We start from the raw sequence: 115,343 nt of genomic DNA, 5'->3' as shown, positions 1-115,343 counted from the left end.
GACCCCTGTGTTCTGGAACCGCTTCAACAACCCATCAGGCGCGTCAAGGTCCCGCGTGTCGATGTCGCACGCGCCGATCACCATGCTCTGCAACGCATGCCGGTCCTTGCGAATTTTGGCCCCGCGCGCCGGATCGCGTCCGGGCACCATAAAGCGGGTGTTGGAGACTTGCGTCAGCCGCGCATGCGGGCTGAGACCTGCCGCGGCCAAACCAGGGAAACAGACGTTGATGCTCTGAATGACGCGGTCGTACTGTCCTGGATAAAAGACGTCGAACATCTCGTCCGTCAGTTGGAAATAGACCTCGCCTTGTCTGGTCAGTTCTTCCAGGGCCGAAACCTCTGTCCCGACCGCGGGCAACTCACTGAGCGGAAACCGAAGCTTGGTCGTTTGGCCCGCCTTTTCTGTCCCGGCCCGGATGTAGGCCATTTCGAGCCGTTCAATGTCCAAGGCGAGGCGATGGGGTGCATTGAACTTGTCGACGTCGCTGCCAAGGCTGGTTGTGCGCAAGAAGGTGGAGCCGTTGGTCAGCCCTGTCTCGTCTTGGTACAGGCTCACCAGCAATCTGCAGAATTCCTGGGTGGTCGCCCATTCCTCTGCATAAAGCGCTTCGAGGTCTTCACGGAAGGGCCTGTAGAACGTACTTCCGCCGAAAACGTTGTTCCAGGTATCAAGAAGGCCCTGCGCGCCCTCATGCTGTAACTCAAGCTCATCGCGCAGCTCCTTTTCCTTGGCTGCGACTTGGCGGGCTTTGGCCAGTTCTTCGCTGTCCAGCGTCACTTGCGCCGCTAGCTCGGCCGTCTTGCGCAAGAGGTCGGTCGCGTCGTTGAAAGTGTTGCTCAGCGCCTTTTTCTCGTCCTTCATGTTCCAGAAGTAGAGGAACTCCAGAACATCGCCGAGCATCATGGCATGTTCCGCCTGTTCGAGGTTCTGACCGCCGTTGGAAAATCCAAACGTGTTTGGCAGGGTGGATTTGAGCCCGGCTGAGATTTGCTTGCCAAGGACCTTGATCTTCTCGCGCGCGCCTTTGGCCGTGGCGACAGCCGTTTTCGTGGTTTGGACCCCGACCTCGGCCTGTTTGGCAAGTGTGCGCACCACATTGTTGGCCAGCGCAATCGAAGATTTCGCCAGCGCGGTCCGCTTTATCGTCACATCCATATCCGCGATGTCGATCGTGAAATCCTGCAGGTCAATCGCGCGATCCGACCGATTGACTGCGGCGTTCATGCGGTACTCCTCCAACACCGAGTCCGCCTCTTTCTCGCTCGCAGACTGAAGCCGTGCGCTGGTGGATTTGAGGTTGCCGATGTACCCCTTGGCGGATCGCAGGACATAGCCAAAATCAAGCGGGCTATCGAACCCATCGCCGTCCCCGGCGCTGTCCCTGTCGAGGCTGAGACGGGACTTCGCCGTCCGTTGAAGGACCTGCGGATCTATCGGCTGCGCCAATAGCGGCACGTTCAGCGGCTGACCGTTCAGGTCCAGCCAATGGCGCAAATTGAACAGGCGTGCCTCGAATGTGTCGTAAAGCCCCCGCAGCTCACCGTTGTAAGGCGGCAAGAAACCATCATACCCGTTTACAGCGGCCTCGCCCAAAGTCGGGTCCGTCCAGGGTGTGCTCGTCAGGCTGTCGAGCGTGTCAGAAAGATTGTCGGAAAACAATTGTTTGGCCGAAACGTAAAGCGCCTTGGCCCTTTGCAGGCTCTCCTGCGTTTGCTGTTCGTACTCGGCGTCGCCGAAATCAAGCAGCACTTCCAGCATGTTCCGGATTGTCGCTTGTTGGTAGTAGAACGGATAATCCCGCGCGATCCGGTCGGGATCGACAATGACGTCGCCTGTGTCAAAGGCCAGTCCGTCCGTCGGCTCAACCGCATCGACAAGCGGTGCCACCTGCCACGGATTGACAAGCTGCGGATCAAAGATCCGCCGCAGCCATTGCAAGGCCAGGTCAAACTGTCCGCTGCTGGCATAGCCCGCGGCAATAGCCGACGGGATATGATAGAAAACCTCCCAGCCATAGGCGCCATAGGCACTGTCGAAATCGAAGGTTCCGCTGGGCCAATGCGCGTCGGGTAAGCCGTCCTTGGCTCCGTCGCCGGCATAGAGCAGCTGCAACGTTTTCTGAAACTCGCCCCGGAACCCACCCATGTCTTCGGCCCGCGCAAAGTGGTTTTTCAAGGCGAACAGACTCTCGCAGCCGCCCGGTCGCGGCATGGATTTTGCCAGATCCGACATCACGGAGGAGGAGTTCATCAACACAAAGGTTTCGTCGAGTTCTCGGGTGGGGTTTTCGGCCAGATGCAGGAACGTGCGGTTGCCGTGCTGTCCGGTCTGGACCCAGCCGGTATTGTCCTTCCCCGCTGGCGGGCGCAGGATAAATTCGGCCACGGTCATTGTAGCCTTGTGCACCTTCGGATTCACAGGGTGAAGATCGTCTCTGACAGACTTCCCTGATGAATTTGGGTAATAGAAAGACCGGGAGTTATACTCGCGCTTGACCTCGGCGGATATCTTCATTCGCCCGTAAGATGCGCCGTCGAAGGTCCAGTCGGACGGGATGTCAAATACCGGTCGAACGGAATTGTAATAGTCGTGGATGTAGTCATGTCCGGGCAAAGGCTCACTGTCGGTGCTTGTCAGATCCCGCTCCGCGATCATGCCGTCGACGCGCTTTTCGAAACGTTTCCCCTCACTCGTGACGAATGAGTATACAAAATTGACGGTCGTTTTGCTCCAAGCGCTATGCCCGCTGGACCACCCCCCTCCGGGCGGCACATTGATGTGAAGCTCCTCAACCCCGAGAGTAAGGCTAGGCCTGATCCGACCGAGACTGCCGGAATGCTTGGTGCCTGGGTAAAAGTAGAAGTAGCCGCTGGTCGAGCCCGCCTTGTTCAGGGCTTTCGCGGTGCAGGCCTTGCCCTTGAAGTCGGCCACGAAATGGGTGAGATCCGGAAGCGGCGTCCGAACGCTGTTTTCGTCCGAAATGGCGTTGTATTCATCGACGGGTCGCGGATAGACGCTGGCATATCCTTTGGGCGCCGCGTCGTCGAAGGTCGTCACCAGCGCCCCGTCCCATTCGAGGATCGCGTCCGACCATTCATCCGACAACCGGATGTGGAGCGCGGTCATTTGCGCATCTTTGTTGCCAGCAATACCAAGGTCGATCCCGAAAGAGGCCATGAGCGTTTCGTTCGTAGCGGCGCGGCTGAATCCTTGTAGTTTGCCATAAACCAACCCGTCTTCGGCGCGGGTCGGGTGATAGGTGCCGTTCAGGACGGGTTTCTCACCCGTCCATTCGAACGCGCCGTCGATCGACAGATCGGGTGGGTTGTTTTCAAAGGGGCTGTCGATGAAAAGCCCAGGCGTCAGCATGGGACCAGACAGAGCATTTAGATCGCAGCGCATATAGCGCGGATGCAATCGCCAAAGTGACATATGCTGTCCGGGGCTATCGCCCCCGTCGACCGGCACGCGCCGTTCTTCCAATTCGAGCCAGAAAAAGTAGTAACGGTTTTTGAAAAAGCAGACCGTGACCTCCGAGAAAAGGTCGAATGTTGTGGGAACACTGACTTCTTGCCAATAGGTCCAGTCCATCGCCTTGAGAAACGGGCTACCCTCCTTCAGGTCGGCAATCGTCTCGTAGTCTGCGTCAAGCTTGCGGTAGAAGAACCGCCCCGGCTCCCACTTGGCTTTGGCAAGCAAATGGTAGGTGGCGTTTTCTATCCCGCCGTCACCGGCGTGACGTTCGGCGTGCATACTGCACAGGCTAAGATCACACACACCGGCAAGACCCTTCATGTAGCTGTTGACGGCCGCTTCGACGGCATTATCCGTGACGTCGCCCCCCGATACGGCCTGTTGCAGCGTGTCGAACTCGGGCGAGGTGATCTGGCGCAACTCGGGCTCGATGTAGTTTTGGGGGTAAAGCATGAGCTTTTGGTTGGCTTCCCACTGCCGGTAGTCCTTGTCGAGCTCCCACTGCGCGGCCAGCTCTTCGCGGCTGCCCACACCGTCGGCATTGGTAAAGCTCAAACCGCGCTCCAACCCGGCCAATGCGCGCGATATGAAAAGCTGCAGCGAGCTGATCGCCTCGACGATGCGGCTTGTGGGCACGGCGCTGGTGACGTTCACATCCAGCAGAAGGTAGGAATAAAGCTGTTCGCTGTTGGTGATCGCGGTTTTCAAATCCTCATCCCCGGCAATGCGGGTCTGCATGAACGCAGCGACCAGCGCGTCGCGTTCCAATTCGGCCAAACGGTGGCGGAAGCCCGGCATCTGGTTGCCATTGTCAAGGCGCGCGAGCCCCGCTTGCGCAGCCGCGGCCGCCGCGTTCCAATCCCCGCTGGTCGCGGAGTTGCTGACGCCCTTAAGCGCCAAAAGGTCCTTCGCGCTTAGGTGAAACTCCTCCGCTAACCGAACATGCTGCGCGAGCAGGTCGATTTGCGCGATATCGCGTGCCACTTCACCCGGTCCGATCAGCGCGTCCGCATAAATTCCCATGTCCTGTGTCGGGCAGTTCAACAGAAGCGCCAGTGTCTCCCGACTGCCCGCAACCCATTGCGCCCGCATCCCGTCAGGCATGTCGGATCCAGCGCCCTCCGCGTTGGTCAGCATCAAGTAACCCCGCAGCGCGGCATCGGTCGCAGGCGCGACCTGCAGCATCGCAAAGCGCTGCAACCAGACAAGTTGAGCCAGGTCTAACGGACGCGGCCCGCCCTGTGTGTCTGCCAGTTCGGGCGCAATCCATTGCGGGGTGAGCCCCAGCATCGCGAGCTCGACATCGCCAAGCTCAAAGGTCGAAACGACCGCAATATGGCGCCGGATTTCGGCCAGCCAATGGCGGGCCTCGCTGTCGCCTGGCCCCTTCCGGACCCTCCGAAGCAAATCAAGCGCTCCTGACTGCGCCCAGCACAGGAATGGAGGGACAGTGGCCGCGCTGATCCCTGCGTCGATCCCCGCAACCTGCGCTTCGATCATCTCCACCTGCCGATCCCGCAAAGTCTCCAGACGTTCCACGAGCGCAAGCAACAGAGCCGCGTTCCCCGCCAAACTTGGATCAATCCCTTGGCTCATGAGGCGGTCGTGGCAGCTTGCTTCGATCACGTCCCGTGTCACATCATTGAGAAAGACGCCGTCCCGGTCGCAGATCGGGCCATCGCCAGTCACATGCGCGAGCCATTTGTCGGCAGGAACTGACCCGCCGTCCCATGTTTCAAAGCCGGTAAAGGTTTCCGCGCTGATCGCCACCGACGTATAGGCAATTGCGACTTCGTCAAACCAAGCGATGTCCGCATCCGTTGCCGCCACGCCGCTCGCCGAGGGTGGGGTCAGCAGAGCAAGCAAGCTGTCCGGGCCGACGTCGGCCTCGGTCATCCAACGGGCCAGGTCCACCAGCCAGTCGATGGCGCTGCAGAGCGCATCTGTGTCCGTCTCGGTCTCATTGCGACGGGTGAGCGTCTCCCAGAGCGAAGGTGCATCGCCAAGCCCGTCACTGATCCGCTGCATCAACGCAATGCCCGAAAGGATCGGCCAGCCCAGCATCCGGCACAGCGTCACCATCCGGTAGAGCGCGCCCAGTCCCCGCATATCAACCCCGCTTGACAGGCCAAACCCGTCATCCAGAGCATCCACCAGCGTCTCAAGCTCAAGCGCCGACAGACCGAACCCGCGCGCAACGAGCGCGCCGAGCGTGTCGTCTGTGATCGACGTGCTGCCCTCAACGACCAACTGATGCAGATGCGGCGCGTCATCGTGAAAGAGAGATGCCATGAAGGATTGTTCGGTCTGTTCCAGCCCCGGTACGGCATTATCGTCTGCGATGGTCTGATCGGCCCGCCGATAGGGGCTGATTTCACCGAACAACGCGGCAAAGCCGGCAGGTGTCAGGTGAAACGCCTCCCGATAGAGCGGATAGCTCGCCAAAAGGCGCAGACCTGTGCCGGTCACCCTGCGCGACGGCTCAAAGTTGCTGGCAACTTTCCCGTCAACAAACGCCGCAGCACCCGGCAGGGTCAGAATGGTGTTCAGGTCGTGAAACTCGAGCCCTGTGCCATGGTGCAGCCGGGCGAGGTAATTGAGGACGCGCAACTGTGGCGCGGTCAACGCACTGTTCTCGACAGAAATCGCCTTGCCGTTTGTGGTCATGCGCAGCGTAACCGGTTCGTCATTCGCGAGAAACGCCGTCGCGAACGCGTTTTGCGGGACCGGCGCGCCGTTTTCCTGCGCGACGGAGTACAATCCGCAAAGCTGCGCAAGCCCGTCCGCATCAAGGCCAAGTGCCGCCGTAAGGGTGTCAATCAGGCACGCGTCTGCCGATGACTTCACCTTGTAAAGCTCGTGCAACGTCGCTGGGGTAGGGCTTGGGTCATTCACTCTGTCTTCGGAAACGAGCCTCAGCATGTTTCCCTCTGCAGCGTTCTTGTCCACCGGGCCGAGCAATCCGATCAATCCGGCAGTGTCCTGTGCCCAACGGTGATTGATGAAGGAGGTCAATCCGAACCGCTTTGTACGATGGGCAATGTCATTGAGCCACACCCCGCCAAGTGCCGTCATGGCCGACCGCGTCGTTGTCACAGCATGGTCATAAGGCAGCGCAACCGGAAAGGCTTGTATCCCCATGTCGAAGTCCGAGACCCCCGCCCGCAACACTTCGTTGACCAGTTGAATGGTGGGGACCTCGCGTTTCAAATTGGCTTCATTAAGCGCAAGCTCGGCAAGATCCGGGCGACGATTGACCAGCGCAAATGGGTTGTCCTCGTTGCCGAAAATGCCCGGTCCACACGCCTGTCCCGTCGCGATGCGATAAAGGTATCGTAGATAGGCGGCGGGTGACTGGTTGGACTGCAGGCTTGTCGGCTTTGCATAAGCCATCACCTGCGTGCTGCGGGCGGTTGAGCTATGCGCCGACCCGGATGACGTATGGCGAAGCGCTTGGTTCATCGGGTCATTGAGTGCCAGGTCGTGCCGCATAAGCCGGTAGCTGCGCAGTGCCTCGCGCCGAGACCGGCTGAGCAGGCGCCGCGCTTCAGCATCGTCGGCTTGTGCGCGCGTCCCGCTGCGGGCCATCCGCGACATCATCACCGGCACGGATTTGCAAGCCGCGATGTCGGCGGCGCTCTCAAACCCGTATCGGGTTATGTCCGCTGCGAGGTCCTTTGGACACGCCTCTCTGGCAATGCGCCGGTAGATCGGGTCTGCTGCCAGCGCCTCATAGGAGATCGGCCTCGGGTTCTTGGGCAGATTTCGGCGGTGCGCGGCCTTCACCGATAGCCGCTGTGGACGACCGGATTTGTACTGGCCTGGAATAGCGGTCGATGCCATGAAAGCTGATTTTGGTATGGCGCTTACAGGCAAGTTGGAACTGGTCATTTTGCGTCTCCGACGTTTCTGCATCTACGCGCCTTGGTCAGGCGTCAGCGATTGGTCGTCGTAAAACGGAAACTGGTTCAAATTACTTTCCGCAGTGTGCCGCATACAGTGCAAAGGCGAGGCGCCTGAAGATGGAAATCCGCAACATCAGAAGCTCAAAGCCCTGATGCAGAAATGCTTGGTCCACACTCCGGCCATGGTCAGAAGCCCAGACACAACTGTCAGCCACAGGCGTCTTGCTTTTGGCTTCAAAGGGTTTGAGGCGCCGGTAAATGACGGACTCCGTCGACCAATCGGAGCAAAGCGCATAGGAAATGGCGGTTGCGGCAAGACGATGTTTGGTATCTTCCGTTTTGTTTCGGCCATTGCCGGTGACCCGCGCTTTACCAGGATGACGTTGGGGTTATCTACGGCCATTTTTGAAAAACCTTTGGCTATCAGCGCGTTGGAGATCGTGAAGACCCAACGTCTCACCGGATCCGATATTTAGCAGCTCAAAGCCGCTGCACGGCGCGAATACGTCGCGATTCCATTTGGGGCGGGGTGGCACAACCTGCTAGCCCTTGAGGATGAAGCACCTTTCCCGCACCCACGCCCAGGCCGAGGCCGTTATTGACGCGCTGTCGGATATCCCCTGGCCCAGCACCGACGCTGGCGCACCCGCAGCTCTGTTGAGCCGCTGCCCGGTTGCTGCCCCTACGCCACTGGTGCAATCAGCAGAGCTTGCCAGGATGGCAGGAGTTGCCGAGGTAACGATCAAAGACGAACGCCCGCGCATGGGATTGGGCAGTTTCAAGGCGCTCGGGGCTGCCTATGTCATCGCTTGTGATGCCGCCGCAGGCAGCGCCGAGGGACAGACATATGTGACGGCAAGTGCTGGTAATCACGGGCTATCCGTCGCGGCGGGTGCGCAGGCCTTCGGCGCCACGTCCGTGATCTATCTTGCAGAGACCGTGCCCGAGACATTTGCGGACCGTTTGCGGGGTTTCGGAGCGGACGTGCGCCGCCACGGAGCCGTCTATGAGGACAGCATGGCCGAGGCCGCCCGCGTGGCAGAGGCGCAGGGTTGGGCACTGCTGTCCGACAGCTCGTGGCCCGGCTACACCGCAATACCGCATCGGCTGATGGAAGGGTATACTGTGCTGATGCAGGAAGTCGTGGATGCGATGCCCGCGCCCACCCACATTTTTCTGCAGGCTGGCGTGGGCGGATTGGCCGCCGCGTGTGCCGCGGTTGCGCGTGCGGCTTGGGGGGATGATCCGCGCATTGCCGTCGTGGAGCCCCATGTCGCCCCCGCCATCTTCGCATCGGTGGAGGCTGGGGGTCCGCAAGTGACCGCAGGACCAAGTTCGGATATGGGTCGCCTGGACTGCAAGGAACCCTCGCTGATTGCGCTCAAAGGGCTGGCCCGCGATGCAACCGACTTTGTTCTGATCACGGAAGCTGAGGGCGCGCATGGCAGTTCTGTCGCGGCAACGGTTGGTTTGCCCTCGACACCGTCCGGGGCGGCGGGTCTTGCCGCACTGCTGGCCAGTGCCGATCAGCGCCGCACATTGGGTTTGGGCGACACATCCCGCGTGCTGCTGATCTTAAGCGAGGACGCATCGGAATGACCGTACCGCCACGCGGTTTCCCGGACGCGGAGTTCGAGGCGCGGACGCTTAATGCGCAGGCCTTGATGGCAGAGGCGGGCCTGTCTGCCCTGTTGCTCACAACCGAACCGGAGATCCGCTACTACACCGGCTTTCTGACCCGGTTCTGGGAAAGCCCGACGCGTCCCTGGTATGTGGTTCTGCCCGCAAGCGGCCCGCCGATCGCCGTCATCCCGTCGATCGGAGCGCACCTGATGGGCCAGACATGGATCACCGATATCCGCACCTGGCAGGCACCGGACTACGGCGACGATGGCGTTGGGCTGCTGGCTGATACGCTGCGCGAGGTGACACCGCGGGACGGGGACATCGGGCTGGCCGACGCGATGGAAAGCCATGTCCGGATGCCACGCGCAGATCTTCAGGCGCTGGAAGTTGCGCTGGCCCTGCGCAAGCTGGTGTCAGATGCACAGATCACGCGGCGCCTGCGGATGATCAAATCCGAAGCCGAGATTGCCAAGATCCGAGCGGCGGCAAGTGTCGCCAACCGCGCCTTTGACCGCGTCGCCGAAATTGCCCAGACTGGCACGCCGCTCAGCGCAGTGTTTCGTAGCTTTCAGGCCCTGTGTCTGGCCGAATGCGCGGATTGGGTGCCGTATCTTGCGGGCGCATCAGATCACGATGGATATCGCGATGTCATCTCTCCTGCGACCGACGCGCCATTGGAACAGGGTCATGTCCTGATGCTCGACACCGGGTTGGTCCATGACGGATATTTCTGCGATTTTGACCGGAATTTCAGTGTCGGACCGCCCAGCGCGGCGGTCCAAAGCGCCCACGCCCGCCTGATCGACGCAACCGCGGCCGGGTTTGCCGCGGCCCGGCCCAGTGTGACCATTGCCGACCTGTTCCACGCGATGAACGCTGTCGCCAATCCCGGCAGGAGCGCAATGGAGGCCGGGCGCCTTGGCCATGGCTTGGGCATGCAATTGACTGAGTGGCCGTCGATCATCCCGGCAGATCACACCGAATTGGTCCCCGGCATGGTTTTGACACTTGAACCATCGGTCGCACTGGAAGGCGGACGCATCATGGTGCATGAGGAAAACATCGTGATCCGCGAAACGGGTGCGGAATGGCTATCGGCGCCGCAAGGGCGCGACATGCGTGTGCTGACGTGAACGTGCCCTACGACATCGACCCGCACCGCCCGAAACAGATTGGGCTGATCGCGCTACAGGCCGATGAAACCATCGAAGCGGACATGCGGCAGCTTTTGCCGCTTCATGTCGAATACATGGTCAGCCGCGTGCCATCAGGCACCTCTGTCACGCCCGAGACGCTGCAGGATATGGCAGGTCATCTGACCGGAGCTGCCCGTCTGATGCCGCGCGGGGCAGAGATGGCCTGCGTCGCATATGGCTGCACTTCGGGCACGGCAGAGATCGGGGCGGATCGGATCAGGGATCTGGTCCAAGCCGGTGTTGCAACACCGCATGTGACCGAGCCCGTGAGCGCCTTGATCGCGGCGTGCAGGCACCTTGGCATTACTCGGTTGGGCTTGCTCAGCCCCTATATCGCCAGCGTTTCGGACAGGTTTCGCGCTGTCCTCACCGCATCGGATATAGAAGTTGTTGCTTTTGCCAGTTTCAACGAACCGGTCGAGGAACGCGTTGTGCGGATCGCGGCACAGTCGGTCATCGCAGCGGCGCAGGACCTGGGGCGCGACGCACAGGTCGATGCGCTTTTCCTGTCCTGCACGAACCTGCGCACACTGCCAGCCATTCCGGTGATCGAAGCGGCACGTGGCATTCCGGTGCTGTCTAGCAACCTTGTCCTCGCCTGGCACATGGCGCAGTTGGCAGGCGAGACGCTGGCACCCGACCTACCCTTTCGCCTTGCTACTCGGGACGCCACTCTGGCCGCGTCATCCCGATAAACGTGTCGCCCGCCCCGCCATCCACATTCCGGTCGACCACGTCGCGCAGGGTTTGCGTTCGGTTGATGGCCCGCCAGCCGGGACCGGAAAAGGTCGACTGCTTGAACACATGCCGCGACAAGAGCGGGTTCGTCAGTGCCTGGCTGAATGCATCCAGGGCCACGAACTTCAGCACCAGATTGGGCAGCGGGCTGTTAGGCACACGATCTTCGCAAAAGAGGCCAACGTGGAAATCCACGTCGCGCGGGCGGTCATAGGCATTTCGCAGCATCCCTGCGACGTCAGGATCAGACGAGATCGCCTCGAAATTAACCGGTCTGCGCTGGCTCATGTAATCGCAATAGTCCGAGAAACTGGCAAGCGCGCAATCCCGGTCCTGTTCGATTGACGCAACCTCGATATGCAAAAGCGGCTCTGCTGTGTTCCGCGGCCCCAATTCCGCCGCTTGCGTCGCACTGATGCCCGCAAATGCCGAGAGCAGCCCGTTTTCGATCAGCGGCGCATTGTTCATGAATGTCGACGCCACGGGACGTGCCTGCCCGCCCCATGTCAGGGCATCGGGGATCAGCGCGTGCCAGCGGTAAAGCAAGCTAAATTCCGTCGTGATCCAGTTTGGCTTGTTCCAAACCGCGTTCCACGCCACGGAAGGGTCAGCGCGCAGATTGAACGGCAAGGGTGAGATGTGGTTGATGTAATCCTCGACTATGATCTTGATGAACATCACAATGACGCTGTTGCGGGCCGTCTCGAACACGCGGTCGTCGTCCCAAGCGGGGTGATCCGCCTCGATCTCTGCCGCAAGACGGTTATGCTCGCGCAGAAACAAGGTGTTCAGCATCGCCACCTGTGGAACCGAGTTCGCCCGGTCGCCGCCAAAGGCAAAGAGCGTTGCCCGTTGCTCTGCCGTCGTTTTGCTAAGCCCTAGCGGCGGGTCCAGCACATCAAAATGCGGTTTGACCTTGTCATCCTCGTAGAGAAACGGCGCGTATTCCTCACCGTCGATAAGTTGCGACGCAAGTCGTCCCTTCTGTCCGCCTGTCTCGGACCGGTGGCGCAGCGCAAGCGTTTGTTCGCGCGTACGGCCATAGAGCGGACACAGATCAATATCGTGGTTCGATGTATTGCGTTTAAGACGGTGCGTCGGGTCAGACCCCACCGGGAGCAGATCTTCGGACTCGGTACGGATAAAACCGTCTGTCAGATACTGGGCAAAGGCCGGAAACAGGCAGGTCGACTTTGGGCACATGCGCTGCGCGCCATCTTTGCGCCGAAACAGGTCGGCCAGTGCCTTGGGGTCCGGTGCGTTGTCGCGCGGGCGTGGCGGCAGGTGCCGACCGCTCCACCGCCTGTCGGTCAGACCACCCCACCAAACATAGTCGCGTTCAGTGTTTAGCGGATGCGGACGGGGGCGCGCGCGGTTCACGACACGGTTGATAGCCCACCGGTTGGCGAGGGCTGCAGCAGGTGGAATGGCTTCGATGACGGCGAAAAGCGCCCGTTGGACCGAATACGGCAGGATAGACATAATATGCTCAAACGATTGGCTATAGGAATGACCAAAGCATGGTCGATCACTGATGAAAATGCCAGAATAAGTTGAAATCGCAGTGCATAGGGCCGATACAATTAGGGTTAACAACGCAACCTCGGGCTTTGCTGGCACCTCTCCGAACAATTCAGGGTTTAAGTCCTGTCATCACAATTCCTGGTCCCCTGCGGTATAACGCCCATAGGTTCCATGATTCTACGCCGCCGCACAGATAGGACAGTTTCCATGAAGACTTTGGGATTTCACTGCTTTTTCATTTTGGCGCTGTTCGGCCTGGCGGCCTCGGCCCAACAAGGACCGCCGACCGTGACGGTCGCAAATCCGGTGGTCAAAACCATCGTAGAAGATGATGAATTCGTCGGCAGATTTGAAGCGCAATCCGAGGTAGTGGTCCGCGCGCGTGTCTCGGGTTACCTGGAAGAGGTGCACTTCCAAGACGGCGCTCTGGTCGAAGAAGGACAGCTTCTGTTCACCATTGATCAACGCCAGTTTATCACCGCCGTGCGACAGGCCCGCGCGCAGATCGACGTGGCCACCGCAACCTATGACTTTGCAGAGGAACAGCTTGAACGGGCACAGGCCCTGATCGGCAATGGCACGATCCCGCAAAGCGTCCTGGACGAACGGAGGGAAGGGTATCTGGCCGCGCAAGGTGCGTTAGAGCAGGCGCGTGCTGCCGTTGAACTGGCTGAGTTGGACCTGGAGTTTTCGGAAATCCGTGCGCCCATGGCCGGTCGGATCGACAGATCCTTGATCGACCCGGGCAACCTTGTGTCAGCCAACCAGACCGAATTGACCTCCATCGTGTCTAAAGATCCGATCTACTTCTTCTTCGACATCGACGAACGGTACTTCCTTGCCTATGCCCGCGATGCGCGGGCCCGCGGCAGCGCGCTGCAAGAGGGGGGTGGCGCGCTTGAGGTCAAGGTGACGCTGTCGGACACGCGTATCCCGGCACAGACAGGCACGCTCGACTTCTCGGAGAACCGCATCGACGCGGCCACCGGGACGATGCGCGTGCGCGCCATCCTGCCCAATCCGGATGAACTGCTGACGCCCGGCCTTTTCGGGCGGGTGAACGTCCCCGGATCGCTGCCATACGAGGGCATTCTGGTGCCGGATCGTGCGATCGTAGCGGACCAGAACCGCAGGCTTGTGATGACGGTGGGTGACGACGGGGTGGTCACCCCACTGCCCGTGCGCCCCGGTCCCCGCATCGACGGCTACCGCGTGATCCGCGAAGGCATGGATGGCAGCGAAACAATCGTGATCGACGGGTTAATCAGCGCACGCCCCGGCACAACGGTGAACCCCGACAGGGTTGACCTGCCGTTGATCGCGGAAAACTAGGATGGGGCGTTTCTTCGTCACCCGCCCGATCTTTGCCATCGTCGTATCGATCGTGATGACCATTGTCGGACTGATCTCGTATTTCCAGCTGCCGATCGAGCAATATCCTCAGATCGCGCCGCCTTCGATCGTTGTGCAGGCCAGCTACCCAGGCGCGGATGCGGAAACGATCGCCAACACCGTCGCGACGCCGTTGGAGCAGGAGATTAACGGCGTTGAGGGTATGTTGTACCTGTCCTCATACTCGACCGCCGACGGGTCGATGAGCCTGACAATCACGTTTGAGCTGGGCACTGATTTGGACACCGCACAGGTGCTGGTGCAGAACCGGGTCGCCATTGCCGAACCACGCCTGCCGCAAGAAGTACGCTCTTTGGGTGTAACCACAACGAAATCCTCCCCCGACCTGATGATGGTCGTCCACATGCTGTCGCCAGATGAAAGTTTCGACCAGCTTTACGTCTCCAACTATGCCCGCGCCCGCGTGCGTGATCGGCTTATACGGATCGACGGCGTGGGCAGCCTGCTGATCTTTGGCGAGCGTGAGTTTTCGGCCCGCGTCTGGCTGGATCCGGACAAGCTGACATCGCTGGGACTGACCGCAGGCGACGTGGTGGGCGCGTTGCGCGAACAAAACGTGCAAGTATCCGGCGGGTCGTTGGGCGCGCCGCCCAATGCCGCCGACAACGCGTTTCAGGTGTCGATCACCACGCAAGGGCGGCTCGAAGATCCGCGCGAATTTGGCAGGGTGATCGTCAAGGCGTCCGAAGATGGGCGCGTCGTACGCGTGCGTGATGTCGCCCGGGTCGAGATCGGAGCGCGATCCTACGTCACCAACTCATATCTCGATAACAGTCCGGCCGTGGCCCTCGGCGTTTTTCAAAGGCCCGGCTCGAACGCTCTGGACACTGCCGCCGAAGTGCGCGCCACCATGGACGAACTGGCCGAGGACTTTCCCAGAGGCCTCGAGTACCGCGTCGTCTACAACCCGACGGAATTCATCAGCGCTTCTATCGACGCGGTCTACACCACGCTGTTTGAAGCCGTACTGCTGGTCGTGATCGTGATCCTGGTGTTCCTGCAAAGCTGGCGGACGGCTATTATCCCTCTGCTTGCTGTGCCGGTGTCCCTGATCGCCACTTTCGCGGTGATGCTGGCCTTGGGCTACACGCTCAACCTGCTGACGCTGTTTGGCCTGATCCTGGCCATCGGGATCGTGGTGGACGACGCCATCGTCGTGGTTGAAAACGTCGAACGCAATATTCAGGACGGACTGTCCCCGCGCGAGGCATCCGCCCGCACAATGGACGAGGTGCAAAGCGCCATCATCGGCACGTCGCTGGTGCTGATTGCCGTCTTTGTGCCTGCCGCACTTGTTCCGGGCATCACCGGGCAGTTCTACAGGCAATTCGCTGTGACCATTGCGGTGGCGACCGTCATTTCCAGCATCAACTCGCTCAGCCTGTCGCCTGCGCTCGCCGCCTTATTGCTCAAACCCCACGACGCAAAACCATCCCGCAATCCGCTGGCGCGCGTGGGCAATTTTCTTGCCAGCGGCTTCAACCGCGGCTTTGAAGCGATGACACGCGGCTATGCCGCAATCGTGGGCGTGCTTGTTGGGACATGGGGTATGATTGCCGTCACCTTCCTCGCGTTCATCGCGCTTTTGGGCTCTGCCTGGTGGGTCAATGAACAGGTGCCCACAGGGTTCATTCCGGACGCCGACCAAGGCTACGCGATTGTCGTCGTCCAGTTGCCAGAGGGCGCGTCGCTGGACCGGACCGATGCGGTGATGCGGCAAGCGACCGAAATCGCTTTGGAAACGCCCGGCGTGACCAATGCGGTGGCCTTTGCCGGGTTCTCGGGCGCGACCTTTACCAATGCCAGCAACCAGGGCGTGATCTTTACCACCTTCGCACCGTTCGAGGAGCGGCTTGAAAGCGGGCTGAACGCCGACGCCATCGTGGGCCAGATCTTTGGCCGGATGCAGGCCATCCGCGAGGCATTCATCATCGCTATCGCCCCGCCCGCGGTCAGTGGTGTCGGCACCGGCGGCGGTTTCAAGATGCAGCTGCAGGATAACGAAAGCGCTGACATGACGCGCGTGCTGAACACAGCCTACGCGATCATGGGTGCGTCGCAGCAATCAGATACGGTGACGGGTGTCTTCACCACCTTCTCGGCCAGCTCTCCGCAAGTGTTCCTCGAGATTGACCGGGTGCGCGCACAAATGCTGAACGTGCCCATTGGCGAGATTTTCGAGACGCTTTCGATCAACCTCGGCTCGGCTTACGTGAACGACTTCAACGCCTTTGGCCGCCTGTTCCAGGTGCGCGCGCAGGCTGATCAGCAGTTCCGGCTGGAAGAGGAAGATATCCGGGCCTTGCGCGTCCGCACTGCGACCGGAGCGTTGGTCCCGCTCGGCACGCTGGTGTCGGTGGTTGATACCGCCGGACCGGCGCTTGTGCAGCGCTACAACCAGCTGGTGTCGGTGCCCATTCAGGGCAACACCGGGCCGGGCGTGTCCACCGGGGACGCCCTGATCGCGATGGAGGAGTTGGCAGAGCAACTGATGCCGCCTGGCGTGAGCTATGAATGGACGGAGCTTGCCTTGCAGGAACGCAACCAGGGCAACACGGCAACCTATATCTTTGCCTTCTCTGTGCTCTTCGCTTTCTTGTTTCTTGCCGCGCTTTACGAAAGCTGGGTCCTGCCGCTGGCCATCATCCTTGTCGTGCCGCTGGCCGTTCTCTCCGCACTCTCGGGCGTCATGCTGCGCGGCATGGACAACAACATCCTGACGCAAGTGGGCCTGATCGTGCTTGTGGGGTTATCGGCCAAGAACGCCATCCTGATCGTGGAGTTTGCCAAACAGGCGCAGGAGGAAAAGGGCATGTCGCCGGCAGAGGCGGCGGTGGATGCCTGCCGCTTGCGCCTGCGCCCCATTTTGATGACAGCGTTTGCCTTTATCCTTGGGGTCGTTCCCCTGATGATCGCGACCGGCCCCGGGGCTGAAATGCGCCAGGCTCTGGGCACCGCCGTCTTCTTCGGGATGTCTGGGGTGACCTTCCTTGGCCTGTTTTTCACACCGGTGTTCTACGTGGCCTTGCGCCGCATTTTCCCAGTGCGGTCGCCAGATGGTGACACCGCGCCGAAACCGGCCTGATCCTCGCCCCGGCGCATGGCGCTGGGGCTTTGACCGAAGGCCGTCCTGAACGCACGCGTCAGAGCGCTTGCATTGTCATATCCGCATCGACCTGCGATCTCGGACACGGACAGTTCACTGTCCAGAACCAGCCGCCGCGCCGCGTTCAATCGCTGCCTGCGATAGATCGCCGATGGGCTGGCGCGCAATGCGGCCTGCATGCGGTGCTGCAGCGTTTTCTGAGTGCAACCGACCCGGCGGGCCAATTCGGGGATCGAGAGCGGCGTTTCGATGTGGTCCTGCATGAGCGCAACCGCCCGATTGACCGTCCGCCGCGCAGGGATCGACCCCATGGCTGGCACCGCGTCACGCGACATAAACATTTGCGCCACGTCCAGAGCGACCCCCGCACCGTGGGCGGACCCGATCAGATCCGTCACCAGATCAAAGGCCGCCATAGCGCCCGAACACGTGACGCGGTCCCGGTCGATTACATGACGCGCGCGCACTGTATCGACGTCGGGAAACGCCTCGGCAAAGGCGTCCAGCATGTCCCAATGAATGGTCGCGCGATACCCGTCCAGCAAACCCGCGCGGGCCAGCAGCCACGCGCCGGTATCAAACCCTCCGACCAGATGCGCGCCACCGGCGGCACGCTTCACCGCGCGCACCACTTCGCTCCGGTCCATGACGCGGATGCCATAGGACGGTATCAACATCAGCGCTGTGCCATCGGCCCCGGTCAACGGCAGATCGGGCGCGATCTGCAAGCCACTGGAACTCTGCACGGGCGCCCCGTCCAGGGTCACGAACCGCCACCGGTAGTGCTGCCTTTGCAGAAAACCGTTCGTAGCGCGCAAAGGCTCCACAAGGTTGGCCAAGCAATGATTGGAAAACTGATCAAACAGCACGATGTCCACATGCTGCATCGCGTCATGGATTTTCGGCCAATTCTGCATGATCAACACCTAATACGGCACAGCGCATTTGCGCAAGTCGCCGTCAGATTGCGGAGTCACGAAAGGGGATGGACCCGCATGCAGTTTGGCCTGACCGAAGAGCAAGACATGATCGTCTCGACGGTGCGCAGCTTTGTCGAGAACGAGATCTATCCCCACGAGGCAGAAGTTGAGCGCACGGGTCAAGTCCCGCAAGCGCTGGGGGAAGAGATCAAGCGCAAAGTCATCGACATTGGCTTTTACGCCTGCAACTTCCCCGAAGAGGTTGGCGGCGCGGGTCTCAGTCACCTCGATTTCACCCTCGTCGAGCGCGAGTTGGGGCGCGGGTCGATGGCGTTGACCCATTTCTTTGGCCGCCCGCAGAACATCCTGATGGCCTGCAACGAGGACCAGCGCGACCGCTACCTGCTGCCTGCCGTGCGCGGCGAAAGGATGGACGCGCTGGCGATGACCGAACCCGATGCCGGATCGGACGTGCGCGGCATGAAATGCACCGCCGTGCGCGATGGCGGCGATTGGGTCATCAACGGGTCCAAGCACTTCATCTCGGGGGCCGAGCACGCGGATTTTTTCATCGTGTTCATCGCCACAGGCGTTGACGACACACCCAAGGGCCCGAAGAAACGGATCACAACCTTTCTTGTGGACCGCGGCACGCCGGGGTTCGAAGTGCGCGACGGATACAACTCGGTCAGCCACAAGGGATACAAGAACTTCATCCTTTACTTCGACGACTGTCGCCTGCCTGACGCGCAGGTTCTAGGTGAGGTCGACGGCGGGTTCGCCGTGATGAACGAATGGCTTTATGCCACCCGTTTGACCGTGGCGGCGTTTTCCGTCGGCCGCGCGCGCCGCTGTTTTGACTATGCGTTGAGCTACGCGGCAGAACGCAAGCAATTCGGCCAACCCATCGGCAAGTTCCAGGGCGTCGGCTTCCAGATCGCCGATATGATCACCGAGATTGACGCCGCCGACTGGCTCACGCTCGCCGCCGCCTGGCGGCTGGATCAGGGCCTGCCCGCGAACCGCGAAATCGCGTCGGCCAAGCTGTATGCCTCGGAAGCGTTGGCACGTGTGACCGATACGACCCTGCAGATCTATGGCGGTATGGGTCTGATGGACGACTTCCCCATCGAACGCTTTTGGCGGGACGCGCGGGTCGAACGCATTTGGGACGGCACAAGTGAGATCCAGCGTCACATCATCAGCCGTGATCTATTGCGACCATTCGGCGCCTAAGATGGTTTCGTGTACGTCAATTCCATACGATGAGAACGAGGGGCCAGCCCCTCGTGCTCCCCGAAGTATTTCCGGCCAGAAGAAAAGGCAATTGGCCCGTCTGTTGCGCCCCAAATCCATAGCTGTGGTTGGTGGCGGCGTGTGGTGTGCATCGGTGATTGCACAGGCCGAAGCCTTTGGGTTCGATGGGGCAATATGGCCTGTACACCCAGCGAAGGCGATGATTGGCGGGCACGGGGCGTTTCCGTCTGTCGATGACCTGCCATCTGCGCCCGATGCCGCATTTGTCGGTGTGAACAGGGCCGCAACTGTGGAGGTTGTTGGCGCCCTGGCAAGGATCGGCGCAGGCGGCGCGGTCTGTTTCGCCTCCGGCTTTTCCGAGGCGGAAGGCGAAGATACAGAGGGCGCGAGATTGCAGGACCGCTTGATCGCAGCGGCAGGCGACATGCCGATACTCGGCCCCAACTGCTATGGCTTCATAAATGCAGTCGATCAGGCCCTGCTCTGGCCCGATCAACATGGCTGCACGCCCGTTGACCGGGGCGTGGCAATCCTGACACAAAGCTCGAACATCGCGATCAACCTGACGATGCAGCAGCGCGCGCTGCCCATTGCTTACGCGATCACCTGCGGGAACATGGCGCAAACCAGCCAGGCGGAGCTGGCGCTGGCGCTGTTGGACGACCCGCGCGTCACCGCCATCGGCCTGCATGTCGAAGGGTTCGGCGCGCTGCGGGAGTGGGAGGCATTGGCAGAACGGGCCCACGCGCGCGGCGTGCCGCTGGTGGCCCTCAAGGTCGGCGCGTCCGAACAGGCGCGGATTGCGACCATCTCGCACACCGCCTCACTCGCCGGGTCAGACACAGGCGCGCGGGCCTTTCTGGATCGGCTGGGCGTTGCGCGGGTTGACGCACTGCCGGATCTCTTGGAAACACTGAAACTGCTCCATCTGAACGGCCCGGTGCAGGCCCCCGGCATTGCCTCCATCAGCTGTTCGGGGGGTGAGGCGAGCCTTGTGGCGGACATGGCTCAAGAGATGAAGCTGTCTTTTCCGCAATTGACGCAAAGCCAAACAACAGCACTCCGCGACACCCTCGGTCCCATGGTCGCCTTGGCGAACCCATTGGATTATCATACCTATATTTGGCGTGACGCGGACCGGATGGCGCAGGCTTGGGCCGCAATGACAGGTGACGGAATCGGGATGACCCTGTCCATTGTCGACTACCCGACGACGGATGCCGCCGACTGGTCCTGTACGGTCGATGCGGCGATTGCAGCCCGGGCAATGTCCGGCGCGCCTTTCGGAGTTGTGGCGACATTGCCGGAGTTGATGCCGCCCGACACAGCAAAGCAACTGGCGGCAGGTGGGGTGGTTCCTTTCCACGGGTTGCGCGAGGCTCTGGCAGCCATTGCCGCCGCGCGGCAGACCAACGCACCAGATCCATCACCGGTCTGCCTGCCCGGCACAGCCGTGGCCGAAACGGTCCTGACAGAGGCGGAGGCAAAGGCGGTACTGTCGTCTTACGGGCTTGATATTCCACGGAATTGCGAAACGGCAAGCACCTGTGCCGACAAGGTGGGCCAGACATTGCCGGGGCCGTTCGCTGTGAAGGGCGTCGGCCTCGCGCATAAGACAGACGCGAACGCGGTGCGTCTCCATGTGCAGGCCGATGACCTGCTTGTTGTCGCGGCGGACATTGGTACGCTCACTGTCCTGGTCGAGGAGATGGTGGACGACGGCGTAGCCGAACTGCTGCTTGGCATCATACGTGATCCGGCGCATGGGTTTGTCCTGACCGTCGGGGCCGGTGGCGTGCTGACAGAGGTGATGCAGGACACCGCTCACTTGTTGCTGCCGGTCCGCGCAGCGGATATCGACACCGCATTGAACCGCCTGCGCAGCGCCCCTCTGCTGAATGGCTACCGCGGCAAACCGGCGGCAGACAGGCGGGCCATTGTGGATGCGGTTCTGGCACTCCAGAGCTACGTCCTTGCTCATGCCGAAACCGTCAGTGAGGTTGAGGTGAACCCGCTGATCTGCACCCCTACACGCGCGGTTGCCGTCGACGCGCTGATACGAAAGGCCTGAGCCATGAGCCCCATAAAAACAAGGCGCGAGGGCGCGATACTGGAAGTCACGCTGGACCGGCCAAAGGCCAATGCGATCGACCTTGCGACCAGTCGGGTCATGGGCGAAACCTTCATGGCGTTCCGGGACGATCCAGAGCTGCGCGTGGCGATTGTGACGGGCGCGGGCGAGAAATTCTTTTCCCCCGGTTGGGACCTGAAGGCGGCTGCGGATGGTGACGCGGTGGATGGCGATTATGGCGTCGGTGGCTTTGGTGGCTTGCAGGAATTGCGCGGGCTCAACAAGCCGGTGATTGCCGCCGTGAACGGGATTGCCTGCGGCGGTGGATTAGAGCTGGCGTTGAGTGCAGACATGATCCTCGCCGCCGATCACGCCACCTTTGCCCTGCCTGAAATACGGTCGGGTACGGTGGCCGATGCCGCCAGCATCAAATTGCCCAAGCGCATACCCTATCACATCGCGATGGAGCTTTTGTTGACCGGTCGCTGGTTCGATGCCGAGGAAGCGTATCGCTGGGGGCTGGTCAATGAAATCTTTCCAGCGCAAGGACTTATGGACCGAGCGTGGGAGCTTGCCCGGCTGATCGCCTCTGGTCCACCGCTGGTTTATGCAGCCATCAAAGAGGTGGTGCGCGATGCCGAGGATTCGAAGTTTCAGGATGCGATGAATCGCATCACCAACAGCCAACTGCCGACGGTCGAAAAACTGTATCGATCCGAAGATCAGTTGGAAGGCGCCCGCGCCTTCGCGGAAAAGCGCGATCCGGTGTGGAAAGGGCGCTAGGGCGTAAGGCGCGGATCGACCGGAAGACCGCTTGGGACGGACGCGGGAACGCCCAGCTTGTCCTCATGCGCTGAACGGCCGGTCAGGGCCTCCAGAAAAGCAACTATGGCGTCGATGCCTGCATCGCTCATCAGGTTGGGCTGCAACGTGATGGCGGCGCGTTGACGTGCGATTTCGCGGCTGTCTTGCCAGACCATGAAATCGACGTGCGCGAGCCACGGGACATCCGGCAGGGCGGCCATATCGGGTGTCCACGTCTCGAACCCGCGCGCCGGGTCTAGATGGTGGCGCACGATCCCTTCGAGCGTGGGATAAGCGCCGTTGTGTCCGTAAGGTGCTGTAAGAGCAACGTTTCTGAGCATCGGCGTCTTGAAGGCGTAGGCGTCTTCCAGCGCGTCGCTTTCGCCCATGCGGCCCACATCGCGCACCATTGGATCGAAGCGGCGCGTGCGGCCCGGACCGAATGGGGGCAATCCGATGGCGTGGAACTGCTGATCGGTCATCAACGGACCGGCGTGACAGGTGCTGCACTTGGCCTTGCCGTAGAACAGCGCCATGCCTGCCTTTTCCATGGATTCCAGCGCGGTTTCATCGCCTGCGAGATATGCGTCGAACGGGCTGTCGAAGCTGGTCCATTCCCAGATCATAAAGGCGCTGAGTGCGTTGGCGATGTCGGCGATGGTGATGTCTTCGGCGGTCATGATGTGGTCGTAGGCGCCCGCGAAGCCTTCGGCATAGGCCGGAATGTGACGGACGCGATCAGAGAGGATGGGCCACGCGTAGTCCATACGTTGGTGGATGGCGCCTGCAACTTCGTTTTCCTTGGGGTTTCCGGCCATCTCGAATTGGGCGACGAGGGGGAAAATTGCTTGTGCGGCCAATAGGTTATCCAGCCCTTCGGGCAGCCATTCCTCGGCCGGGGAATTGAAACCATTCTCATAGGTGTCAGCCACGCTGAGACGTCCATCGTGGAAGATCGTATGCAGATCGCGGGCGCCGAGGTTCCATAGGCCGGGCGCATTCCGGGGGATGCGTTTGCGGATGCGATTTTCGCCCGTGCCTGCCGTCCGCTCGGCCCCCAATCCTTCGCCCCCTTCCCCGATTCCAAGGCTCAGGCCGTCGGCAGTGCCAAGGTCAGGATGGTGGCAGGTGGAACAGGCGATATTGCGGTTGCCTGACAGGATGCGATCATAGAACAGCAGCTGGCCGAGTTTGGCTTGCGCGGGGTCGACGGCGATGAAATCATCAGGTGTCAAAGGACGCGGCAGATCATCGGCGAAGGCCGGTACCGCAGCGAGGAGGACCACATGCGCAAACTTGCCATAGCCCTTGTTTTTATGGCCTTTCCGGCATTTGCAGAGATCGAGGAAGCGCGCGATCTGATGGAGGCTGGCGACTACAAGGCGGCCTATGACGCGCTGTGGCCCGCGGCCCGGTCCGGCAACGCGGATGCCGAGGAACTGATCGGTGTCATGTACGCTTTGGGCCTGGGGGTTGAGCGCGACGATGAGCGTGCGTTTGAGTGGTATTTGCGGTCGTCGATGAAGGGGCATCCGGGCGCGCAATCCGGGGTCGGATGGTACTATGAGGTCGGGCGCGGGATGCCTGCGCCTGATCTTGTCCGGGCCTATATGTGGTACACCTTGAGCGCCATCGGCGGCGACCCGGATGCGGCGATTTCGCTGGAGGAAGTGGTCAAGAAAATGACCAAGGACGAGATTGATCGGGCGCATATTCTGGTCGCTGATTACAAGGTGTGGATGTATCCGTTTCGGTGAGTTTGGCAGCGGATGCGGGCCTTGGGAAGCCTTGTCGCCGTACGGATGCGTTAAGGGGGCGTACGGCGTCAAAATCAGTTCAAATTCGTAGAAATGTACATTTTGGACCCCAAACCGCGCATGTTGTCGTACCGCCACTGGCCAAAACTTGGTTCACATTTGGCCTGCGTTGCCGTTTGAACATCGCTGGTTACTTTTTTGTTAGGAAAAGGCGGGGGGAACCCCGCCCTAGCGCCTCAGCTGGCTGCTGCGGCGGTGTACCCCTCGGCCGCTTGCGTCATGGCGGTGGCGAAGGGGCCAGGACCGTAGCTGGCGCGGGCTACGCCGAGTGCTGCGACCTCTGACACTGATCCCAGCGCGCCGCGCATCATCACGTTGACAGGCAGATCTGTGGCGGTGCAGATTCGTTCGATCATGGCGTGATCGGTCAGGCCGGGGATGAAGAAGCCGCTGGCGCCCGCGTCAGCGTAAGCGGCGGCGCGGTCGGTCGCTTCGGCCACATGATCGGCGTGGGCGTCGGGTTTCGATTTCAGAAACAGGTCGGTGCGCGCGTTGATGAAGAGCGGGACTTTCGCAGCATCGGCAGCCGCACGCACGGCCTTGATGCGGGCAACCTGAGTGTCGATGGGGTGCAGACCTTCGCCGCCGACCACCTGATCTTCGAAATTCAGGCCGATGGCCCCGGTGCCGATCAGGGCGGCGATGTTGTGCGCCAGCGCTTCGGGTTCGACAGCATAGCCCCCCTCGAAGTCGATTGAGACCGGCACATCGACGCAATCCGCGATCCGCTGGGCGATGGGCAACAGCACGTCGAGCGGGATCTGTTCGCCATCGGGAAAGCCCTGCGCCTCGGCCACGGACCAACTGCCGGTTGCGATGGCCGCCGCCCCTGCCCCGGCGACCGCCTTGGCCGATCCTGCGTCCCAGATGTTGTAGATCACCACCGGCGTGCCGGGAACGTGAAGAGCGGCAAAGGCTGTGGCTTTGTCAGTTTGGGACATTGGTGGCACCTGTTTGGTTGATGTCTGTGGCAGCAGCATTGCGTGGCTGCACGGCGGGGGCAAGTGGGTGGCAGTATCTGTTGCGCTGTCCGATCCGCGCGTTGCCTTCGGTGTTTGTAGGGTCCGCCGGTGACGCGAAGCATACACCTACTGGGCGAATTCTGGCTCACGGTGGATGTCATTTCATGCGGCCCACTTGCGGTGTCATGGGGGCGATTTTACTTACCGCCATGGCCTGCCATCGGTGCCCTATCTCAAGGGCGAGACCCATTGTTGGCAGGCTATGTATTGGTAAAACCGCTTCAATCCTATTTTTCCAAAACTCCTCCCTCAAGGAAATCAACACATGAGCAGTTCGTCCTTCATGCAAGTGTTCGGGGCCGCAACAGCGCGTCTGTTCGCTTTGTCCGGTCTCGTCTTTTTCGCTTCGGGTGCGGTGGCTGACCCTATCGACGTGTCCGATACTGTCGCGGCGGCAGGCGTCCAGGTTACTGCGTCAACAATTGTGGTGCGTCGCCTGTCGGACAACCAGATGTGGGTGAGCAATGCGGACCGGTCCAACCAGCGCTATTCCCCCGCCTCGACGTCCAAGATCCCGCACACACTGATTGCCCTGCAAACAGGGGTCGCCCAGCCCGACACCGTGTTCGAATGGGACGGCAAGCGCCGCACATTTGACGGGTGGAACCGTGATCACAGCCTGAGTTCGGCGTTCCCGAATTCCGTTGTCTGGGTGTATCAGGAGATTGCTCGTCGCGTCGGATTGGCGGGCATGACCGAATGGCTTGGTCGTTTCGACTACGGCAATGCCGAGGCGGGAACCGAGGCGACACTGACGACCTACTGGTTGGATGACACGCTGCAGATTTCAGCTGTAGAGCAGACGGACTTCCTGAAACGGCTGTCAAGGCGCGACCTATCGCTGTCCGATGAAACCTACTCCGCTGCCGATACGATCATGCAATCGGATGCGGGCGACGGTTGGACCATGTACAGCAAGACAGGCTGGCGTTTTCGCAGAGATGGCATGGATATCGGGTGGTATGTTGGCTGGCTACGTTGCAGCGCGGAGACCTATCTTTTCGCGTTCAATTTGGACATGCCGGACCGCTCTTACGTCGACTTGCGACGCTCGACCTCATACGCGGTGCTGGAGGCCATGGGCGCATTCGACTGTCCGTGATCGGTTGTGCAGCGGCGCGGTAAGGACGTAGCCGATCGGACACGAAGAGCGTTTCCGAGTGGCCCTGCTCCGCTACCGCCGGGTTACGTTTTTTGGTAGGATCGTAGGCATGCATGACATTGAGCTGTCCACCTTTCTTGATGCGCCGCCGGACCGTGTGTGGGACGCACTACACACCCCGCGGCTTTTGTCCTTTGTGGCGCATCCGATCCTGCGCTTTGATCCCGTCGAGCCCGCGCAATTGCCCGAGCGATGGGTGGATGGCGACTATATCGTCAGGATGACGTGGCGCGGGGTCGTTCCGCTTGGTCGGCAGGTCATCCGCATTTCGCATCCCGAGGGCGCGGAGGGCGTGCGGTATATCCGGGACAACGGGTCAAGCGCGATCATCCGGCGGTGGGATCATCTGGTGTCCGTGGCACCGGAGGGTGCAGGCACCCGCTACACCGACCGGGTTACCATTGAGGCGGGTGTGCTGACGTGGGCTGTGGCGCGGTTTGCGCGGTCGTTTTACGCGCATCGGCAAAGGCGGTGGCGGCAGTTGGTGGCGCACGGGTTTGACTACGCGGCGGTGTGATGCAGTCAGGTGCTATTCGCATGAAAGAGGCCGCCCCGGATAGGACGGCCCAATCGTAAGGTGGATCTTGATCCGCCCTAGTTCAGGTCAGCGTCGCGCGCGGCGTTCACTTCTGCTTCGGCGGCGGCCACAGCCTCTTGCAGGGCGGCGAGGATTTCGTCGCCACGGGCCACGTTGGCCACGAACCAGTCGTTGACCGGGGCGGCTGCTTCGGCGAAGGCCGCTTTCTGTTCAGGCGTGGGCACATAGAGGTCACCGCCGCCAGCGACGAAGTCTTCATATGCCTGGATCGACTTGCGCTTGGGCGAGGCGAAGGTCGCCTGTTGCAGCGCATAGAAGCCGTCGACCACGACGCGGCGCATGTCTTCTGGCATAGCCATAAAGTTTTCGTTCGACATCCACCACAGTGCACCCATGTAGGCGTGGCCGTCGAGCGTGACGTATTGCAGGCCCGCATCAGGGAATTTCATGCCCATGATGTCGGTGATGCCGTTTTTCGACCCTTCAACAACGCCGGTCTGGAACGAGGTGAACAGTTCGGGCCACGGGATCGGGGTGGGCGATGCGCCCAGTGCCTTGACCAGTTCCTGCGGCAGGTCGGCGACCACAGTGCGGATTTTCAGCCCCTCCATGTCCGACGGTTCAGCCACGCGGCGTTGCGTGTTGGCGAAGTTGCGCCAGCCGCCGGTGTTGCCGATGGTCATCAGGCGGATTGCGCCACCGGAATCCTCAAGCGCCATGTCGCGCATTGTACGGGTGAAGTCGCCCGACAGGACATGTTCCGCGATGCGGTCATCGGCCATCAGGTACGGCAGATCGAGCACCTGAACGTACGGGAAGATGCCCGAAGCGCCGCCCGAAGTGGAAATGTAGACGTCGATCGAGCCGTCAGCCACGCCCTGCAGGCATTCCGCACCGTTCGAGCAAAGCTGTGTGCCGATGAACAACTCCACCGCGATGGCACCGTTCGAGGCCGCCTCAACATAGTTCTTGAAGACGACGAGGCCGTCATAGTCTTCGTCATTGGTGTTCGAATTGGCGGTGGCGCGGATCGTGTAGTCTTGCGCCGTCGCCATCATGGCCGAGCCTGCGACAAGCGCGGCTGCGGTCAGGGTTTTGAGGGTTGTTTTGAGCATGTGGTTTGGTCCTCCCGGTTCAAAGCTCTGGATTAGTTGGCAAACCCCGTCAGGCGGGGAATGGTCATGGAAATGGCGGGCACATAGGTGATCAGGAAGATCACCGCGATTTCGATTGCAAGGAACGGCAGGATCGCCTTGGCAATCGTTTCGACCTTTTCCCGGCTGACAGCAGCGGCGACGAACAGCACAAGCCCCATGGGCGGCGTTGCCAGCCCCACGGTCAGGTTCACCGACATGATGATGGCGAAATGGATCGGATCCACGCCAAGATCGACGAAAATGGGGCCAAGGATCGGGCCAAGGATGATGATCGCAGGCCCTGCATCGAGGAACATGCCGACGATGAACAGGAGCAGGTTGATCAGGAACAGCAGGACCAGCGGGTTTTCCGACAGCGTGAGGATGAAATCGGCGAGGATTTGAGGCGCGTAGCTGAGCGAGACAACCGTTTTGAACGCGAGCGCCGCGCCGACGAGCAGCAGCACGACGGCGGAGGTCAGACCCGCGCGGCTGAGGATGTCGGGAAGGTCCTTGAGCGACATGGTCCGCAGGACGAAGAAGGCGACAAAGACGGCGTAGGCCACTGCAACCGCGGCCGCTTCGGTTGGGGTAAAGACGCCGCCCAAGATGCCGCCTAGGATCAGGACCGGCGTTTGCAGCGGCACGATGGCGCGTTTGCAGATGGTGCGGAATTCGGATGAGACCTGCGTGCGCAGGGCCAGCATGAGGGCGTGGGCGACCAGCAGTGATGCGATGAAAGTGACCCATGTGAGAAGACCCGTCGTCTCCGGTAGAGGGGCGATGACCCAGATCAGGAGGCCGATATTGAGGCGGACCAGCGCAAAGCTGACCCATTTTTCGAGCGCCCCGAGTTCCACGCCATCAAACTCGACCCGCTTGGCGGCGGGCAGGTCATAGCGGTCCGCGGTGAGGCGGATCATCACCATAAGGCCAACGCCGACCAGGATGCCGGGGACGATACCTGCAAGGAAAAGGGCGGCGACCGATTCCCCCATCACATAGGCGTAGATGATCATGATGCCCGAGGGCGGGATGATCGGGCCGATGACCGAGGACGCGGCGGTGATGGCGGCGGCATAGCGGCGGGTGTAGCCCTCTTTCTCCATCGCGGGGACAAGCATGGAGCCGAGCGCGGAGGTGTCGGCCACGGCAGAGCCCGAGAGCCCTGCGAAGAGGATGGAGGACAGGACGTTCACTTGCGCAAGCCCGCCGCGCAGATGGCCCATGAGCGCTTGGGAGAACTGGACAAGCCGGATCGTGATCCCGCCCTTGTTCATCAACTCGCCCGCCAGCATGAAGAACGGGATCGCCATCAGCGGGAAGCTGTCCATGCCGTTGTAGACGTTGCGGTAGAGCAGCGTGATGTCACGCTCTTGCCCGTTGAGGTAAAGCAGGATGCCGGGGGCGGCGAGCAGGCCGAAGAAGACAGGCAGGCCGATCAGAAGGAACAGCAGAAAGAGCGGCAGGAACCAGATCAGCATATCACTCGCTCCCCGCTGCCATGTCGCCCAGATCGAGGTCGGGCAACTTGTCGCCGCCGCCCATAAGCTCGACCAGTTTGCGCAGGATCAACTCGACATTGACCAAAAGCAGAAGGACCACACCGACAAGAAGTGACAGCATCATCCAGCTGCGCGGCACACGGAACCAACCGTCGAGCGTGGGCAGGTAGAGCGACGCGGTGGCGAAGCGGCCTCCAAAGCCCGTGACCTCGGAAATACCGATGGGCAACGCCACCAGCAGGATCGCAATCGAGATCAGCAGCAGCACGAGACCCAAAATGGCCGCAATGGCGCGCGGCAGCACGCCAGAGATCATGTCGAGTGCCACGAACCCGCCGCGCCGAAAGGCGGTGGGCGCCATGAGCCCGGTCATCCAGAGCATGCAGAACCGTGCGGCCTCATCCGGCCAGGGCAGCGCGTTGTTGAACACATAACGGGCCACGACCTGGATCAGGATCGCAATCACCATGGCCGCAATCGCCACGATACCGATGGCGCGCCCGATCTTGAGCAGGGCGCCGTTCACCCAAGCCAGCGGTGCAAGCACCGTCAGTAACAGACCCATGAAGGGCCCTCCCTTTGTCGGTCGCCCGGCGGTTCGTCCCGCCGTGGCCCATTTTCCGCTTTCACCCCGCGGGCGGGTCGTTTTTCACGTCAGGACGTGACGGAGCCGAAATCGCCCCCGAAGAATGTGAGCGGCTGCCCATCGCGCATTTCGGTGCGCTGGACCTGGCCCACGATGATGACATGGTCTCCCGCGTCATGTGCCGCCACCCTGCGACATTCAAAGCGGGCAAGGCAATGATCAATCAGCGGAACGCCATCTGCGTTCAGCGTGTGGGGGTTATCGTCGAGGACATGCGCGTTGCGGGCTGCCTGTTTGCACAGGTCCCCTTGTTCTGCTGCGAGCACGTGAATGGCGTAGTGAGCGGCGGCTTCGAAATATGGGAAGCGGCGGGCGCTCCTGTCCACCGACCACAGCACAAGGGCGGGATCGAGCGAGACGGAAGAAAAGCTGTTGGCGACGATCGCGATGGGGCCGTCCGTGCTGGGGGCCGTAATCACGGTGACACCTGTTGCGAACTTGCCGAAGGCATCGCGCAACTGGCGGCTGGAATTGGCGTCGGGAGAAAACACTGTGGGTTGCTGTGGGCTTTGCATTGTCATCAGGCCACCTCATGTCCGAGCGCCGCCTCGTAGAGACGGAACCACGTGGGTCGGTCCAACGCAACCCTTGTTGCAGCGCCGATGTTTTTGATCCGGTCAAGATTGTTGGTGCCCATAACCGGAATGATGTTTGCGGGATGCGCCAGCAGGAAGGCTGTGGCGACTGCGGCGCGGTCGACGCCTTGGGCGCTTGCGATGTCGTCCATGACCTTGTGCAGCTTGTCGCTGCCCGTCATCAGACCGCCACCGCCCAGCGGCGACCATGCCATGGGCGGTTGACCGTGCTGCTGGTGAAAGGCGAGGTCGCCGTTCGTGAAGGGGGAGATTTCGCTCAGGCTGATTTCGATCTGGTTGGTGCGCAGTGGCGTTTTCATCGCGGATTGCAGGAGGGTCCAGTCCCAGGGCCGGAAGTTTGAAACGCCCACGGCGCCGACCTTGCCAGACGCCACGGCGTCGTCCAGCGCGGCGCCCGTTTCATGGTGGTCCATGAACGGGTCGGGGCGGTGGATCAGCAAGAGGTCGATGTGGTCGATGGCCATATCGCGCAACGAATTTTCGATGCTTTGCATGATGTGCGCGCGGGAGGTGTCGTAGTATTTGACCGGCGCATCAGCGTAGCGGCCCATGGGGGCGACGATGTCGCATTTGGTCACGATCTCCATCTTGCCGCGCAAGCCGGGGTCAGCCTTGAGCGACGCGCCCAGCACCGCCTCGGCCACATAGCCGCCGTAGATGTCGGCCTGGTCAAAAGTGGTGATCCCCTGATCAAGGCAGGCGTGGATTTTGGCCTGCACATGGGAGGTCGACGTGTCGCTGTCATCGGCCAGCCGCCACATGCCATAGACGATGCGCGAGACATTCAGGGTATCGGATAGGTGGACGCGGTCCATTAGCGGCGCTCTCCTGCGGCGAGTGGTGTTGCTGGCGCCTGTGCGGGCACCCGGCCATAAGCATGGGGCAAAGAACAGGTTTTCAAGTGCGGCATGACGCGGGCGCCGAAATGTTTTGCCTCTTCCAGATGCGGGTAGCCCGAGAAGATGAAGGCGCGAATGCCCATTTTCTGGTAGTCTTCGATCTTGGACATGACCTGATCGGTGGAGCCCACCAGCGCCGCGCCGCAGCCTGACCGCGCACGACCTACGCCGGTCCAAAGCCCCGGTTCGACATAGCCGAACTTGTCCGCAAGCTCGCGCGCCTTCGCCTGATGAGCAACGCCCAGCGATGTGCTGTCGAGTGCCCGGTCGCGGATCAGCTGGCCATACTCATCATCCAACTTGGACACGATGTAATCTGCATATTCGCGCGCTTCAGCTTCGGTGTCGCGCACGATCATGTGGACCCGCAGACCGTAGTCGAGCGTGCGGTCGTATTTCTCGGCCACTGCGTTCACGTCGCGCATGCGCTGCGCGATGTTGTCCTTGGGCTCCGGCCACATCAGGTAGACATCGCAATGCTGGCCGCAGAGTTCGAGCGCGGAAGGGCTATACCCCCCGAAATAGAGGAGCGGGCCGCCAGACTGGTAGGGGCGCACGGGGTCAGTGGTAAGGCCCTGGAAATTGTAAACCTCGCCCTCGTAATTGATCTCATCCCGGGTCCACGCCTGTTTCAGGATTTCGACCACTTCGCGCGAGCGTTGATACCGGTAGTCGCTATCGGCCTTTTCGCCGGGGAAGTCCGACGAGATGATATTCACCGTCAGGCGACCTTCGAGCATGTGATCGAGCGTGGCGATGGTGCGCGCCAGCATGACCGGCTGCATCTCGCCACAGCGCACGGCGGCCAAAAGGTTGATCTTGGAGGTGATCGGCGCGCAGCCCGCGACGAAGGACAGCGTATCCTGCCCCACTTGATACGACGATGGGCAGAGGATGTTGCGGAAGCCCTGCACCTCGGCCTCCTTAACGATATCAGAACAATGTGCCCAGCTTGACCGCAAGCCGCCGTCGGGTACGCCAAGGAACTGGTAGTCGTCCGAGCACAGCGCCGAAAACCAGGACACTTCTGCCGCGTCTAGGTCTGGGGATGTGATGGGGACGATAGTCATCGGCGCACTTTCCGCTTGGGTCAACTTGACACTTGCGTAACACTGTCATTGATGTAGATCAATGGTGTATCAATTTTAACATCCTGCCCGCACAAACATCACGTGACCAGCCCCCGCCAAACCCCGCATGCGCTGCCGATCTATGTGCAGATTGCCGAGCTTCTGACCCGCGACATTGTGGCGGGCCGCTTGATCGACGGCGAACGGCTGCCGCCCGAGAGGGACATGGCAGCCGAGTTGGGCGTGAGCGTCGGCACACTGCGCAAGGCCCTGCGCGACATGGGCGACAAGGGGCTGGTCGAGAGCGTTCAGGGGTCGGGCAACTACATCCGGGCGGGCGGCGACACGGGCACCGTCTATGCGATGTTCCGGCTGGAGCTGCTGGAGGGCGGCGGGTTACCACGGGCGCGGGTGCTGTCGATGGACCTCATGGACAAGCCCGTCGATCTGCCCGCCTTCGGAACCGCGCGGCAGGCCACACGCATCCGGCGGTTGCGGTCGCTGAATGACACAATCATGGCTGTGGAGGAAATTTGGCTCGATGCGGACGCGGGCCTCGTGTCCGAAGCGACGATGTCCGAATCCCTTTACGCCACCTATCGCAAGGAACTGGGTCTGTGGATTCGGCTGGCCGAGGACCGGGTGTCGCTTGGTCCCGTGCCGGACTGGGCACCTGACGCCTACGCTCCGCGCCCCGGAGATACGGTGGGGTATATCGAGCGATTGAGCTGGGCGGACGCAGCGGCACCCATTGAATTTTCCCGCACATGGTACGACCCCGCGCGGGCCGTTTATGTGCAACGAATGAAGTGAAGGAACGACGCTTGGAACAGGTACGCTACGGCATCATCGGATGCGGCATGATGGGGCAGGAACACATGCGCAATATCGCGCTGCTGCCCGAGACAAGCGTGGCCGCGTTCTATGAACCGGATGACGGGATGGCGGCGCGGGCGTCGGCGATTGCGCCTGCGGCAACGCGCGTGGGATCCGTGCAGGCGTTGCTGGCCGTGAAAGAGCTGGACTGCCTGCTGATCGTCAGCCCGAACCACTGCCATATTGCTCAGATGGAGGAGATCGCCGCCACACGCGCCCTGCCCCTGCTGGTCGAAAAGCCACTGTTCACGGACCCTGGGGATGCCGCAAAGCTGGCGGCGTTCCGCGACAGTTATCCCGCGCCGATCTGGGTGGCGATGGAGTATCGGTACATGCCGGTGATCGCGCAGTTTCTTGAAAAGGCTGCCGACGCAACCGGTGGGATCAAGCAACTCTCCGTGCGCGAGCACCGCTTTCCGTTTCTGGAGAAGGTCGGCGATTGGAACCGCTTCAACCGCTACACCGGCGGGACTTTCGTCGAAAAATGCTGCCACTTCTTTGACCTGATGCGGCTGGCGATGGGGGCGGAGCCGCTGCGCGTCATGGCCTCGGCCGCGCAGGCTGTGAACCATCTGGACGAAGATTACGACGGCGCGGTGCCAGACATCATCGACAGCGGATATGCCATCGTCGATTTCGACAACGGCACGCGCGCGATGCTCGAATTGTGCATGTTCGCCGAAGGCTCCGCCTATCAGGAAGAACTGTCTGCCGTCGGCCCCGCGGGCAAGATCGAGGCGTTTGTCCCCGGTCCGGGCCGTTTCTGGCCAGACCATCTGGGCGCTGCCCCGGTCGCCAAGCTGGTGACATCGCCGCGCCATCCGCAGGGACCGATGACACATGATATCCCGGTTGATCCGACGTTGCTTGAGGCGGGCGATCACAACGGGTCGACCTTTTACCAGCATCAACGCTTTGCCGCGGTCGTCCGGGGTCAGGGCACGCCGGAGGTTACGCTGGCCGATGGCTGGGCCGCCGTGGCAATGGGCATGGCCGCGCAGGAAAGCGCGCGCACAGGGCAGGCTGTCGATCCCCGGCAGTGGATGTAGGACAGCCCTTGCCATAGGCGCCGGTTTGACTGTCGGGCGCGCCGCACCGCATGGCAGCGATGAGCCCGAAATCGAGGAGATGCGCCCATGTCGAAAGTCGTTCTGATCACCGGGTGTTCCTCGGGCCTTGGGATTTCATTGGCGGTGCACGCGGCGCAGGCCGGGCACCGCGTCTACGCCACCATGCGCAATCTGTCCAAACGCGGGGCACCGGATGACGCAGCGAAGGCGGCCCGGGTCACTGTGAACGTCTCGCAGCTCGACGTGCAGGACAGCGCCTCGGTCGCAGCTTGTGTGGATGAGGTGATACGGGCCGAAGGGCAGGTCGATGTTTTGATCAATAATGCAGGTGCCGGGTTTGTCCGTTCGACCGAACAGGCGAGCGAAGACGACATCAACTGGGTCATGGACGTGAATTTCATGGGCGTTGTGCGCTGCACCAAGGCGCTGATCGCCCAATTCCGCGAGCGGCGGGCCGGGCATGTCATCACAATCTCGTCTGCTGGCCGACTGGTCGGCCAGCTGTTCAACGAGATTTACTGTGCCGCCAAGTTTGCCGTCGAGGGGTACATGGAGGCGATGTCATCCTATATCTCACCCCATTTCGGGATCAACTTCACGGTTGTGGAGCCAGGTGGCATCGCGTCGGACTTTGCCGCCAACGTGATGAATCACGTGGAAGAGACCGGCGGGATGCTGGATGACGAATATCTGCCGATCCTGCAGAAATACGTGAGCGGCGCGCAGGAACGGGCCGCTGGTGGCGACATCTACCAGACTGCGGATGAGGTGGCCGCCATCGTGATGGAGTGCATGGCCTCCGATGGCCCGCCCCTTCGGACGCGCACATCAAAATGGGGCGAGGCGTTTTGCGCGCTGAAGACTGACTTGGACCCGGACGGGAAGAAATTGCAGCAGCACGTGGTGGACACGTTTCTGAGCTAGGTCAGGATTTCCTTGAACGCATGCCATGATGCTTTGGGCGTGCGGTCCAGCGTTTCGAAATCGACGTGGACCATGCCGAAGCGTTTTTCGTAGCCAAGCGCCCATTCAAAATTGTCCATGAGTGACCAGGCCATGTAGCCCTGGACCGGCACGCCCTTCGCGATGGCGTCGCGCACCGCTTGTAGATGGCTTTGGAAATAGGCGATACGCGCGTCGTCCTGCACGGCGCCCTTCGTGAGCGTATCGGCATTGGCCATTCCGTTTTCTGTGACATAAAGCGGCAGATCGCCGGTATATTCCGCTGCTGTCCGCACAAGGAAATCGTGCAGACCTTGCGGGTAGACCTCCCACCCCATTTGCGTTTTTTCCAGCGGCCCCTCGACGCTGTGATGGTGGGGCCATGGGCCGTCGTTCGGCGCGAGGATCGAACGGGTGTAGTAGTTGATCCCGGCCCAGTCTAGCGGGACCTTGATGGTGGCCATATCTTCTTGCCAGCGGTCGGGGAAGTGGGGCCCAAGCGCTGCGACAAGGCGGTCGGGATACGTCCCCTTGAACGCGCCCGAGACGAAGAAGTGGTTGTAGTAGTCGTCGTAAAGGGCGGCCGCCTCTGCCGCTTGCGGGCTGTCATCGGCGGGCGCGGCCCATTCCATGTTGAAGACGGCGCCGAGGTTGCCGACCCCCATGCCGCGCATCCGTTCGATGGACGTACCGTGCGCCAGCAGCACGTGGTGCATGGCGCGGGCCGTGGCGCGGATGTCGCGCAGGCCGGGCGCATGGTGGCCGGCGAAGTGGGACAGCCACGACACGCACCAGAATTCGTTGATCGTGGCGACCGAATAGGTGCGATCGCCAATGCGGGCCATCACGGCCTCGGTGAAGTCGCCGAACCAGTGCGCGATATCGCGGTTGCGCCAGCCGCCAAGGTCGGCGAGCGCCGAGGGCAGTTCCCAATGGTAAAGCGTGGCACAGGGTTTGAGGTTGCGTTCCAGCATGGCATCGACAAGCCGGTCGTAGAATTCGAGCCCTTCGCCGTTCACCTTGCGACCGTCCGGCATGACCCTCGCCCAGCTTGTGGAGAAACGGTAGGCGTCGAAACCGCCGTCACGCAGCAGGTCAAGGTCGCTTTCATACCGATGATAATGGTCGCAGGCGCGCGCGCCATCTTCGGCCCGGACCACGTTGCCGGGCGTGGCGGCGAAGTCGTCCCACATCGCGCGCCCTGCGCCACCGTATGCGTGTCCTTCGATCTGGTAGGCAGAGGTTGCGGCCCCGAAGAGAAACCCCTCGGGAAAGTCGGAGCGTTTGTGCGTGAACATGGTCAGTCCTTGGATTTGCCCGGCGCGGGGCCGGTAGAGGTGCCTTCGACAAAGGCGGCCTCCCACAATTCGGTTTCGTGGGGGGCGTGCGGGTCGCGGATGCGGTCAATAAGCATTTGGGCGAGCGTCGCGCCAGCCGTGCGGACAGAAGATTGCCAGGCGGTGAAGACGGGCGTGTCGCCGCCATTGCCGAAATAGCTCAGACAGTCGTCGAAGGTGACGATGGACACGTCCCTGCCCGGGCGTAGGCCCTTTTCATCCAGCGCGCGGCGGATACCCGCGGCACAGATGATCGACGCGACAAGGAAGGCCGTAGGCGGCATGTCGAGGGCCAGCATCTCGTTCGCCTGGCTGTGGCCATAGGCTTCGGTCATCTCGCCCGTGCTCATCAGTGCAGGATCAATATGAAGACCCGCAAAGCGCAGCGAGGATTCGTAACCCGAACGCCGCCGCAGGGCAAAGTCCATGCTTTCCTGCCCGTTGATCAGGGCGATGCGCGTGTGTCCGAGGCTGACAAGATACGAGGTCGCCTCGGAAAAGGCGCGGGTGTTGTTCACGTCGAGCCAGGAATAGGGCGTCGTGACACCAGTGGATCGGCCATGGACGACATAAGGCAGCCCGATCTTGTCCAAGAGCGCCATGCGCGGATCGTTGCGGCGGGGGGCGTGGACCACGATGCCGTCCACAGCGCCGCGTGCGTTGAGATTGAGGTACGTGTCCGCCTCGTCTTCCGCTCCGACGCGCGTGACCATCATGTCATAGCCGTGCGCGGCATATGTCTCGCCCGCACCCGCCATGAAGTCGCCGAAGATGGGGTTCACCATTTCCGCCGAATCGCTGACCGAAATGACGTGGCCGATACACCTGGAGTGTCCGGTGGCGAGACCCTGCGCCCGCGTATTGGGGCTGTAGGCATGGGCCTCGGCTGCCTTTATCACGCGGGCTCGGGTCTTTTCCGATACCTCTGGGTAGCCGTTGAGCGCGCGGCTCACCGTCGTCTGGCTGAGCCCGAGCAGAGATGACAGTTCCTTAAGATTCACAGGGCGATCCGTTCCAAAGCGCTTTCAAAGCTGCACGCTAGCGGCTGGTTGCGCTAACGTCAAAACATCTGAAGGCTCTCGTCAAACGTGTTAAACTATTTTGCAGTGGCGCGCCGAGACCGTTTGACAGAATGAGAAAATTCAGCGACGGTCGCGCCATTCCAAAGCGCTTTGACTACTTTGACAGCGCGCATGATCCGGACAAAAGCCGGGTCGGACTTGGACACGAATGGGAGGACGACAAGAATGACAAACAAACTTCTGGCCAGCGCCGCGGCGTTGGCTATCACGGCTGCATCGGCACATGCCGACGGCCACCTGACCTTTGCACCGGGCGAAGGTCCTTTCAGCTGGGACAGCTACAATGCATGGGCCGAAGGGGCCCCTGACCTGAGCGGTCAAACCATCACAGTGTTCGGCCCCTGGCTGACGCCCGAGGATGGCTATCTGAACAACGCACTGGCCTATTTCGAAGAAGCAACGGGCGCCGACGTCGTCTATACCGGGTCGGACAGCTTCGAACAGCAGATCGTGATTGATGCCGAGGCCGGTTCAGCCCCGAACATTGCCGTGTTCCCGCAACCGGGTCTCGCCGCCGTGATGGCCGGCAAGGGCCAGCTGCATCCCCTGCCCGAAGGCATGGGCGACTGGGTCCGCGACAACTATGCCGCCGGTCAGTCCTGGGTTGATCTGGGCACCTACGCCGATGCCGATGGCAACGACCAGGTGTTCGGCTTTTTCTACAACGTGAACGTCAAGTCGCTGGTCTGGTACAACCCCGAGAACTTCGAGGATGCCGAATACGACATCCCCGAAACGATGGAAGACCTGAAGGCACTGACCGAACAGATCGTCGCCGATGGCGAAACGCCCTGGTGCATCGGTCTGGGATCAGGTGCAGCCACCGGCTGGCCCGCGACCGACTGGGTCGAGGACATGATGCTGCGCACGGTTGAACCCGACGTCTACGACCAGTGGACCAGCAACGAGATCCCGTTTGATGACGAACGCGTCGTGGCCGCGATCGAAGAGTTTGGCTGGTTCGCCCGTGACGATGCCAAGGTCGCCGGTGGGTCCGGCGCCGTCGCATCGACCGACTTCCGCGACAGCCCCAAGGGTCTCTTCACCTCGCCGCCGCAGTGCTACATGCACCGCCAGGCGTCGTTCGTGCCCGCCTTCTTCCCGGAGGACGTGGAATTCGGTGTCGACACCAACTTCTTCTACTTCCCCTCCTATGCCGAAAAAGATCTGGGCGACCCGGTTCTGGGTGGCGGTACGCTGATGGCGATCACCAACCCGTCTGATGGCGCAAACGCCCTGATGGAGTTCTTCCAGGAGCCGATCAGCCACGAGATCATGATGGCACAGACCGGTTTCCTTACGCCCCACAACGGTGTGAATCTGGACGCCTACAAGGACGACACGCTGCGCGCGCTGGGTGAAGTTCTGTTGGGTGCAACGACCTTCCGCTTTGACGGGTCGGATTTGATGCCCGGTGGTGTTGGCGCCGGTACGTTCTGGACCGGGATGGTGGACTACGCTGGTGGCAAGGACGCCGCCACGGTGGCCAGCGAAATCCAGTCCAGCTGGGACGCGCTGAAGTAAGCCCCCAACATCTTGCAAGTCAGATCAGCCCGCCTCGCGCGGGCTGATCACACCGCCGGCCATATGCCGGTCGCGCCGGACCCTGCACAAAAGCCGGGCCGCGCCATAGGGAGGAAGCCAGATGAACCCTGCATTCTTGGGATTGATAACCATTGCGCTCGGTGTAGGCGGATGCGTTCTGTACTTCTGGGGATCGAACCAGATCCTCGACAAGGTGATTTTCCCTGCCAAGGGGCCGCAAGCCGGACAGAACATCAACCGCGCCAATATGGTACGCCCCTGGCTGTTCCTGTTCCCGGCGATTTTCGCACTGGGGCTGTACCTTGCCTATCCTGTCTTCGAAACGCTGCGCCTGTCCCTCACGGACCGTGACGCCGGTGGCGCCTTTGTCGGCCTTGCCAACTACAACCAAATGATGGCCGAGCCCAAATTCTGGGAAGCGCTGCGCAACAACCTGCTGTGGCTGATCGTCGTGCCCGCTGCCTCCACCGCCTTCGGCCTCTTGGCCGCGCAATTGACGGACCGCATCAAATGGGGGTCGGTGGCGAAATCCCTGATCTTCATGCCGATGGCCATTTCGTTCGTCGGCGCTGGCGTGATCTTCAAACTGGTGTATGAGGCGCGGCCCGCCGACCAAAACCAGATCGGCATCCTGAATTCCGTCTGGCTGCAATTCGAGGGCGGCATCGGATCGTTCCTGTTCCTGCAGGCCCTGCCCGCGCTCATGCTTTTGGCCTTTGCCGCGATTGTCGCCTATGTCGGCTGGATTTTCGTGCGCCCCATTGCCGAGAGCAAGGAACGCGGCGGCGGCAAGGGCTATGTCCCGCTGCGCCTGTTTGTGGGGGCCGCGGCGCTCTACCTCGTCTATCTGTCGCTGACGTCGCTGGTGGGTGTGTTCACCTTTGACTACCCCTACGGCGAGCCGCAGACTTGGCTGACCATCCCCTTCTGGAACAGCTTCCTGCTGATGGTCGTCCTGATCTGGATCCAGACCGGCTTTGCCATGGTGATCCTGTCGGCGGCCCTGCGCGGCATTCCCGAAGAAACGGTGGAGGCGGCGATCATCGATGGCGCCAACCCGTTCCAGATCTTCTTCAAGATCAAGGTGCCTCAGATCATGGGCACCATCGTCGTGGTCTGGACCACGATCACAATCGTCGTGCTCAAGGTTTTTGACATCGTGTTTGCGATGACCAACGGCCAGTGGGAAACGCAGGTGCTGGCCAATTACATGTTCGACAAGATGTTCCGCGCCAACGATTGGGGCGTCGGGTCGGCTTCGGCCATCGTCATCATGCTCTTGGTGACGCCGATCCTGGTCTGGAACGTCTACAACGCCCGTAAGGAGATGAAATGATGGCCCGCGATCGTCAGGAGCAAAATCATGGATAGTATTGCTGGTTCCAAATCGTCCCTTGGCTGGGCCGTCAACATCTCGGTCGTGCTGCTTGTGGCGCTGTGGGTGTTCCCGACGTTCGGACTTCTTGTGTCCTCCTTCCGTACCGCCGACCAGATCGTCGGCTCGGGCTGGTGGGCGTCGATGTTCCCGTCTGAGCAAACCGAACGCTTCCGCGCCTCGGACCCCGATGAAAACCGCGTGCAGCGCGGCGACCTGTTCGTCGTCGAAGGCAACATCTTCGAAGAAAACGGCGGCGGCGGCGACATCCAAAGCTGGGGCACCTCATCCCGTGCGGTGGACGCCTATCAGCCCGGCGATGTGGCCGATCTGGGCGATGGCGAGACATTCACCGTAGACGCCGACGGCAATTACGCATGGTCCGGAAATGACGAGCAGATCAGCGGACGGGGCCAGCGTGCCTTTGTGACAGCCATATCGCCGCCGGAATTCACGACCGAAAACTACGTGAACATCATGACCAGCGGCAATGACACCGACAACATGGCCAAGGCGTTCTTCAACACGCTGACAGTGACCATTCCGGCCACGATCATTCCCATAGTGGTGGCCGCCTTTGCCGCCTATGCACTGGCCTGGATGGACTTTCCGGGCCGGGCGATCCTGATCGCCTGTGTCGTGGGCCTGTTGGTGGTGCCGCTGCAATTGGCGTTGATCCCGCTCCTGAAACTGCATGTGGGCGTGGGCATCGGCAAAGGGTATCTGGGTGTTTGGCTGGCGCATACCGGCTTTGGCCTTCCATTGGCGATATACCTCTTGCGAAATTACATGGTTGGCCTACCCCGCGACATCATCGAAAACGCCAAGGTGGACGGCGCGACGGATTTCCAGATCTTTACCAAGATCATCCTCCCACTGTCGTTCCCCGCCTTGGCGTCCTTTGCGATCTTCCAGTTCCTGTGGACCTGGAACGACCTCTTGGTGGCCAAGGTGTTCCTGATTGACGCCACGGGGCAGACGACGGTGATGACCGACCAGATTGTGAATTTGCTGGGCACCCGCGGGGGCAATTGGGAGATCCTTGCCACGGCGGCTTTCGTGTCGATTGCGGTGCCGCTGTGCGTCTTCTTCGCAATGCAGAAATACCTGGTGCGCGGCCTGCTGGCCGGATCGGTGAAATAGGACCTCTTACATGAACAAGAAAGCGGAATTCGACATGGCGGCGGTGCGGACCCTTGTGACGGACACGGACTGGTGGCGCGGCGCGGTGATCTACCAGATCTATCCGCGCAGCTTTCAGGACAGCAATGGCGACGGCATCGGCGACCTGAACGGGATAACCAGCCGCCTGCCCTACGTGGCCTCGCTGGGCGTCGATGCGATCTGGATCTCGCCCTTCTTCACCTCCCCGATGAAGGATTTCGGCTATGATGTCAGCGACTATTGCGGCGTCGACCCGATGTTCGGCACCATGGCCGATTTCGACGCACTGGTCGAAACAGCGCATGCGCTTGGGTTGCGGGTGATGATCGACCTTGTGCTCAGCCACACCAGCGATGAACACCCCTGGTTCCAAGATTGCGCCCACAGCCGCGACAACGAGAAATGCGACTGGTACGTCTGGTCCGATCCCAAACCCGACGGCACGCCACCCAACAACTGGCTGTCGATCTTTGGCGGTCCGGCCTGGACGTGGGAGCCGCGGCGCGAGCAATACTACCTACACAACTTCCTGAAAACGCAGCCCGACCTGAACTTCCACAACCCGGATGTGCAGGATGCGCTGCTCGACGTGACCCGGTTCTGGCTGGATCGCGGCGTGGATGGTTTCCGCCTCGACACGATCAACTTCTACTACGCCGACAAGGACTTGCGCGACAATCCGGCCCTGCCGCCGGAACAGCGCAACGCCAACATCGCGCCCTCGGTGAACCCCTATAACCACCAGGAGCACCTCTATTCCAAGAACCGGCCAGAGAATCTCGAGTTCCTCGCCCGCTTCCGCGCGCTCCTCGATGAGTACCCAGGCGCCGCTGCCGTGGGCGAAGTGGGCGACGCGCAGCGCGGGCTCGAGATCATGGGCGAATACACCGCAGGCGACGACCGGGTACAGATGTGCTACGCTTTCGAATTCCTGGCGAAGGACCCGCTGACCGCCGACCGCGTGGTGGAGGTGCTGACCAAGGTCGACGACGTGGCCGCCGATGGCTGGGCCTGTTGGGCGTTCTCAAACCACGACGTCATCCGCCATGCCAGCCGTTGGGACCTGCCCGACGCCGCGATGCGCGCCTATGCGACGCTGATTCTGTGCCTGCGCGGGTCGGTCTGCCTCTACCAGGGCGAAGAGCTGGGGCTGCACGAGGCCGATGTCGCCTTCGAGGACCTTCAAGACCCCTATGGCATTGAATTCTGGCCCGAGTTCAAGGGCCGCGACGGCTGCCGCACCCCCATGGTGTGGGAGCCATCCAACAGCCATGGGGGCTTTACCACGGGCGATCCGTGGCTGCCCGTCAGCCGTGACCACCTGCACAACGCCGTCACCTCGCAAGAGGACGACCCAAGCGCCCTGCTGCACCACTACCGCAAGGCCATCGCCCTGCGCCACGCCCACACGGCGCTGGCCAAGGGCACCCATGACGGGGTGCAGGCCACGGGCAACGTGGTGCATTTCACGCGGCATCACGACGACCAGACCGTGTTCTGCGCCATCAACCTGAGCGACGAGCCGTCCACGCTGGACTTGCCCGCCGGCACATGGGTCACCATCGGGTCGGAACTGGGCAGCACGGCGCCAAGCCCCGATGGCCATGTCCATCTGGGGCCCTGGCAAGTGGCCATCGCGCTGAAGACATAACCGAGGAGAATGGGGGGCGGGCCACCGCCATCCCGAAGGGAGGGACCAACCATGGCCGATTTGAAACTGACAGATGTCGAAAAGACATATGGCGGCACGGTCAACGTGCTCAACAACATCAACCTCGACATCGAAAAGGGCGAGTTGATCGTCTTTGTCGGCCCCTCGGGCTGCGGCAAGTCCACCCTGCTACGCATGATCGCGGGGCTGGAAAAGATCACCGGCGGAACACTGGAAATCGACGGCACGGTCGTCAACGACGTGCCCCCCGCCCAACGCGGTATCGCCATGGTGTTCCAGTCCTACGCGCTTTATCCGCACATGACGGTGCGCGACAACATGACCTTTGCCCTGAAACTGGCGAAGAAATCTCAGTCAGAGATTGATGAGGCCGTCGCACGCGCTGCCCGCATCTTGCAGCTTGAACCCTATCTCGACCGACTGCCCAAGGCGCTATCCGGCGGTCAGCGGCAGCGCGTCGCCATTGGCCGGTCCATCGTGCGCGACCCCAAGGTCTATCTCTTTGACGAACCCCTTTCGAACCTCGACGCCGCCCTGCGCGTCGCCACACGGATCGAGATCGCGCAGCTCAAGGAATCAATGCCCGACAGCACCATGATCTATGTGACCCACGACCAGGTGGAGGCGATGACGCTCGCCACCCGCATCGTCGTGCTGGCAAACAAGGGCATCGCGCAGGTGGGCTCGCCCCTCGAACTCTATGAACGCCCCGAGAACGAGTTTGTCGCGCAATTCATCGGCTCACCTTCTATGAACCTGCTGCCGGGCGAGATTGTTGAGACCGGTGCGCAGACCAAAGTGAAGATGAAAAGCGGGTCCGTCATCACATCCGCAGTGCCGACGCAGGACAGCGACATGGGTCTACAGGTCAATGTTGGCGTCCGCCCCGAGGATATGGTCGAAACCGATGGCGACGCCGTGTTCGAAGGCAAGGTCGATTTCACCGAAGCCCTGGGCGAGGTCACGATCCTCTACTTCGAAGCGCCCGAAGGCGAACAGGCTGTGCTGGCCAAGATGCCAGGCATCCACAAGGATCTGCGCGGCAAATCCGTCAAGGTGACGGCCGCGCCGGAAAAGGTGCAAATATTCTCTAACGGGCAGTCGCTCTACTACCGCTAGGGCTGCTCGAACATGGCCGCCGAGCGGTCGAGCAGGAATTGCCCGATGATCGGGCTTGTGGCAGCGCCTATGCCACGGGCATTCGCCCCGATCTGCCCCTCCGCCATCTGGGGCCGAAAGAGCCCACGCATGTCCTTTGTCTCAAGCGCGGCGGCCGTGATCTCGACCAGACGCGCGCGGATCGAAGGTGGCATCGCCCCGTCAATCACTACGGCCTCTACGTCGATCACAGCGCAACTGGCGACGCAGGCGATGGCCAGCGCGTCCGCCGTCTGTTCCAACCATGGCACAACGAACCGTTCCAGATGCGACCAGTCCTGCGGCTGCCGCCACAGTTGACGCGGGGCCTCTCCCGCCTCGATCAACCGCGTTTCAAGTGTCCAGATCGACGCCAGATCGATCAGGTGCCCCGGTTTGCCCTGCAAGTCGGCCACCGGCATTGTCCCGAATGCGCCCGCGTTCTTTTGGTTCCCTTCGAACACCGTGTGATCCAACACCACGCCGCCGCCAACAAAGGCACCCAGGAAGAAATAGATATAGTCCCGATATTCCCGCCCGATCCCGAACACGTGTTCCGCCCGACAGGCGGCTGTTGCGTCGTTGACCAGGCGCACAGGCAGGTCGGTGATCCGCGCCACTTCCGCTACAAAATCCGCGTCCTTCCACGCCGCGAAATCCTCGGGCGGGGCGTCGAGCAGCTCGTGCCAACTCCACAACTCAAACGGGGCTGCAATGCCCACACCGCACAGACGCGCGCGCATCACATCGTCCATCTGGTCCATCAGTTCGGCAAACCCGTCGCGCAGAAAGCCAAAGACATGACCCGGCAGCGGGTAGTCATAGGTGTGGCGCAACTGGTGACGCACCTGCCCCGTCGCATCCAGCACCAGCAGGTCCGCACTGCGCCGCCCGATCTTCAGACCGACCGAAAAAATCCCGTCAGGGTTCAAAACATACGGAACGGACGGCTTTCCCACCTTGCCCTTGACCGGCGCGCCCTTCAACAACAAGCCATCCTGTTCCAGCTTGCGCAGGATCACCGATGCTGTCTGCGGCGACAGCCCCGTCCGCCGCGCAAGATCGCTGCCCGGCAGCCCGCCATTGCGCTGCAGGATCGACAGGATCAGCCGTTCATTATAGGCACGCACGCCCGTCTGGTTGATGCCGCCAGACAGCGTCCGCACGTGGTCCAGTGTCATCAGACCGCTCCTCCCTTTCACAACTTTGCGCGCGTCAATTAATAAATCAAGTTGATTTATTAATTGACAGGATCGCAGAATCGCGTTTCCCTCGGGTCAGTTCGGGCCGCCAATTTGCGGTCCGGCAAGTTCTGGGAGGACACCATGAAAAAACTACTGCTGGGCACAGCCTGTGCCCTGACCACGATGGCGGGTGCGGCACTGGCCGACGGGCATGCTACCTCGGCCTGTCTGATCACCAAGACGGACACCAACCCGTTCTTCGTGAAGATGCGCGAAGGTGCGACCGCTAAGGCCGAAGAGCTGGGCATCAACCTCAGCTCCTTCGCGGGCAAGGTGGATGGCGACCACGAGACCCAGGTGCAGGCAATCGAGACCTGCATCGCCAACGGCGCCAAGGGTATCCTGCTGACCGCCTCCGACACCGCCAGCATCGTGCCGGTGGTGCAGCAGGCACGCGACGCGGGCCTTCTGGTCATCGCGCTCGACACCCCGCTTGAACCCATTGACGCGGCTGACATGACCTTCGCCACCGACAACTTCCTAGCCGGTGAACTGATCGGCGCCTGGGCCGCCGCCACCCTTGGCGACGCCGCCGCTGATGCCAAGATCGGTATGCTTGACCTCGCGATCAGCCAACCCACCGTGGGCGTGCTGCGCGACCAGGGCTTCCTGACCGGCTTCGGCATCGACATCGGCGACCCGAACAAGTGGGGGGATGAGACCGACGCCCGCATCGTCGGCAATGACGTCACCGCCGGCAACGAAGAAGGCGGGCGCCGCGCGATGGAGAACCTGCTGGCCAAGGATCCCTTCATCAACGTGGTCTACACCATCAACGAACCCGCCGCTGCCGGTGCCTATGAGGCGCTCAAAGCCATTGGCCGCGAAAACGACGTGCTGATCGTGTCCGTCGATGGTGGCTGTCCCGGCGTGCAGAACGTGGCCGACGGCGTGATCGGCGCCACCTCGCAGCAATACCCGCTGCTGATGGCGTCGCTTGGGATCGAGGCGATCGCCGCCTGGGCCAAGGACGGCACGAAACCGGAAGCGACCGAAGGCAAGGCGTTCTTCGACACCGGTGTCGCGCTGGTCACGGACCAGCCCGCCGACGGGGTGGAAAGCATTTCGGTCGAAGAGGGCAAGAACCTCTGTTGGGGCTGATCCGCTGATGCGGATCACGCGACGGCCGGTTTCTGCCGTCGCCAACCACTGCACCTGATCGGGGCAGGCCACGCGCCTGCCCCCTTCCCCACCCCAAGGATGGGACACCATGAGCAAATCCGACAATTACGAAGCCGCCGTCTCCTCTGCTGACGCCACCGTCGCCGAGTTCGAAGACCACCGCCGCGGCATCGTCGGCCGCATCCAGCACACGCTGCACCAGACGCCCTCACTGGTGCCGCTGATCGTGCTGATCTTTTCCATCGCGCTCTTCGGCATCTTGCTGGGTCAGCGCTTCTTCTCGCCCTTCGCCCTGACGCTGATCTTGCAACAGGTGCAGATCGTGGGGGTACTGGCCGCCGCCCAAACGCTGATCATCCTGACGGCAGGGATCGACCTGAGCGTCGGCGCCATCGCCGTGCTGTGCACGGTTGTCATGGGCAAGGCATCCTTCCAATACGGCATCCCCCCCGCCGTCTCTGTCGCAATCGGCCTCACAGTTGGCACTGCACTCGGCGCGATCTCCGGCTGGCTGGTCAGTCGCATGAAACTGCCCCCCTTCATCGTGACGCTGGGCATGTGGCAGATCGTGCTGGCCGCCAACTACCTCTATTCCGCCAATGAAACGATCCGCTCGCAGGATATCGAGGCGGAGGCAGGTTTCCTCCAGTTCCTTGGCACCAAGATCCAGTTTGGCGGGGCCACCTTGACGCTCGGGGTGTTGGGTATGATCGGGCTCTTCGTGGTGCTCGCCTATGCGCTCAGGTCTACCGCATGGGGCAGGCATGTCTACGCGGTGGGCGACGACCCCGAAGCCGCTGAACTGTCCGGCGTCGACGTCCACAAAACCTACATGTCCGTCTACATGGCCGCCGGGTTCATCTGCGCGCTCGCTGGCTGGGTCATGATCGGACGCTTCGGCTCGATCTCTCCCTCGGCCACAACGGGCGTGATCGGCAATATCCAGTCCATCACCGCCGTTGTGATCGGCGGCATCTCCCTCTTCGGCGGACGCGGCTCCGTCGCGGGCGCACTCTTCGGTGCCCTCATCGTGGGTGTGTTCGAATTGGGTCTGCGTATGGCCGGGGCCGACCCGCAATGGACCTTCATGCTGATCGGCATGCTCATCATTGCCGCCGTCGCAGTCGATCAATGGATCAGAAAGGTCGCCGCATGACCGAGGTACAATTCGCAATGCAGCGCATAGCACGAACGCGCCAGTGCCCTCTCGGCGATGCAAGCATCGCCTGCCGGGTCCGCAGCAAAGCCGCTGAGATCAGAAAGGTCGCCGCATGACCGAACCCATTCTCAAAGCCCGCAACTTGGTCAAACGCTACGGCAAGGTCACAGCGCTCGACCACGCAGACTTCGACCTGATGCCGGGCGAAATCCTTGCCGTGATCGGCGACAACGGCGCAGGCAAATCGTCAATGATCAAGGCGGTGTCGGGCGCCGTCGTCCCGGACGAGGGCCAAGTCTGGCTCGAAGGGCGGGAAATCAGGTTCCGATCGCCCATCGAAGCGCGCGAGGAAGGGATCGAGACCGTCTACCAACAGCTTGCCATGTCCCCGGCCCTCTCCATCGCCGACAACATGTTCATGGGGCGCGAGCTGCGCAAACCGGGGATCATGGGAAAACTGTTCCGCCAACTTGACAAGCCCGCGATGGAGAAGTTCGCCCGCGAAAAGCTGAGCGAACTGGGCCTCGCCACGATCCAGAACATCAACCAGGCGGTTGAGTCCCTGTCCGGCGGCCAGCGCCAGGGCGTCGCCGTGGCCCGCGCCGCGGCATTTGGGTCCAAGGTGGTGATCCTGGACGAACCCACCGCCGCCCTCGGGGTCAAGGAAAGCCGCAAGGTGCTGGAACTGATCCAGGACGTGCGGTCGCGCGGCATCCCGATCATCCTGATCAGCCACAACATGCCCCACGTCTTTGAAGTGGCTGACCGCATCCACGTGCACCGCTTGGGCAAGCGGCTGTGCGTCATCGACCCCAAGAATCATTCGATGTCCGACGCCGTCGCCTACATGACAGGCGCGGCGGTGCCGGAGATGGCGGCCTAGCATGACCCTCGACCAGATCTGCGCGCAGATCCTTGACCGACCGCGCACGCCCCACCGGCGGCTGGTGGCGGTCGTTGGGCCACCGGCCAGCGGCAAGAGCACGCTGGCGCAGGGGCTGGCCGCACGGTTCACGGATAGCGGAGAGGCGGCAGCAGTGGTCCCGATGGACGGCTTTCACCTCGATGACCGGCTTTTGGATATCGACGGCACCCAAGCGCGCAAGGGCGCGCCGCACACGTTCGATGCAGACGGATTCGTACGTTTGATCGACGCCCTGCAATCAACCGACCCGGTTGTCTTTCCCCTCTTCGACCGTGCGCGCGAGATTGCGATCGCGGGCGCGGGCCGCGTCGACGCCACCTGCCGCACAGTTCTTGTCGAAGGGAACTACCTGCTGCACACACAACCGCCATGGTCCACGCTGCACGACCTCTGGACATTTTCCATCGCACTGCATCCCCCAATGAACCTCCTGACGGAGCGGCTCAGAACCCGATGGGCCGATCACGGCAAGCCGGATGCGCAGACATGGATTGACAACAACGACGTGCCGAATATCACCACGGTCCTGACCCAATCGGCCCCCGCCGACATCACTTTATCGGAGACCCCCGAATGATCCTTTGCGCGGGCGAGGCCCTGATCGACATGATCCCGAACGACAGCGGCGCCTATGTCCCGCATGTGGGCGGCGCGGTGCTGAACACCGCCGTGGCCCTCGGACGGCTGGGAGAGGACGTGGCGCTGATCACCGGCCTGTCCTCGGATCCGTTTGGCGCGATGATCAAGGATCACCTGACCGCCAGCCACGTCTCCACCGCCCAAGCCGTACGCAGCGGCCGAAACACCACGCTCGCCTTTGTCCACCTCGAAAACGGCAACGCCACCTACACGTTCTACGACGCCGAAACGGCGACCCGGGACATCCAACCCATTGATATCGCTTCTGTCCCCGCGGGGACAAATGCCATGTTCTTCGGCGGCATCTCGCTGTGCAACCCGCCCGTGGCCGACACATTGCTCGACCTCGCCCTTTCACAACCCGCCGACCGGCTGGTCATGGCAGACCCGAACATACGCCCCGGTTTCGTGTCGGACCAGGATGGCTACCGCGCGCGGCTGACCAAACTGATCCGGCGGGCGGACATCGTGAAACTGTCAGATGATGATATCGGCTGGCTGTTGCCGGACGGCGATCTGAGCGCAAAGGCGCATGCCATCCTGAACATGGGGGCAAAGATGCTCCTGCTGACCGAAGGCGGGGACGGCGCAACCGCACATCTTGCCAACGGCACCAAGGTCCGCGTCGCTGCCGAAAAGGCGCAGGTGATCGACACGGTCGGCGCAGGCGATACGTTCAACGCCGGCTGCCTCGCCGCACTGCGCCGCGCCGATGCCTTATCGCCCGCCGCCATCGACGCACTTGACGAGACCACGATCACTGACATGCTCACCCTCGCCGCCCGTACCGCGGCCATCACCGTATCCCGCGCAGGCGCCAACCCGCCCTGGCAAAGCGAACTGGAGTGATCCCATGAAACGATCCCGCGTGAATGACATCCTGGCGAACGGCGCCGACTTCTTTGCCAGGCACGGCTGGACCGTGCCCCCGTTCGGCACCTGGACCCCGGACGAGATGCGCAGCGACAAGGCCGCCCATATCCGGGATCGCGGCCTGGGCTGGGACATCACCGACTATGGGCAGGGCCGGTTCGACGAGATGGGCCTGTTCCTCTTCACCATGCGCAACGGCGACCTGACCGAGATGGGGCAACAGGGCGCGATGCTTTACGCCGAAAAGCTGATGATCTCGCGCGAGGACCAGCTGTCACCCATGCACCGCCACGTGCTCAAGACAGAGGACATCATCAACCGCGGCGGTGCCACGCTGGTGCTGGAACTCTTCACCTGCGATGCCGAGGGCCAGATCGACCGCAACACCGACGTACACGTGCTGACCGACGGCGTGCCTGTCACCCTGCCCGCAGGCGGTCACCTGAAGCTACCCGTGGGCGCGTCCGTGACGCTGACCCCGACCACCTGGCATGCCTTCTGGGGCGAAGGCGGCGACTGCCTGATCCACGAGGTCTCGACCGTCAACGACGACCTGACCGACAACATCTTTGCCGACCCCATCGGGCGCTTCTCCGAAATAGACGAAGACGTGGCACCGACGCACCTTCTTGTCAGCGACTACTAGCCCGCTCAAGCGCTGCGTCCGCCTGCGGCTTCAACCGGGCAACCGCCTCTGCCTTGACCGGACCAAACCCCCGGAACTCAAGCGGCGCGGCCAGAAACGCCGTCGCCGCCCCGGCATCCTTCACACCGTGCGACAGCTGCTCAAGCCCCGCCACATACCACGCCACCAGCGCCCGCTCCTCGCGCCGCTCCACCATGTAACCAAAGGGATCAGCCCACGTGCCGCGCAGCCATTTGCCACGCGCAAGCACCCGCATGGCGCCCTGTATCCATGGCCCAAACGCCCGCTTCACAGGCCTCCCGCGCGCATCATTGCGCCATGACACAAGCGGCGGGGCCAGGTGGTGGCGGACCGCAAAATCGCCGTCGAACTGCCTTGCCAAACTGTCATAAAAACCACTTTCGGCATGCAGCCGCGCGACCTCATACTCATCCTTGTAAGCCATCAGCTTGTAAAGCGCGCGCGCGGCCAAGCTCCGATCCGCTTCGCTGAACCCGCGCGTATACTGCGCAAGCGTGTCCCGATACCGCGCGGCATAGGCAGCATCCTGATAAGCCACCAAAAGACCCGCGCGATGGGCAACAATCTCCTCAGCCGTCTCCGGCACCTGGGGCCCGTCGACAGGCGCCAGCACCGACGGATCATGCGCCCAGATCCGCCCCAGATCAAAGGCGCGGGCGTTCTGCTCAACCGCCACACCGTTCAACGCAATCGCCTGCTTCAATGCCGCGTCACTGACCGGCACCAAACCCTTCTGCCACGCCGCACCCAGCAGCATCACATTGGCAAACACACTGTCGCCCAGATACCGCTCGGCCAGCGCGTTCGCATCCACGGCCCACAGGTTCCCCGCCCCGATCACTTCGGCAATCGCCGCCTCGCGCGCGTCCACGCGCAGGCTGGCATCACGGTGCAACACCAGATCACCGGTCGGCATCTCGGCACGGTTCAAGACCATCCGCGTGCCCGAATGGTAATGCGCCGACGCCTTCGGGGCCGAGGATACGACGACATCACACCCGATCACTGCATCGGCGGCCGCCGCCTCGATCCGCACCTGATGCAGCGCATCGGGGTCACGGCCCAGACGGATGTAACTCAGCACCGTCCCGAATTTCTGCGCAAACCCGGTAAAATCCAGCACCGACGCCCCACGCCCCTCCAGATGCGCGGCCATCGTCACCAGCGCGCCCACGGTCACAACGCCCGTGCCACCGACGCCGGTCACAAGCAGGTCATAAGGCGCATCAAGCCCGGGCAGGTCGGGGTGCGGCACGTCCTGCAGCGCCGCCGCCACATCGAACAATGCAGGCTCCGGCGCCTTGCGCATCGCCCCTTCGACGGTGACGAAACTGGGACAAAACCCCTTGAGACAGGACATGTCGGCGTTGCAGGTCGATTGGTTGATGCGGCGTTTCCGGCCCAATGGCGTCTCCAACGGCTCAACGCTCAAACAATTGCTTTCAATCGAACAATCGCCGCAGCCCTCGCACACCTCCGGGTTGATGACGGCAAAGCTCTTGACCGGCGGCAGGCTACTGCGCTTGCGGCGGCGGCGCTTTTCAGTGGCGCAGGCTTGCTCATAGATCAGGACCGTGACGCCCGGGATCTCGCGCAATTCGCGCTGCACGGCATCCAGCGCTTCGCGGCCATGAAAAGATGTGCAGGGGGGAAAGTCGCCGCGCTCGAACTTGCCAATGTCGTCCGACACCAGCGCAATCCGGTCCACCCCCTCGGCCCGACTGGACCAGGCGATGGCCGCCACGCTCACCGGGCCATCCACCGGCTGCCCGCCGGTCATGGCGACGGCATCGTTGTAAAGCACCTTGTAAGTGATGTTCGTGCCCGCCGCGACGGCCTGCCGGATAGCAAGAGACCCGGAATGATACCATGTCCCCTCACCGAGGTTCTGGAAGATATGCTTGCCCCCGTTGAACTTTGATGCGGCGACCCAGGGCACCCCTTCGCCCCCCATCTGGGCATAACCGCCCGTCTCGCGGTCCATCCACGACGCCATGACATGGCATCCGATGCCCGAGGCGGCCTTGGACCCCTCCGGCACCTTGGTCGACGTGTTGTGGGGACAACCCGAGCAGAAATAGGGGGTCCGCGTGGCGCCCGTGACATTCAACAGTTTCGGCGGTATCTGCAGCGCCTGCGCCCGTGCGGGCAGATCGAGATCAGGGACAAAGGGATGCAACCGCCTTGCGATCAGCGGCGCCAGCAGCTTGGGGCTCAGCTCCCCGGTCCACGGCACCAACGCCGCGCCGGTCTCGTCATGCTTGCCGACCATACGCTCCGGTATATCGCGCGGCAGGTCATAGAACGCCTCCTTGAACTGGCTTTCGATGATCCCGCGCTTTTCCTCGATCACCATCACCTCGCGCTTGCCCCGGACAAAACCGCGCGCATCGCGCAGAGCCAGGGGCCAGACCATGCCCACCTTGTAGATGTCGATGCCGCGCGCCCGGCAGGTCGCCGCGTCCAGCCCCAGCAGCCGCAGCGCCTCCATCGTGTCGAGATGCGCCTTGCCCGTCGTCACAAACCCGAACCTCGCGCGGGGCACGTCATAGATGCGCCGGTCAATCGGGTTCGCCGCGGCAAAGGCCTGCACGGCGTCCAACTTGTCGCCGATGCGCACCTCGATCTCGGGACTGGGCAGGTCCGAGGGACGGATGTGCAGCCCACCCGGTGGCGCGGTGTAGTCGGGCTGCGCAAACATCGGATCGGGGGGCAGGATCACGGACGCCCCGCTCTCAACGGTTTCCGAGATCGCCTTGAACCCCACCCAGGTGCCCGAAAACCGGCTGAGCGCGATGCCCCAGGCGCCAAACTCCAGATACTCGGCCACCGACGCAGGATTCAGCGTCGGCATGAACCACGCCATGAAAGCGACATCGGACTGATGCGGCATTGACGACGATACACAGCCATGATCATCGCCCGCCACAACCAGCACACCGCCCAAGGGCGACGATCCATAGGCATTGCCATGCTTCAGCGCATCGCCCGACCGGTCCACGCCCGGCCCCTTTCCGTACCACATGGAAAAAATGCCCTCGTGGGTGCAGTTCGGGTCAAGCACCGCCTGCTGCGCGCCCAGAACGGCGGTCGCGCCCAGATCTTCGTTCACGGCGGGCATGAATGTGATGTCAGCCGCCTGCGTCCGCGCCCGCGCGCGCCACAGCTCCAGATCAAGACCGCCCAGGGGCGAGCCGCGATAGCCTGAAACAAAACCTGCGGTCCTGCGCCCTACGGCTCGGTCCCGGCGGGCCTGGTCAAGCATGATACGCACGAGCGCCTGCGTGCCGGTCAGAAACACGCGGCCTTCGCTGCGGTCGTAGCGGTCGGACAGGGCGTAAGTGTCGAAGCGGTGGCTCGGGTCTGACATGATATCCTCCTGCAACCAGTATGGACGCGTGAGGATGGGACACTATTTCATTTTTCCGTTTGAACTGCCCGGTCACGAAATGCTTTGTCAAAAATCAGCTAAAAGATGGTAAGACTACCCGCATGCAGCTCGATCACCGCGACCACGCCCTTCTGCGCCACCTCCAAGCAGACAGCCGCATATCGAACGCCGATCTTGCAGAGGCGGCGGGCATGTCACCCTCGGCCTGCTGGCGCCGCATCAAGGCACTGGAAGAGGTAGGCATCATCGACCGCTATGGCGCGATCCTGAACCCAAAGGCGGCCGGCCTGCATTTCCAGGCCATCGTGCACGTTCAACTGGCCCGCCATTCCGAGGATGACCTGACCGCCTTCATCCGCGCCATCACGACCCGGCGCGAGGTGGTCGAATGCTATGCGACGACCGGGCAGTCGGACTACCAGATGCGCGTGCTCTGCGCCGATCTGGACGCCTACAACGCCTTTCTCGAAACCTTCCTGTTCCGCCTGCCCGCGGTGGCCAGCGCCCAGACCAACCTCGTGCTCAGAGACATCAAGCGAAACACCGGCATCGCGCTTTAGGGCAAACGGGATGGCCTCATCCGACGCACATCCATTGGGCAAAAATAGGCCATACCCCAACCCCTTCTTCTTTTTGAAAATACGGCGGGGAGTTTGAGGGGTGGAACCCCTCATTCACAAAAATGAATCGCGTGCGGCAAAGCCGCTCAATGTAGGGACAGCCGATGACGATCCCCGCGCCCGAGCTTTACCCGCCTTTCAACATCGTGCGGCTGAGCCATGTGGAATATCGGGTGACGAACCTCGCGGCCTCCCGCACCTTCTACGTGGACACGCTGGGTCTGCAGGTCACACATGAAGATGACCAGACCATTCACCTCCGCGCGATGGAAGAACGCGGCCACCACTGCATGATGCTGACGCAAGCGGACACCCGGACTGTGGCGCGCCTCGGCTTCAAACTTTACGACCAACCGGACCTCGAAAAGGCGGCCAAATGGTTCTCGGATCACGGGCGTCCGGTCACCTGGACCGCTCGCCTGTTCATGGCTCGCGTGGATGCACAGCAAGGGCGGTGTGCATGACGCGGCATGCACCAACGGCGCCGGTCCGCGCCTGCACCCCACCGCCTTCTGGGTGCCCACCCCGCTCAACATCATCGACCTGCTCGATCTGATGAGCACCACGGGCGACCGCGACAACATCAAACGGGGGCCGGGCCGCCACGGCATCTCAAACGCCTTCTTCCTCTACATCCGCGACCCCGACGGACACCGGATCGAGATTTACTGTTCCGACTACCAAACCGTTGATCCGGATCACGAGCCAATCAAGTGGGACCTAAAGGACCCCGCCAGACAAACGCTGTGGGGCGCCCCCGCCCCCCGAAGCTGGTTCGAAGAGGGCAGCCTGTTCGATGGTATCGACACCACCGAACCCCTTCTCAAAGCCCAGCGCATCGTGGCACCCTGAGCATGGCGGAGGACACCTCCGCCTTACAACACCCGTAAGGCGCATCTTGATGCGCCCGATCCAAAGGACACGCCATGAGCTGGGACGACTTTGCCAAACACGCCAAGGAAGCCGCGAACTGGGGTGCGGACTATCACAAGACCATCCGAGACCGTCCGGTGCGGGCTCAAACCGCGCAGGGGGACATCGCAAAGCAATTGGCGGACAGCCCCCCCGAAGATGGCACGAACCTTACCGCCATCATGGCCGATTTCGAACGTATCGTGATGCCCGGCATCACCCACTGGCAGCATCCCCGCTTCTTCGCCTATTTCAATTCCAACGCCGCCCCCGCCTCGGTGCTGGCCGAATTCCTCGTCTCGATCATCGCCCCACAATGCATGCTCTGGCAGACCTCTCCGGCCGCGACAGAGATGGAAACACGGATGATGGATTGGCTGCGGCAGGGCCTCGGCCTGCCGGGCACGTATCAGGGTGTCATCCAGGACAGCGCCTCGTCAGCCACGCTTGCCGCAGTGCTGACCATGCGCGAACGCGTGCTCGAATTTCGTGGCAATATCGAAGGGCTGCACGGCCAGCCGCAACTGCGCATCTATTGCTCGGACCAGGTCCATAGCTCCATCGACCGCGCCATCTGGGTCGCCGGCATCGGACAGGACAACCTGGTCAAGGTCCGTACCACCGGCGATCTGCGCCACATGGACCCCATCGATCTGGAAGCCGCCATTGCCGAGGACCGACAGGCGGGCCGCATCCCCGCAGGCGTCATCGCGGCGACAGGCGCCACCGGTATGGGCGCATGCGACGATCTGGAATCTGTCGCCGCCGTGGCCGAAGAACATGGGCTTTATTCCCATCTTGACGCCGCCTGGGCAGGCACTGCTATGATCTGCCCCGAGTTCCGCGCGCTCTGGACCGGGGCCGACCGTTTCGACAGCATCGTCTTCAATCCGCACAAATGGCTGGGCGCGCAATTCGACTGCGCCGCTCACTTCCTGCGCGACCCCGACCAGCTGCGCCAAACCCTCGCGATCCGACCCGAATATCTGAAAACCCACGGGGCCGAGGACGTCATCGACTATTCCGAATGGTCGATCCCGCTCGGCCGCCGCTTCCGCGCACTCAAACTGTGGTTCCTGATGCGCCACTACGGGATGGAGGGTTTGCGCACCCGCATCCGAAACCATGTGACATGGTCCCAAGCCCTCTGTGACCGCTTGCGTGCCGAAGATGACTTCGAGATCGTCACCGAACCCATCCTGTCGCTTTGGACCTTCAAAGCGAAGAACGCCAGCGATGAGCAGACGCAAGCCTTGGTCGACAAGATCAACGATGACGGTCGGATTTACCTGACCCAAACCATCGTCGACGGGCGAAAGGTCATTCGCTTTCAAGCCGGGCAGTTCGACTGCGAAGAACGCGACTTCGACACCGCCTTTGAAACGATCACCGAGATTGCGAGACGCCCGTGAAATTTGCGACCTACACCACGGATGGCGCCACTTACTATGGAGCCGTGACGGAGGGCGGGATGATCACCCTCTCGCCCAATTTCCAAAACTGGCCGACCCTGCGCGACGTGATTGCTGCGGATGGGATGCATGATCTCGCCAAGGCTGCCCAGGGGCGTATCGCGACCCATACCGACGTGACCTATGAGATTCCCGTCCCAACCCGGAAAAGAACATCTGCGTCGGCGTCAACTTCCCAGACCGCAACGCGGAATACAAAGACGGGCAAGACGCACCGCCCAATATGTCCCTCTTCCCCCGCTTCCCGCGCAGTTTCACCGGGCATGACCAACCCGTCATCCGCCCGCCAGAACGCGAAAAACTGGACTACGACGGCGAGATCGCCATTGTCATCGGCAAGGGCGGTCGCCGCATCGCCGAGGAAGACGCCTACGACCACATCGCCGCCCTCACCCTCTGCAACGAAGGCACAAGCTGCGATTGGGTCCGCCACGCCAAATTCAACGTGACCCGAGGCAAGAACTGGGACGCATCCGGCGCAATAGGCCCCTGGCTGGTGCCCTTCACCCATGCCGCCCAACTCGACGATATCCGCCTGACGACCCATGTGAACGGCGCGTTACGCCAGGACGACCGGACATCCCGGATGCTGTTGCCGATCCGTCGCCAGATCGCCTATGTCTCGACCTTCACCACGCTCGTGCCCGGCGACATTATCGTCACCGGCACGCCCGCCGGCGCAGGCGCGCGGTTTGACCCACCGAAATTCCTGAAACCCGGCGACGTTGTGGACGTCACCGCCGAAGGCATCGGCACCCTTCGCAGCGAAGTCGCGGATGAAACCTGAACAGCATTAGATAGCCGCGCAGCCGCTTGTTGCCGCCGAGAAACCGGTGAGCGAGTTGACCTCCTCTCCGTTGCATACCCCCGCATCACCATGGACGACGCCGACGCCATCCAGGACCAGTTCGTCGCAACCAAGGTCGCCTCAGGCCAGCCACGTAAGGTCTTCGACACAATCGCCGACAACGCCGCAAATGCGGGCATTGTCATGGGCATCGAACGGCACCCGCCCGACGACCCGCGCTGGGTCGGCGCCATCGTCAGCCGCAACGGCACGGTCGAGGAAACGCGGCTGGGCGCAGGCGTCCTGAACGATCCGGTAGAAAGCGTCATCTGGCTCGCGCGGCGCATAGCCATTTACGGCAACACCATCAAGGCAGGTCAGGTGCTCCTATCGGGCAGCTTCATCCGGCCCATCGAATGCCCGCCCGGCACAGACATCCACGCCGACTGCGGCCCGTTCGGACAGGTCGGTCTGCGTTTTAACTGACGCGCGCCAACAGCCGCGCCGCACACCCGCCCAAGGCCACGGTGTCCGACACGAACAGAAACGCCGGAATACGAGCGAACTGCCCGTCAAAGCTGTCGTCCGCACGCAACGGCGCCAGCACCCGTGCGCGGCGCTCGGGCGCCATCAGGAACTTGGCAAGCGAGCCGTTGAAATAGAAACCGGCACGCGGGAAATAGGAATACGCCAACTCACGCACCATCAGGGCAAAGGCCTCGGTGCAGGCATCCAGCGCCTCCAACGCGCGAGGATCATCGGACTTGGCCAACTCCTCGGCACTGTCCACATCCACACCGATCACATGAGCCAGCCGCAACAGACCCACACCGGAAAACAGGTTCTCAACTGAGTCAAATCGGGACGTGTCCGGAATACGCGCCTGCAGGATCGACATCACGCTCGATGGCAGGCTCGCGTGGCCTTGCTCGGACGTAAATACCGTCCCGCTTTCCATATTCACGGCGGACACGTTGAACCCAGTACCAAGCCCAACAACCAGCGCCTGACCACTGCCGCCCAGTTCCGCACCGTTGTGCAATGGCTCAACCGCATCCAGCGGCACGGTCGGCACCGCCTGCCCCAACGCCTCAAGGTCGTTCATCAGAACGACCTCCTCCGCCCCGAAGGCAGCTGCCAAAGCACCGGCATCGAAATCCCAGTTCCGGTTGGTCAGCTTGGCGCGGTCGCCAGCGACGGGCCCGGCCACGGCAATCACCACATGCGCGGGCACGGGCCGCTCGTCCAGGTAGTTTGTCGCAAGATCAAGAAAGCTGCCAAAGTCGGCGTTCGGACATTTCACCACGGTGTCCGCGATGACGCCATCGCGGCCCACAAACGCCATGCGCGTGTTTGTTCCGCCCACATCCGCGACCAGGCCAATGGCCTGATCCAGCTTCCCACTGTCTTGCATTACGCCTCGCCCGGCTGCTTGCCCAAGATGATCATTCCGAGCAGGTCATCGTCCGTCACGTCGGCAACGTCAACCGTCCCCACCAGCTTTCCGTTCTTCATCACGGAGGCGCGGTCACACAACTGCATCACATCATGGATATCGTGGCTGATCAGGAAGATACCGATGCCTTCGGCCTTCAACTGCTGGATCAGTTCCGACACCATCTGTGTCTCATGCGGGCCAAGGGCGGCGGTGGGTTCGTCCATGATCAGGATACGCGCGTTGAAATACACCGCACGCGCAATGGCCACTGACTGACGCTGACCGCCCGACAGGGCACTGACCGGATCCTTGAACTTTTTGAAATTCGGGTTCAGGCGCGCCATGATCTTGCGCGTTTCGGCCTCCATCGCGTCATCATCGACAAAGCCCATGCCGCTGACCAGCTCGCGCCCCAGAAACAGGTTCGACGCGGCATCAAGGTTATCGGCCAGTGCCAGCGTCTGGTAGATTGTCTCGATGTTGTAGGAGCGCGCATCGCGGGGGTTGTTGATGGTCGCCTTTTCGCCATTGATCCGGATCTCGCCCGTGTCCATGGCATAGGCGCCCGACAGGATCTTGATCAGCGTGGACTTGCCCGCGCCGTTGTGGCCCAAGAGGCCCACGACTTCACCGGGTTTCAGGTCGACCGACACGTGGTCCACCGCCTTGATCCCGCCAAAGCTGATCGAGATGTCCTTCATTTCGACAAGAGGTGTCGTCATATCAAAGTCCTCCCTCAGACGCCGGCGCGGCGGCGGTAAACGATGTCGATCCACACGGCGAGGACGAGCACAAAGCCCACGACGATGTTCTGCAAAGGCGCATCGACCCCGACCGAGGCCATGCCAGATTGCAGCGATTGCATGATCAACGCACCGATCACGGCGCCATAGATCGTACCCGCGCCACCGGACAGAGCCGTGCCCCCGATGACGGCGGCAGCAATCACGCGCAACTCGTCCAGCGTGCCCAGCCCTACGTCTACGGCGTTCAGACGGGCCGATGCGATAATCGACGCGATGCCGGTCAGGGCACCCATCAGGGCAAAGACCTTGACCGTCAGCAGGCGCGTGTCGATGCCCGACAGCGATGCCGCTTCCGGATTGCCGCCGGTGGCATAGACGTAGCGGCCAAAGCGGGTGCGGGTGGCGATGATGGTCATCACGATGGTGACGGCCAGCAGGATCACGACCGGAATGGCGACGCCGTGGTTCCAGACCATACCGTCATTATACTCGATACCACGCGCTTCAGTCATGCGGCGCATGGCGCCCCTCGGGATCGGATAGCTGTTCATGATCCAGACAAAGGCAATAATCAGACCGGCCGCCATGGCCATCAGGATGCCCTCGGCCCACATTGGCTTGACGGTGAAGCCGTGTGTCGACTTGCGGCGGCGGCTCAGCAGCATGATGCCAACGGCAACTAGCGCGGCGATGGTGCCGAACACCCAGCTCAGCGTTTCACCCAGCGTGCCCTCGGCCCCGCCACCGAGTAGGCGGAAGACCGGGTCCAGTGGCGCTTGAGTCTGGCCCTTGGTGACCCACCACATCGCACCACGATAGACGAGGAAGCCGCCCAGCGTCACGATAAAGGCAGGCACGGTCAAATAGCCGATGACCCACCCCTGCATCGCGCCCAAGACGGCGCCCATCAAGACTGCAGCGATCACGGCGATGACCCAGATCATCGGGTGACCGAGACCCAGCATGGATGGCAGCCATTGCACTTGCAAGGCAGCGACCGTCATGCCGATGAAGCCCAAGAGCGAGCCAACGGACAGGTCGATATTGCGTGTGACGATCACGAACACCATGCCCGTTGCCATCACGGCAACGGATGCTGTCTGAACGCTCACGTTGAAAAAATTGCGCGGGGACAGAAAGCGCCAGTCGGTAAAGAAACCGAACACGAGCCAGATGACCACAAGCGCCCCGATCATCCCCAAAAGCCGAGCGTCAAGGCCCAGCTTGTCCATCATTGATTTGGCCTGGTCGTCCATGTCCCCTGCCCTTTTATCCTGTTGCGGTGGCACACCTCGCCTGTCGGCTGGCACGTGCCGCCGTCAGATGTGCCTGCATGTCTGGTGAGTTTTGGTATGGTCCGCCCCGGCATACGGATGCGCCGGGGCGGGAAATTATGCGGCCTTACTGGCAAACCGCCAGTGACGAGCCTGCGCACAGCGCGTCTTTTTCGATCCAGCCTGCGTCCAGCACGACGTTCAGATTGTCCGCTGTCACCGGAACCGGCTCCAAGAAGATCGACGTCATGGTGGTGCCGCCGGGCGACGTCCAGTCGGCTGCGCCGTCCACGTCTTCGCCCTTGGCCAGCGACACGGCGATCTCGCCCGCTGCTGCACCCAGTGCGCGCGCATCTTTCCAGACAGACACGGTTTGCGTGCCAGTGGCGACGCGGTTCAAAGCGGCGTGGTCACCATCCTGGCCCGAGACCGGAATGCCTTCCATGCCCTGAGCTGTCAGCGCGGCCACAACACCACCCGCTGTGCCGTCGTTCGAGGCCACAACTGCGTCAACATTGTTGTCGGCGGCGGTCAGGATCTGCTCCATGTTGCGCTGCGCGTTCGCAGGCACCCAGCCGTCGGTATAGGCTTCGCCAACGATGGTGATGTCACCGGCGTCGATGGCCGCTTGCAGCACTTCTTGCTGACCGCCACGCAGGAAGTCGGCGTTGGGGTCGGTGGGCGAGCCCTTGATCATCACGTAGTTGCCCTTGGGCATCGCTTCGAGCACCGCGCGGGCTTGCATACGGCCCACTTCGACGTTGTCGAATGTCAGGTAGAAGGCGCGGTTGTCTTCGATCAGACGGTCATAGGCGACGACCGGAATCTCTTCATCGGCGGCGGCCTGCACGGCCGGGCCGATCGACGACGCGTCTTGCGCCAGAATGATCAGCGCGTCGGCGCCCTGCGCGATCAGGCTTTCGATGTCAGCGAGTTGCTTGGCCGAGGACGACTGCGCGTCGGCGGAAATATAGGTGGCGCCGGCGGCGTCCAGTGCGGCCTTGATGGCGGCCTCGTCAGTTTTCCAGCGCTCTTCCTGGAAGTTCGACCAGCTTACACCCACGGTCACCGCGTGACCGTCGGCCAGAACCGGCGAAGTAAGCATGGTGGCAGCCGCAAGGGCGCCCAAAAGCGTGCGTCGTTTCATGAAGTGTCCTCCCAAAGACATGCCCGCCATCGTACCTTTTGCAGCGGGTGTCCCATTGTTAGACACTTAAATTCGAAAAGCAAATTAAATTGGACAGCTTCCGAAAAAACCGTCATCATCTTAACTGGAGGTCGCAGGCTTTGGCGCGCGGCGGGAGGAAAAAAGAGAACAAAATCATGCCATTCGGTCACCAGAAGGTCGAAAGCAGACGGCTCCTGCTGCGCGAGATCTCGCAGCACGGACCGGTGCCGCGCATTGATCTGGCAGAGCATACCGGGATCAGCCGGGCGACCGTGACGTCGGTCACGGCAGACCTTTTGCGCGGCGGATTGATCGAGGAAGTGCCCCGCGAATCACGCAGCGACGAATCGGCCCGCGGACGGCCACGGGTCGATCTGAAGATCGCGGGCGGCGCCCACCTGATCGCCGGTCTGAAAGTATCGAACGCGTCGATCTCGCTCGTATTGCTGGACTTCGACGGTGTGGATGTGATGGACCATGAGTGCGTGATCCCGATGGGGCGACTGGCGCCAGACGCGCTTGCCGGGCACATCAGGTCAGGGCTGGCAGACCTTGCCGACAAGGCCGGGCGCAGGCTGTCCGACATCTCCGCAGTGGGCGTGGGCCTTGCCGGTGTTGTCGATGCGGAGCACGGGTTGGTCTATTGGTCGCCCTCGCTCAACCAGCGCAACGTGCCGTTCGGCGACGTGTTGCGGGAGGCCCTGGGCGTTTCGGTCTATGTGGACAACGACGCGAACCTTGTCGCCATGGCCGAACTGACCTTTGGCCTGGGCAAATCGCATTCCGATTTCATCGTGATCACCATCGAAAGCGGCGTGGGCATGGGCATGGTGCTGGGGGGGCAGCTTTATCGCGGCACGCGGGGCTGCGGCGCGGAGTTTGGCCATACCAAGGTGCATCTGGACGGCGCGCTGTGCCGGTGCGGGCAACGCGGGTGTCTGGAGGCGTATGTGGCGGATTACGCGCTGGTCCGGGAAGCGTCCAGCGTGGGCGGAATGAGCCTGACGACGCCGACCAACCAGGCCGTTGCGACCGTTCTGAGGGCGGCCAAGAATGGCGACCCGACGGCCCGGACCGTCGTGGACCGGGCCAGCAAGATGTTCGCTATGGGCTTGGCAAACCTGGTAAATATCTTTGACCCGGAGCTGGTGATCCTGGCAGGCGAGCAGATGCAGTTCGACCATCTTTACGCCGACACGGTGATCGAGGAGATGCGCAAGAGCATCGTGGAGATCGACAAGCCCGCACCCGAGGTTGTCGTGCACAAATGGGACAACCTGATGTGGGCGCGCGGGGCAGCGGCCTATGCGCTGGAGTTTGTGCAGGACACCGCGGTCGAGGCATTGGAAGATGCGTAAGCCGTTCAGATTTCAGAAAAAATCCGACGTGGCTCGTGGCCTCGTCGCTGTGTTCCTCGGGGTGACGCAACCGGCATTTGCAGGGGAGCCCGCGTTTGTTCCGGTGGATGTGCCCGCGCATGTCTATGACGGCGGGTGGGAGCATTTCGTCGGTGGGGGTTTGGCGGTTTTTGATTGCGATGGCGACGCGCGGCCTGATCTGGTGGCGGCGGGTGGCAACAACAAGCCAGTGGTTTTGCGCAATATTTCGGACGGCGCTGTCGCGTTTCAGACGGTAATCGGATCCGGCCTGGACATGACTGGCACCACTGGCGCCTACCCCTTGGACATCGACAATGACGGGCGGCTTGATCTGGTCGTGTTGCGCGTTGGACCGGACGTGATCCTGCGCGGGCGTGGGGACTGCACATTCGCGCCGATGGCCTTTCAATTCGAGGATCGCTGGAGCACGGCGTTCTCTGCCACGTGGGAGGCAGGACAGGCGGCCCCCACCTTGGCCTTTGGCCATTACGTGGATCGCAGCGATCCCGATGGACCGTTTGAAGCCTGTGATATCAATCACTTATGGCGTCCAGATGGGGACACTTATGCCGTGACGGACCTGACGCCGGGCTATTGTGCGCTGTCGATGTTGTTCACCGATTGGGCCCGCACGGGCCGGGCCGATCTGCGGGTGTCGAATGACCGGCATTACTATGTCCGCGAGGGTGAGGAACAGATGTGGGCGATGGACGCCTCACCGCGCCTTTACACCGAGGCGGACGGCTGGGCGCGGCACAAGCTGTGGGGGATGGGCATTGCCGCCCGTGACCTCGACCGCGATGGGCGGGACGAAGTGTATTTGTCGTCGATGGGCGATCAGCGCCTGATGCGGCAGGTCGGTGACGGGCCGGGGTTCGAGGACGTGCCGTTCGAGACGGGAACGGCGGCGCACCGGCCCTATGTGGGCGGCGATGGGCGCCCTTCGACCGGGTGGCACATTGCCTTTGGCGACGTGAACAATGACGGGCGCGATGATGCGTTCATCGCCAAGGGCAATGTGCAGGAGATGCCGGGGCTGGCGATGGAAGACCCCAATAACCTGTTGATTGCGCTGGAGAATGGCACCTTCTCTGAGGCCGGAGATGTGGCTGGCGTTGCCTCCATGCACCGGGGGCGTGGGGCGGCGCTGGTGGATTTCGACGGTGACGGGCGTCTTGATCTGGCGGTCGTCAACCGGCGGGCGCCGCTGGAACTATGGCAAAACGTAACTGCTGATGTTGGCAACTGGTTGAGCGTTTCTGTGAGCCAGGCAGGCACCAACACGCAGGCGGTTGGGGCCTGGATCGAGGTCGATGACGGGACGGCCATTCAGGCCCGTGAGGTGACAGTCGGCGGCGGACACGCAGGAGGTGTGGCGGGGCCGCAGCATTTCGGGGTGGGCGCCGTCGAGACGGTGCGTTTGCGGATTCGCTGGCCCCATGGTGGGTGGTCTGAGTGGGTCGAGACGCCTGTGAACCGGGACATCGCGTTGCGCCGTTAACCTTTGCCCGATCGTGTGGCGCCTTCCCTTGTTTTCATAGGTCTTAACGCTCAAAACGCGGTGCACAGCGCGTACACACCCTGTGCACAGACCGTGCACCGTGCGTATGACCTGCGGCGGAGGTTAACGGACCGTACGATGATCCGAAGGACGCGTGCCGCGACGCGATTCATTTTTACTGATGAGGGGCGCTGCCCCTCAAACTCCCCGCCGTATTTTTCAAAGAGAAGAAGGGGCCTTTCAAAGTGCGCTATTGGTCTACGGGCAATCCGCTGGGGACCGTGGCGGGAATGCCCAAAGCGCCGCGCAGGCTTTGCGGGTCGGTGAGGGCATGGAGGAAGGCGAGGATGTCGTTCACTTCGCCATCCGTCAGCCGGATCGGTGTCAGGTCGTTGGCGGCGGCGATGCGCTCCATCTCGGCGCTGTCGGACAGCACGCGCATGTCGTCGGCGTCGAAGCCGGGCATGACGGCCTGGCTTATGTCATAGTGGTGCAGGCTGGTTACCGGATCGAGGTGGTGGCGCACCACCCCTTCGAGCGTGGCATAGGCGCCGCTGTGACCATAGGGCGCCGTATGCGCCACGTTGCGCAGGGGCGGCGTGCGGAAGGCGTAGGCGTCCTTTGGATCGCCCGTCACGCGCATCCGCCCTGTGTCCTGTGCGTGGCGTTCAAACCGCGCGGCCTTGCCCGGTCCGATTTGCGGCATGGCGATGGCGTGGAAGTCGTGGTCGGTCTGGAAGCGGCCCGAGTGGCAATCGGCGCACTGCGCCTTGCTGTAGAACAGGTCCATGCCGCGCATGGCCGCCGGGTCCATCTTGGTTCCGTTGCGCAGGTAGAGGTCGAAGGGGCTGGCCACGCCACGCCATTCGAAATCGAGGAAGGCGGCGAGCGCATCGGAGATGTCGGTGAAGTGGATGGGTTGATCCCCGATCACCGTGTCAAAGCGCGCGCGGTAGTCCGGGATGTTTTCGATCCTTTGCGACAGGAGATCCCACGCGCCACTGGGGCCGGTGATCAGGCCCTGGCGCACCGCCTGTGCAATCTCGTTTTCGCTGTAATGCCCGGCCATTTCATCCGGTGACAGGACGGGGAACATGGACTGCGCGGACAGGGCAGAGGCGAAGCCCGCCTCCATCTCCGCGCCCAGCGGCGTGCGGATGCCGGAGGGGCGGGTTGCGTCCTCCTCCAGTCGTCCATCGTGGAAGAACACGGTGAATTCGGTGGCGCCCAGGTTGAAGAGCGGCGGCGCGTTGCGGGGGATGCGCTGTTCCGGCAGGTTGTCTGGGTCGGCCATGCGGTCGGGGCCAAGGCCCGCCGCCCCGTCCCCCAGACCCAGCGACACGCCGTCGCCTGTGGCGAATTTCGGGTGGTGGCAGGTGGCACAGCTGACCGTCTTTGACCCGGACAGGATGGGATCGTAGAACAGGAGCTGCCCCAATTGGATCTGCGCGCTGTCCACCGCTGGAAACACAGGCTCGTCATAGGGCAGGTCGGCGGCCCAGAGCGGGACCGCCATCACCGCAAGCACAAGCGCCTTAGACGAAACGCGAAACATAGTTCTCCAAAATCTCCTGCCGTCCGGAATGGGGCTGCGGTTCGATGCCTTCGGCGATGACGCGGTCGGAGATGGAGGCCAGATCGCTGCCCAGCATCGCTTGCGCCTCGGGCGTGTCCCATGCGGCGTAGCGGGTGTTCAATGCCTCGTCCAACCCGCCATCCGCGATCATTGCAGCAGCCGCTTTGAGCCCCCGTGCACAGATGTCCATGGCGCCCACATGGGCGGCGATCAGGTCCTCTGCATCCAGGGACTGACGCCGCAGCTTGGCGTCAAAGTTCGTGCCGCCCTGCCCCAACCCGCCAGCCTTGAGGATGTGGTAGTAGACCAGCGCCACCTCGGGCACGTTGTTCGGGAACTGGTCGGTGTCCCAACCGGATTGGTAGTCGTTGCGGTTCATGTCGATGGAACCCAACATGCCGTCGGTTGCGGCCACGGCAATCTCATGTTCGAACGAGTGCCCGGCGAGGATGGCGTGGCCCTGTTCGAGGTTCAGCTTTACCTCATCCTCCAGCCCGTATTTGCGCAGGAAGCCGATGCAGGTGGCGGCGTCGAAATCATACTGGTGCTTTGACGGCTCCTGCGGCTTTGGCTCCACCAGGATCTGGCCCTTGAAGCCGATCTTGTGCTTGTATTCGACCACCATGTTGAGGAAGCGGCCCATATGGTCCAATTCCTGGCCCATGTCGGTGTTGAGCAGCGTCTCGTACCCCTCGCGCCCGCCCCAGAGGACGTAGTTCTGGCCGCCCAGCTTGAGGGTCGCGTCCATGCACCCCTTTACCGTCGCCGCCGCATAGGCGAACACATCCGGGTCCGGGTTGGTCGACGCACCAGACATCCAGCGGCGGTGGCTGAACATGTTGGCCGTGCCCCAAAGGCAGCCTACGCCGGTCTCTTCCATCTTGGGGCCGAAATAGTCGGTGATCTGGTTCAGCCGGTCGAGGCTTTCGGCGAATGTTGCCCCTTCGGGCCGGATATCAGCGTCGTGCCAGCAGAAATAGGGTACGCCGAGGCGGGCAAACATCTCGAACGCGACATCGGCCTTCATCTTGGCGCGGCCCATGTCGTCCTGCGGGTGCCAGGGGCGGATAAAGGTCTGGCCGCCGAACGGATCGCCCCCCTCCCATGCGAAGGAGTGCCAGTATGCGACGGCAAAGCGCAGGTGGTCCGCCATGCGCTTGCCCATCACCACCTCGTCCGGGTTGTAGTGGCGGAAGGCCATCGGGTTGGTGCTGTCTGGCCCTTCGAAGGTCGCAGGCGGGACGGCGTCAAAAAATCCAGTGGTCATGGCATGGCTTTCAGTTTGGGGTAGGCGCCTGCAAAGGCGGAATAGGCGTCGTCATAGGCGGACACGAGGGCGGCATCCGGGTGGATCACGTCGGCGATGGGCGGCTTGGTCATGACGCTGGCGGGGTCGGCGCCCGTGTCACCGCACATCGCGATCCGCGCGGCGCCCAGGGCTGCGCCGAACGCGCCTTCGTCCGGGCGTTCGAGCGGGATGTTGAGGGTCGTGGCCAGCATCCGGGTCCAGTGGTCGGACCGGCTGCCGCCCCCGATGGCGAGGGCCGAGGGCAGGTTTGCACCCGTTGCCTTGAGCGCTTCAAAGCTGTCGCGCAGGGCAAAACTGACGCCGGTCATCACGGCGCGGGTCAGGTCCTGCGGGCCCGAGGCGATGTCGAGATGTGTGAAGCCGCCCCGCACCTGCGCGTCGTTATGCGGTGTCCGTTCGCCGGAGAGGTACGGGTAAAACCTGACCGGGCCGGGCGGCGTCAGCGTGTCACCGAGGGCAGCGGACAAGTCCGCAGCACTTTGCCCTGTGATCCGGCTTAGCCAGTTCAGGCTGTCGGTCGCGGCCAGCACGACACCCATCTGATACCAGCGCCCGGGCACCGCGTGGCAAAACGTGTGCACGGCGGTGTCCGCATCAGGCGCATAGCGGTCGCGCCCGGCCAGCACCACGCCCGAAGTGCCGAGAGAAACAAACCCGTCCCCGTCCCCCAGCGCGCCCACACCGCAGGCGGCGACGGCGTTGTCCGCCCCACCGGCCACGACCTTGCAGGTAGGAGGCAGGGCCAGATCGGCGCGTGCGGTCTGCACCTCGCCCACCACATCGGTGCCTTCCAAAAGGTCGGGCATCTGGTCGCGGGACATGCCGCCAAGGGCCAGCAAATCGTCCGACCAGGCGCGCGCGCCGACATCCAGCCAGGCGGTGCCTGCCGCATCGGACATCTCGGTTGCATAGCGGCCCGTCAGCCACCACAGCAGGTAATCCTTGGGCAACATGACGCGGGCCACGCGGGCAAAGATGTCGGGCTCGTTCTGCGCGACCCAGGCCAGCTTGGGCGCGGTAAAGCCGGGAAACACGACATTGCCGCTGACGACGCGTGCGACGGGGTCGGCATCCATCGCGGCCGCCTCGATATGGCTGCGCGTGTCGTTCCACAGGATACAGGGGCGCAGCACAGAACCGGCCGCATCCACCATCACGGCCCCGTGCATGTGACCCGAGAAAGAGAGCGCCCGGATCGCACCATACGCCTGAGGATGCGCGTTGCGCAAAGCGGCAAGTGCGGCGCCCACACCGCGCACCCAATCGCCCGGGTCCTGCTCGCTCCACCCCGGCGCGGGGTGCGACACGTCATATGTGGCGTCGGCACTGCCAACGGCATACCCGTCGTCATCGACAAGCAACGCCTTCACGCCCGACGTGCCCAGATCAAGTCCGAGATACATCGATATCCTCCCTAGGCCGCCACCATGGCCGATCATTAATTCACTTGTCAAACTAAATATGATGTACGCCCCTCAGGAGCCATTTACTTTCAAAAAAGCTGCGTGCATCCCGCCAAGCGTCGGCACATTCGACGCCCAACCGGCGCGCCTGTCTAGCGCCATGCGGCAGCATAATGGACCAGAGCGCGTGAAAAACCGCTCCGGGGCTCCGCCCATTCGGACCTCAAACGCCGCCCCGCGGCGTTTGCAGCTGCGCGGAGCGGTCCGATTTCTCTGGTTCAAAAAATCCTCCCCGAAGGGCCCCTTTCCACCGGGCCGCCGGGCGGATATATCGCCCCCAACCCTATCACGAGGCCCCCATGACCTTCGACCGCTCGATCAAGATCGCACCCTCCATCCTCGCTGCCGATTTCGCGAATTTCGGTGCCGAATGCGCCGCCGTGGAAGCACAGGGCGCCGACTGGATCCACGTGGACGTCATGGACGGACACTTCGTGCCCAACATCACCTTCGGCCCCGCAACCTGCGCCGCCATCCGCCCGCATATCACGGGCGTGATGGACGTCCACCTGATGATCGCGCCGGTCGATCCCTATATCGACGCTTTCGCACAGGCGGGCGCCGATGTGCTGACGGCCCATGTGGAGGCTGGCCCCCACATCCACCGCACCCTCCAAGCCATTCGCGGCGCAGGCATGAAGGCAGGTGTCGCGCTCAACCCCGGCACGCCCGCTTCGGCGGTGGCAGAGCTGATGGACATGGTCGATCTTGTCTGTGTGATGACGGTGAACCCGGGCTTTGGCGGTCAGAAATTCATCGACATGACGGCAAAGATCAGCGCCTTGCGCGACATGATCGGCGACCGGCCCGTACACATCGAAATCGACGGCGGTGTGGACCCGACCACGGCCCCGCTTGTCGCCAAGGCCGGGGCGGATGTGCTGGTTGCGGGGTCAGCCGTCTTTCGAGGTGGCTCCGTTCAAAATCCGGACCCGTATGGAGAGAACATCCGCAACATCCGCGCTGCGGCGGAAGGGGTCTGGACGTAACCGCTTTCTTTGCAAGAAAGCGGTGCGGACACCGTGTCGTTTTCCGGCGGCGCTCAGGTTAACTGATCCGCGAAAGTCTCGATCAGACGATGCTTGAGAACCTTGCCTGTCGGCGCGGCGGGCAAGTGTGACGCCAACACATACCGCGCGGGCCGTTTGTACCCCGCCAACCTATCCCGGACAAAATCCCGCAACTCCCGCTCAGTCAGTACGCTTCCGTCTGGAACCTGAACAAAGGCCAGCACCTCTTCATCGCCGTCCTTGGAACGTCCAACAACCGCCGCCTGCACAACGCCAGGATGGTCGTTCAGCGCGGCCTCGACCTCGGGCGGGAACACGTTGAAGCCGCCGTGGATGATCAACTCCTTGGCCCGCCCCAGGATATGCAGCTTGCCCTCCGCATCAATCTGTCCGAGGTCGCCCGTGCGCAACCACCCGTGATCGTCCAGCACCTTGGCCGTCTCGCCGGGATTGCGGAAATACCCTTTCATCACATGCGGCCCGCGGGTCAGCACCTCGCCTCCGGGCACCGCCTCATCAATGGCGATCTCGATCCCCGGCAGCGCGGGGCCGACCGACGTATCGGGATCGCCGATCTGATTGCGCGTCGCCGCCGTTCCCGCCGTGCTTTCGGTCATGCCGTAGCCATTCTGGATCGCGACGCCGTAAAACGCCTCGGCCTCGCGTTTCCATGTTGGATCGAGAGGCGCCGCGCCGGACGAGACGTAGCGGAGCGTCTTGGACCCCAGTGCGGTGTCGCCCAATGCCTTGGCATGCGCCATCAGGAGCGCGTGCATTTGGGGCACGGCGGAGAAGAGCGTGATGCCGTCGCGCAGGGCGTCGAAGACGTCCGCGACGACGAAGCGGGGGACGAGGCGGACGGGGGCGCCTGCGTGGATGGCCGCGACGACGACGGAGCAGAGGCCGAAGACGTGGGTTGTCGGCAGGACGCCGTAGATCAGGTCGTTGTGGTGCATCCCGCGCAGTTCGGCGCTGGTTTTGCCGCCGAAGCGGACGTTGGCGTGGGTGAGCATGACGCCCTTGGGCTCGCCTGTCGTGCCGGTCGTGTAGAGGAGGACGGCGACGTCGCGGTCGCCGGGGAAACTGTCCCCGCGGGGACAGTGTAGGGATAGGGTTCCGTATGCGCCGGATATGGTGCCGGTATCTATATCTGCGACTTTTTTCTGTGCGGTGGCGCTGTGCTTTTCCGCATCTGGCGAGATCTGTGTGGTGAAGAACACCGCTTTGGGCTCCGCATGGGCGTCGACGCGGGCGATTTCTGCGGCGGTTTGGCGTGCGTTGATTGGGACGGCGATGGCCCCGAGCCGCCATATGGCGAAGAGGGCGGCGACCTTGGCGGCGCAGTTTTCCGAGACGATCATCACGCGGTCGCCCGGGCCGATGCCTTTGCCGTTCAGCACCTCCGCAATCTCGTCTGCGGCTGCGCTGAGTTGTGCATAGGTCAGGCGCGCGCCGGTGACATCTTCCAAGGCCAGAGCATCGGGCCGTGTCGCCACCTGATGGGCGAGTAGGTCGTGGACGCTAGGCACCCTTGACCCGCTTGTAGACGCCTGTGGAGGTGGCGAGGACGGTGCCGTTTTCGTCTTCCAGACGCCCTTCGGTGAAGATGGTGCTGCGTCCGCCGCCCGCGACTTCGCCGGTTGCGACCACAACGCCGGTGCTGGCGGGGGCGAGGTAGTTGGTGGTCATGGTCAGGGTCGCCACCTTGGTGCTGCCGTCGTTGTTGCCGGTCCGTGCCGCGGCAAAGCCCATGGCGTTGTCGAGCATGGCCGACATGATGCCGCCGTGCAGACCACCGTGGCGGTTGCCGTGCTGCGCGCCGATGTCGAGCCAGCAGCGAGAGATGCCGTCTGATTCCCGGATGTCCACGACGTAACCGAGCAGCGTTTGCGCACCCGTTTCGTCGCGGATGATCCCCGGCCCGTCAGGCGGCAGAGAGGGCAATGAACCGCTCCAGATGATAGTCCGTGTCGCCGAACCGGTGGTCGGCCATGACGATGCGTTTGGCGATATGGGCCAGTTCGTATTCCTGCGTCATGGCAATGCCGCCGTGCATCTGGATCGCTTCTTCAGCCACGAGACGGCCGATGCGGCCGATCAGGTTTTTGGAGGCGGAGAGGTGCATGTCGGCGTGTTTGTCTTCGATGTAACCGGCGGCGTTGATGACGGCGGAGCGGGCCTGTTCCAGCTCGATCAGCAGGTCGGACATGCGGTGCGCGAGCGCCTGGAACGTGCCGATGGGCCGCCCGAATTGCTTGCGCGTCATCAGGTAGTCCTTGGTCAGTGCCGTGGCGGTTTCCATGGCCCCCAACGCTTCGGCGCATTGGGCGATAAGGGCGAGGCGGTTGGCGGCTTCATAGTCTTCGAGCGTCAGGCCGAGCGGATCGCCGGGCGTGTTGTCGAGCGTGACTTCGGCGGCGCGGCCTCCGGCGAGGAGCGGGTAGCCCTGGATGTCCAGCCCCTGCGCGCCTTTGTCCACGAGGTAGAGCGCGATGGTGTCGCCGTCCTTGGCCGAGACGATCATGTGGTCGGCGGCTTCGGCGTTCATGACGACGGCCTTGCGGCCTGTGAGTTTGCCATCGGTGGCCGTGGTGTTCACGTGGTCGAGGTCATAGCGACCGTCGGGTTCGCCGTGGGCGACGGCGAGGTGCAGCGCGCCGCCAATCACCTGTTCCACGAAGTCCGTCTTGCCCGCCGCCGCGAGGAGGCGACCGCCGAGGAGGGCACTGTCGAGGATGGGTTCGACGACGCCTGCGCGGCCCAGTTCCTCGAACACTACGGCGATATCGAAGCCAGCGCCGCCGAAGCCGCCCATGTCTTCGGTAAAGAGCGCGCCGAGCACGCCGAGGTCCGCCAGTTCCGCCCAGATGTCTGCAGAGAAGCCAGTGTCGGACGCGAGGATATCATTGCGCCGTGCGGTTCCGTATTGTTCACGAAGGTAGCGCCGCAGCGTGTCCTGCAGCATCTGCCGTTCTTCGGTGAGGTTGAAGTCCATCAGGCGCCTCCGCTCATAGTCACCTTGGCGATGATGCCGCGTTGGATTTCGTTGGAGCCGCCGAAGATCGACAGTTTACGGTTGTTGAAATATTGCCCTGCGACAGGCCCCGCATCGAGCGGGTCGGGGATGCGGTCATTGGCGCCTTCGACCGCTTCGGAGGCGAAGGGCATCGCGTAGGGGCCAACGGCGCGGCGCGCCAAGTCGTTGATTTCCTGCCGGATAATCGACCCTTTGACCTTGAGCATGGACGCTTCCAGCCCCGGTGCCTCGCCCGCCGCAGCCTGCGAGATGATGCGCAAGTTGGTGGTGGCCATGGCGTGCAGGTCAATTTCCACCTGCGCCACGCGCGCGGCGAAGTGGGGGTTTTGGATCAGCGGTTTGCCGTTGTGATTGGCCGCCTTGGCGATGCGTTTGACAGCCTTGAGCCCCGCTTGGGAGAAGCCGACGCCGCCAAGCCCCGTGCGTTCGTGGGTGAGCAGGTACTTAGCGTAGGTCCAGCCCTTGTTTTCCTCGCCGACGAGGTTTTCCACGGGCACTTTGACATCGGTGAACCAGACCTCATTCACCTCATGCGTACCGTCGAGCAGGATGATGGGACGCACTTCAACGCCGGGGGTTTCCATGTCGATGAGCAGGAAGCTGATCCCCTCCTGCTGCTTTGCATCCGGATCCGTACGGACGAGGCAAAAGATCATGTTGGCGAATTGGCCCAGTGTCGTCCATGTCTTCTGGCCGTTGACGATATAGTGGTCGCCGTCCCGCACCGCTTTGGTTTTGAGCGAGGCAAGGTCGGAGCCTGCGCCCGGTTCTGAATAGCCCTGACACCACCAGTCGGTGCCGTCGAGGATGCGGGGCAGCCAGTGGTCCTGTTGGTCCTTGGAGCCGAATTTTTGCAGGACGGGGCCAAGCATCGAGAGGCCAAAGGGGACAATGCGGGGGGCGTTGGCGTCGGCGGCTTCCGTGTCGTAGATGTGGCGCTGGACGGCGGACCATTCAGCGCCGCCGTATTCCTGGGGCCAGTTCTGCGCCAGCCAGCCGCGATTGTTCAGGATCGCGTGCCAGCGTTCCATATCATCCTTGGTCAGGTCGGTGTCGAGCCGGACCTTTTCGGCAATGTCTTGCGGCAGGTCGTCGGCCAGGAATTGACGCACTTGCGTCTGGAAGGCTTGTTCGTCGGGGGAGTAGCTCAGGTCCATATCTCAGCCCTTTTTGTTCAGGTCATCGAAGGTTTTGTTTTCTGCCACCAATTGTTCCAAAAGGGGCGCAGGCGCCCAGAAGTCGGGGTCGGCGGCGGCGTAGGATTTGATGTCGTTCAGGAGCGGTTCGAGGCCAACGATGTCGGCCCATTTGAGCGGGCCGCCCCGATAGCGCGGGAAGCCATAGCCGAAGAGCAGTGTCATATCGACGTCGAGCGGGCGGCGGGCGATGCCTTCGCCGACGACCTTGGCGGCCTCGTTGACCATGGCGGCCATGTAGCGGCGGGTGATCTCTTCGTGGTTGAAGTCGCGAGGGGTGATGCCCAGCCTTGCGCGGTCGGCTTCGATCATCGGCAGGACGTCAGGGTTGGGCACGCGCGCCTTGGGGCCGGCGGCATAGTCATAGTAACCTTTGCCGGTTTTCTGGCCAAAATGGCCGTCTTCGCAGAGTTTATCGGCGTAGGTGGCATCGCGTGTGGGCGCGTGCCCTTCGGCCCGTTTGCGTTTGCGCACGGCCCAGCCGATGTCGAGACCGGCAAGGTCGGCGACGGCGAAGGGGCCCATGGCGAACCCGAACTCTTCGAGGGCCGCGTCGATGTCGTAGGGGGACGCGCCGTCGAGGATCATCTGGTCGGCGGCGGTGCGGTAGGTGGCGAGGATACGGTTGCCGATAAAGCCGTCGCAGACGCCCGCGCGGACAGAGATTTTGTTCAGCCGCTTGCCCAGCGCGAAGCCGGTGGCGGTGACTTCGGGTGCGGTTTTGTCTCCGACGACCACCTCAAGCAGTTTCATAACATGGGCGGGAGAGAAGAAATGGAGGCCAAGGACGTCTGCGGGGCGGGAAGTCGTGGCAGCGATTTCGTTGATGTCGAGATAGGAGGTGTTGGAGGCGAGGATGGCGCCGGGTTTGCAGACGCGGTCAAGTTCGGCGAAGACCTGTTTCTTGACGTCCATGTCCTCGAACACCGCTTCGATGACCAGATCGACCTCGGCGAGCGTGTCGTAGCTGGTGACGATCTGCAGGGCCTGGGTCAGGATGGCCTCGTGCTGGTCGGCGGTGATCTTGCCGCGTTTTAGCGCGCCCGCGAGGTTGCCTTCGATCCGGCCACGGGCGGCTTCGCCTGCCTCGGGCGACATTTCCAGCAGATGCACCCGGAGGCCAGAGAGCAGGGCCGCCGTGGCGATGCCAGCGCCCATCGTACCGCCACCGATCACGGCGATGTGGTGCACGGCCCGGGGCTCGACCCCTTTCAACTCGGGCAGGTTGCTGACCGCGCGTTCGGAGAAAAAGGCGTGGATCATGCCCTGCCGCTGGTCGGTCTGCATGAGATCGTAGAAGATCTGGCGCTCGGCCTTCAGCCCTTCGGCAAAGGGTTTCTCGACCGACGCCTGCACGGCGCGCACACACCAGGCGGGGGAAATCTGGCCGCGGCCCTTGGCGAGGATCGCGTCAAAGGCGGCGTCCCAGTCGATGGGATCCGGTGGCGGCATGGCAGAAACCGGGCGCGGGCCTGCGCCCTCATCCAGCAGCCTTTGCGCATAGGCGATGCCGTTGTCCTTGGGGTCGCCGTCTTGGACCACGTCGATAATGCCCAGCGCATGGGCCTTGTCCGCGCCGATATGGCGACCGGTTGTCATCACATCCAGCCCCGCCTCGACCCCCGTCAGGCGCGGCAGGCGTTGGGTGCCACCGGCACCGGGGAGCAGCCCCAGATGCACCTCCGGCAGGCCGACCTTGGCCGAGGGCACGGCGATGCGGTAGTGACAGCCCAGCGCGACCTCGAGCCCGCCCCCGAGCGACACGCCGTGCATCGACGCCACGACCAGCAGCGGCGAGGCTTCGATACGGTTGACCAGATCGGGCAGGTGAGGCGCGAGCGGGGGCTTGCCGAATTCAGTGATGTCGGCACCGGCAAAAAACGCGCGCCCCTCGCCGACGATCAGAACGGCGCGCACGCCCGCGTCCGCCTCGGCCCGGTCCATGCCATCGGACAGGCCCTGCCGCACGGCTTGGGACAATGCGTTCACCGGCGGGTTCCGGACCGTCAGGATGGCGATGTCGCCCTGTCTTGAATAGGCAATCTTGTCGCTCATGGTCCCTCCGCTGACAGTGAATGCGCGCGGGTCCTCCACCCGGTGCATGGTTCAGCCTAGGCGTGCACAGAAAAAGGGCAAGCGTTTCGCAAAACGCCGCAACGTCACTTCGGCGTGCCTTTGCTCCTTCATCTTGCCAGAAAAACTCTCCCCGACGGGCCGGTTTCTGCCGGGCAGATGGTTTGCCTAGCTGTTGCGTCGGTAAATGAAACAGCGGCCTTGCACCGCACCGTCGGGCAAAGGCTGTTCGACCAGAGTATCAAAATACATCCTGTCGGAGGACACCATCAACCCGCCAACAGCGAGCAGCGGCTCGATCACAGGCGACACCTTTTGTGCAAAAAGATCGTTCTTTTTCCGGTTGTGCCCGCCCAGATCGGCGTGGATCAGCGCCGCCGTCGGCCCAAATCGGGCCAGCGCGTCCGGCAGCGTGTCAAAGACGTCGCCCAGAAGGACCATGTCGTCGGGCGGTGTGCTGTCGGGATGCGATGCGATGGCCCGTTCGAACACATAGATGTCACGCGCGGGCATGATGTGGCGCATGTGGTGATAGGTCCGCCCGTTGCCCAGGCCAAGTTCAAAGACGGGCCCGTCCATATCCGCAATGACCGATGCCGCGTGGTCCAGACAGGCCCGTTGGGACACCATGCGGTCAACAAACAGGTCAAGGCGGCTTTGCGGCATGATCATTTCCTTTGCTTTTACCCTAGATGGGGCAAAAAGTGATGGAACGACAGCACATTTCCGCGACTTACCCGTGTATGGACGTAAACGATGGAATCAGTTTCACTGGTTCAGGCCCTGTGTGCGCTAACGAAGGACCTTGAATGGCCCCGCTACTGGACGTGAAAAACCTGTCGATCGGATTCGGCGCGGCGCCACCGGTCGTCGCCGGGGTGAATTTTTCCGTCTCTGCTGGCGAGACGCTGGCGCTGGTCGGTGAAAGCGGGTCGGGCAAGACGCTGACCTGTCGGTCCGTGCTGCGCATCCTGCCAAAGTCCGCGCAATTGCGGCAGGGCGAGGTGACGTTCGGCAGCGGCGCGTCCCGTTCCAACCTGCTCAAACTGTCCCAGCGCGACATCCGCGCCATTCGCGGCAATCGCATCTCGATGATCTTTCAGGAGCCCATGCGGTCGCTGTCGCCCCTGCACCGCATCGGCAACCAGGTGACCGAGGTGCTGACCCTGCACCGCGACATGACCGCCGAAGAGGCCAAGCGCGACGTGATTGCCACCTTTGAACGGGTGGGTTTTGCTGACCCTGAACGCGCGTTTCGCGCCTATCCGTTCGAGATGTCGGGCGGGATGCGTCAGCGCGCCATGATCGCCATGGCCATCGTCGCCAAGCCCGATCTGCTGATCGCGGACGAGCCGACCACGGCGCTGGACGTGACCACGCAGGCGCAGGTGCTGGGCCTGATGAAGGATCTGCAGCGCGACACCGGGATGGCGATGATCCTGGTCACCCACGATCTGGGGGTCGTCGCCAACATGGCAGACAGCGTTGTCGTGATGAACAAGGGCCACGTCATGGAAAGCGGCCCCGCCCCTGCCGTGCTGAGCGCGCCCGGCCATGGCTATACCCAAAAGCTGTTTGCCGCCGCCCCGATGATCCCCAAGGATCCGACACCTGCCGACCCGTTGCCCCAGAATGATCTGATCCTTGAGCTGAACAACGTGTCCAAGACATACACCGTGCGCGCGGGCGGCTGGCGTGAAAAGAAGAAGGTGCATGCGTGTGTCGATGTGAACCTGAAGCTGCCCCGTGGCAAGACGCTGGCCGTGGTGGGCGAAAGCGGGTCGGGCAAGACTACATGCGCCCGCATTGCTCTGGGCGCCGAGGTGCCGGACGAGGGTGCGGAAGTGCTGTTTCGGGCCGAGACGGGCGGCGCACCCGTTTGCATCAACCAGCTTAGCCGCGCCGACAAGGTCGCCTTTCAGCGTCAGGCGCAGATGGTGTTTCAGGACCCTTATTCATCACTCTCCCCCCGGATGCGCGTGCAGGAGGCGCTGACCGAGCCGATGGAAATCCACCGCATCGGCACCAAGGTGGCCCGCCGCGACAAGGCGGCGGAGATGCTGCGCTGGGTGGGGCTGGATCCGGACATGCTGGCCCGTTATCCCCATGCCTTCTCCGGCGGGCAGCGGCAGCGGCTGTCCATCGCGCGTGCGCTGACGTTGGACCCTGTGTTGCTGGTCTGTGATGAACCCACGTCCGCCCTGGATGTGTCCGTGCAGGAGCAGATCCTGAGCCTTTTGGAGCGCATACGCGACGGTATGGGGCTGAGCTATCTTTTCATAAGCCATGACCTGGCCGTGGTGGCCCGCATTGCCGACGAAGTTGCGGTCATGCGTCAGGGTGTTGTGGTCGAGCAGGCCCCGCCAGAGACCTTGTTCTACAACCCGCGCCACCCATATACCAAAGCCCTGATCGCGGCCCAGCCGGAACCGGATGTGCGCCGCCCCATTGATCTGGCAGAGGTCGCCCTCGGCGCGGGTTCGCCCGGTTCTTGGCCGGACATGTACCGGTTCGAGGGCGTGGATGCCCCCGACCTGATCCAGATTGACCCCGGACACAAGGTGCGTTGCCATGTTTGACCGTTTGACTGCCATTCTGATCGCGGGGGTCATCGCCCTGCCTTCCTTTGCCAAGCCCGTCGTGCAGGAAAGTAAGTTCTGGGCCCCGGAGGTGAAGAAGGGGCTGATGGACGCGGCGGTTGACCGTATTCCCGATGTGCCGCTGATCGTCGATCTGGAGGCGAAGGGGCGCCAGTACGGCACCCAGGGCGGTACGCTGCGCACCATGGTCACCCGCACCAAGGATGTGCGCCAGATGGTGGTCTACGGCTATGCGCGCCTAGTGGGCTACACCCACGAGTACGAGCTGAAGCCCGACATTCTGCGCGATGTCGAGGTGGATGAGGGCCGCATCTTTACCCTGCATCTGCGTCCGGGCCATCGCTGGTCAGATGGTGCGCCGTTCACATCCGCCGATTTTCAATACTGGTGGGATCATGTGGCCAACAATGCGGAGCTGAGCCCCAACGGCCCGCCCGAGGTCATGCGCATGGGTGATGATGTCGCCACGATGAGTTTTCCCGATGATGTGACGGTTGTTGTGGAATTTCCGCGCCCCAATCCGAACTTTTTGCAGTCGCTCGCGCAGGCCAGCCCGCCCTTCATTTACCGCCCGTCACACTACCTGAAACAGTTCCACGTTGCCTTCAACACCAAGGAAGCGATGGAGGAGATGATCGACAAAAAGCGGGTGCGCGGTTGGGCGCCGCTGCACAACAAGCTCGACAATATGTACAAGTTCGACAACCACGAACTGCCCACGTTGCAGCCATGGAAGCCGGCCTCGACCGGGGCGGCGATGCGGCATCTGTTTGTGCGCAATCCCTATTTCCACCGCGTGGACGCGCGCGGCACGCAGTTGCCGTATATCGACGTGGTCGAGATGGATATCGTCGGCTCCGGCCTTGTAGCGGCCAAGTCCAATGCGGGCGAAAGCGATCTGCAGGCTCGTGGGCTGGATTTCCGCGATACCTCCATCCTGAAGAAGGGTGAGGCGGACGGCGCGCCCTATCGCACCTTCCTGTGGTCGAACGGGGCCGCGAGCCAGATCGCGATCTATCCCAATCTGAACTTCGCCGACCCTGTCTGGCGCGAGGTGATGCGGGATGCCCGGTTCCGGCGCGCTCTGTCGCTGGGCATAGACCGGCGTATGATCAACCGCGCGCTGTACTTTGGCCTTGGCAAGGAGGGGGGTATGACGGCGCTGGCCAAAAGCCCGCTGTTCGATCCGGCGAACCTGACGCAATGGGCGATCTACGACCCCGACACCGCCAACCTGCTGCTGGACCAGATGGGCCTGAACCAGCGCACGCCCGCTGGCATTCGCCTGCTGCCCGACGGTCGGCCCATGGAGTTCGTGATCGAAACCGCAGGCGAGCGGCAGGAGGTCGAAAACGCGCTGGCGATCATCACCGACACATGGCGCGACATCGGTATCCAGCTGATCATGCGCCCGCTGGACCGCGACATCCTGCGCAACCGGGTCTTTTCCGGCGTGACCATGGCATCGGTCTGGTTCGGCTGGGACAATGGCCTGCCGCAGCCCGATACGCCGCCCAGCTATCTGGCGCCGACGGATCAGGTGTTCTTTGCCTGGCCGAAATGGGGGCAATTCTACCAGACGCACGGTGCCGCGGGCGAGCCTGTGGACCTCGCACCGGCGAAGCGCCTGATGGAATTGAGCGAAGCCTGGCAGCAAACCGACGACCCGCAGGCGCGCACCAATATCTGGAAGGAAATGCTCAAGATCCATGCCGACAATCAGTTCGGCATCGGCATCCTGAGCGAGGCGCCACAGCCCGTCATCGTGTCGGACCGCCTGCGCAATGTGCCGGAGCAGGGCAAGTGGGCCTGGGACCCCGGTGCGCATTTCGGGGTCCACCGGATCGACGAGTTCTTTTTCTCGGATGACGAACGGATCGCACAGGTGCGCGAATGATGTTCATCCGCTATGCAGCCTACCGGCTGCTGACGATGATCCTGACGTTGATCGTGGTGTCGATTCTGATCTTCATCATCATCAACCTGCCTCCGGGAGATTACCTGTCGAACCAGATCGCCGAATTGCGCGCCACCGGTCAGGCCGAGGGCGTGGCCAAGGCCGAATTTCTGCGCACAGAATACGCGCTCGACCGTCCCTTGTGGGAGCAATACCTGATCTGGGTGGGCGTGGCCCCCGGCCCGCAGGGGTTTTCGGGGCTGTTGCAGGGGGATTTCGGCTGGTCCTTTGAATTTGATGCGCCGGTGGCCGATATCGTGGGCGATGCGCTGTGGCTGACGGTTCTGGTGAACCTCGCCGCCGTTCTGTTTGTCTACATGGTCGCCCTGCCCCTTGGCGTGCTGGCCGCCGCCCGGTCGGCCACTTGGGTTGACTACACGACCGCCTTTATCGGGTATCTGGGCCTAGCCACGCCAAACTTTCTGCTGGCGCTGATGCTGTTCTATTACGGCAACAAATATCTTGGCCTGCCCATCGGTGGCCTGATGGCCCCCGAGTTTGAGGGCGAGCCGATGAGCCTGGCCAAGGTGCAGAGCGTGCTGGTCCACCTGATCGTGCCCACCTTTGTCATCGGCACATCCGGAGCGGCCGCCATGATGCAACGTTTGCGCGCGAACATGCTGGATGAGCTGTCGAAACCCTATGTCGAGACGGGCATGGCCAAGGGGCTGGCGCCGTCGAAGCTGCTGACCAAGTATCCGCTGCGCATGGCGTTCAACCCGTTTGTCGCCGATATCGGCAACCTGCTGCCCGCCATGGTGTCGGGGTCGGTGTTGGTGTCGGTGGTGCTGGGCCTGCAGACTATCGGACCTGCGCTGCTGACGGCGCTGAAGTCGCAGGACCAGTTTTTGGCCGCCTTTGTCCTGATGTTCGTGGCGCTGCTGACGCTGATCGGGACGATGGTATCGGATCTGCTGCTGGTTTTGTTGGATCCGCGCATCCGCTACGGCGCACGGGAAGGATAAAGAGATGAGCACCCTGCCCGACGGCCGCTATATCGACGACGCGCCTTATGATCCCAACGTGGACCTGTCGGCGCCCGAGCGGTCCGACATGGACGCCCCCAACTGGGTGCTGGTCTGGCGCAAGTTTCGCAAGCACAAGCTGGGCCTGATCTCGGGCATCTTTTTGTTTCTGGCATATATGGCGATCCCCTTTGCCGGTTTCATCTCGCCCTACACGCCCAACGAGCGCAGCGCCGATCACCTCTATCATCCCCCGCAGGCGATCAACTTCTGGCATGAGGGCGATTTCATAGGCCCCTTCGTCTATCCAACGACCGGGCGTGCGGATCTGGAGAATTTCCAGTGGGTGTATGAAACCGATACGTCCCGTCCGATGCCGTTGCAGTTCTTTTGCGAGCGGACGGAATACAAGCTGTTCTTCCTGATCCCGGCTGACCGCCACCTGTTCTGCGCGCCCGAGGGGGCGACGGTGTTCATCTTCGGCTCGGACCGGTTGGGGCGGGACGTGTTTTCGCGCATCTCCTACGGCGCGCAATTGTCTCTGACCGTGGGGCTGATCGGGATCACGGTGTCCTTCATCCTTGGCATCGGGTTCGGGGCGATTGCGGGCTATTTCGGTGGCTGGATCGACTGGGTTGTGAACCGGGCCATCGAGATTTTGCGGTCCTTGCCCGAACTGCCGTTGTGGCTGGCGCTGTCGGCGGCGGTGCCGTCGAATTGGGGGCCGGTATCCGTCTTTTTCATCATATCCATCATCCTCGGCCTGCTGGATTGGCCGGGGCTGGCACGGGCAGTCCGAAGTAAATTCCTCTCGCTGAGAGAGGAGGAATATGTGCGCGCGGCAGAGATGATGGGGGCCAAGCCCAGCCGCGTGATCCGGCGTCACCTGCTGCCGAATTTCATGTCGCACCTGATCGCGTCGGCCACCCTGTCGATCCCGGCGATGATCCTGGGCGAGACGGCACTTTCTTTCCTGGGCCTTGGCCTGCGCGCGCCTGCGGTGTCCTGGGGCGTGATGCTGAATGATGCGCAGAACCTGGCCAGCATCGAGATCTATCCGTGGACGGCGATCCCCATGCTGCCGATCATCATCGTGGTGCTGGCGTTCAACTTCCTGGGCGACGGGCTGCGCGACAGTCTGGATCCGTACAGCGATTAGTGGCTTGGGCGGATCGGGATCCGCCTTACGATTTGCGCCGGGGCGGTTGCGTGCCACCTTGGGTGGCTGCGCGGCGCGCCTTGTTCTTTTTGCTGTTGAACTTGCCGACCTTGGGGCTGCCGCCCGTCGGCTTGCCCTTGCCGGTTGCCTTGTGGCGCGGCTTTTTCGGGGTCGTGACGCTGCCGTCCTTGATCGCCTTTTCAAGCTGTGTGGCCGCTTTGGGTGCGCGCGGTGTGCCGGTGGGTTTGGCGCCCGGCTTGGGTTTACGCGGGCGCGGGGCCGGATCGTCGTTCCACTCGGTGGGGGCCGCATCGGCCCTGGGCTTGCGTTTGGGTGTCGTGGGGCGGGTGTCGTCCCACACGCGCTTGCCCGCCGGTTTCGGCTTGGGCGCAAAGCGCGGCTTGGGTTGGCTGGCTGCGTCCGGCACACCGTTCAGCCGGGTAACGGTTGCGCCGCCTTCGACCTGCATGGACGGGCCGAGCGCTTGGATGAAGCCATCCGCGCTGTCGGCTTTCAACTCGACATAAGAGGTGTCGGCGGTGATGCGGATGGCGCCGATGTCGTCCTTGGTGATGTCGCCCGCGTTGCACAGGATCGGCAGAAGCCGACGCACCTCGACCCCGTCATCCTGCCCGCCGGTGACGGAGAACCAGACGCTGGGTCCAAACGGCGCGCGTTGCTTGGGCGCCTTGTCGCCCGTGACGGCAGACAGATGTTCGGGAGCGGAGTGGCGTTGGCCCTGGATGCGCAGAAGCGCGACGGCCAGTTGTTCGGCGGAGAAGCCAGCCGCCAGCTTGGCGACCATGTCCGCCTCGCCCTCTGTCACCGGGTCGCTCCACATGGGATCGCTGAAGAGCCGCACCTCATCCTGCGCGCGGACGGCATCGGCAGAGGGGGCGTCGACCCAGTCGGCTTCCAGCTTGGCACCCTTGAGAACGCGCAGGGCCTTGGACCGGACCTTGGGCGTGACGATCAGGGCGCTCGTCCCCTTGCGTCCCGCCCGCCCGGTGCGACCCGAACGGTGCAGCAAGGTTTCGAAATTCGAGGGCAGTTCGGCATGGACCACCAGGTCGAGATTGGGCAGGTCAATGCCACGGGCCGCAACATCGGTGGCCACGCAGACCCGCGCCCGCCCGTCGCGCATGGATTGCAGCGCGTTGGTGCGTTCCGATTGCGTCAACTCGCCCGACAGCGCCACGACAGGAAAGCCGCGGTTCGACAGGCGCGTCGTCACCCGGTTGACCATGGCCCGCGTGTTGCAGAACACGATGGCATTGGGCGCTTCGTGATAGCGCAGGATGTTGATGATCGCGTTTTCGGCGTCGTGGTTGGCGACCATCATCGCCTGATAGGAGATGTCGGCGTGCTGGCGTTCGCCCGTGGTGGTGGCAACGCGCACGGCGTCTTTCTGATAGGTTTGGGCCAGCCGCGCAATCTGGGCCGGCACGGTGGCCGAAAACAGAAGCGTCCGTCGCGTGTCGGGGCATTCGCCCAGGATGAACTCCAGATCCTCGCGAAAGCCAAGGTCCAGCATCTCGTCCGCTTCGTCGAGCACCACGCCCCGGATCGCCGTCAGGTCGATGGACCCGCGCATGATGTGGTCGCGCAGGCGGCCCGGCGTGGCCACGACGAAATGCGCCCCACGGGCCAGCGCGCGCCGTTCGTCGCGCATGTCCATGCCACCCACGCAGGACGCCATGACGGCACCCGTTTCGCCGTAGAGCCAGCCGAGTTCGCGTTTGACCTGCAGCGCCAGTTCCCGTGTGGGCGCAATCACGAGAGCAAGCGGCGCCGACGCCAGTTCAAAGAGCGGCTCGTCCCCCAGCAATGTCGGCCCCAGGGCAAGCCCGAAACCGACCGTCTTGCCCGACCCGGTCTGGGCCGAGACCAACAGATCGGCCTCCACCAACGCGGGATCAGTTACGGCGGTTTGGACGGGTGTCAGGTCGGTATAGCCGCGCGCGGTCAGCGCAGCTTGAAGGGGAGCGATCACGGGGTGTGTCCTGTGCAAAGGGCGGTTCAGTCACCAAGCCTGCGCGCCTATGCCCTTTCGCGCCCGGTGTCGAGAGGCTTTATCTGTCGTCACCCGTTTCGGCGGCGTCTTCCATAAGCTCTTCTTCAATCGAGGCCTGCGCCGCTGCCGTGATCGCCTTGCGGTCATCCTCGCTCAGCTCTTCTGCCTTGCCATCGGCCAGCCGCACGGTCACTTCGCGGTGAGCGAACTTGATGCCTTCGCGTTCGAACAGGGCGCGGATGTCCTCGTACACCTTCTTGCGCACAAGCCACTGGTCGCCAGGCTTGGTCATGAACTTGACCCGTATGATCATGGCGCTGTCCTGCATCTCGATCACGCCCTGGGATTTCAGCGGCTGGATGAAATTGTCGCCGATGACCGGATCATCCAGCAGTTCCACGCCCAGCTTCTTGATCAGCTTGCGGACGAGTTCCACATCCGTGTCATAGGTCACGCGCAGGGGCAGTTTCATGATCACCCAGTCGCGCGAATAATTGGTCAGCACCTGGATTTCGCCAAAGGGGATGGTGTGCAGCGCGCCCAAGTGGTGGCGCAATTGGAAGCTGCGCACGCTGATGTTTTCGACCGTGCCCTTGACCCCGCCCACGTCGATGTATTCGCCCTTGCGAAACGCGTCGTCGAACAGAAAGAACGCGCCGGAAAAGATGTCGCGCACCAGCGATTGCGAGCCAAAGCCGATGGCCACGCCGACGATGCCCGCGCCCGCAAAGAGCGGACCGACATTCACACCCATCTCCATCAGCGCGATCAGCAGGATCGACAGGATGATGACGATCAGGACGACATTGCGAAAGAGCGGCAGCAAGGTGGCCAGACGCGTGGCCGACGACCCGCCGCCTTCGTCGCCAAGCTCGGCTTCCTGTATGTCGCCCTGCTCCTCGCGGATCTTGCCGTCGATCCAGATGCGGAACGCATTGTAGGTAATGTAGCCGATGAACAGGACCACGATGATGTCGAGCAGCCGGTCGGTCCATCTGTCGCCCATCATGTTGGTGTCGGGGCTCCAGATCGTAACAAAGGCATAGATGCCCGCAACAAAGGCGAGGATGCCGGCGACCCGTTGGGACAGCTCCTCGAACGTGGTCAGGCGGGGGGCTCCGGCGGCGGCAGAGACGTGGTGGTCGGGCATCGGCGCGACCTCGGCCCGAACATTGTATTCCCGAGCCTGCCGGGCACGGGCAAAGCTGCGCTCGATAAAGAAATTGATGACGCCGTACACCACAAGGATCGTGGTCAGAATGCCCCAGGCCGCCGCCAGAAGCGGTACGCCCAGCGGATCGCCGATCACCAGGTGGTAGGTCTGATCGCCCCATGCAAACAGGAAATACAGAACCGCCATGGGCGCCCAGACCCGCGCCAGCGTGCGCAGGACCCAAGTGGCATCTGCGGGGGCCTTGCCATTCAGGATCGCGCCGGTGATCGCCCGACCGTTGGCCGCGACAAGGGCGATGTTCAGAACCATCACCAGCAGGCTCAGAAGCGAGAAAAGAAAGACGTGGACCTCACTGTTGAGGCCCAACTCCTCGATCCAGATGCCAAAGAGGATGGCAAAGAACCCGAAAGCCGTGACGGCCGATAGCCAAAGATGCAGCTTGCGCGCGTCGTGATCATTGAACAGCGGAATGCGGTATTGGGGCAGGTATGGCGACAGGATCATCCGCCATAGCCCGGCGACGACCCGTGCCAGGAAGTACCCGATATTGATCAGCGTGACCGTGAACTGCATCGCCGCATCTTCGAGCGCGCCAAAGATCAGGCCGCCCAGGATGTAAGCCACCGCCATCGACACCAGCGTGCCCACCACCCCCATGAAGAAGCGAAAGACCAGGAACGGCATCTTTTCGACATAGCCGTCGGGCTGTGCCGCGATGCGCGCCACGACAAAGCGTTTCACGATACGTTTTCCGAACACCTGCGACTCGAACACCATGCCGACTGCAAAGAGCGCGAGGCTGATCAGCAGCGCCCGGACATAGGCGAATATTGTCCCATCCGGGCTGGTGAAACGCAGGATGTAAATGACTTCGTTGAATGCGACGGGCAGGTTCAGAAGCCTGTCGACAAGGACGGATCGAAAGGCCACCGCGTCATCCTGAATGGCCATCAGGGTCGTGCCGCTGCCCGGTGTCTCGTTCGGCGCCGGTGCCGACCCGCCTTGGGTCACAACCCGCCCATCACTGTCGATCACGATTACGCTGACACCGTTTTCCGCTGCCGTTTCAATTGCCTCGGACAAATCCGTGCTGGCCTTGTCGGCGGACCCGGCGCCGGGCAACAGGCTACCAAGCCCCTGCGCCGACGCCATATGTGCGCTTGCCAGCGTGACCATCAGCAAAACCAGCGCGAGAACCCGAAGAAAAAGATGTGTCATAAGGAAATGCCGTCGCACTGTCAGAGTGCGCAAACGCTACGCGACCGCACCGCCGGTGACAATTGGCCTACTCAGAGTTGAACACACGCGATCCCTGATCTGCAGCAATGCGGTGCACACTGCGCTATATTTGCGATAGCGCATCACACGTTGCGCGATTGCGACCGGAATTGACCTTTGTGACCTTGGTCAACCGATACACTGTGCTATACGGCTCAGAACGACTCTGGGCGCGGGATATGGCATCGTCTGCGCTGGGATGGGAAATGACGACGACAATGGGCCAATCCAATTCCTCAATCATGATGGCGGGCGGCGGCTGTACGGGCCGTGTGGTGCTGTACAGCCATGACACGTTCGGCCTGGGCCATTTGCGGCGCAGCCGTGCGCTTGCCTCGGCCCTGACCCAGTCTGGTGTGGCTGAAAGCGCGATCATCCTCACTGGCAGCCCGGTGGCCGGGCGCTTTACCTTTCCCCCGGCGGTGGACCATGTGCGCCTGCCCGGCGTCAAGAAATTGGCCGACGGAACCTATGCCAGCCAGACCGAGGGGATGGATATCGAGGCGACAACCGCCCTGCGCTCTGCCCTGATCACCTCGACCATCGAACAGTACGAGCCCGATCTGCTGATCGTTGACAAGGAACCCACCGGATTTCGCGGTGAGCTGACCGACACGCTGGACCGGCTGCGCCAGAACCGTCGGACCAGGATCGTACTGGGCTTGCGCGATGTTCTGGACGAACCCGACGTGTTGGCCGCCGAATGGGAGCGGAAAGGGGCCGTGACCGCCGCAGAGGCGTATTATGACGAGATCTGGGTTTACGGCATGCGGTCGGTCTATGACCCTACGCAAGGCCTGCCCTTGTCGGACGCGGCGCGGGCGCGGACCGTCTGGACCGGCTATTTACGCCGCAGCATCGTGGATGCGGCCGAGGTGCCCGACACGCCCTATATCCTGGTGACGCCGGGCGGCGGTGGCGACGGAGCGGCGATGGTCGATCTGGTGCTGTCCGCCTACGAGCAGGATCCCGACCTTGGCCCCCACGCGGTACTTGTCTACGGCCCGTTCCTGACCGGCGAGGTGCGCGAGCGGTTCGAGGCGCGCGTGGACGCGCTGGGGGGGCGTGTCACCTCGACCGGGTTCGACAGCAAGATCGAGCCGCTTTTTGCAGCCGCGCAGGGCGTGATCTGCATGGGGGGGTACAACACCTTCTGTGAACTTCTGTCCTTCGATCAGCGCGCGGTGATCGTGCCGCGCACGCGCCCGCGGCTGGAACAGTGGATCCGGGCCCACCGGGCCGAGGAGTTGGGCCTGGTCCGCAACCTCGACCGGTTCCGCGAGGGTTTGACGACGACGGCTATGGTCGATGCCATTCGCGCCCTGCCCAGCCAGAAACGCCCATCCGAGGCGGGCGCCGACGGGCTGCTCGACGGGCTGGAGGTCGTGATTGCCCGTGCCCAGGCGCTGATGCAGCAACCGCTGAACGACGCCGCCGAATGACCCGAACGTCCCCTCGCCTTGCCATTGCGGTCAAGGGCTGGCCGCGTCTGTCCGAGACCTTTATCGCTCAGGAGCTGGTCGCCCTGGAGGAGGCGGGCATCGACTTTGCCATCTGGTCGCTGCGCCATCCGACAGACACCAAGACGCATCCCCTGCACGACCGCTTGAACGCCCGGGTGCATTATCTGCCCGAATACCTGCATCAAGAGCCTGTTCGCGTCCTGCGCGCTATCTTTGCTGCGTTGGGCACACGCACGTTCTGGCCCGCGCTGGCGCAATTCCTGCGCGACCTGAAGCGCGACCGCAATCGCAACCGCGTGCGCCGTTTCGGTCAAGCCTGCGTCATGGCGCGGGAACTGCCCGAGGGGACGGCGGCGCTTTACGCCCATTTCCTGCACACGCCTGCGTCAGTTACACGTTACACATCCATGCTGCGCGGCGTGCCGTGGTCGTTTTCGGCCCATGCCAAGGACATCTGGACCTCGCCCGAATGGGAGCTGCGCGAAAAGCTGTCGCCGGAGACCGCCGGGGCGCATTTCGGCGCGACCTGCACCGCCTTTGGCGCCGAACACCTGAACGACCTGTCCTCTGGCACACCTGTGGACCTTGTGTATCACGGGCTGGACCTGTCTCGTTTCCCTGACCCACCTGCGCGCGCCGCACGCGCGCCCGGCGATCCGTTTCGGATGGTGTCCGTGGGCCGTCTGGTTGAGAAGAAGGGCTTTGACCGGCTGCTTGAGGCACTGGCCCTGCTGCCGCAGGATCTGGACTGGCATTGGGTTCATATCGGCGGCGGCGCCCTGAAACGGGAGATGGAAGGGCATGCCGAGCGGCTGGGACTGACCGGGCGCATCACCTGGCGCGGGGCCTGCGACCAGCCCGAGGTGATCGACGCGATGCGCGCCGCCGACCTTTTTGTCTTGCCCAGCCGTGTGGCTGCGGACGGCGACCGCGATGGCCTGCCCAACGTGTTGATGGAGGCGGCGAGCCAGAAACTGCCGATCCTCAGCACGCCCGTTTCGGCCATCCCCGAGTTCATCGACACCGGTGTGCACGGGATCCTGAGCGACGACGCCCCGGCGGCCCTGGCCCAAGCGATCGGGGACGTTGCAACCGATCCGGCCCTGGGTCCTAGGTTGGCTGATGCGGCCCATGCCCGGCTGCACGCCGAATTCACCATGCAGCCCGGCATCAACCATCTGGCCAAGCGGTTGCGCGCCTTGATGGAGACGGTGTGAGCATCGCCTTTTATGCGCCGCTCAAGGCGCCGGACCACCCCGTACCCTCGGGCGATCGCACCATGGCGCGGGCCTTGATTCACGCTTTGAAACATGCCGGATACGGTACCGCCATGCCATCCAGCTTGCGCATCTACGATGGGCGCGGCGACAGCGTTGTGCAGGCCGATCTGGCACAGCAGGCAGAGGCCGAAGTCGCGCGTATTCTGGCACTGGCAGAGGCAGGCACGTGGCGCTGCTGGCTGACCTATCACAACTATTACAAGGCGCCTGATCTGATCGGGCCCGCCGTGACGCGCGCCCTGGGCATTCCCTACCTTCAGGTGGAAAGCACGCGCGCGCGCAAACGGTTATCTGGCCCTTGGGCGGAATTTGCGGCAGCGGCAGAGGCCGCCAGTGACCATGCACATACGATTTTCTATGTGACGCGGCGCGATGCCGAAACCTTGCGCCGCGATGCCCCGGCGGGTCAGTCGCTGATCCACCTGCCGCCCTTCCTGCCATTTGACACACTGCCTGACCGATCGGATCAAAGCGGGCCGATGTTAAGCGTCGGCATGATGCGTATCGGGGACAAGCTGTCGTCCTATCGCTTGATCGCGGACACGCTGAGCCTGCTCGACCCTGACCTGGACTGGCACCTGGACATCGCCGGTGACGGCCCCGCGCAGGCGGAGGTTTTGCATCTGATGGCGCCGTTTGGTGCCCGGGTTCGGATGCTTGGTGCCCTGTCCGCGGACGCGTTGCAGCGGAACTATGCAAGGGCACGCCTGCTGTTCTGGCCTGGCGTGAATGAGGCGTTCGGCTACGCCTATCTCGAGGCGCAAGCGGCTGGGGTTCCCGTGGTGGCCCAGGATCGGCCCGGCGTGCGGGATGTGGTGGCCGGGACACAGCCCGCACTGTCGGATGGCCCGGATGCGATGGCGGCCCGCGTGACACAGTTGCTGACGCGGCCGGACCTGCACGCGGCTGCGACGGCAGAGGCACGCGGCAAGGTGCAGGCGGATCACCTTCTGCCCGCCGCCGCGCGCACCCTGCGCATCGGGATCGAGGCCACGATATGATCCGGCTTGCCCTGCTGCGCCACGGTCACACCGCATGGAACCGCGAGGGTCGGCTGCAGGGGCGCAGCGACATCCCATTGGATGATGTGGCACGGGCGGAACTGGGCGCGCTCGCTCTGCCCTCCGCCTGGCAATCCGCCGACCTGAAGTCGAGCCCTCTGGCCCGCGCGGTTGAGACGGCACGCCTGCTGGCCGGACGCCAACCGCACATCGAACCCAGCCTGATCGAGATGAATTGGGGCACGCTGGAAGGCCAGCATGGGGCAGAACTGGCCAAGGATCCGGAGAGCGGTTTTCGGCACATCGAGGATTGGGGCTGGAACTATTGCCCGCCCGGGGGCGAGCCGCCAAGCGCCCTGCGCGCGCGCTTGATACCCTGGGTTGCCAGTCTGGAACGGGACACGGTTGCCATCTGCCATATCGGCACAATGCGCGTTCTGCTGGCCCTCGCCACCGGGTGGACGTTTCACGGCAACGCCCCCTTTCGCATCAAACGCAACCGCTTGTTTGTTCTTCATGTTCAGGGGGATAAGCTGACGCTCGCCCCCGAAGTCGAACGGTTGGAGCGGCGCTGATGCAGGTCACACTCGTCGTCACGCACCTGTTGGGCACGGGCCATCTGGCCCGCGCGCTGACGCTTGGGCGTGCCTTTGCCGCCGCCGGTGATACGGTTACGGTAATCAGTGGCGGGCGGTCCGTGCCGCATTTTGATACCACCGGTATCACCCTCGTGCAGTTGCCCCCCCTGCATTCGGACGGCACGGATTTTTCCAACCTTCTGACCGACGGCAACGTCACGGCAGACGCACCTTACCTGGAGGCGCGCAAGGACGCGCTGCTGGCCCACATCCGTGCGACGCCCCCCGACGTTCTGATCACCGAGCTGTTTCCCTTTGGCCGACGCGGCCTGAAGCGCGAGTTTCAGGCCTTGCTCGACACGGCGCAGGCGCTGCAAACCCCACCGCTGATCCTGTCTTCGGTCCGCGATATCCTCGCCCCTCCATCCAAGGCGGAGAAGGTCACATTTGCCAATGATCTTGTCAGCGACGCCTATGACGGCGTGCTGGTCCATTCCGATGAGAATGTCGTGGCCCTGCAGGAAAGCTGGCCGGTCTCCGCGGCGCTGCAAGACAAGCTGCACTATACTGGCTTTGTCGCACCGTCCGCACCGACCGAAGTCGCGGACACTGCGGGTGACATCATCGTCAGTGCCGGTGGCGGTGCCGTGGGCGATACCCTGTTTTCCGCGGCCCTCGCGTCAGCACGACGCGCGCCCGCCCGGTCCTGGCATCTGCTGGTCGGGGGGAACGCCGCGCGGCGCAGCGCCTTGTCCCAAGCGGCGCCCGCCAATGTCACCATCGAAGGGCCGCGCCCCGACTTCCGCGAGCTGCTGATGGGGGCAGACATCTCAGTCTCCATGTGCGGCTACAACACGGCGCTGGACGTGCTGCAAACCGGTGTACGCGCCGTCCTTGTGCCCTTTGACGACGGGGGCGAGGTGGAACAGACCTTGCGCGCCAGGGCGTTGAGCAAGCTGCCCGGCATCGCCGTGATCCGGCAAGCGGACCTGTTGGGCGATGCCCTTTTGCGTGCGATCGCGAAGGCAGAGGGCGGACCGGATCGGCCCCGCCAAACCGCCGGTATGAACGGCGCCGCGTGCACCGTGGACATCGTGCATGATCTGCACCGGCGGAGGGCGCATGAAGGTTGATTGGACCCCTTTGCGGCAGGAGTTGAGCGCCTGTCGCCGCGGTGGCCTTGCCCTACCCTTCTGGTGGCGCGACGACGATGCGATTGCGCCGACGGCGGCGCTGGACAGGCTTGCAGACCTGTCACAATCCACCGGGCTTGCCGTCCATCTGGCCATCATCCCGGCGCACGCAGCGCCCGCCCTGGCAGAGTACACCAAGGCCCGGCGCATCATCCCCCTGGTCCACGGCTGGGCGCATCACGATCACAGCATTCCCGGTGAAAAGAAGAACGAGTTTCTGACGGATCGTCCGGGGCTGGCCGACGACAGCGCGCGTGGATTGGCGAGGATGCAGCAGCTCTTTGGCTTGTGCCTGCGCCCCGCATTCGTGCCGCCGTGGAACCGGGTGAAAGACACGCACCTGCCGGTTCTGGCGCAACAGGGCTATACCATATTGTCCACGTTTGGTGCGCGAAAGGGGCATGAAGCTGCCCCCGGTTTGACGCAGATCAACACCCATATCGACCCGATCTGGTGGAAAGGCACACGAGATCTTGTGGAACCCGACATGTTGGTCCAAAGCACCGTCGCCCATCTGCGGGCGCGCAGGCAGCGGGCTGAGGACGCGGCGGAGCCGTTTGGCCTTTTGACCCACCACCTGGTCCACACCCAAGCGATCTGGGATTTCACCAGCGCGTTCATACACGAAATGCTGTCCGGAGGCGCCACCCCCTGGACGATGGAGACGACTTGACATGAGCAGACTGGAATCGATGCGGCGACGCCTGACCGCGCAGATCGACGGCATCAACTGGGCGGCCGAACGCATCGCCGACATGGACGGCGACGTTCTGGAGATGGGCCTTGGCAATGGGCGGACCTACGATCACTTGCGCCAGGAATTGCCCGACCGCCGGATCTGGGTGATCGACCGCATGTTGAAATGCCACCCCAGTTGCGTGCCGCCCGAAGCGGACTTTCTGGAAGGCGAGGCCGAGCCGATGCTGACCCGCCTGGCGCAAGAGGGGCGTCGGATGGTGATGGCGCATTACGATTTTGGTTATGGCATCAAGGACAAGGACGTCGAGGAAGGCGCCCGCCTGAGCCCGCGGATTGCCGCCGTCATGGTCCCTGGCGGGCTGATCCTGTCGCAGCAACCGCTTGTCGGGTTCGAACAGATCTGTGGACCGGACACGATTGCCCCGGATCGGTATCTTTTCTACCGACGCGTGTAGTTTTGCCAAAGTTTCGTGACGTTTAGCCCCACCCCTGTTGTCATCGGCTGGCAACGGCTTTTAAGTTTCCCGGGATTTAAGGCCGCGCCAACAGCGGTCGGGACCAACGGGAGATCATGATGAAGATGTTGAAGACGGCCGCCTTGACACTCGGCCTCGTTTCCATGGCGGGCGCTTGCCTGGCCGCACCGCTCGAATTGACACCCGCAGATCCGCAACCAAGCGACCTGCAGCAGGGTTTGGCCGTCGTCTACAATCTCGATGCCAATCCCAGGACTCTGGACGACGCGGTCGATGCGCTCGACGGCGCGCGGCCCGGCAAGCCGCTCCTTGGCATGGACTACCGCGATACCGAGGATGGCACGGAAACGTTGACAAGCGGCACACCCTACAAGGTCGTGGCAGGTATTTCCGGCTATGTGCGCTTTGACGAAGCGGGCACATACCTTGTTGATTTCATGAGCAATGATGGGCTTCAGATGTCGATTGGCGGCCAGGAAGTCGCCTATTTCGACGGGGTGCATCCCTGCGAAGCCACCGAAACGGTCGAGGTCGAGGTGCCCGAGGCCGGGTGGTACGAGATGGAAGGCGTGTATTTCCAGCGCAAGGGGACGGCCTGCCTGCTGATGCGCGCCGGCATTGGCGAACCCGTGTGGATGGAAAACGAAAGCTTCGGCTTCGTGGAATAACGGCGGCGCATTTGAGGACAAGCGGCGCGGCGGCAATGATGCCCTCGCGCGCTTTTTTGTGTGCCTCGCGCTGCGCTTGTCAGCCCAGGCCGGTGATCCGCTTTTGCACGATCCACGTCACGGGGAAGGCCGCGACGAACCCGATGGCCGCCGCAATCAGGATCGGCCCGACGGTGCCAAAGCCCAGGGACAGCGCGGCGATCACGCCCGTGCCCGCCAGGCTGGCGCCGATGAAAATGTGCAGGACAAAGAACAGCATGAAACGCTGCATGTGGAGCCTCCGGTCATATGGGTTGGGCGGAGTGTGCATGGGGGTGCGGTGGGATGCATTGATGTTGGTCAAATGTGGGCGTGTTTATCGGGGATTGGCACCGGTCCGGGCACAGCCAAGCGATTGATCCGGGGGATCAATTGAGGTGGCAACGGGCGGAGCCCCCGCGACCAAGGCGCGGTTTGCGCGGAGCATTCGCGATGCCGTTAGGGTGGGGTTCCAACCCACCGAGGCAAAACGGTTTGGGCATGCGGTGGAACCCCACCCTACAGCGTTCGGCAAGCAAGATCGCGAAGGGGGATGCGGGGGTTTGGCAGAGGCGGTTCCGGGAGTGAGACCCGGTTCGCGCAGCGACACACCGTCCGGGGGACGGTTTGAGGGTCGAACGGGCCGAGCCCGGTATTCGGGGTGAGGCCGATTACCGCGTGCAGGTGCAGTATTGGTGGAGTGAGCGGCGTCTTGGAAACGGTCCGGTGGACCGTCTCAGCCGCAATCGGGCGGAGCCCCCCGGTGAAGCACGGATTTGTTGAACGGCCCGAGGATTGGGCCTTTTCGAGGGTGCATTGGGATGCGCGGTTTCGAGTGGGGGTGGGTTTGGTTATGCGGGGTGCGTGATCAATCCGGTTTCTCAGGTAGTTTTGGGAGTATTGGAAATCGCTCTCTAAGAGATTCATATTTCCCGCGAATAGTGCCAGGGGCAATGGTCTCCATAAGAGTTACAACACCAGCAATGCTTCCGACAACCTCACCGGCACCAACCGCAACAATCAATGCTCCAAAGAAAACAAACCGACCAACGTAGATGGAACCACTTTTAAATGCTTCGACTTTGCGACGTTGTAAGATTGACCTTCTAGTAAGGTCCATCGTAAATGCAATCGCTTCGGTGAGGTCGCGCATTTCGTTGGCAATGTCACGCAAAAGCGTCGATATTGACCTGCTTACAAGAGGAGCACCGCTGTCGCCCTTGGCTTGCTCCAAAATATCAGCAACTTCATTAAACTGCGATCCGTCATCTAATTCAGCATCGGCATCTATCTCAGTAGCCTCCACCTCCTGTGCCTTCGCTAACGCTTCACGGAAGTACAACCGCATCAACTCAAGGTGATCGTTTCTGAACCCTTGAAGCGCCTCTTGATCAATCGTTGACAACGCCGATAGCGTGTCTTCCTCATTCGCAGCCCGAATGAGTGTCTGCCCAAACCTATTTAGCAGTCTTGGGTTAACTTCATCCTCTTTTGTAGCTTGAAGATACCTATCGAAACCTCGCCTCAACTTATCAGTTGGAACGTTTGCGCCATGATCCAACTCTTCGAGAATAGCATTTGCTTGCGCCTCAAGAGATTCAATCAAATTTCTTTTGTCTTTGTCGAATTCTTCAGCTGCCTGATCTTGAGTATCTGCGCCAAAGGCAATTGGTATAATTTGCTTACCGTCTTCCGCCAACTCAAAGTCAGTCAGCGCGGCAGTTAGAATAGAGTTTCGAAGTTGCCGATCTGTCTTGACGGGGTCAAACAGCGTACCAACGTGTCTTAAGCTATCGGTTGCATGTTCCTCAAAATGATCTCTCAACGAGACGGCGGCTCGCCGTAGATTCGCGCGATAGTAGCCCTGTGGAGACGTATCACCTCGTTCCCAGTTTCCGATTGTTCCTTGTGATACATTCGCAGCAGTAGCCCAATCCCACTGACTATATGACGAGTGGCGAAGGACCTTAAACCTACGTCGATCAAACCTTGCAGGCATTGCTTCAATAAACTCATCGAACATTTCCAATACTTCTCTAACGTGTTCGATATCGCTCCGCGCAGTCAGATCGTTCATTCGAATTCCCTTCATCCATCTACGAAGATAGGTTGCAATCTGGGGAATTGAAAGTACTGGCCATCCTCCGCTTTCTAAGAAATTCTCTTCTGAAAAAGATTACTCCTGCCGGTCAGAGGCACAGCTCGGCAAAGGAGTAGTTCTGCCTAAAAACCCTACCGGGTGCCGCTACGCGCATCGCTGCGCGATACGACTTTCGCGCACTGCTTTCATTTGCGCCCGATATGGACGGCTTAGCCGTCCATCTTGAGGGCGGAAATGAAAGCTTCTTGCGGAATATCCACCTTCCCGAACTGACGCATCTTCTTCTTCCCGGCCTTCTGCTTGTCCAGCAGCTTGCGCTTCCGCGTCGCATCCCCGCCGTAGCATTTCGCCGTCACGTCCTTGCGCATCGCGGACAGCGTCTCGCGCGCGATGACCTTGCCGCCGATCGCCGCCTGGATCGGGATTTTGAACATGTGGCGGGGGATCAGGTCCTTGAGCTTCTCCACCATCGCGCGCCCGCGCATCTCAGCCCGGTCGCGGTGAACCATGATCGACAGGGCGTCCACCGGCTCGTCATTCACGAGGATCGACATTTTGACCAGGTTGTCCTCGCGGTAGCCCGTCAGTTGGTAGTCGAAGCTGGCGTAACCTTTCGTTACCGACTTGAGCCTATCGTAAAAGTCGAACACCACCTCGTTCAGCGGCAGGTCGTAGACGACCATGGCGCGGGTGCCGGCGTAGGTCAGATCCTCTTGTATCCCGCGGCGGTCCTGGCACAGCTTGAGCACGTCGCCGAGGTAGTCGTCAGGGACGAGGATCGTGGCCTTGATCCGCGGTTCTTCCATGTGGTCCACGACCGACAGGTCGGGCATGTCGGCGGGGTTGTGCAGTTCGGTCATCGTGCCGTCCTTCATATGGACGTGGTAGATGACCGACGGGGCCGTGGTGATCAGTTCGATGCCGTACTCGCGTTCGATCCGGTCGCGGATCACTTCGAGGTGGAGCAGGCCGAGGAAACCGCATCGGAAGCCGAAGCCGAGGGCGGCGGAGGTTTCCATCTCAAAAGAGAACGAGGCGTCGTTGAGGGCCAGCTTGTCGATGGCGTCGCGGAGGTCTTCGAATTCGGCACTGTCCACGGGGAAAAGACCACAGAAAACAACCGGTTGCGCGGGCTTGAAGCCAGGGAGCGGTTCGACCTCTTTGCGTTCGTGGGTGATCGTGTCGCCGACGCGGGTGTCGCGGACCTGTTTGATGGAGGCGGTGAGGAAGCCGATCTCGCCGGGACCGAGGCTGTCGACCATTTCCATCTGCGGCCGGAAGACGCCGACACGGTCCACGTGGTGGACGGTATCATTCGATAAGAACTTGATTTTCTGGCCTTTTTTCAGCCGCCCGTCGATGACGCGGATCAGGACGATGACGCCGAGATAGCTGTCGTACCAGCTGTCGACCAGCATGGCCTTGAGGTCGGCGTCGGGGTTCCCCTTGGGTGCGGGCAGCAGGGTGACGATGGCTTCGAGCGTCTCAGTGATCCCCTCGCCCGTCTTGGCGGACACTGCGATGGCGCCCGAGGCGTCGATGCCGATCACATCCTCGACCTGTTCGGCGACGCGGTCGATGTCCGATGCAGGCAGGTCGATCTTGTTGAACACGGGGACGATTTCGTGGTCGGCGTCGATGGCCTGATAGACGTTGGCCAGCGTCTGCGCCTCGACCCCCTGCGTTGAATCCACCACCAGAAGCGAGCCTTCGACGGCGCGCATGGACCGGCTGACCTCGTAGGCGAAGTCGACGTGGCCGGGTGTATCTATCAGATTCAAAACGTATTTTTCGCCGTTCTGCGCGGTGTAGTCGATGCGGACGGTGTTGGCCTTGATCGTGATCCCCCGCTCGCGTTCGATATCCATACTGTCGAGAAGCTGTTCCTTCATGTCCCGGTCGGCCACGGTGTTGGTGGACTGGATCAGCCGGTCGGCGAGGGTCGATTTCCCGTGGTCGATATGGGCGACGATGGAGAAATTGCGGATATGTGAAAGCGGTGTCATGGACCGGATATGTCCCGGAATAGGGGGCTGGTCAATGGCCCTGGATGCCGCGGCGCGCAACGGATCATGGGGTGTTGCAGCGCGGGATGGTGAATCGTGGGTTAACGCCTTTGTTTTATGGAAAATCGGTATGCACAGGGCGTGCACAGCCCGTGCACCATCCGTACACCGATTGTGCACGGGAGACCGGGTTAACGGTGCGTGCGGTGGGGTTTGTTAAAAAGCGGTTAATCGAAGCGTACCTGACCTGATGCAAGCGTTCACCCACCTCGGCAGCGGGTTTCATCAGACAGGCGGCGGGGTCCTTGGGGCATCACGTTGCGTGATTGGCACCGGCGATGATCGAGCGCTTGCGGACACGCGGGACGAGGCGCCGTCGTCAGAACTTGCAAGGGTTTTGCCGTGCGCCGCTTACATATCGCGCCACCCGTGAACAGGACTGTTGCGGGACACAATCACGCCACAAAAATTTCACGGCACATCACGGGTTTGGCCTTTTAATACCACCATAACCGTCTACTGGTGCGCCAAAGGTGTTGGGACAATTGCAGCATGCCTGACTATGATATCTATGTTCTGGACAAGTCGGACGTCACAGTGGTGGGCGGCCAGCTTGACGGCGTGGATCAAGGCAGTGGCGTGCATTTGCAGGGATTGCAGCTGACGCTGGATTCCAACGGCTGGCAGCCGATTTCAGTCAGGGACAATGACGACAATTTCGAGGACAGCGATAGCTCGCAACGGCTGGACGGCGCGCAGGACGTAAATGGCACCATCTACGCCGACAACACGGTGGTCGAGGCCGAGTATTCCTTTGTCGTCACGGACGGTACATCGTCCTGGACGCTGGTTGCGTTCAACGTAAACAACTCGTCGCCTGCCTACGGCACCATCGAGGGGCTCGCGTTTATCGGTGGTCCGGGTGGGTTCCCGCCTGTGGGGGTCCAACTGACCGTCACCAGCACGCAAGAAGGTCCGTCGTTTGCGGCCAGTGACTATGCGACACCGATCTGCCTGGCCAGTGGCACGCGGGTCGACACCCCGGATGGCCCACGGCCCATCGAGGAGCTTGAGGTCGGCGACCTGGTTACAACAGCGTCCGGCATTGCCATGCCAATCCGCTGGCACGGCGCGCGCGCGGCCGTGCGCCGGGGCGCGTTTGCATCAGTGGTGTTTGCACCCGGTGCGTTGGGCAACACGGTCCCGCTGGAAACATCGCAACAGCATCGGATTCAATTGTCAGGTTGGAAAGCCGAGCTTTTGTTCGGCGCACCGGACGTTCTGGCAGCTGCCGTTCACCTGGTGAACGACCATGACATCCGTCTGCGCAGCGGCGGAATTGTGACCTATCATCACCTGCTTCTCGACACCCATCAGCTTATCCGTGCAGAGGGCGTGTGGACCGAAACACTGTTTCCGGGCCCAGGCGCGCTGAGCAGCTTGCCCAAGACAGCCCAGCACGAGTTGATGACCCTATTTCCCGAGCTTGACACCCCCGACGGCGCAAACCGCTACGATCAAACCGTTCTGCCCGTTCTGAAAGCGCACGAGGCGCGGTCGTGGATTTTGTGAACAGGCATTGATGGCTGCGGGTTGGCTTATGACTTATGACCTGTGAACGGGTGACTTTATGCCTGCCGGGTGGATGTTCCATCCGAGCGTTGCGCCTGTATCGACCCATTGCCAGTCCGGGCGCGGCCTGACCTCTCTCGGCAAAATCGCCTGCCCGACAGTGGATTGCACCCCTCTCGCGCATCCTGCGGCCTTGATCCCGCGCTCGGGTGCGCGGGAAAACGGTTGGATCGCATTAATAGAAAGATAGCGGGCCGAAGCCCGCCCTACGGCCACATCCGCCGCGCGGGTCAGCGTTTCGGCGTTGATTGACAGCGTTGCGGTGCGCAGTGAATGCGCACCCTACGGCCTGAGCGTTGGGGCGCGGCCCTTAAATCGCCCGGTCCACTGCATCCGCCGCACGGGTGATGTCGCGGCCAAAACCCTTGGCCGTTTCGCAGGCGGCAAGCGCTGTGGCGGCGACGATGGCCAACAGGATCAGGCGGGTGCGGGTCATGTCTGCTCTCCGGTTCTTTTGCCCTTCACATAACCAGACGGGTGAGTTCGGTCAAATCAAGGGCGCGTGCGTCGGCGGGGTTTTTCCGTAAAAAGCCGTGGACCCAGCCTGGCCATGCCACGCGGGTGTGAATTGCCCTTGCAATCCGCTTGCGGCATAGTTTGATCCATCCAGAGCGGGACAACCCGCCAAAGCAGACACGAGCAGAACCATGAGATTCTCGATCACGATCCTGGCGGGTGCCGCCATGTTGGGCCTGAGCGCATGTGGCGGCGGCTCTTCCTATTCCAGCACGCGCGCCGTGCCGGGCAATGCCGTCCTGTTTGCCACTGGCCCGATCTATGCCGCCTGCCGCAGCGGGGGACGGAGCCAGGCCAGCCGCGCGCGATGCGGCTGTGTGCAGGCCGTGGCCAACCAGTCCTTGCGCGGGGATGAGCAGCGCCGGGGTGCCGGGTTCTTCAGCAATCCGCAGCAGGCCCAGGAGGTGCGCCAGTCCGACAGGCCCACGGACGAGCGGTTCTGGACCCGCTGGAAGGCCTATGGCGACAGTGCCGCGCGGCAGTGCACCTGACCTACAGGTCCTTGATCCAGAACTGCAGGGGCTTGTCCGTCTCGACCGGCTGATCGACGTCTTTCCAGGGGAAATGGGCGATCACGCCGGGCATCCGGGTGTAGCCGCGCCCTTCCCAGAACGGCTCGAGCGAGCGGTAGGCGGCGGGTTTCAGCGGGTGGTCCGGGGGGCGCACCACCGAGGCAAAGCACATCTGACGGTAGCCTTTGGCCAGCGCATGGCCCTCGCGCACATCAAAGAAGGCGTGCCCGTAGCCCTGTCCCCGGAACCGGGGCAGGAGGACGCTTTCGCCGCAGTAAAAGCAGGTGTCGATGTTGATGGTGGTCCCGGCGAACGCCTCGAAGAACGCGTCCGCATGTTCCGTGAGCGGGGCCGCCGTCGCTGCGCCCACCATCCAGTCGCCATCGTACAGGGCCACGACCACGGCCCGGTTGCTTTGTTCATAGACCTCGAGGTAGCGGCGTTCGTAGGTGAAGTCGCCCTCGTAGAGATAGGGCCAGTCCCGGAACACGGCCAGCCGCAGCCGGGCCACATCATCAAGCGCGTCGGCGATGTCGGGCCCGGTGAGCGTTTTGACCCTCATGCCCCGACCTGTCGGATCCAGTCGGCGAGATTGTAGTAGGTGGTGACGCGGGCGATCTGGCCTGCGCGCAGGTCAAAGAACGACCCGGCAGGCAGGCGGTAGATCTGGCCCTTTGCCGCGGGCAGGCCGGCGTCGGTGTGCAGATAGGTGCCGTTGACGATGTACTCCGCCGCCGCCCGCGTGCCGTCGGGGGTGGCGAAGACAACCATGTCCGTCAACTGTTCGGCGTAGCAGCGGCTCATGTGCTGGCAGAAGTCGCGGAACAGTCCCTTGCCGGTGCGCACCTGCCCTTCGTTCACGTGATGGGCGATGTCGTCGGTCAGGCAGTCGAGCATGGCGTCGATGTCGCCTGTGTTGAACGCGTCGAAATAGCGGTGCACCACGTCCATCAGGTATCCTCCCTTGCGCCGCCCCACCGGTCGGTGAGCCGCTTTATAATCTGGTCACGCGCCGCACGGTAGCTTTCCAGCTTGGCCTCGCGCGTTTCGCCCAGGCCTGTGGGGTCGAGGATGGGCCAGTATTCGACCTCGAGGTGAAAATAGCGCGTCAACTCGAGCGCGCGGCGCTGGCTGGCCGGGCTGAGCGCCACCACGAGATCAAAGGAACTGAGGTCGTCGCCCCACTCCTCCATCTCGTCAAAGCTGCGCGAGCGGTGGCGGCTCAGCTCGACACCCAGTTCCTGGCAGACCGCGATGGAAAAGCCGTCGATCTCCATGTCGTTCTTGACGCCCACGGACTGGACATAGGTGCCCGTGCCGTAGAATTTCTTCATGATGCCCTCGGCCATGGGAGAGCGGACCGCGTTGTGGTCGCAGCAAAACAGGATGGATTGCGGCAGGGTTTCGGTCATCTATCCGCCGAAATGCAGCACGCAGATCAGGGTAAAGAGGCGGCGGGCGGTGTCGGTGTCGACCTCGGCCTTGCCCTCGAGCCGCTCCTGCAGCACCCGGCTGCCCTCGTTGTGGATGCCGCGGCGGGCCATGTCGATGGTCTCGATCTGGCTGGGGGGCAGCTTCTTGACCGCCTCGAAATAGCTTTCGCAGATCTGGAAGTAATCCTTCACGACCTGACGGAAGGGGCCAAGGGACAGGTGGAACTCCGCGGCGCGCTCATCGGCTTCGGTCAGCACATCGAACACAAGGCGCTTGTCGCGGATCGACAGGCCCACATGGTAGGGGCCTGCGGGCACGTCCCGGCCGTCGCGGCCCGGCAGGACAAAGGTGTTGTCCTCCAACAGGTCGAACATGGCCACCTTGCGCTCCTGCTCGATCTCGGGCGTGGGGGGCGGCAGGTTGGCATCATCGAGGGTAATGCGGGCAATACGGGTCATCGCACCGGGCCTTTGGCAAACGAAACAATCTTTCGCAATGCTTAGGGTCTGGGCGCGGGCAACACAATGGCACAGGCTTCATTTCCCAAGCGCCAATATGCCCCTTCTTCTGGCTGAAAATACTTCGGGGTCTGGGGCAGAGCCCCAGTCCTAACCGTTCAACTTGCGCAGACGGGCCGTGACCGAGAGCCCATGCGCCTCAAGGCTCTCGGACGCCGCCAGCCGCGCGGCCCCCGGACCGATGGCGCGCAGGGCATCGGGCGTCATCTGCGCCAACGTCGTGCGCTTGACGAAATCCATCACCGACAGGCCGGAGGAGAAGCGCGCCGAACGGGCGGTGGGCAACACGTGGTTAGGGCCACCGATATAGTCGCCGATGGCCTCGGGCGTCCACTGGCCGAGGAAGATGGCGCCGGCATGGGTGATCTTGTCCGACAAGGCGACCGGGTCAGCCACGCACAGCTCGAGATGTTCGGGGGCGATGCGGTCAGACAGGGCGACAGCGGTGTCGAGGTCTGGCACGGTGAGGATCGCGCCAAAATCGCGCCAGCTCGCGCCTGCAATCGCGCGACGCTCAAGCGTTTCGAGCCGGGTGTTCACGGCGTCCGCCACGGCGCGGCCAAAATCTGCATCGGTCGTGATCAAAAGCGATTGCGCGCTTTCGTCGTGTTCGGCCTGGCTGAGCAGATCAAGGGCGATCCAGTCGGGATCATTGTCGCCATCTGCGATGACAAGAATCTCCGACGGACCCGCGATCATGTCGATGCCGACCTTGCCGAAGACGCGCCGCTTGGCGGCGGCGACAAAGGCGTTTCCGGGGCCGGTGATCTTGTCCACCGGCGCGATGGTGTCGGTGCCATAGGCAAGGGCCGCGACGGCTTGCGCGCCGCCGATGCGGTAGATCTCGTCCACGCCCGCAAGCTGGGCCGCGAGCAGCACGAGCGGGTTGATCACGCCGTCTGGCGTCGGCACGGTGATGGCGAGCCGCCCGACGCCTGCGACCTTGGCCGGGATCGCGTTCATCAGAACCGAGGACGGGTAGCTGGCCAGCCCGCCCGGCACGTAAAGCCCCGCCGCCGACACCGGCGTCCAGCGCCAGCCGAGCGTGGCGCCTGCCGCGTCTGTCCATTGGGCGTCTTCGGGCATCTGCCGGGCGTGGTAGGCGCGGATGCGGTCCGCGGCCAGTTCCAGGGCGGCGCGGTCTTCGGCGCTAACTTCTTCGATGGCCTGCGCCACCTCATCGGCGCTGATGCGCAAGGTGTCCGGCGTCAGGGTGATCCGGTCGAATTTTTGCGTCAACGCGATCACCGCCGCGTCACCGCGCGCGCGCACATCCGCGATGATATCGGCCACGGTGGCGTCCACATCCGGGCTGTCCTCGCGCTTGGCAGTGAGCAGCGCGGTGAAGCGCGTTTCAAAATCGGGATCCGCGTGGTCGAGAAACTGGGGCATGCGCGTCCTTTCCGGGTTCCCGGGGGGACATAGCGGGGGCATTGGGCAGGCTCAAGGGCGGGCGGCCAATCGTAAGGCGCACGTGCCCGTGCGCCCGGCGGATCGGGATCCGCCTTACGACAGGTCGCGCAGCAGGATCAGGTCGGTTTCGGCCACGCCGTCGCTGAGGGTTGCGTTGGGGATGCGCCCGACTTCGACAAAGCCTGCGCGGGTGTAGAAGGCGATGGCGCGCGCGTTGCTGGCGGCCACGAACAACTCCATCTGGCGGATGCCCAGATCGGCGGCGCTTGCGGCGATGCCGTCAAGCAGCGCCATCGCCGCCCCGCTGCCTTGCGCCCCGGGCTGGACAAAGAACGCGCCCAGTTCCGCCCGGTGTCTGGTTTGCGCCTTTGTCTGGGGGATCAGACTGCCGATGCCCACCAGAGCGGAGCCGACGAACACGCCATAGCTGTGGCCCGTCTGAAGTCGCTCCGCGATGGTATCCATCGGCACCGCCGCCGCCTCGTCATGGGTGGTCAGGAAGGCTTGCGGATAGGTCGCCAGCGCTTCGAGCCGGAGCGCGCGCCACTCCGCCGCATCCGCGCCGGTGAGCCGGCGCACGACCGGGTCAGTCATCGTGCGTGGGCACGGATTTCGACGGCGCCTTGTAGGGTCTGGTCACGTCCTTGAGCGTCGCCTCGATCGCCTCGACCGTCAGGCGGATCGCGCCGTCCCCGGCCAGCGTCAGGAGGATGTCGCCGCCGCCGTCCTCGCCCGCCTCGAATGTGACAGACAGGAGCGACAGGATCACGTCCTTGTCCGACCGGTCCACGCCCTGGCTTGCCACCCGCAGGACCGTGTCGAAGGCCAGCACGGATTGCACCCGTTCGGGCGCGTGTCGCGCCGTGCCGGCATCTTCCCACCGGAACCGGTTGAGCAGTAGGCCGAAGCGGTGCGCCTTGCGGTCCCAGGTCATTTCCGTGACCGGAAACACAGCATCCTGCGCCAGCGACGAGATGACCCGTAGGTCGTCCACATCCAGCGCACCAAGGTTCAGGGGCGCCTCGCGCCCGTCTTCAAACCGTGCGTCCTGCATCAGTCCCCCGCGATCCGTTCGATATTGGCGCCCACGCCCGACAGTTTGCGCACGACATGTTCATAGCCGCGATCGAGGTGATAGACCCGCGCGACCTTTGTTTCGCCTTCGGCCGCAAGCCCGGCGAGGATCAGGCTGACGCTCGCCCGCAGGTCCGTCGCCATCACTGGCGCGCCCTTGAGCTTGTCCACGCCCGTGACCGTGGCCGTGCCGCCCTGCACGTCGATGTCGGCGCCCATGCGCACCAGTTCGGGCGCGTGCATGAACCGGTTTTCAAAGATCCTTTCCTCGAGCACCGAGGTCCCTTCGGCGGTGCACAGAAGCGCCATCATCTGCGCCTGCAGGTCCGTCGGGAAGCCGGGAAAGGGTTCGGTTGTCACGTCCACGGCGCGGATGCGCCCGTTCTTGCGCGCGACTTTCAGGCCCTTGTCCGTCTCTTCGACGTTGATCCCTGCCGCGTCCAGCTTTTCACAGAAGGCGCCCACGAGGTCGATCTTGCCGCCCAAAAGCTCCACCTCGCCGCCGCACATCGCCGGCGCCAGCATATAGGTGCCCAGTTCGATCCGGTCCGTCACCACGCGGTGGGTGGCGCCGTGCAGCCTGTCGACCCCTTCGATGGTGATCGTCGACGTGCCGTCCCCGTCGATCTGCGCGCCCATGGCCCGCAGGCAGGTAGCGAGATCCACAATCTCCGGCTCGCGCGCGGCGTTGTTGATCACTGTCGTGCCCTTGGCGAGCGTTGCGGCCATCATGATGTTTTCGGTGGCGCCCACCGAGGCGAAGGGGAAGTCGATCACAGCCCCTTTGAGCTTGCCGCCGTCCGCCTTGGCGTGGAGGTAGCCGTCGCGCAGGTCGATCTCGGCCCCCATCTTCGTCAGGCCGTCGGTGTGGATGTCCATGGGCCGCGCGCCGATGGCGCAACCGCCGGGCAGCGACACTTCGGCGTGCCCCTCGCGGGCCAGAAGTGGGCCGAGCACAAGGTTGGACGCCCGCATCTTGCGCACGATGTCATATTCCGCGCGGGTGTTGATATCGCCATGGGTGGACATGGCCAGCACCTTGCCGTCCTGCAGCGAGGTGACCTCGGCCCCCAGAGACACGAGCAGTTGGGTCATCGTCTTGATGTCGCTGAGCCGCGGCGCGTTGGTCAGTGTCAGCGGCTCGTCACTGAGCAATGTGGCGGGCATCAGCGTCAGGCAGGCGTTCTTGGCCCCCGCGATGGGGATCTGCCCGTTGAGGGCGCCGCCGCCCTTGACCAAAATGCTATCCATTGTCCTGCTCCTGCTTTTTGCCTGCCTCTGCCCGCGCCCGTGCCTGCGCCTTGCGCTTGGCCATGTTGGCCTTGAGCGCCTGTTTGAGCCGCGCGTCGCGGTCATCCTGCGCCTTGGGCTTGGGAGGGGATTTATCTGCCATGCCGCTTCTGTACCGCAGGGGGCATTTGGCGTCCAGAATGGGCTTGCATGGGTGTGCATTTGGGTCTATCCCGCCGCGCACGATGCTGCTGTAGCTCAGAGGTAGAGCACTCCCTTGGTAAGGGAGAGGTCGAGAGTTCAATTCTCTCCAGCAGCACCACGGTTCCTCTGCCCGATGACATGCTTGCCCAGATTGGCCAATGCCAGGTCTCGACTTACGCGCATCCCCTTCGGGCTGCGCTGAGTGCAGGGGTCCTCTCGTGCATCGACTGCGTCGATACCCTGCCGGACCGACGCGCGCCGCTTTGCGGCACGCTGGTTCAATTCTCTCCAGCAGCACCACGGTTCCTCTGCCCGATGACATGCTTGCCCAGATTGGCCAATGCCTGCTCGCGACTCATGCGCATTGGCTGGCGCAGCCACGCTGAGTGCGGGGTCCTCTCGTGCATCGACTGCGTCGATACCCTGTCGGACCGACGCGCGCCGCTTTGCGGCACGCTGGTTCAATTCTCTCCAGCAGCACCATCCCTATCAATTCCCGCACGCAACCGCGCTGTTCTTTCGCCAGTGCACTGTTTCGCAGCGCCACTGCGGGACGCGTCTGGTGACCTCGACGGGCTGCGGCTTTTGTGACCGCAATTTGAGGCAGTCCGCCCTTTCCAAGCAGCAGCCCGCCGATCTTTGCGTCGCTCGAAATGTCGGCCAGTCAGGCCGCGTCCCCCTTGATTTACCCGGCCATACACGCCATGCGGGAGGCGCTGGCCCGCCGCGTGGCGTCGTCACAAAATCTTCGCATAACTGATACATTTCCGAATCCAATCCACCCGATACCCGCCCCGTGCAAGCCGGGGGATGGAATGCTCAGGATCGAAGAACTGACCAAGGCATTTGGCCAGAATGTTGCCGTGGATGCGGCCAGCATTGAGGTGGCCGAACCGCAGATGATCGGCATCATTGGCCGGTCGGGTGCGGGTAAATCGACCCTGCTGCGGATGCTGAACCGGCTGACCGATCACACATCGGGCGCGATCCATTTCGACGGGCAGGAGATCACCGCCCTGAAAGGATCGGCCAAGCGCGCGTGGCAAAGCCAGTGCGCCATGATTTTCCAGCAGTTCAACCTTGTCCCGCGCATGGATGTGGTGTCGAACGTGCTGCACGGAACGCTCAATCGCCGCTCGACGCTAGCGACGCTGTTCAACCTGTATCCGACCGAAGACATCCACCGCGCCATCGACATCCTGGACCGGCTGGGCATTGCCGAACACGCGCCCAAGCGGGCCGAGGCCCTGTCCGGCGGCCAGCAACAGCGCGTGGCCATAGCCCGTGCGCTGATGCAGGACCCCAAGATCATTCTGGCGGACGAGCCCATCGCATCGCTCGACCCGATGAATGCGCAGGTCGTCATGCAGGCCCTGCGCCGCATTCATGAGGAAGATGGCCGCATGGTCATCGCCAACCTGCACACCCTAGATACCGCCCGTCGCTATTGCGACCGGGTCATCGGAATGCGCGCCGGGCGCATCGTGTTCGACGCGACACCCGACAAGCTGACAACAGACATGGCCCGCGAGATTTATGGCGCGGGCGAAGAGTTTTCCGAAAGCGCCACCTCGACAGAGATCGAGACACTGGACGCCCAGGAAAAAGCCAAGATGGAGGCCGAGGCCTACGTCTGACCTTCACCCTCGATGCGCACCCGCGTCGGGGCTTTTTCGTTCCAACGGAGAGACACATGAAAAAGATCATCGCTGCCGCTTTGGCAACAACCGCGCTGACCACTGCCGCCATGGCGGACGGCCACGCGATCACCGAGTTCCGCATCGGCCTGCTGGGTGGGGAAAACGCCCAGGACCGCCTGAACTCGAACGAGTGCCTGCGCGCCTACACCGAGGAAGCGCTGGGTGTTGAAACCAAGCTGTTCGCCCCTGCCGACTATGCCGGTGTGATCCAGGGCCTGGTGGGCGGCACGCTGGACATGGCGTGGCTGGGTGCGTCGTCCTATGCGGCGACCTATCTGCAAAACCCCGACGCGGTTGAGCCCGTGCTGGTCAAGATCAACCTGGATGGCTCCTACGGCTACCACTCGATCGGCTTTGCCCGCGCCGACAGCGGCATCACCAACCTGGACGAGATGGAAGGCAAGGTGTTCGGCTTTGGCGACCCCAACTCGACCTCCGGCTACCTGATCCCGTCCATTGAGATCCCGCAGGAAGCAGCCGAGATCACCATGGAATCCGGTGACTATTTCGGCGAAGTCAAATTCACCGGCGGCCACGAACAGACCATCGTTGCGGTCAACAACGGCGACATCGACGCCGGCGTGACCTGGGCCGACGGCCAGGGCGCATGGGAAGACGGCTACAACTCCGGCGCGCTGCGCAAGGCTGTGGACGCGGGTCTGATCGACATGAACGACCTGGTTGAGATCTGGAAGTCCAAGCCCATCCCCGAGGGCCCCATCGTTCTGCGCAAGGACCTGCCCGAGGACGTCAAGGCAACCATGATCGCGCTGGTCGACAACATGTTCGACACTGACAAGGACTGCACATACTCCATCTCGGCCGGTGAGAGCCTGGGCTTCGACCCGATCACCCACGAGGCGTATGTGTCCGTGATTGAAGCACGTAAAGCCAAGTCCAACTAATTTAAGAACGCTTCTGCCGGGTCCTCAGCTTCTGGGGGCCCGGTAATTTATTGGGGATATGGGTATGACAGAGACGACCGCAAGCGCGCGCGATCTGGGCGGCATTCACGACCAGTATATGGCGCTGACGCGCCAGAAGCGTCTGTATTCCCTTGTTCTGCTGTTGATTTTCATTGCGCTGATGGTCGCCGGGTTTTCCGTGGCGGGCGGGCGCAATGCCGGGTCGTTCTGGGGCGGCATCGACAATTTCTTTGACTACCCATCCGAGCTGGTGATCGAAGCCAGCGGCAAGCTGGCCGAATTTCCCGGCCATTTCGTGACCTTCTTTCCTGCGCTGGTCGAGACGGTGAACATCGCCGCCGCCGCCACGCTGCTGGGTGCGTTGGCCGCCATTTTCCTGTCCCTGCTGGCGACCCGAGGCATGGCCCGGTTTCCTGTCCTGATCCCCGTCTTTCGCCGCATCATGGACATCAGCCGCGCCATCCCCGAGATCGTGGTAGCGCTGGTTTTGATCTTTATCCTGGGCGGTGGCCCGGTGCCTGCGATGATTGCCATTGCGATCCACACTGCCGGTGCGTTGGGCAAGCTGTTTTCAGAAGTGAACGAGAACGCCGATCTGAAACCCCTCGACGGCCTCGCCTCCGTCGGGGCTACATGGGGCCAGAAGATGGCCTTGGGCGTGGTGCCGCAGGTGGCGCCGAACTGGCTGAGCTATGCGCTCTTGCGGTTCGAGATCAACGTGCGCGCGTCGGCCATCCTGGGCTTCGTCGGGGCCGGTGGCCTGGGTTACGAGCTGAAGAACGCCATCTCCTGGGGCCAGGGCCGCTATGACGAGGCGGCGGCCATCTTTGTTCTCTTGTTCCTGACCATCGTGGTGATCGACCAGACGTCGAGCCACTACCGTGACCGCCTGACCCACGGGTCCAAATCGGAGCGCCGCTGATGACCATGCTGGACACCGCCGACCTGAAAGGGTCCGCCGACCGCGTGATGGCGCGCAAGCGGATGGCTGCATTCGCCCTGCCCGCGCTGGTGCTGGCATATCTGACATACGTGTTCTTTGCCTTCGGCGTGCCGGAGTTGCTGCAAAAGGCGAGCGGGGCCAATGCCCGCGCGCTGGTGGCCGACACCTACAGCCACAAGGTCCACGTCACCCGCGACAACCGGTCGGGCGATGTGCGTGTCGCCATCGAGGGCGAGAACAAGGGCGCCTATCCCGATGGGGAGGCCCCCGATTGGGTCACCTTGGGCGAAGAGACAATCATTGATCTGGGCGACGGCCACATCATCACCTACCTGCCCGACAACAATGGCGTGACCTATGATGTGCCGGGCTATGGCCTGATGACCTTTGAAGTGTCGCGGTCGCAGGGCGTGATCCAGAATTACCCCACGGACGAGATCCCCGATTGGATCAACGCATCGAAGAACCGCGTGGCCGTCACGACCGAGGCCGGGCGCCTGTCGGTCACCCGCAACCGCACCGAAGTGTTCCGCTATTTCGTCGGCTGGGAGCTGTTCTTTTTCACCCTCGACAGCCCCTATCACGGGATGGGCTTTGGCGAGGTTGTTGGCCGCGCGTTCAGCGGTGAGGCAAATGCGATTGCGAGCGACTTCTGGAACAACAACATGTGGCGCCACGGCGATGTGGCCTGGGCGATTTTCGAGACGATCCTGATGGCCTTCCTCGGCACGATGGGGGGTGCGATCCTGGCCTTGCCGCTGGCCTTTTTGGCGGCGCGCAACTTTGCGCCGCTGGTGGCGGTGCGCATGGCGACGCGGCGGCTCTTTGACTTTATCCGCGGGGTCGATGCGCTGATCTGGACGATCATCCTGAGCCGCGCCTTTGGCCTCGGGCCGCTGACCGGCGCGCTGGCGATCCTGATCACGGACACGGGCACCTTCGGCAAGCTGTTTTCCGAAGCGCTGGAGAATGTGGACAAGAAGCAGATCGAGGGCGTGCAGTCGACCGGCGCCAAGCCGATCCAGCGTTACCGCTTCGGGGTGATCCCGCAGATCACGCCGGTACTGATCAGTCAGATCCTGTATTTCCTGGAATCCAACACCCGTTCGGCCACGGTGATCGGGGCCATCACGGGCGGCGGCATTGGCCTCTTGCTGACGCAGGCGATCATCACCCAGAAGGACTGGGAAGAGGTCAGCTATTACATCATGCTGATCATCGTGATGGTGGTGTTCATGGACTGGTTGTCGGGTATGCTGCGGCGCAAGCTGATCAAGGGCGACGAAGGCGGCCACTGAATGCCCAGACTGACCGAAGCGCCGTTTCTGCATGACGATGTGGATGCGGTGAACACAACGCTTGGACCCTATACCGAGATCGGCAAGGGGACGCGGCTGGCGCAAGTCGAGATGGGCGATTACAGCTATTGCGACCGGTTTTGCGATCTGGCCAACGTGACGGTCGGCAAGTTTGCCAACATCGCCAGTTTCGTCCGCATCGGCGCCACGGACCATCCGCTGGAGCGCGCGTCGCTGCACCATTTCATGTACCGGTCCGCAAGTTATTGGGACGATGCCAAGGACGACGCCAGCTGGTTTCAGCACCGCGCGTCCCGCCGCTCCTTTGTGGGGCATGACACGTGGATCGGCCACAATGCCCAGATCAAGCCCGACATCACCATAGGCCACGGCGCGGTTGTCGCGTCAGGCGCCATCGTGACCAAGGATGTCGCGCCCTACACCATCGTGGGCGGTGTGACGGCCACCAAGATCCGCGACCGCTATGCGCCCGGCGTGGCCGACCGGATGATGGCGCTGGCGTGGTGGGACTGGGACCACGCGACCTTGCGCGCGCGGCTGGATGACTTTCGCAGCCTGAGCGCCGAGGCGTTTCTGGACACATACGCGTAAGCCGGGCGGATCAGGATCCGCCTTACCGGGCGCAGTCGTAAGGCGGATCCTGATCCGCCCTATTCGGCGGCCACTGACAAAAGCGTCGGCGTCTCGGTGATCCGGCTGGCAACCTCACCACACAAATGCGTCCAGCGCCCGCCCGTCATTGTCGCTTCGATCTGGCGCGTGTCCGCGTTGATGATGGTCAGGTCGGCACGCTTGCCACTGTCGAGCGTGCCCCGGTCATCCAACCCCATGATGGCGGCAGGTCGGGTCGAGATCATCTCCCACGCCTTGGCCAGCGGCATGAGCCCGTTGTCCGACAGTTTGAACGCCGCCTGGGACAGAGCGGGATAGTAGTAGTCCGACACGAGCGCATCGCACGCGCCCTCGGCAATCAGGACTGCGGCGGAGATGTTACCAGACTGGCTGCCGCCCCGCACCACATTGGGCGCCCCCATCAGGATCGGGTCACCCCAGGTCCGCGCCACGACCGCCGCTTTCATCGAGGTCGGAAACTCGCAGATCTTGGCCCCGATCATCGAGTAGCGTTCGCGGGTGGCGGCATCTTGGTCATCGTGGCTGCCATAGGTGACGCCCATCCGGTCAAAGGCCGCCGCAAGGTTGCACAGATAGCGCGGTACATCCTTGTCCCGTTCGCGCGCGGCATTGACGCGCGCCATGTGTTCGTCTGCCGTGCGCCCGGATTTGCGCGCCCAGTACACGATCTCTTCGGGTTTGGTTTCGGCCAGCGCAACCGCTTCATCCAGGTGGTTGTTGAAGATCACATAGTCGACGCCGTGGTCACGGATGGCCGCGATCAGGCGGTCCTGTTGATCTACGGTATGCGTCTCGCACCGGATCTGGATCCGCAGGTCCGTCTGCATCCGGCGGCGGTAGGCGGCGTGGGCCTTCAGGAAATCCTCGGCATAGTCGGGGCCGCGATGGCCGCCTTCCCAGCTCCAGCTTTGGGCCATCCAGGCGGTGGTCACGCCGTTTGCGGCGGCATCCCGGTCGGTGCCCGTCAGCCCGGTCAGAAAGGGGAATGGTGCGGACGGGCGCGGCGCCATGTGGTGTTCGAACGCGTCCCCGTGCAGGTCAATGATGCCG

94 protein-coding genes, 1 tRNA gene and 3 pseudogenes (2 of these 98 cut by a window edge) are annotated in these 115,343 nt (G+C 62.6%); 54 read left to right on the top strand and 44 right to left on the bottom strand.

Annotation, left to right across the window (positions count from 1 at the left end; translation table 11 throughout):
- On the bottom strand, positions 1 to 7,320 hold the 5' portion of the coding sequence (locus BWR18_RS00765) for a neuraminidase-like domain-containing protein (protein WP_076626238.1). The gene continues 192 nt to the left of window position 1, outside the view; 7,320 of the gene's 7,512 nt are visible here — the first part of the coding sequence; its start codon is at positions 7,318 to 7,320; the stop codon falls past the left edge of the window.
- Between the two features lie 142 nt (positions 7,321 to 7,462).
- Between BWR18_RS00765 and BWR18_RS21505 the strand changes: the two genes are divergently transcribed.
- The 4 genes from BWR18_RS21505 to BWR18_RS00750 all read left to right on the top strand — a co-directional run bounded on the left by BWR18_RS21505 (position 7,463) and on the right by BWR18_RS00750 (position 10,899).
- Complete coding sequence (locus BWR18_RS21505) at positions 7,463 to 7,858, top strand: hypothetical protein (RefSeq protein ID WP_157598609.1); 396 nt, start codon at positions 7,463 to 7,465, stop codon at positions 7,856 to 7,858.
- A gap of 79 nt (positions 7,859 to 7,937) precedes the next feature.
- Positions 7,938 to 8,981, top strand: coding sequence for a pyridoxal-phosphate dependent enzyme (locus BWR18_RS00760; protein WP_076626237.1), 1,044 nt, complete (start codon positions 7,938 to 7,940; stop codon positions 8,979 to 8,981).
- A complete protein-coding gene (locus BWR18_RS00755; protein WP_076626236.1) occupies positions 8,978 to 10,141 on the top strand; it encodes a M24 family metallopeptidase in 1,164 nt (387 codons plus the stop codon). Before BWR18_RS00760 ends, BWR18_RS00755 begins: the two co-directional genes overlap by 4 nt.
- The gene (locus tag BWR18_RS00750; protein WP_083957592.1) at positions 10,096 to 10,899 is read left to right on the top strand and encodes a maleate cis-trans isomerase family protein; all 804 of its coding nucleotides are present in this window, start codon (positions 10,096 to 10,098) and stop codon (positions 10,897 to 10,899) included. Before BWR18_RS00755 ends, BWR18_RS00750 begins: the two co-directional genes overlap by 46 nt.
- On the opposite strand, the gene BWR18_RS00745 is transcribed toward BWR18_RS00750, so the two are convergent.
- Positions 10,862 to 12,424 (bottom strand): peroxidase family protein, encoded by a 1,563-nt coding sequence (locus BWR18_RS00745; protein ID WP_076626232.1) that lies wholly within the window; start codon positions 12,422 to 12,424, stop codon positions 10,862 to 10,864. The two genes, BWR18_RS00750 and BWR18_RS00745, sit on opposite strands and share 38 nt — an antisense overlap.
- A gap of 249 nt (positions 12,425 to 12,673) precedes the next feature.
- On the opposite strand from BWR18_RS00745, the gene BWR18_RS00740 reads away from it, so the two are divergent.
- Positions 12,674 to 13,798 (top strand): efflux RND transporter periplasmic adaptor subunit, encoded by a 1,125-nt coding sequence (locus BWR18_RS00740; RefSeq protein WP_076626231.1) that lies wholly within the window; start codon positions 12,674 to 12,676, stop codon positions 13,796 to 13,798.
- A 1-nt stretch (position 13,799) separates the two neighbouring features.
- Entirely contained in the window at positions 13,800 to 16,964 is a 3,165-nt protein-coding gene (locus tag BWR18_RS00735) for an efflux RND transporter permease subunit (protein ID WP_076626229.1), read from the top strand.
- On the opposite strand, the gene BWR18_RS00730 is transcribed toward BWR18_RS00735, so the two are convergent.
- The gene (locus BWR18_RS00730; RefSeq protein WP_076626227.1) at positions 16,895 to 17,902 is read right to left on the bottom strand and encodes a GlxA family transcriptional regulator; all 1,008 of its coding nucleotides are present in this window, start codon (positions 17,900 to 17,902) and stop codon (positions 16,895 to 16,897) included. The genes BWR18_RS00735 and BWR18_RS00730 overlap by 70 nt on opposite strands.
- 78 nt (positions 17,903 to 17,980) lie before the next feature.
- Here BWR18_RS00730 and BWR18_RS00725 point away from each other — a divergent pair, with 78 nt between their 5' ends.
- Genes BWR18_RS00725 through BWR18_RS00715 form a run of 3 tightly spaced genes read left to right on the top strand, consistent with a single transcriptional unit; the run spans position 17,981 to position 22,016 of the window.
- Complete coding sequence (locus tag BWR18_RS00725; protein WP_076626226.1) at positions 17,981 to 19,141, top strand: acyl-CoA dehydrogenase family protein; 1,161 nt, start codon at positions 17,981 to 17,983, stop codon at positions 19,139 to 19,141.
- Between the two features lies 1 nt (position 19,142).
- Complete coding sequence (locus BWR18_RS00720) at positions 19,143 to 21,233, top strand: acetate--CoA ligase family protein (protein ID WP_083957591.1); 2,091 nt, start codon at positions 19,143 to 19,145, stop codon at positions 21,231 to 21,233.
- Between the two features lie 3 nt (positions 21,234 to 21,236).
- On the top strand, positions 21,237 to 22,016 hold the full coding sequence (locus BWR18_RS00715) for a carnitinyl-CoA dehydratase (protein ID WP_076626224.1): 780 nt from the start codon (positions 21,237 to 21,239) through the stop codon (positions 22,014 to 22,016).
- On the opposite strand, the gene BWR18_RS00710 is transcribed toward BWR18_RS00715, so the two are convergent.
- Positions 22,013 to 23,323, bottom strand: coding sequence for a cytochrome-c peroxidase (locus tag BWR18_RS00710; protein ID WP_076626222.1), 1,311 nt, complete (start codon positions 23,321 to 23,323; stop codon positions 22,013 to 22,015). The two genes, BWR18_RS00715 and BWR18_RS00710, sit on opposite strands and share 4 nt — an antisense overlap.
- Here BWR18_RS00710 and BWR18_RS00705 point away from each other — a divergent pair, their 5' ends adjacent.
- A complete protein-coding gene (locus tag BWR18_RS00705; RefSeq protein WP_076626221.1) occupies positions 23,324 to 23,794 on the top strand; it encodes a tetratricopeptide repeat protein in 471 nt (156 codons plus the stop codon).
- A gap of 236 nt (positions 23,795 to 24,030) precedes the next feature.
- On the opposite strand, the gene BWR18_RS00700 is transcribed toward BWR18_RS00705, so the two are convergent.
- Complete coding sequence (locus tag BWR18_RS00700; protein WP_076630033.1) at positions 24,031 to 24,795, bottom strand: isocitrate lyase/PEP mutase family protein; 765 nt, start codon at positions 24,793 to 24,795, stop codon at positions 24,031 to 24,033.
- A 346-nt stretch (positions 24,796 to 25,141) separates the two neighbouring features.
- Between BWR18_RS00700 and BWR18_RS00695 the strand changes: the two genes are divergently transcribed.
- Both BWR18_RS00695 and BWR18_RS00690 read left to right on the top strand, forming a co-directional pair.
- Positions 25,142 to 25,978, top strand: coding sequence for a penicillin-binding transpeptidase domain-containing protein (locus tag BWR18_RS00695; protein ID WP_076626220.1), 837 nt, complete (start codon positions 25,142 to 25,144; stop codon positions 25,976 to 25,978).
- A gap of 109 nt (positions 25,979 to 26,087) precedes the next feature.
- On the top strand, positions 26,088 to 26,555 hold the full coding sequence (locus BWR18_RS00690; protein ID WP_076626219.1) for a hypothetical protein: 468 nt from the start codon (positions 26,088 to 26,090) through the stop codon (positions 26,553 to 26,555).
- A gap of 77 nt (positions 26,556 to 26,632) precedes the next feature.
- Here the strand turns inward: BWR18_RS00690 and BWR18_RS00685 are convergent, their stop codons facing one another.
- The 6 genes from BWR18_RS00685 to BWR18_RS00660 form a co-directional block, all read right to left on the bottom strand.
- Complete coding sequence (locus BWR18_RS00685) at positions 26,633 to 27,691, bottom strand: TRAP transporter substrate-binding protein (protein WP_076626218.1); 1,059 nt, start codon at positions 27,689 to 27,691, stop codon at positions 26,633 to 26,635.
- A 32-nt stretch (positions 27,692 to 27,723) separates the two neighbouring features.
- Positions 27,724 to 29,196, bottom strand: coding sequence for a TRAP transporter large permease (locus BWR18_RS00680; RefSeq protein WP_076626216.1), 1,473 nt, complete (start codon positions 29,194 to 29,196; stop codon positions 27,724 to 27,726).
- 1 nt (position 29,197) lies between these two features.
- The gene (locus BWR18_RS00675) at positions 29,198 to 29,782 is read right to left on the bottom strand and encodes a TRAP transporter small permease (protein WP_076626215.1); all 585 of its coding nucleotides are present in this window, start codon (positions 29,780 to 29,782) and stop codon (positions 29,198 to 29,200) included.
- Between the two features lie 89 nt (positions 29,783 to 29,871).
- Entirely contained in the window at positions 29,872 to 30,384 is a 513-nt protein-coding gene (locus BWR18_RS00670; protein WP_076626213.1) for a flavin reductase family protein, read from the bottom strand.
- Positions 30,384 to 31,274: an aldo/keto reductase gene (locus tag BWR18_RS00665; protein ID WP_076626211.1), complete on the bottom strand. Its 891-nt coding sequence runs from the start codon at positions 31,272 to 31,274 to the stop codon at positions 30,384 to 30,386. The genes BWR18_RS00670 and BWR18_RS00665 overlap by 1 nt, the downstream gene beginning before the upstream one ends.
- Positions 31,274 to 32,428, bottom strand: coding sequence for an LLM class flavin-dependent oxidoreductase (locus BWR18_RS00660; protein WP_076626210.1), 1,155 nt, complete (start codon positions 32,426 to 32,428; stop codon positions 31,274 to 31,276). The genes BWR18_RS00665 and BWR18_RS00660 overlap by 1 nt, the downstream gene beginning before the upstream one ends.
- 102 nt (positions 32,429 to 32,530) lie before the next feature.
- Between BWR18_RS00660 and BWR18_RS00655 the strand changes: the two genes are divergently transcribed.
- The 3 genes from BWR18_RS00655 to BWR18_RS00645 all read left to right on the top strand — a co-directional run bounded on the left by BWR18_RS00655 (position 32,531) and on the right by BWR18_RS00645 (position 35,298).
- Positions 32,531 to 33,241 (top strand): GntR family transcriptional regulator, encoded by a 711-nt coding sequence (locus BWR18_RS00655; protein ID WP_076626208.1) that lies wholly within the window; start codon positions 32,531 to 32,533, stop codon positions 33,239 to 33,241.
- Positions 33,242 to 33,252: 11 nt separating this feature from the next.
- Entirely contained in the window at positions 33,253 to 34,353 is a 1,101-nt protein-coding gene (locus BWR18_RS00650) for a Gfo/Idh/MocA family protein (RefSeq protein WP_302622826.1), read from the top strand.
- Positions 34,354 to 34,440: 87 nt separating this feature from the next.
- Positions 34,441 to 35,298, top strand: a complete 858-nt coding sequence (locus BWR18_RS00645; protein WP_076626206.1) for an SDR family oxidoreductase — start codon at positions 34,441 to 34,443, stop codon at positions 35,296 to 35,298.
- Here the strand turns inward: BWR18_RS00645 and BWR18_RS00640 are convergent.
- Positions 35,295 to 36,614 (bottom strand): GH1 family beta-glucosidase, encoded by a 1,320-nt coding sequence (locus BWR18_RS00640; RefSeq protein WP_076626205.1) that lies wholly within the window; start codon positions 36,612 to 36,614, stop codon positions 35,295 to 35,297. The two genes, BWR18_RS00645 and BWR18_RS00640, sit on opposite strands and share 4 nt — an antisense overlap.
- A gap of 2 nt (positions 36,615 to 36,616) precedes the next feature.
- Positions 36,617 to 37,654 (bottom strand): LacI family DNA-binding transcriptional regulator, encoded by a 1,038-nt coding sequence (locus BWR18_RS00635; protein WP_076626203.1) that lies wholly within the window; start codon positions 37,652 to 37,654, stop codon positions 36,617 to 36,619.
- 246 nt (positions 37,655 to 37,900) lie between these two features.
- On the opposite strand from BWR18_RS00635, the gene BWR18_RS00630 reads away from it, so the two are divergent.
- The 5 genes from BWR18_RS00630 to BWR18_RS00610 all read left to right on the top strand — a co-directional run bounded on the left by BWR18_RS00630 (position 37,901) and on the right by BWR18_RS00610 (position 44,610).
- Complete coding sequence (locus BWR18_RS00630; protein ID WP_076626202.1) at positions 37,901 to 39,259, top strand: ABC transporter substrate-binding protein; 1,359 nt, start codon at positions 37,901 to 37,903, stop codon at positions 39,257 to 39,259.
- A gap of 121 nt (positions 39,260 to 39,380) precedes the next feature.
- Positions 39,381 to 40,616: a carbohydrate ABC transporter permease gene (locus BWR18_RS00625; protein ID WP_076626200.1), complete on the top strand. Its 1,236-nt coding sequence runs from the start codon at positions 39,381 to 39,383 to the stop codon at positions 40,614 to 40,616.
- A gap of 27 nt (positions 40,617 to 40,643) precedes the next feature.
- Positions 40,644 to 41,798, top strand: a complete 1,155-nt coding sequence (locus tag BWR18_RS00620) for a carbohydrate ABC transporter permease (RefSeq protein WP_076626198.1) — start codon at positions 40,644 to 40,646, stop codon at positions 41,796 to 41,798.
- Between the two features lie 10 nt (positions 41,799 to 41,808).
- Positions 41,809 to 43,470: an alpha-amylase family glycosyl hydrolase gene (locus BWR18_RS00615; protein ID WP_076626196.1), complete on the top strand. Its 1,662-nt coding sequence runs from the start codon at positions 41,809 to 41,811 to the stop codon at positions 43,468 to 43,470.
- Between the two features lie 51 nt (positions 43,471 to 43,521).
- The gene (locus BWR18_RS00610; RefSeq protein ID WP_076626195.1) at positions 43,522 to 44,610 is read left to right on the top strand and encodes an ABC transporter ATP-binding protein; all 1,089 of its coding nucleotides are present in this window, start codon (positions 43,522 to 43,524) and stop codon (positions 44,608 to 44,610) included.
- On the opposite strand, the gene BWR18_RS00605 is transcribed toward BWR18_RS00610, so the two are convergent.
- Positions 44,607 to 45,809, bottom strand: coding sequence for an ROK family transcriptional regulator (locus BWR18_RS00605; RefSeq protein ID WP_076626194.1), 1,203 nt, complete (start codon positions 45,807 to 45,809; stop codon positions 44,607 to 44,609). The two genes, BWR18_RS00610 and BWR18_RS00605, sit on opposite strands and share 4 nt — an antisense overlap.
- Before the next feature lie 144 nt (positions 45,810 to 45,953).
- Between BWR18_RS00605 and BWR18_RS00600 the strand changes: the two genes are divergently transcribed.
- The 6 genes from BWR18_RS00600 to BWR18_RS00575 all read left to right on the top strand — a co-directional run bounded on the left by BWR18_RS00600 (position 45,954) and on the right by BWR18_RS00575 (position 51,236).
- Positions 45,954 to 46,973, top strand: coding sequence for a sugar ABC transporter substrate-binding protein (locus BWR18_RS00600; RefSeq protein WP_076626192.1), 1,020 nt, complete (start codon positions 45,954 to 45,956; stop codon positions 46,971 to 46,973).
- 109 nt (positions 46,974 to 47,082) lie between these two features.
- Complete coding sequence (locus BWR18_RS00595) at positions 47,083 to 48,150, top strand: ABC transporter permease (RefSeq protein WP_076626191.1); 1,068 nt, start codon at positions 47,083 to 47,085, stop codon at positions 48,148 to 48,150.
- A 115-nt stretch (positions 48,151 to 48,265) separates the two neighbouring features.
- Positions 48,266 to 49,036 carry an ATP-binding cassette domain-containing protein gene (locus BWR18_RS00590; protein ID WP_076626189.1) on the top strand — a complete coding sequence of 257 codons (771 nt, stop codon included), beginning with the start codon at positions 48,266 to 48,268 and terminating at the stop codon, positions 49,034 to 49,036.
- Between the two features lies 1 nt (position 49,037).
- The gene (locus BWR18_RS00585) at positions 49,038 to 49,655 is read left to right on the top strand and encodes a hypothetical protein (protein WP_076626187.1); all 618 of its coding nucleotides are present in this window, start codon (positions 49,038 to 49,040) and stop codon (positions 49,653 to 49,655) included.
- Positions 49,652 to 50,566, top strand: a complete 915-nt coding sequence (locus BWR18_RS00580; protein ID WP_076626186.1) for a carbohydrate kinase family protein — start codon at positions 49,652 to 49,654, stop codon at positions 50,564 to 50,566. Before BWR18_RS00585 ends, BWR18_RS00580 begins: the two co-directional genes overlap by 4 nt.
- Positions 50,567 to 50,570: 4 nt before the next feature.
- The gene (locus BWR18_RS00575; RefSeq protein WP_076626184.1) at positions 50,571 to 51,236 is read left to right on the top strand and encodes a D-lyxose/D-mannose family sugar isomerase; all 666 of its coding nucleotides are present in this window, start codon (positions 50,571 to 50,573) and stop codon (positions 51,234 to 51,236) included.
- On the opposite strand, the gene BWR18_RS00570 is transcribed toward BWR18_RS00575, so the two are convergent.
- Complete coding sequence (locus BWR18_RS00570) at positions 51,223 to 54,627, bottom strand: indolepyruvate ferredoxin oxidoreductase family protein (protein WP_076630032.1); 3,405 nt, start codon at positions 54,625 to 54,627, stop codon at positions 51,223 to 51,225. The two genes, BWR18_RS00575 and BWR18_RS00570, sit on opposite strands and share 14 nt — an antisense overlap.
- A gap of 122 nt (positions 54,628 to 54,749) precedes the next feature.
- Here BWR18_RS00570 and BWR18_RS00565 point away from each other — a divergent pair, with 122 nt between their 5' ends.
- The 5 genes and pseudogenes from BWR18_RS00565 to BWR18_RS00545 all read left to right on the top strand — a co-directional run.
- Positions 54,750 to 55,208, top strand: a complete 459-nt coding sequence (locus BWR18_RS00565) for an Lrp/AsnC family transcriptional regulator (protein WP_076626183.1) — start codon at positions 54,750 to 54,752, stop codon at positions 55,206 to 55,208.
- A 164-nt stretch (positions 55,209 to 55,372) separates the two neighbouring features.
- A pseudogene (locus tag BWR18_RS00560) lies at positions 55,373 to 56,120 on the top strand (VOC family protein).
- Positions 56,121 to 56,194: 74 nt separating this feature from the next.
- The gene (locus tag BWR18_RS00555; protein ID WP_076626181.1) at positions 56,195 to 57,592 is read left to right on the top strand and encodes a pyridoxal phosphate-dependent decarboxylase family protein; all 1,398 of its coding nucleotides are present in this window, start codon (positions 56,195 to 56,197) and stop codon (positions 57,590 to 57,592) included.
- Positions 57,589 to 58,439: pseudogene (locus tag BWR18_RS00550) on the top strand (fumarylacetoacetate hydrolase family protein). Before BWR18_RS00555 ends, BWR18_RS00550 begins: the two are co-directional and overlap by 4 nt.
- Positions 58,440 to 58,577: 138 nt before the next feature.
- Positions 58,578 to 58,925: pseudogene (locus BWR18_RS00545) on the top strand (2-oxo-hepta-3-ene-1,7-dioic acid hydratase); the annotation flags it as partial.
- On the opposite strand, the gene BWR18_RS00540 reads toward BWR18_RS00545, so the two are convergent.
- The 4 genes from BWR18_RS00540 to xylF form a co-directional block, all read right to left on the bottom strand.
- Positions 58,918 to 59,853 (bottom strand): glucokinase, encoded by a 936-nt coding sequence (locus tag BWR18_RS00540; RefSeq protein WP_076626180.1) that lies wholly within the window; start codon positions 59,851 to 59,853, stop codon positions 58,918 to 58,920. The pseudogene BWR18_RS00545 and the gene BWR18_RS00540 overlap by 8 nt on opposite strands.
- The gene (locus BWR18_RS00535) at positions 59,853 to 60,599 is read right to left on the bottom strand and encodes an ATP-binding cassette domain-containing protein (RefSeq protein ID WP_076626178.1); all 747 of its coding nucleotides are present in this window, start codon (positions 60,597 to 60,599) and stop codon (positions 59,853 to 59,855) included. Before BWR18_RS00535 ends, BWR18_RS00540 begins: the two co-directional genes overlap by 1 nt.
- Positions 60,600 to 60,613: 14 nt before the next feature.
- The gene (locus BWR18_RS00530; RefSeq protein WP_076626176.1) at positions 60,614 to 61,879 is read right to left on the bottom strand and encodes a sugar ABC transporter permease; all 1,266 of its coding nucleotides are present in this window, start codon (positions 61,877 to 61,879) and stop codon (positions 60,614 to 60,616) included.
- Positions 61,880 to 62,024: 145 nt separating this feature from the next.
- Positions 62,025 to 63,002, bottom strand: a complete 978-nt coding sequence (gene xylF, locus BWR18_RS00525; protein ID WP_076630031.1) for a D-xylose ABC transporter substrate-binding protein — start codon at positions 63,000 to 63,002, stop codon at positions 62,025 to 62,027.
- Between the two features lie 218 nt (positions 63,003 to 63,220).
- Between xylF and BWR18_RS00520 the strand changes: the two genes are divergently transcribed.
- Both BWR18_RS00520 and BWR18_RS00515 read left to right on the top strand, forming a co-directional pair.
- A complete protein-coding gene (locus BWR18_RS00520) occupies positions 63,221 to 64,423 on the top strand; it encodes an ROK family transcriptional regulator (RefSeq protein WP_076626174.1) in 1,203 nt (400 codons plus the stop codon).
- The gene (locus BWR18_RS00515; RefSeq protein ID WP_083957590.1) at positions 64,416 to 65,945 is read left to right on the top strand and encodes a CRTAC1 family protein; all 1,530 of its coding nucleotides are present in this window, start codon (positions 64,416 to 64,418) and stop codon (positions 65,943 to 65,945) included. Before BWR18_RS00520 ends, BWR18_RS00515 begins: the two co-directional genes overlap by 8 nt.
- Before the next feature lie 250 nt (positions 65,946 to 66,195).
- Here BWR18_RS00515 and BWR18_RS00510 read toward each other — a convergent pair whose 3' ends face one another.
- The 3 genes from BWR18_RS00510 to xylB are packed head-to-tail and all read right to left on the bottom strand — an operon-like array spanning position 66,196 to position 70,233.
- Positions 66,196 to 67,461: a cytochrome-c peroxidase gene (locus tag BWR18_RS00510; protein ID WP_254684994.1), complete on the bottom strand. Its 1,266-nt coding sequence runs from the start codon at positions 67,459 to 67,461 to the stop codon at positions 66,196 to 66,198.
- A 19-nt stretch (positions 67,462 to 67,480) separates the two neighbouring features.
- Positions 67,481 to 68,788: a xylose isomerase gene (gene xylA, locus BWR18_RS00505; protein ID WP_076626171.1), complete on the bottom strand. Its 1,308-nt coding sequence runs from the start codon at positions 68,786 to 68,788 to the stop codon at positions 67,481 to 67,483.
- A complete protein-coding gene (xylB, locus tag BWR18_RS00500) occupies positions 68,785 to 70,233 on the bottom strand; it encodes a xylulokinase (protein ID WP_076626170.1) in 1,449 nt (482 codons plus the stop codon). Before xylB ends, xylA begins: the two co-directional genes overlap by 4 nt.
- Before the next feature lie 359 nt (positions 70,234 to 70,592).
- On the opposite strand from xylB, the gene rpe reads away from it, so the two are divergent.
- A complete protein-coding gene (gene rpe, locus BWR18_RS00495; protein ID WP_076626168.1) occupies positions 70,593 to 71,282 on the top strand; it encodes a ribulose-phosphate 3-epimerase in 690 nt (229 codons plus the stop codon).
- A gap of 53 nt (positions 71,283 to 71,335) precedes the next feature.
- Here the strand turns inward: rpe and BWR18_RS00490 are convergent, their stop codons facing one another.
- The 6 genes from BWR18_RS00490 to BWR18_RS00465 form a co-directional block, all read right to left on the bottom strand.
- Entirely contained in the window at positions 71,336 to 72,832 is a 1,497-nt protein-coding gene (locus BWR18_RS00490) for a class I adenylate-forming enzyme family protein (protein ID WP_076626167.1), read from the bottom strand.
- The gene (locus BWR18_RS00485; RefSeq protein WP_076626165.1) at positions 72,825 to 73,247 is read right to left on the bottom strand and encodes a PaaI family thioesterase; all 423 of its coding nucleotides are present in this window, start codon (positions 73,245 to 73,247) and stop codon (positions 72,825 to 72,827) included. The genes BWR18_RS00490 and BWR18_RS00485 overlap by 8 nt, the downstream gene beginning before the upstream one ends.
- Positions 73,228 to 74,298: an acyl-CoA dehydrogenase family protein gene (locus BWR18_RS00480; RefSeq protein ID WP_076626164.1), complete on the bottom strand. Its 1,071-nt coding sequence runs from the start codon at positions 74,296 to 74,298 to the stop codon at positions 73,228 to 73,230. Before BWR18_RS00480 ends, BWR18_RS00485 begins: the two co-directional genes overlap by 20 nt.
- Positions 74,298 to 75,497, bottom strand: coding sequence for an acyl-CoA dehydrogenase family protein (locus BWR18_RS00475; protein ID WP_076626162.1), 1,200 nt, complete (start codon positions 75,495 to 75,497; stop codon positions 74,298 to 74,300). The genes BWR18_RS00480 and BWR18_RS00475 overlap by 1 nt, the downstream gene beginning before the upstream one ends.
- 3 nt (positions 75,498 to 75,500) lie before the next feature.
- Positions 75,501 to 77,591 carry an FAD-dependent oxidoreductase gene (locus BWR18_RS00470; RefSeq protein ID WP_076630029.1) on the bottom strand — a complete coding sequence of 697 codons (2,091 nt, stop codon included), beginning with the start codon at positions 77,589 to 77,591 and terminating at the stop codon, positions 75,501 to 75,503.
- A 186-nt stretch (positions 77,592 to 77,777) separates the two neighbouring features.
- Positions 77,778 to 78,275, bottom strand: coding sequence for a class I SAM-dependent methyltransferase (locus BWR18_RS00465; protein WP_438873639.1), 498 nt, complete (start codon positions 78,273 to 78,275; stop codon positions 77,778 to 77,780).
- A gap of 143 nt (positions 78,276 to 78,418) precedes the next feature.
- On the opposite strand from BWR18_RS00465, the gene BWR18_RS00460 reads away from it, so the two are divergent.
- Genes BWR18_RS00460 through BWR18_RS00445 form a run of 4 tightly spaced genes read left to right on the top strand, consistent with a single transcriptional unit; the run spans position 78,419 to position 84,290 of the window.
- A complete protein-coding gene (locus BWR18_RS00460; RefSeq protein WP_076626159.1) occupies positions 78,419 to 80,188 on the top strand; it encodes an ABC transporter ATP-binding protein in 1,770 nt (589 codons plus the stop codon).
- On the top strand, positions 80,181 to 82,106 hold the full coding sequence (locus BWR18_RS00455) for an ABC transporter substrate-binding protein (protein WP_076626157.1): 1,926 nt from the start codon (positions 80,181 to 80,183) through the stop codon (positions 82,104 to 82,106). The genes BWR18_RS00460 and BWR18_RS00455 overlap by 8 nt, the downstream gene beginning before the upstream one ends.
- On the top strand, positions 82,103 to 83,131 hold the full coding sequence (locus tag BWR18_RS00450) for an ABC transporter permease (RefSeq protein WP_076626156.1): 1,029 nt from the start codon (positions 82,103 to 82,105) through the stop codon (positions 83,129 to 83,131). Before BWR18_RS00455 ends, BWR18_RS00450 begins: the two co-directional genes overlap by 4 nt.
- Before the next feature lie 4 nt (positions 83,132 to 83,135).
- A complete protein-coding gene (locus tag BWR18_RS00445) occupies positions 83,136 to 84,290 on the top strand; it encodes an ABC transporter permease (protein ID WP_076626154.1) in 1,155 nt (384 codons plus the stop codon).
- Between the two features lie 25 nt (positions 84,291 to 84,315).
- Here the strand turns inward: BWR18_RS00445 and BWR18_RS00440 are convergent, their stop codons facing one another.
- Both BWR18_RS00440 and BWR18_RS00435 read right to left on the bottom strand, forming a co-directional pair.
- Positions 84,316 to 86,283, bottom strand: a complete 1,968-nt coding sequence (locus BWR18_RS00440) for a DEAD/DEAH box helicase (RefSeq protein WP_076626153.1) — start codon at positions 86,281 to 86,283, stop codon at positions 84,316 to 84,318.
- Between the two features lie 79 nt (positions 86,284 to 86,362).
- Positions 86,363 to 88,696 (bottom strand): mechanosensitive ion channel family protein, encoded by a 2,334-nt coding sequence (locus tag BWR18_RS00435; protein WP_076626151.1) that lies wholly within the window; start codon positions 88,694 to 88,696, stop codon positions 86,363 to 86,365.
- A gap of 302 nt (positions 88,697 to 88,998) precedes the next feature.
- On the opposite strand from BWR18_RS00435, the gene BWR18_RS00430 reads away from it, so the two are divergent.
- From BWR18_RS00430 to BWR18_RS00395, 8 genes are all read left to right on the top strand, one after another.
- Positions 88,999 to 90,198, top strand: coding sequence for a glycosyltransferase family protein (locus BWR18_RS00430; RefSeq protein WP_157598854.1), 1,200 nt, complete (start codon positions 88,999 to 89,001; stop codon positions 90,196 to 90,198).
- Positions 90,195 to 91,436, top strand: coding sequence for a glycosyltransferase family 4 protein (locus tag BWR18_RS00425; RefSeq protein ID WP_076626150.1), 1,242 nt, complete (start codon positions 90,195 to 90,197; stop codon positions 91,434 to 91,436). Before BWR18_RS00430 ends, BWR18_RS00425 begins: the two co-directional genes overlap by 4 nt.
- Positions 91,433 to 92,500, top strand: a complete 1,068-nt coding sequence (locus BWR18_RS00420) for a glycosyltransferase family 4 protein (RefSeq protein ID WP_368073629.1) — start codon at positions 91,433 to 91,435, stop codon at positions 92,498 to 92,500. Before BWR18_RS00425 ends, BWR18_RS00420 begins: the two co-directional genes overlap by 4 nt.
- Positions 92,497 to 93,075, top strand: a complete 579-nt coding sequence (locus BWR18_RS00415; protein ID WP_076626148.1) for a histidine phosphatase family protein — start codon at positions 92,497 to 92,499, stop codon at positions 93,073 to 93,075. The genes BWR18_RS00420 and BWR18_RS00415 overlap by 4 nt, the downstream gene beginning before the upstream one ends.
- Entirely contained in the window at positions 93,075 to 94,211 is a 1,137-nt protein-coding gene (locus BWR18_RS00410; protein ID WP_076626146.1) for a glycosyltransferase family protein, read from the top strand. The genes BWR18_RS00415 and BWR18_RS00410 overlap by 1 nt, the downstream gene beginning before the upstream one ends.
- Complete coding sequence (locus BWR18_RS00405; RefSeq protein WP_076630026.1) at positions 94,201 to 94,944, top strand: polysaccharide deacetylase; 744 nt, start codon at positions 94,201 to 94,203, stop codon at positions 94,942 to 94,944. The genes BWR18_RS00410 and BWR18_RS00405 overlap by 11 nt, the downstream gene beginning before the upstream one ends.
- A gap of 1 nt (position 94,945) precedes the next feature.
- On the top strand, positions 94,946 to 95,425 hold the full coding sequence (locus BWR18_RS00400) for a class I SAM-dependent methyltransferase (RefSeq protein ID WP_076626145.1): 480 nt from the start codon (positions 94,946 to 94,948) through the stop codon (positions 95,423 to 95,425).
- A 116-nt stretch (positions 95,426 to 95,541) separates the two neighbouring features.
- On the top strand, positions 95,542 to 96,114 hold the full coding sequence (locus tag BWR18_RS00395; RefSeq protein WP_254684907.1) for a PA14 domain-containing protein: 573 nt from the start codon (positions 95,542 to 95,544) through the stop codon (positions 96,112 to 96,114).
- A gap of 79 nt (positions 96,115 to 96,193) precedes the next feature.
- Here BWR18_RS00395 and BWR18_RS00390 read toward each other — a convergent pair whose 3' ends face one another.
- The 3 genes from BWR18_RS00390 to lepA form a co-directional block, all read right to left on the bottom strand.
- Entirely contained in the window at positions 96,194 to 96,385 is a 192-nt protein-coding gene (locus BWR18_RS00390; protein ID WP_172839336.1) for a CTP synthetase, read from the bottom strand.
- Positions 96,386 to 97,000: 615 nt separating this feature from the next.
- Positions 97,001 to 98,209 (bottom strand): hypothetical protein, encoded by a 1,209-nt coding sequence (locus BWR18_RS00385; RefSeq protein WP_076626144.1) that lies wholly within the window; start codon positions 98,207 to 98,209, stop codon positions 97,001 to 97,003.
- 233 nt (positions 98,210 to 98,442) lie between these two features.
- Positions 98,443 to 100,239, bottom strand: coding sequence for a translation elongation factor 4 (gene lepA / locus BWR18_RS00380; protein WP_076626142.1), 1,797 nt, complete (start codon positions 100,237 to 100,239; stop codon positions 98,443 to 98,445).
- Positions 100,240 to 100,791: 552 nt separating this feature from the next.
- On the opposite strand from lepA, the gene BWR18_RS00375 reads away from it, so the two are divergent.
- On the top strand, positions 100,792 to 101,811 hold the full coding sequence (locus tag BWR18_RS00375) for a Hint domain-containing protein (protein WP_076626141.1): 1,020 nt from the start codon (positions 100,792 to 100,794) through the stop codon (positions 101,809 to 101,811).
- A gap of 370 nt (positions 101,812 to 102,181) precedes the next feature.
- Here BWR18_RS00375 and BWR18_RS22240 read toward each other — a convergent pair whose 3' ends face one another.
- The gene (locus BWR18_RS22240) at positions 102,182 to 102,307 is read right to left on the bottom strand and encodes a hypothetical protein (RefSeq protein WP_302622825.1); all 126 of its coding nucleotides are present in this window, start codon (positions 102,305 to 102,307) and stop codon (positions 102,182 to 102,184) included.
- 211 nt (positions 102,308 to 102,518) lie between these two features.
- On the opposite strand from BWR18_RS22240, the gene BWR18_RS00370 reads away from it, so the two are divergent.
- Entirely contained in the window at positions 102,519 to 102,878 is a 360-nt protein-coding gene (locus BWR18_RS00370) for a hypothetical protein (RefSeq protein ID WP_076626140.1), read from the top strand.
- A 1-nt stretch (position 102,879) separates the two neighbouring features.
- On the opposite strand, the gene BWR18_RS00365 is transcribed toward BWR18_RS00370, so the two are convergent.
- The 9 genes from BWR18_RS00365 to BWR18_RS21500 form a co-directional block, all read right to left on the bottom strand.
- Positions 102,880 to 103,461, bottom strand: a complete 582-nt coding sequence (locus tag BWR18_RS00365; RefSeq protein WP_076626139.1) for a GNAT family N-acetyltransferase — start codon at positions 103,459 to 103,461, stop codon at positions 102,880 to 102,882.
- Positions 103,458 to 103,850, bottom strand: coding sequence for a ketosteroid isomerase-related protein (locus BWR18_RS00360; protein ID WP_076626138.1), 393 nt, complete (start codon positions 103,848 to 103,850; stop codon positions 103,458 to 103,460). Before BWR18_RS00360 ends, BWR18_RS00365 begins: the two co-directional genes overlap by 4 nt.
- Complete coding sequence (locus BWR18_RS00355; protein WP_076626137.1) at positions 103,850 to 104,311, bottom strand: arsenate-mycothiol transferase ArsC; 462 nt, start codon at positions 104,309 to 104,311, stop codon at positions 103,850 to 103,852. Before BWR18_RS00355 ends, BWR18_RS00360 begins: the two co-directional genes overlap by 1 nt.
- Positions 104,312 to 104,791 carry a UPF0262 family protein gene (locus tag BWR18_RS00350; RefSeq protein ID WP_076626136.1) on the bottom strand — a complete coding sequence of 160 codons (480 nt, stop codon included), beginning with the start codon at positions 104,789 to 104,791 and terminating at the stop codon, positions 104,312 to 104,314. It abuts the gene before it with no gap.
- A 150-nt stretch (positions 104,792 to 104,941) separates the two neighbouring features.
- Positions 104,942 to 106,243: a histidinol dehydrogenase gene (gene hisD / locus BWR18_RS00345; protein WP_076626135.1), complete on the bottom strand. Its 1,302-nt coding sequence runs from the start codon at positions 106,241 to 106,243 to the stop codon at positions 104,942 to 104,944.
- Between the two features lie 114 nt (positions 106,244 to 106,357).
- Positions 106,358 to 106,858 carry a GNAT family N-acetyltransferase gene (locus BWR18_RS00340; RefSeq protein WP_076626134.1) on the bottom strand — a complete coding sequence of 167 codons (501 nt, stop codon included), beginning with the start codon at positions 106,856 to 106,858 and terminating at the stop codon, positions 106,358 to 106,360.
- On the bottom strand, positions 106,851 to 107,318 hold the full coding sequence (locus tag BWR18_RS00335) for a DUF2948 family protein (protein WP_076626133.1): 468 nt from the start codon (positions 107,316 to 107,318) through the stop codon (positions 106,851 to 106,853). Before BWR18_RS00335 ends, BWR18_RS00340 begins: the two co-directional genes overlap by 8 nt.
- Complete coding sequence (murA, locus tag BWR18_RS00330; protein WP_076626132.1) at positions 107,318 to 108,589, bottom strand: UDP-N-acetylglucosamine 1-carboxyvinyltransferase; 1,272 nt, start codon at positions 108,587 to 108,589, stop codon at positions 107,318 to 107,320. The genes BWR18_RS00335 and murA overlap by 1 nt, the downstream gene beginning before the upstream one ends.
- On the bottom strand, positions 108,582 to 108,731 hold the full coding sequence (locus tag BWR18_RS21500) for a hypothetical protein (RefSeq protein WP_157598608.1): 150 nt from the start codon (positions 108,729 to 108,731) through the stop codon (positions 108,582 to 108,584). Before BWR18_RS21500 ends, murA begins: the two co-directional genes overlap by 8 nt.
- 84 nt (positions 108,732 to 108,815) lie before the next feature.
- Here BWR18_RS21500 and BWR18_RS00325 point away from each other — a divergent pair.
- From BWR18_RS00325 to BWR18_RS00300, 6 genes are all read left to right on the top strand, one after another.
- Positions 108,816 to 108,890, top strand: a tRNA-Thr gene (locus BWR18_RS00325).
- Between the two features lie 697 nt (positions 108,891 to 109,587).
- Entirely contained in the window at positions 109,588 to 110,409 is an 822-nt protein-coding gene (phnC, locus tag BWR18_RS00320; RefSeq protein ID WP_076626131.1) for a phosphonate ABC transporter ATP-binding protein, read from the top strand.
- 56 nt (positions 110,410 to 110,465) lie between these two features.
- The gene (gene phnD, locus BWR18_RS00315) at positions 110,466 to 111,377 is read left to right on the top strand and encodes a phosphonate ABC transporter substrate-binding protein (RefSeq protein WP_076626130.1); all 912 of its coding nucleotides are present in this window, start codon (positions 110,466 to 110,468) and stop codon (positions 111,375 to 111,377) included.
- A 64-nt stretch (positions 111,378 to 111,441) separates the two neighbouring features.
- Positions 111,442 to 112,320 (top strand): phosphonate ABC transporter, permease protein PhnE, encoded by an 879-nt coding sequence (gene phnE, locus BWR18_RS00310; protein WP_076626129.1) that lies wholly within the window; start codon positions 111,442 to 111,444, stop codon positions 112,318 to 112,320.
- Positions 112,320 to 113,639 carry a phosphonate ABC transporter, permease protein PhnE gene (phnE, locus tag BWR18_RS00305; protein ID WP_076626128.1) on the top strand — a complete coding sequence of 440 codons (1,320 nt, stop codon included), beginning with the start codon at positions 112,320 to 112,322 and terminating at the stop codon, positions 113,637 to 113,639. The genes phnE (BWR18_RS00310) and phnE (BWR18_RS00305) overlap by 1 nt, the downstream gene beginning before the upstream one ends.
- Positions 113,640 to 114,251 carry a chloramphenicol acetyltransferase gene (locus tag BWR18_RS00300; RefSeq protein WP_076626127.1) on the top strand — a complete coding sequence of 204 codons (612 nt, stop codon included), beginning with the start codon at positions 113,640 to 113,642 and terminating at the stop codon, positions 114,249 to 114,251. It begins immediately after the preceding gene.
- A 59-nt stretch (positions 114,252 to 114,310) separates the two neighbouring features.
- Here the strand turns inward: BWR18_RS00300 and BWR18_RS00295 are convergent, their stop codons facing one another.
- On the bottom strand, positions 114,311 to 115,343 hold the 3' portion of the coding sequence (locus BWR18_RS00295; protein ID WP_076626126.1) for an alpha-D-ribose 1-methylphosphonate 5-triphosphate diphosphatase. 149 nt of this gene lie beyond the right edge of the window; 1,033 of the gene's 1,182 nt are visible here — the last part of the coding sequence; its start codon lies beyond the right edge, outside the window; its stop codon occupies positions 114,311 to 114,313.

This window comes from Tateyamaria omphalii (assembly GCF_001969365.1).
In the GTDB taxonomy this organism is placed as follows: domain Bacteria; phylum Pseudomonadota; class Alphaproteobacteria; order Rhodobacterales; family Rhodobacteraceae; genus Tateyamaria; species Tateyamaria omphalii_A.
Note: the sequence above shows the minus strand (reverse complement) of the source record. Positions and strands in the feature narration are given on the sequence as shown.

What these genes read in the sequence shown, in the direction of transcription:
- BWR18_RS00760 (WP_076626237.1), top strand. Translation starts at nt 7,938, where the DNA reads ATGAAGCACCTTTCCCGCACCCACGCCCAGGCCGAGGCCGTTATTGAC.
- BWR18_RS00755 (WP_076626236.1), top strand. Translation starts at nt 8,978, where the DNA reads ATGACCGTACCGCCACGCGGTTTCCCGGACGCGGAGTTCGAGGCGCGG.
- BWR18_RS00750 (WP_083957592.1), top strand. Translation starts at nt 10,096, where the DNA reads ATGGCTATCGGCGCCGCAAGGGCGCGACATGCGTGTGCTGACGTGAAC.
- BWR18_RS00745 (WP_076626232.1), bottom strand. Translation starts at nt 12,424, where the DNA reads ATGTCTATCCTGCCGTATTCGGTCCAACGGGCGCTTTTCGCCGTCATC.
- BWR18_RS00740 (WP_076626231.1), top strand. Translation starts at nt 12,674, where the DNA reads ATGAAGACTTTGGGATTTCACTGCTTTTTCATTTTGGCGCTGTTCGGC.
- BWR18_RS00735 (WP_076626229.1), top strand. Translation starts at nt 13,800, where the DNA reads ATGGGGCGTTTCTTCGTCACCCGCCCGATCTTTGCCATCGTCGTATCG.
- BWR18_RS00730 (WP_076626227.1), bottom strand. Translation starts at nt 17,902, where the DNA reads ATGCAGAATTGGCCGAAAATCCATGACGCGATGCAGCATGTGGACATC.
- BWR18_RS00725 (WP_076626226.1), top strand. Translation starts at nt 17,981, where the DNA reads ATGCAGTTTGGCCTGACCGAAGAGCAAGACATGATCGTCTCGACGGTG.
- BWR18_RS00720 (WP_083957591.1), top strand. Translation starts at nt 19,143, where the DNA reads ATGGTTTCGTGTACGTCAATTCCATACGATGAGAACGAGGGGCCAGCC.
- BWR18_RS00715 (WP_076626224.1), top strand. Translation starts at nt 21,237, where the DNA reads ATGAGCCCCATAAAAACAAGGCGCGAGGGCGCGATACTGGAAGTCACG.
- BWR18_RS00705 (WP_076626221.1), top strand. Translation starts at nt 23,324, where the DNA reads ATGCGCAAACTTGCCATAGCCCTTGTTTTTATGGCCTTTCCGGCATTT.
- BWR18_RS00700 (WP_076630033.1), bottom strand. Translation starts at nt 24,795, where the DNA reads ATGTCCCAAACTGACAAAGCCACAGCCTTTGCCGCTCTTCACGTTCCC.
- BWR18_RS00695 (WP_076626220.1), top strand. Translation starts at nt 25,142, where the DNA reads ATGAGCAGTTCGTCCTTCATGCAAGTGTTCGGGGCCGCAACAGCGCGT.
- BWR18_RS00690 (WP_076626219.1), top strand. Translation starts at nt 26,088, where the DNA reads ATGCATGACATTGAGCTGTCCACCTTTCTTGATGCGCCGCCGGACCGT.
- BWR18_RS00685 (WP_076626218.1), bottom strand. Translation starts at nt 27,691, where the DNA reads ATGCTCAAAACAACCCTCAAAACCCTGACCGCAGCCGCGCTTGTCGCA.
- BWR18_RS00680 (WP_076626216.1), bottom strand. Translation starts at nt 29,196, where the DNA reads ATGCTGATCTGGTTCCTGCCGCTCTTTCTGCTGTTCCTTCTGATCGGC.
- BWR18_RS00675 (WP_076626215.1), bottom strand. Translation starts at nt 29,782, where the DNA reads ATGGGTCTGTTACTGACGGTGCTTGCACCGCTGGCTTGGGTGAACGGC.
- BWR18_RS00670 (WP_076626213.1), bottom strand. Translation starts at nt 30,384, where the DNA reads ATGACAATGCAAAGCCCACAGCAACCCACAGTGTTTTCTCCCGACGCC.
- BWR18_RS00665 (WP_076626211.1), bottom strand. Translation starts at nt 31,274, where the DNA reads ATGGACCGCGTCCACCTATCCGATACCCTGAATGTCTCGCGCATCGTC.
- BWR18_RS00660 (WP_076626210.1), bottom strand. Translation starts at nt 32,428, where the DNA reads ATGACTATCGTCCCCATCACATCCCCAGACCTAGACGCGGCAGAAGTG.
- BWR18_RS00645 (WP_076626206.1), top strand. Translation starts at nt 34,441, where the DNA reads ATGTCGAAAGTCGTTCTGATCACCGGGTGTTCCTCGGGCCTTGGGATT.
- BWR18_RS00640 (WP_076626205.1), bottom strand. Translation starts at nt 36,614, where the DNA reads ATGTTCACGCACAAACGCTCCGACTTTCCCGAGGGGTTTCTCTTCGGG.
- BWR18_RS00630 (WP_076626202.1), top strand. Translation starts at nt 37,901, where the DNA reads ATGACAAACAAACTTCTGGCCAGCGCCGCGGCGTTGGCTATCACGGCT.
- BWR18_RS00625 (WP_076626200.1), top strand. Translation starts at nt 39,381, where the DNA reads ATGAACCCTGCATTCTTGGGATTGATAACCATTGCGCTCGGTGTAGGC.
- BWR18_RS00620 (WP_076626198.1), top strand. Translation starts at nt 40,644, where the DNA reads ATGGATAGTATTGCTGGTTCCAAATCGTCCCTTGGCTGGGCCGTCAAC.
- BWR18_RS00615 (WP_076626196.1), top strand. Translation starts at nt 41,809, where the DNA reads ATGAACAAGAAAGCGGAATTCGACATGGCGGCGGTGCGGACCCTTGTG.
- BWR18_RS00610 (WP_076626195.1), top strand. Translation starts at nt 43,522, where the DNA reads ATGGCCGATTTGAAACTGACAGATGTCGAAAAGACATATGGCGGCACG.
- BWR18_RS00605 (WP_076626194.1), bottom strand. Translation starts at nt 45,809, where the DNA reads ATGACACTGGACCACGTGCGGACGCTGTCTGGCGGCATCAACCAGACG.
- BWR18_RS00600 (WP_076626192.1), top strand. Translation starts at nt 45,954, where the DNA reads ATGAAAAAACTACTGCTGGGCACAGCCTGTGCCCTGACCACGATGGCG.
- BWR18_RS00595 (WP_076626191.1), top strand. Translation starts at nt 47,083, where the DNA reads ATGAGCAAATCCGACAATTACGAAGCCGCCGTCTCCTCTGCTGACGCC.
- BWR18_RS00590 (WP_076626189.1), top strand. Translation starts at nt 48,266, where the DNA reads ATGACCGAACCCATTCTCAAAGCCCGCAACTTGGTCAAACGCTACGGC.
- BWR18_RS00585 (WP_076626187.1), top strand. Translation starts at nt 49,038, where the DNA reads ATGACCCTCGACCAGATCTGCGCGCAGATCCTTGACCGACCGCGCACG.
- BWR18_RS00580 (WP_076626186.1), top strand. Translation starts at nt 49,652, where the DNA reads ATGATCCTTTGCGCGGGCGAGGCCCTGATCGACATGATCCCGAACGAC.
- BWR18_RS00575 (WP_076626184.1), top strand. Translation starts at nt 50,571, where the DNA reads ATGAAACGATCCCGCGTGAATGACATCCTGGCGAACGGCGCCGACTTC.
- BWR18_RS00570 (WP_076630032.1), bottom strand. Translation starts at nt 54,627, where the DNA reads ATGTCAGACCCGAGCCACCGCTTCGACACTTACGCCCTGTCCGACCGC.
- BWR18_RS00565 (WP_076626183.1), top strand. Translation starts at nt 54,750, where the DNA reads ATGCAGCTCGATCACCGCGACCACGCCCTTCTGCGCCACCTCCAAGCA.
- BWR18_RS00555 (WP_076626181.1), top strand. Translation starts at nt 56,195, where the DNA reads ATGAGCTGGGACGACTTTGCCAAACACGCCAAGGAAGCCGCGAACTGG.
- BWR18_RS00540 (WP_076626180.1), bottom strand. Translation starts at nt 59,853, where the DNA reads ATGCAAGACAGTGGGAAGCTGGATCAGGCCATTGGCCTGGTCGCGGAT.
- BWR18_RS00535 (WP_076626178.1), bottom strand. Translation starts at nt 60,599, where the DNA reads ATGACGACACCTCTTGTCGAAATGAAGGACATCTCGATCAGCTTTGGC.
- BWR18_RS00530 (WP_076626176.1), bottom strand. Translation starts at nt 61,879, where the DNA reads ATGGACGACCAGGCCAAATCAATGATGGACAAGCTGGGCCTTGACGCT.
- xylF (WP_076630031.1), bottom strand. Translation starts at nt 63,002, where the DNA reads ATGCTTACTTCGCCGGTTCTGGCCGACGGTCACGCGGTGACCGTGGGT.
- BWR18_RS00520 (WP_076626174.1), top strand. Translation starts at nt 63,221, where the DNA reads ATGCCATTCGGTCACCAGAAGGTCGAAAGCAGACGGCTCCTGCTGCGC.
- BWR18_RS00515 (WP_083957590.1), top strand. Translation starts at nt 64,416, where the DNA reads ATGCGTAAGCCGTTCAGATTTCAGAAAAAATCCGACGTGGCTCGTGGC.
- BWR18_RS00510 (WP_254684994.1), bottom strand. Translation starts at nt 67,461, where the DNA reads ATGGCGGTCCCGCTCTGGGCCGCCGACCTGCCCTATGACGAGCCTGTG.
- xylA (WP_076626171.1), bottom strand. Translation starts at nt 68,788, where the DNA reads ATGACCACTGGATTTTTTGACGCCGTCCCGCCTGCGACCTTCGAAGGG.
- xylB (WP_076626170.1), bottom strand. Translation starts at nt 70,233, where the DNA reads ATGTATCTCGGACTTGATCTGGGCACGTCGGGCGTGAAGGCGTTGCTT.
- rpe (WP_076626168.1), top strand. Translation starts at nt 70,593, where the DNA reads ATGACCTTCGACCGCTCGATCAAGATCGCACCCTCCATCCTCGCTGCC.
- BWR18_RS00480 (WP_076626164.1), bottom strand. Translation starts at nt 74,298, where the DNA reads ATGGACTTCAACCTCACCGAAGAACGGCAGATGCTGCAGGACACGCTG.
- BWR18_RS00475 (WP_076626162.1), bottom strand. Translation starts at nt 75,497, where the DNA reads ATGGACCTGAGCTACTCCCCCGACGAACAAGCCTTCCAGACGCAAGTG.
- BWR18_RS00470 (WP_076630029.1), bottom strand. Translation starts at nt 77,591, where the DNA reads ATGAGCGACAAGATTGCCTATTCAAGACAGGGCGACATCGCCATCCTG.
- BWR18_RS00465 (WP_438873639.1), bottom strand. Translation starts at nt 78,275, where the DNA reads ATGCCGCAAAGCCGCCTTGACCTGTTTGTTGACCGCATGGTGTCCCAA.
- BWR18_RS00460 (WP_076626159.1), top strand. Translation starts at nt 78,419, where the DNA reads ATGGCCCCGCTACTGGACGTGAAAAACCTGTCGATCGGATTCGGCGCG.
- BWR18_RS00455 (WP_076626157.1), top strand. Translation starts at nt 80,181, where the DNA reads ATGTTTGACCGTTTGACTGCCATTCTGATCGCGGGGGTCATCGCCCTG.
- BWR18_RS00450 (WP_076626156.1), top strand. Translation starts at nt 82,103, where the DNA reads ATGATGTTCATCCGCTATGCAGCCTACCGGCTGCTGACGATGATCCTG.
- BWR18_RS00445 (WP_076626154.1), top strand. Translation starts at nt 83,136, where the DNA reads ATGAGCACCCTGCCCGACGGCCGCTATATCGACGACGCGCCTTATGAT.
- BWR18_RS00435 (WP_076626151.1), bottom strand. Translation starts at nt 88,696, where the DNA reads ATGACACATCTTTTTCTTCGGGTTCTCGCGCTGGTTTTGCTGATGGTC.
- BWR18_RS00430 (WP_157598854.1), top strand. Translation starts at nt 88,999, where the DNA reads ATGATGGCGGGCGGCGGCTGTACGGGCCGTGTGGTGCTGTACAGCCAT.
- BWR18_RS00425 (WP_076626150.1), top strand. Translation starts at nt 90,195, where the DNA reads ATGACCCGAACGTCCCCTCGCCTTGCCATTGCGGTCAAGGGCTGGCCG.
- BWR18_RS00415 (WP_076626148.1), top strand. Translation starts at nt 92,497, where the DNA reads ATGATCCGGCTTGCCCTGCTGCGCCACGGTCACACCGCATGGAACCGC.
- BWR18_RS00410 (WP_076626146.1), top strand. Translation starts at nt 93,075, where the DNA reads ATGCAGGTCACACTCGTCGTCACGCACCTGTTGGGCACGGGCCATCTG.
- BWR18_RS00405 (WP_076630026.1), top strand. Translation starts at nt 94,201, where the DNA reads ATGAAGGTTGATTGGACCCCTTTGCGGCAGGAGTTGAGCGCCTGTCGC.
- BWR18_RS00400 (WP_076626145.1), top strand. Translation starts at nt 94,946, where the DNA reads ATGAGCAGACTGGAATCGATGCGGCGACGCCTGACCGCGCAGATCGAC.
- BWR18_RS00395 (WP_254684907.1), top strand. Translation starts at nt 95,542, where the DNA reads ATGATGAAGATGTTGAAGACGGCCGCCTTGACACTCGGCCTCGTTTCC.
- BWR18_RS00390 (WP_172839336.1), bottom strand. Translation starts at nt 96,385, where the DNA reads ATGCAGCGTTTCATGCTGTTCTTTGTCCTGCACATTTTCATCGGCGCC.
- BWR18_RS00385 (WP_076626144.1), bottom strand. Translation starts at nt 98,209, where the DNA reads ATGAACGATCTGACTGCGCGGAGCGATATCGAACACGTTAGAGAAGTA.
- lepA (WP_076626142.1), bottom strand. Translation starts at nt 100,239, where the DNA reads ATGACACCGCTTTCACATATCCGCAATTTCTCCATCGTCGCCCATATC.
- BWR18_RS00375 (WP_076626141.1), top strand. Translation starts at nt 100,792, where the DNA reads ATGCCTGACTATGATATCTATGTTCTGGACAAGTCGGACGTCACAGTG.
- BWR18_RS22240 (WP_302622825.1), bottom strand. Translation starts at nt 102,307, where the DNA reads ATGACCCGCACCCGCCTGATCCTGTTGGCCATCGTCGCCGCCACAGCG.
- BWR18_RS00370 (WP_076626140.1), top strand. Translation starts at nt 102,519, where the DNA reads ATGAGATTCTCGATCACGATCCTGGCGGGTGCCGCCATGTTGGGCCTG.
- BWR18_RS00365 (WP_076626139.1), bottom strand. Translation starts at nt 103,461, where the DNA reads ATGAGGGTCAAAACGCTCACCGGGCCCGACATCGCCGACGCGCTTGAT.
- BWR18_RS00360 (WP_076626138.1), bottom strand. Translation starts at nt 103,850, where the DNA reads ATGGACGTGGTGCACCGCTATTTCGACGCGTTCAACACAGGCGACATC.
- BWR18_RS00355 (WP_076626137.1), bottom strand. Translation starts at nt 104,311, where the DNA reads ATGACCGAAACCCTGCCGCAATCCATCCTGTTTTGCTGCGACCACAAC.
- BWR18_RS00350 (WP_076626136.1), bottom strand. Translation starts at nt 104,791, where the DNA reads ATGACCCGTATTGCCCGCATTACCCTCGATGATGCCAACCTGCCGCCC.
- hisD (WP_076626135.1), bottom strand. Translation starts at nt 106,243, where the DNA reads ATGCCCCAGTTTCTCGACCACGCGGATCCCGATTTTGAAACGCGCTTC.
- BWR18_RS00340 (WP_076626134.1), bottom strand. Translation starts at nt 106,858, where the DNA reads ATGACTGACCCGGTCGTGCGCCGGCTCACCGGCGCGGATGCGGCGGAG.
- BWR18_RS00335 (WP_076626133.1), bottom strand. Translation starts at nt 107,318, where the DNA reads ATGCAGGACGCACGGTTTGAAGACGGGCGCGAGGCGCCCCTGAACCTT.
- murA (WP_076626132.1), bottom strand. Translation starts at nt 108,589, where the DNA reads ATGGATAGCATTTTGGTCAAGGGCGGCGGCGCCCTCAACGGGCAGATC.
- BWR18_RS21500 (WP_157598608.1), bottom strand. Translation starts at nt 108,731, where the DNA reads ATGGCAGATAAATCCCCTCCCAAGCCCAAGGCGCAGGATGACCGCGAC.
- phnC (WP_076626131.1), top strand. Translation starts at nt 109,588, where the DNA reads ATGCTCAGGATCGAAGAACTGACCAAGGCATTTGGCCAGAATGTTGCC.
- phnD (WP_076626130.1), top strand. Translation starts at nt 110,466, where the DNA reads ATGAAAAAGATCATCGCTGCCGCTTTGGCAACAACCGCGCTGACCACT.
- phnE (WP_076626129.1), top strand. Translation starts at nt 111,442, where the DNA reads ATGACAGAGACGACCGCAAGCGCGCGCGATCTGGGCGGCATTCACGAC.
- phnE (WP_076626128.1), top strand. Translation starts at nt 112,320, where the DNA reads ATGACCATGCTGGACACCGCCGACCTGAAAGGGTCCGCCGACCGCGTG.
- BWR18_RS00300 (WP_076626127.1), top strand. Translation starts at nt 113,640, where the DNA reads ATGCCCAGACTGACCGAAGCGCCGTTTCTGCATGACGATGTGGATGCG.